The organism is Achromobacter sp. PD1 (assembly GCF_048541815.1).
GTDB classification, from domain to species: Bacteria; Pseudomonadota; Gammaproteobacteria; order Burkholderiales; family Burkholderiaceae_B; genus Achromobacter; species Achromobacter bronchisepticus_A.
Window position 1 is genome coordinate 6,896,583 of record NZ_CP183349.1, and the last position, 97,650, is coordinate 6,994,232.

Sequence of the window (97,650 nt, forward strand, 5' to 3'; positions counted from 1 at the left end):
CATGGTCGACATCGCCCACTACGCCGGCCTGGTCGCCGGCGGCGCCTACCCCAACCCGGTGCCGCATGCCGACTTCGTCACCTCGACCACGCACAAGTCGCTGCGCGGCCCGCGCGGCGGCGTCATCATGATGAAGGCCGAGCACGAGAAGATCATCAACTCGGCAATCTTCCCCGGCATCCAGGGCGGTCCGCTGATGCACGTCATCGCCGGCAAGGCGGTGGCTTTCAAGGAAGCGCTGGAGCCCGCCTTCAAGGACTACGCGCAGCAAGTGGTCAAGAACGCCAAGGTGCTGGCCGACACGCTGGTCAAGCGCGGCTTGCGCATCGTTTCCGGCCGCACCGAAAGCCACGTCATGCTGGTGGACCTGCGTTCCAAGGGCATCACGGGCAAGGAAGCGGAAGCCGTGCTGGGCCAGGCCCACATCACGGTCAACAAGAACGCCATCCCGAACGATCCGGAAAAGCCTTTCGTGACCAGCGGCATCCGCCTGGGCACGCCGGCCATGACCACGCGCGGCTTCACTGAAGCGGAAGCCGAGCTGACCGCCAACCTGATCGCCGACGTGCTGGATAACCCGCGCGACGAAGCCAACATCGCCGCCGTGCGTGCCCGTGTCAACGAACTGACCTCGCGCCTGCCGGTCTACGGCAAGAAGTAAGCGAGCATCCCTGCGGCGGGCTGTGGCCCGGCCGCAGCGGTCTACCAGGGACGGCCCCGCAAGGCGCCGTCCCTTTGTTTTCAGGCGGCCGGCGCGGTCCTGGTAAAAAATACGGGGGCGGATTAGCCCGTATTGGCGCTGGCGGCTGGACGCCTCGTTACAATATGCTCAAATATTGCCCCCCTCAGTGCCTTTAGGGATCACACATGCGGTGTCCATTTTGCGGCAATGCCGAAACGCAGGTCGTAGACAGCCGGGTCTCCGAAGAAGGCGACGCCATACGCCGTCGCCGTCGCTGCCTGTCCTGTGACAAGCGCTTCACCACTTATGAGCGGGTGGAGCTGGCCATGCCCTCCATCGTCAAGCGCAACGGCAGCCGCAGCGACTACGATCCCGGCAAGCTGCGCGCCAGCCTGAGCCTGGCGCTGCGCAAGCGCCCCGTCAGCACGGAAGATGTCGACGCCGCGGTCGCGCGCATCGAAGAACAGCTGCTGGCCAGCGGACTGCGTGAAGTGCCCAGCGAACACATCGGCGAGCTCGTCATGAACGAACTGCGCAAGCTCGACAAGGTCGCGTACGTGCGCTTCGCTTCGGTCTACAAGAGTTTCGAGGACATCGGCGAATTCGTCGAAGCCATCCGCGAGATGCAGGGGCCGCTGTTGCCGGGCAAGCTGCGCAAGGACTAGCAGGGCTGCGGTTCAGCCGATGCTGGAAAATGACGGCGCTGCGGCGCCGTCATTGCATGGTGGGAGCCGCACGCGCCAGGCTGGGCGTCAGCGGCTGGAACTTGCGCCACACGCGGCGCATGTGCTGCGCCGAGCCGAATCCCGACTTTTCCGCCACGCGCTCCAGGTCCAGCCGGGTATCGCGCAGCAGGTCGCGCGCCAGCGCCACGCGTATCTGATACAGGTAGTCCATCGGCGTGCAGCCCGCGTGTTCGCGGAACAGCCGCGTCAGATGGCGCGCGCTGGTGTGCGCCTGGTCCGCCAGCGATTGCGCCGACCAGGGCGCTGCCGGATCGCGGATGACCGCGTCCTGCACCCGGTGCACGCCCGGATGCATGTGGCTGCGATGGTCCAGCCAGGGCGACAGCGTGGAATCCGTGCCGGCGCGCCGCTGGTAGACCACCATGTCGCGCGCCGTTTCGCTGGCCACGCGCGGCCCGCAATGGCGCGACACCATGTGCAGCGCCAGGTCGATGCCGGCCGTGATGCCGGCGCTGCTGACCAGCTTGCCGTCCTCGACGAAGATGCGGTTGTCATGCAGCCGCGCGCTCGGGTCGATGCTGGCCAGCTGTTCCAGGCAGGTGTGGTGGGTGGTGCAGTCGCGCTGCCGCGTCAGGCCGGCGGCGGCGGCGAACAGGGCGCCGGCGCATACCGTCATCAGCGTGAAGCCGTCCGCGGGATGGCGGACGGCCAGCCAGTCGATGATGGCGCGCGAGTCGGGGTCGTCCAGGCGCGTGGGTTTGCCCACCACGCCTGAAATGATGACCAGGGCCTCGGGCGGCAGACTGGTCGGCAGGGCCTGGATATGCGCCAGGTGCAGGCCGGGCAGGCCGCTTTCGACCTCCCGGGACGGGCCGCAGAAATGCTGTTCAAAGGCGCCCGGAACCAGCTTGTTGGCCACGCGGAAGGCCTCCGCGGGGCCTGCCACGTCCAGCAGCACCACGCCCCGCGTCAGCACGAAATACACCGGAACCATGCGGCCCCCGCCAGTGTCAGGCCGCCAGCGCGTCGGCCGCGCGCGCGATGCGGGCAAAACGCCCTTGCAGCACCAGTTCGGTCCGGTCGCGGATCTCGGCCGGCGTGTAGTGCTGGCCGGACGGGCTCTGCATGGCGAAGGTCAGGGTGGCGTCGGTGGGGAACACCACCTTGTAGCCGGCGTCGCTGGCATGGCGCGAAGTGGTTTCGCAGCACTGTTCAGTACGGATGCCGCTGACGATGATGCCTGCGATGCCGTGCTTCACCAGCCAGTCCTGCAGGCTGGCGCCGTCCGCGTCCTTGGCATAGAGCGAGGAATGCACGGTCTTGTGGAACACGGCGGTGGGGGCGATGCGCAGTTCCTTGAGCGTCTTGACGTGGCCGGAGGCCATCGAGAAGGGGTTGGCAGGGTCGTTCGATACGCTGGTGTGGAATACCTGCAGCACCGGAATGTCGCGGGCCTGGGCCGCGTCGATCAGGGACTGGATCTGCTCCACGAACGCCGGATACTCGGCTTCATCCCAAAACGGACGTTGCCGGAAAGAGTCTTGTACGTCGATGACGATCAGTGCTTGTTTCATGAGCCGCGCTCCTGGAGGGCAAATTGTAGGGGTGTGCAGCTATTTTTACTGCAATCCGGTGCGGCGGCGAGCGCGGCGAAAGACCGCCATCGGCCTAAAACGGACATTGGTTGCCGATGCCCCGTGGAGCCGCTGCCAAACCGCCTGCCCGCCCGGCGGCGGACATACAATCCTGGTCATGATGATTCCCAGCGACAACGACGACATTTTCTGGATGCGGCGCGCCCTGGCGCTGGCGCAGACCGTCATGTACACCACCGCGCCCAACCCCCGGGTTGGCTGCGTGATCGTGCGCGACGGCCGCGTGCTGGGTGAAGGCGCCACGCAGCCGCCGGGCGGTCCGCACGCGGAAGTCTGCGCCTTGCGCGACGTCCAGGCGCGCGGCGAATCGGTGGAAGGCGCCACGCTTTACGTCACCCTGGAACCCTGCAGCCATTTCGGCCGTACGCCGCCTTGCGTGGACGCCGTGCTCGCGGCCAGGCCGGCGCGGGTGGTGGTGGCCCTGGGCGATCCCAATCCGCTGGTCAACGGCCAGGGGCTGGCGCGTCTGCGCGATGCCGGCATCGCGGTGACCACTGGCGTCTGCCGTGGCGAGGCGCTGGCGATCAATGCGGGTTTCATCTCGCGCATGAGCCGCGGCCTGCCGTGGGTGTGGATGAAGATGGCCGCTTCGCTGGACGGGCGCAGCGCGCTGCATAACGGCGTCTCGCAATGGATCACCGGGCCCGAGGCCCGCGCCGACGGACACCGCTGGCGCGCCCGCGCCTGCGTGGTGCTGACCGGCATGGGTACCGTGCTGAAAGACGATCCGCAGCTCAATGTCAGAGGCGTGGACACACCTCGCCAGCCGCGCAAGGCCGTGGTGGACGGCCGTTTTGAAATCCCCGAGGAAGCACGGCTGTTCGATGGCGCCGAGGTCATCATCTTCACGGCCCGTGTAGATGCCGCCAAGGCCGCGCGCCTGCAGGCCAGGAACGCCCGTGTGGTGCTGCTGCCGGGCGAGGCGCCCGGCCGGGTCGACCTGCCGGCAATGATGCGCTGGCTGGCCCAGGAACAGTTCAACGAGGTCCACGTGGAAGCCGGCGCAGGCCTGAGCGGCGCGCTGGTCGCCGCGGGTTGCGTGGATGAGTTGCTGCTGTACCTGGCGCCGGTGCTGCTGGGCGACGCCGCCGGCATGGTCCGCCTGCCCATGCTGGAGCACCTGGACGGCGCCAGGCGCTATGAATTCATCGAGACCGCCCCGGTGGGCGCGGATCTGCGCGTGCGCGCCCGGGTGGCCGACACCTGGAATCAGCTTACGCGGCGCGTGGAGCTCCCTGAGTTGTCTTAGGGCGGCGGCGCCCTGTACGCGCCGCGGTGTAGCGCCAGGCCAGGATCGCAGCGGCGCCGCCGGCCAGGGCCAGCAACGCGGCCGCCAGCAGCAGGCCGGGATGGTCGCGGCGCAGGCGTTCCCACGATTTTCCAGCCTGCGTGTAATGGAACCAGGCAGCCGCCTGGAAATCGGGCGCGGCGCATTCGCGGCCGAAAGAGCCGCTGAACGGGACCCGTGCGCCGTGTTCTATATAGCGGCGGTAGATCGTGGCGGCCAGTTCCGGGGAATCGTCGATGATGTAGCGGGCGCCCTGGCACAGCACGGCGGCGTAGGCCTGCGAGCGGCGCGGCAGCTCGTCGGACGCGCGCAGCGCGTGATTGGCCGCGATCTCGCGGTAGTGGAAGCGGGTGTAGGGCTGCGCTTCGCTGGCGGCATAGCGGCGGCGTTCCTCTTCGGTGACGAACGGACCCGGCAGCGCGGCCGCGGCCCGCAGCGCCGGCGTCTCGGGCGTGCCGGGATTGCCGTCATACGCCTTCCAGCCTGGGACCGCGCTGCGCCCCGCGCCATAGCTCGTGCTGCCGCCATAGACTGCGAAATCCGGCTCCTGCTCGAAACCCATGATTTCCATCCCGTCGCGCCGCGCCAGCCGCGAAGCCTCGTACCAGGCTTGTGCCCGTGCGGTGCGGCCCCAGGCGCTGCCGGCACGGCGCAAGGCCGCGCCATACTCCGCGGCGAGCCTGCGGGTTTCCTGCAGCCGCACTTCCCACTTGCCGTCGGTGTTTTCCAGTGTGGCGTAGCGGGCGTCCGAATCGGCCGGGAAGTAGGGCAGCGCCTGCTCGATCGAACCTTCGCGCACCATCCGGCGCGCCAGCAGCAGGCGCAGGCGATCGGAGGCGGTGACGGGGTGTTGTCTTGTCCAGTCGTAGAAATTCTGCGGGTCGCGCGGCGCGGACCCCGCCGGCGTCGATGTGGCGGGCGCGTGCCGGTCCACATAGGCTTTGAGTTCGGCGGTCGTCAGCACGCGCTCGGCGACGTAGGCCGCATCATTCCAGTACGGGGTGGACAGCCAGAAGCCCTCGGCCGGGTTGGCCGGATCGTCCTTCACGGTGGCGTGCAGCAGTTGATCCAGCGCCTCGACGTATTGGCCGCGCGACAGCGTCAACACGCCTTGCTCGCCCAGCAGGCGCGCCGCGCCGACAGCTTCCAGGCTGCCGTCGGCGCGCGGAAACGCGCGTGCCGCTTGCGCATAGGCCCGGGCTGCCGCCTCCGTGTCGCCTTGCCGCAGCGCCAGCTTGGCGCGCACCCACCAGGCCAAGGCCGTGTCCAGCCGCGTTGCCAGCGTTTGCGCCAGCTCGTAGCGGCCGATGCGGTAGGCCAGCGCGGCCACGCGGTCGGCATCCGGCACCTGCTTCAGATCCTGGCTTTCCAATGCCGCAACCAGCGATTGCAGCGCCGGATTCGGCGTAACGTCGTGCCCTTGCGCCGCGTCGGCCAACCCCACCTGGCCCGTCGTGTCGTAGGCGGCGTAGGGATCGCTGGCGCTGTCCGGCCTGCCATCCACGATGTCGCCGACCCTGGCCAGCGCGTACGCCACCAACAGGCGCTGCGCGACAGGATCGTCGATCAGGCGGCGCGTGCGCGCCGGATCTTCCAAGGCCCATTCGGCCAGCATGCGCAGCGACGCATTGCCGCTCGCGGAGTCGCGCGCGGCCTGTTCGGCATAGAGGCGCAGCGCATGCTTCAGCGAGGCCGCGGGAATGGCGTCCATGCAAGGCTCGGCGTTGACCAGCTCCATATAGCTGCATTGTCCTTGCGCCCCGGCGAGGAACAGGCGCGCCTCCTGGCCGTAACTGGCCACGGCCAAGCCCAGCGGGTCCGGCGCGCCGTCGCGCGCCAGCTGTCGCACGCGGCCATAGGCTTGCGCCGCGGCCTGCCGCTGCGCCTCGGCGTCTTCAGAGGCCGATTCTGCCTCGTCCCCGATTTCCGCCAGCATATAGGCGGCCCAGACGCTGCGCGCCGCCGCTTGCTGCGGCGGCAGTTGGAGGATGGCGCGGTAGCGGGCGCGCGCCTGCTCCAGCAGGCGGTGGGTGTCCGGCGCTTCGCGGGCGGCATGCGTGTCAACCGCGGCTGCGGTGTAAAGACGTACCGCTGCCGGCAAATCGGCGCCCAGCGCATAGGCCCGGTCGCCGTCGGCCTGCGCGCGCATGGCGCGGGCGCTGGCCCGCTGCGCCGGCGTGAGCGCGGGATCGCGGTCTTCCGGCAAGGCGTTCTGCTGGTAGCTGCCGTCCGGCAATTCATAGGCTTCGCGGGCCCGCAGCGCATCGCTGGCGTCCACCAGGCGCGCGGTTTCATAGCCGAAAGCGTTGGCCGGCGTCGCGCGCAGCGTGGCCGCGCGGTCGTCGAGCAGTTGGGCGGGAAACTCCGGCCCGCAGGCGATGACGATGCCGCCGCCCATCAGGAGCAGCAGCGCCGCAAGCGATTTACGGTTGTACATGGAAGCTCGTGGGCCCGTTTTCACAGCGTATCCAGCCTATGTTGCGTTGGCCGCCTGCATGCAGCAGGCCATTCTGGGAGCGGCGCAGGAAGGCGCCGCCGGAATCATGTTCGAGGGTGTAGCCATTGATGCCGTCGGCCGCGCGGCAAGCGCCTTCCCAGCGGATCACGAAGGGTAGGGCCGCGTCGGCGTTGCCGCTGTTGGCAAGTATCAGGTCCTGCGCGCCGCTGCCGCCGGCCGCGCGCGCCGTGACGGACAGCGCCGGCGCCAGGGGCTGGCGCGTCATCACGGCGCGCCAGGTGGCCAGGCTCCAGGCGCGTTCGTCGCGCGCGGTGGGCAGGCGGAACCAGACGATCCCCGCCAATCCGCGCGGACGGGAGCGGTGGATCTCATCGATGAAGGCCGCCATGGCCGCCGGCGTGGCCACCAGTTCGCTGGCGAGGCCGCCTGGCAGCAGGGCGGGGCGCTCGCTTTCGACCGCCGCGATGCTGCCGTCGTCGTTCCAGCTTACGCGGCTGCCATAGGTGGCTAGCGCCACGCGCCACGGCCGCCGGGTGCGATCCGCGAAAGCCGCCAGCCAGGCGCTTGCGCGCTTGGCATTGAACAGCCCCTGTTCGGGACTCAGCACGGCGTGGACCTGCAACACGGCTTCATCGGGAATCCGCAGCAGCGCGTCGAGCCCGGACCCGCCAAGCCAGGTCGGCAGCGCGGTTATCGACAAAGGCAGGTTCGGTCCCAGGCCATGCTTCAAGGTCTCCAGAAAAGCCGCATAGGCAGGCAATTTGGAGGTGGCGCAGTCGTAATCGATTTCGATGCCGGCCAAGACGATGCCCGCGCTTTCCCATGCGGGACGCGCGGCCTTGATCCGCGCAAGCACGTCCGCCGCCGGCAGCGCATCGGCGCGGCCGTCCAGGCGGAAAACCATGACGACGGGACGCCTGGCCGCAGCCAGTGCGGCCAGATCGGGCGCAGCAGTGAACCATCTGCCATCCGGGTTCATTTCCGCCACCAGCACGCGCCATGCCCGCACCACGTCGGCGCTCTCGGCCAGCGCCTGGCTGACGGGCGGCGTCCAGACGCGTTGCCAGACATAGGCGTCACCCGGCAGATCCGTCTGCTTGCCGCAAGCGGCCAGAAGCAGCAGCGAGACGCTGCAAAGCGCTGCGCAACAGCGTTTGGCGAGGGCTTTCATGCGGCTGGCCAGGATTGGAAAGGCATGACGCGGCGACGACGACGGGTGGTGGAAGCATGCGCGCCAGATGCGCGGCGCGTTGCGAATGCGTGATTCTATCGCCGCCGCAAGGGGTATTAGCACTCTGCGCTTGCGGCTGCCAATCGCGCAGGCATCGGTAATCTGCGGCCGGCAGGCAATCGCGATGCGCTGGCGCCATTGATATGTCATCAAGTTTGCGCACGTCAGCGCAGTTGCGGCGCGTGTCTATTGCATGAATCTGAAAGCGCGTGACATGACTATTTTTGGCGTTGCGCTAAATGAATTGCCACAAAAACGTCAATTGGCTTTAGCATAGGCACATGACTTGGCGCCACGCACTGATGGACTACACCGTGCAATGCCACGCGCCCTCGTCACCACGGATCCTCGTGCGGTGTCATCGGTGCTTTTCACAACCGAACCTGCACGCTGCTGAACGAAGACGCCATGCGCCGTTCAGACCGTCCGCTGCCATCGCACAGCGGGCGCATCGGGTTTATACCCGCATCATAAAAATCCCTGGGACATCGCTCTTCCCTTCAAATCATTGCTGAGCATTTCATGTGCGGACGCATCATGCACGCACGCATACAGCGATATGCTGAAGTCGAACGAGTGAACTTATTCACTTAAGTTGCATTCCCTGACGGAACTTGCATCCGAAGAGTGCAGCCTAATTGGAAAGGGCCTGATCATGCCTTTGGTTGATGTGTGGCGAAAGCAACATACCATCCGGCCGACAGTGCTTATCGCGAGATTGTCTAGTAATGCGCGAGCGCTGAGGCACAATGGGGGCAGGTAGGGACGTATTGGATTTTTCGCGTGTTGTAGGAGGTTTCCGTGCAAAACATCGTCGAAGGCTTCAAGTCGCAGTATGCAAGAGAGCAGGAATCGGAACTCTCTCTCGAGGAGTACCTCAACCTCGCCAAAAGCGATCCCATGGCGTACGCCAGCCCCGCAGAACGCATGCTGGCGGCCATAGGCGAACCCGAAATCGTGGATACGCGCAACGACCCACGTCTTTCCCGTTTGTTTTCCAACCGGACCATCCGACGCTACCCGGCGTTCCAGGAGTTCTACGGCATGGAGGACGTGATCGGACAGATCGTCGCGTTCTTCAAGCATGCCGCGCAGGGACTGGAAGAGCGCAAGCAAATCCTTTATCTGCTGGGCCCGGTGGGCGGCGGCAAGTCGTCCATCGCGGAGCGGCTCAAGTCGCTGATGGAGGCTTATCCCATCTACGCCTTGAAGGGCTCGCCGGTCAACGAATCGCCGCTCGGACTGTTCCATCCGGAACGTTTCGGCGACACGCTTGAAAAGGAATACGGCATTCCCCGGCGCTACCTGAGCGGCATCATGTCGCCCTGGGCCGTGAAGCGCCTGAAGGAGTTCGACGGCGACATTTCGAAGTTCCGCGTCGTGCGCCTGAACCCGTCGGTGCTGCGCCAGATCGCCATCGCCAAGACCGAACCCGGCGACGAGAACAACCAGGACATTTCGTCGCTGGTGGGCAAGGTCGACATCCGCATGCTCGATCGCCACTCGCAGGATGATCCGGATGCCTACAGCTACTCCGGCGGGCTGTGCCTGGCCAATCAGGGGCTGCTGGAATTCGTCGAGATGTTCAAGGCCCCGATCAAGATGCTGCACCCCTTGCTGACGGCGACCCAGGAAGGCAACTTCAAGGGCACCGAGGGCTTTTCCGCGATCCCGTTCAACGGCGCCATCCTGGCCCACTCGAACGAATCGGAATGGCAGACCTTCCGCAACAACAAGCACAACGAGGCGTTCCTCGACCGTATCTACATCGTCAAGGTGCCTTACTGCCTGCAGGTCTCGGAAGAGGTCCGCATCTACGAAAAGCTGCTGCACCACAGTTCGCTGTCGACGGCGCCGTGCGCGCCGGGAACGCTGGACATGATGGCGCAGTTCTCGGTCCTGACGCGCCTGAAGGAACCCGAGAATTCCAGCATCTATTCGAAGCTGCGCGTCTACGACGGCGAAAGCCTGAAGGACGTCGATCCCAAGGCCAAGGCCTTGCAGGAATACAAGGACTATGCCGGCACGGACGAAGGCATGACCGGGGTGTCGACGCGTTTCGCGTACAAAATCCTGTCCAGCGTCTTCAACTACGACCAGACAGAAGTCGCCGCCAACCCGGTGCACCTGATGTACGTGCTCGAGCAGCGGATCGGCCGCGAGGACTACCCCGAGGAAATCCGCCGGCGCTATCTTGAATTCATCAAGGGCTACCTGGCGCCGCGCTACGCGGAATTCATCGGCAAGGAAATCCAGACCGCCTACCTCGAGTCGTACTCGGAATACGGCCAGAACATCTTCGACCGCTACGTGACCTTTGCCGACTGCTGGATCCAGGACGAGGAATTCCGCGACCCGGAAACCGGCGAAAGCTTCGACCGCAGCGCACTCAACGACGAACTGGAAAAGATCGAGAAGCCGGCTGGCATTGCCAACCCGAAGGATTTCCGCAACGAGATCGTCAACTTCGTGCTGCGGGCGCGGGCCAACAACAACGGCCGCAACCCGACCTGGACCAGCTATGAAAAGCTGCGCGAAGTGATCGAGAAGAAGATGTTCTCGAACACCGAAGACCTGTTGCCGGTGATCTCGTTCAACGCCAAGGCGTCGGCCGAGGACAAATCCAAGCATCAGAGCTTCGTCGATCGCATGGTCGAAAAGGGCTACACGGAAAAGCAGGTCAGGCTGCTGTGCGAGTGGTATCTCCGTGTGAGGAAGTCTTCCTGAGCGAGGTGAATCATGAATTCACTCATCGATCGCCGTCTTAACGGGCGCAATAAAAGCGCCGTCAACCGGGAGCGTTTTCTCCGGCGTTACAAGAACCAGATCCGCAAGGCGGTACACGGGATGATCCGTGACCGCTCCATCCAGGACATGGACCAGGGCGGGGAGATCAACCTGCCCGCCCGCGACATCTCCGAGCCGTCCTTCCACCACGGCCAGGGCGGCGACCGCGAGATCGTGCACCCTGGCAACCGCGAGTTTGCCAAGGGCGACACCTTCGACCGGCCGCAGGGCGGGCAGGGGGAAGGCGGCTCCGAGCCGGGCGAAGGCGAATCGGTCGACCAGTTCACCTTCAGCCTGTCGCGGGCCGAATTCCTGAACCTGTTCTTCGAGGACCTGGAGCTGCCGCACATGGCGCGCACGCAGCTGGGCGAGGTCAGCCAGAAGAAATGGCAACGCGCCGGCTACACGACCACGGGTTCGCCCAGCATGCTGAGCATCAGCCGCACGCTCAAGTCCTCGCTGGCGCGGCGCGTGTCGCTGGGTGTAAAGGCGCGCGCCGATCTCGAGGATGCCGAGGAGCGCCTGGCCAAGGCGCTCGAAGCAGGCGCTCCCGCCGACGAGATCAAGGCGCTGGAGCAGGATGTCGAAGGCTGCCGCGAACGCCTGGCCCGCGTACCGTTCCTGGATGACCTGGACCTGCGCTACCGCAACCGGGTGTCGGTGGCCATCCCCATGGCGCGCGCCGTCATGTTCTGCCTGATGGATGTGTCGGGCTCCATGGACGAAAACAAGAAGGATCTGGCCAAGCGCTTCTTTTCGCTGCTTTACCTGTTCCTGTCGCGCAAGTACGAACACGTGGACCTGGTCTTCATCCGCCACACCGACAACGCCGAGGAAGTCGACGAACATACCTTCTTCTACGATCCCAAGAGCGGCGGCACCATCGTGCTGTCGGCGCTGGAACTGATGCGCGAGATCCTGGAGAAGCGCTATCCGCCGACCGCCTGGAACGTGTATGCGGCGCAGGCCAGCGACGGCGACTCGTTCGGCGCCGACGCGGGCAAGAGCGCGCGCTTCCTGGCCGAGCACCTGCTGCCGGCCACGCGCTACTTTGCCTACATCGAAGTACCCGACTCGCAGGAGGCGCGCAAGAGCAGCCTGTGGGCGGAATATGAACAGAAACTGGAGCCGCATTTCGTCATGCGGCGCATCTGCGAACGCGGCGAGATCTTCCCCGTGTTCCATGACCTGTTCAAAAAGGAAACCGCATGAATGCCATCGTGGGAGCGCTCGTGGAACCGGAGGCCGCCGGCAGCGCCCGGCCCATCTCCCAGGGTTCCGAATGGACCTTCGAACTGATCCAGTCCTATGACGACGCGATCTCCAAGGTCGCCGCCGAATATGGACTGGACACCTACCCGAACCAGATCGAGGTAATCACCTCGGAACAGATGCTGGACGCCTACGCGTCGGCCGGTCTGCCCATCGGCTATCCGCACTGGTCGTACGGCAAGGAATTCATCCGCAACGAGCAGTTCTACCGCCGCGGCATGCAGGGGCTGGCGTACGAGATCGTCATCAACTCCAACCCTTGCATCTCCTATCTCATGGAAGAGAACTCCATGACGATGCAGGCGCTGGTGATCGCCCACGCCTGTTACGGCCACAACTCGTTCTTCAAGGGCAATTACCTGTTCCGCCAATGGACCGACGCCGACGGCGTGCTGGACTATCTGGTCTTCGCGCGCAAGTACGTCATGTCCTGCGAGGACCGCTACGGCATCGATGCGGTCGAAGCCTTGCTCGACTCCTGCCACGCGCTCTCGCACCACGGCGTGGACCGCTACAAGCGCCCGACGCCCATTTCCTACAAGGAAGAGGCCGCGCGCCAGGCCGAACGCCAGGAGCACGCCCGGCTGCAGTACAACGACCTCTGGCGCACCCTGCCGCGCCTGGAGGCCGACAAGGACACGCACGTCGAGGCCTCGGTGTTCCCGCCGGAGCCCGAAGAGAACCTGCTGTATTTCATCGAGAAGTACTCGCCCAAGCTCGCGCCGTGGCAGAAGGAGCTGGTGCGCATCGTCCGCAAGATCGCGCAGTACTTCTATCCGCAGACCCAGACCAAGGTCATGAACGAAGGCTGGGCCACGTTCTGGCACTACACCATCCTGAACCGGCTGCACGAAAAGGGCCTGGTCAACGACGGCTTCATGATGGAGTTCCTGCAAAGCCACACCAACGTGGTCAGCCAGCGCGGCTTCGACGAGCGTGGCTACGGCGGCATCAACCCGTACGCGCTGGGCTTCGCGATGATGTCCGACATCCGCCGCATCTGCGAAGCGCCCACGCCCGAGGACCGGCGCTGGTTCCCCGACATCGCCGGCGGCGACTGGCTGAAGACGCTGGACTTCGCCATGCGCAACTTCAAGGACGAGTCCTTCATCTCGCAGTACCTGTCGCCGCGCCTGATCCGCGAGTTCCGTTTCTTCGCGATCTCCGACCACCAGGCCAACCCCAAGCTCGAAGTCGCCGCCATCCACGACGACGAAGGCTACCGCGACATCCGCCGCCTGCTGGCCGCGCAACACAACCGCGACAACATGGTGCCGGACATCCAGGTGGTGAGGTTCAACCGCGACTCGGATCGATCGCTGGTGCTGCGTCATCTGAAGAGCCGCGGCCGTCCGCTGGCGAGCGAGGACGCCGAACAGGTGATGAAGCACCTGGCCCGGTTGTGGGGCTTCAGGGTGCGGCTGGAGGAAACCGAGCCGGACGGCACCGTCAGCTCCTATCGGGAACAGGACCCGCCCGCGTCGGCCTCCTGACGGCTGAGCGGGGGCAGGGGACGCTTACAGCGTCCCCTTTTCTTTGTGCGCTTGTCGGCGTTATGCGAAATCTGCTAGAATCGCGGATTCGCATTTTCTGCAGCGGCTTGCCCGCAGCGAAAATCGCAGATAGGACAGGTGGCCGAGTGGTTGAAGGCGCACGCCTGGAAAGCGTGTATACGTCAAAAGCGTATCGGGGGTTCGAATCCCCCTCTGTCCGCCAGGATTCGCACAGCAATGCCGTGCACCGAAAAACCCGCAAGCGCCCAAGCCTTGCGGGTTTTTTGTATTTGCGCGGCATAAAAAAAACGCCGCCCGGCGTCAACGTGCCGGGCGGCGTTTTTAACCGGAACGCTTACGCGCCCACCGGCTTCCCATCAGTACGCCGCACCACCACCGTCGCGGAACGCGCATCGCCGCCGCCGGCGCGCAGGGTGTTCCACGCCTGGTTCGGGTGCTGGATGTTGATGAAGAACGTGGTCAGGTCCGGCGTGTAGGCGATGCCGGTGATCTCGCAGCCCAGCGGGCCGACCAGGAAGCGCTTGGATTCGCCGGTTTTCTGGTCGATGTAGTACATCGAGTTATTGCCGAAGAAGTCCGTGGTCGAGGCGCTGGTGCCGGCGTCGGTCTGGACCCACAGGCGGCCCTTGGGGTCGACGCGGATGCCGTCGGGACTGGAGAAAGTGTCGCCGTTGACGTTGCCGGTCAGGTTGGCGGCCACGCCGTCGGCCTTGTCGCGGCCGGCCAGCAGCAGCAGGTCCCACTCGAAGGTGGTGGCCAGGGGCGAGTCGCCGCGCTCGTGCCAGCGGATGATGTGGCCGTGCGAGTTGCTGACGCGCGGGTTGGCGGCGCTGGTGCGCTTGCGGCTGCCGTTGTTGGTCAGCGTGCAGTACACGGTCTTGTCCACGCCCACCGTGATCCACTCGGGGCGGTCCATCAGCGTGGCGCCGGCGACGCGGGCGGCGGCCCCGGTGTTGACCAGCACGTCGGCCTGCGTGTTGAAGTTGACGAGCTTGCCGGTGATCACGGTGCCGCTGGCGACTTGCGTGAAGTTGCCCGGATCGGTGGCGCCGGCGGTCAGGTTGTTCTTGCCTACCGTCAGTTCGACCCAGTTGCCGCTGCCGTCGTCGTTGAAGCGCGCGGCGTACAGCGTGCCTTCGTCCAGCAGGCCCATGTTGGCGGCGCGGTTGGCCGGGTCATAGGGTTTGCTGGGCACGAACTTGTAGATGCAGCCGGGCGTGGTGTCGTCGCCCATGTAGAAGGCGACGCGGTTGTTCTCGTCCAGCATGAAGGCCGTGTTCTCATGGCTGAAGCGGCCCATCGCGGTGCGCTTGACGGCGGTCGAGTCCGGGTTCTGCGGATCGATCTCCACCACCCAGCCATAGCCCTGGTCGGCCGGCTTGCCGGCGTCGCCGGTCTTGTAGTGGTAGTTGTTGAGCGTCTCTTCGCAGGTCAGGTACGTGCCCCAGGGCGTGTCGCCGCTGGCGCAGTTGTTCAGCGTGCCGACGACTGTGTCGCCGACCACCGACTTGGCCGGGCCGCTGACGTTGTAGACGGTGTTGCCGGTGTAGCGCTTGTTGTAGCGCGAATCGGTCTTGACGGCCCAAGCGCCGTTGGCGCCGCGGGCGATTTCGATGACGGATACGCCGACGTTGGACAGGCGGGTCTTCACGCCCTCGACGCTCTGGTCCAGGGTCTCGTCGTCCAGTGATTCGTGGTTCAACACCAGCAGGCCGCCCTGGTTGGGGTCGACGCCGGGCAGGGCATAGAAGTGCATGCCGTCGTGTTGGCCGCCGGATTGGGTTTCCGTGGCGGGATAGGACTGCGGCACGCCGGCGTAGCCGACCGAGCCGATCATGCACTTGTCGCCGGCGGAATACAGCACTTCGGCCACGTAGCCCGCGGGTACGGTGACGGTGTCGGCGACGATCTTGTCGGCCAGCGGGGTGAACGTGACGGAGTAGTCGGGGCCGGGGGTCGGCTTGGAGCCGCCTTCGCCCGGTTCGTTGCCGGAGGGGGCGTCATCGTTATCGTCATCGTCGCTGCCGCCACAGGCGGTCAGCAGGGTCGATGCGCCGAACACGGACAACATTGACAGGCCGAAGCTGTTCTTCAGCAAAGTGCGGCGCTGGGGATTCGCGGCGACGATCTCGTCGAACATCTGCCCGGGGACGGTGACTTCACCTTGGGCTTCGCGATAGGGGGCGCGCAATTTATCAGTCAAGTGGGACATTCCAACCTCATAGAGTCGCGAACGAGTCGCTCAGTTATCTGTAAGCAAAACGAAAGCGAGGTTAAAGGTCGGTCGTTACAAGGGGGTGACGATAGTGTGAAGTCCTTGCGGTGGGATGAGTAGTCCGCCGCCTGGCCGAGTTGCGGTTCGACGCAAGGCCAAGGCGGCGGTCGATGACGGCTTAACCGCGCGTGCCGACGATGGGTGTGACGTCCAACACATACATCTGCCGCTCGCCTTCATGCACGGAGTCGATGCAGACCTGGGTGCCATCGCGGCTCCAGCGCGGATGCAGGTCGCAGCGGTTTTCCTTGGACAGATCGGGATCGGCGTAGAAACTGCCCAGCGAGTGGCGCAGGCCGGTCTGCATGTCGTAGAGGAACAGGATGCGCTCGTGCGTGGTCGAGTCCGGATAGGTGTCGCTGAGCAGCCAGCGCGTGTTCACGGGCGAATAGGTCATGTGGCCGTTCTCGGTCAGCACGCCATCGCCCACGACCTGAACCGCGCCGCCGGGCGCGTCGCGGTAGAGGTGGTAGTGGATGCTGCCGTCATGCGGGCCCCACACGATGATGGTCTGGTCGTCGCGCCACAGCGGATGCGAGATCTGGTATTCGGATTTCTCGTAGTCGAAGGTACCGACCGCGCTGGGATCGAAGTCGTTGGCCAGTTGCGGCAGCGGATGGTCGGAGCATTCCAGCAGGCGCATGTCGCTGCCGTCGGCATTCATGGTGATCAGCCGGTGCAGGAAGCAGGTCTCGTCCTTGACGCGTTCGGTCCAGCGGTGCAGGAACAGGATGCGCGAGGACGACGGATTGATCTCGATGTGGCTGACCCAGTGGATGGCGCGTTCCATCGAGTCGCGCGGATGGAAGTTGCGCAGGTCGGCGTAGCTGACCAGCAGGCGATGCGCACCGCTTTGCAGGTCCATGCTATGGATGCCGTCGTCGGCCGGGGCATTGGATACCGGGCCGGGCGCGTGTTCGCTGTAGCCGATGGTCTCGTGCGTGATGTAGAGGCGGCGGTAATCCACGCACAACGCATAGCGGCTGTTGGGCGCGGCCACGTAGATGGGCAGCGGCAGGTGGCGCGTCTGGCCGGTGGCGACGTTGTGGACCGCGGAGCGCAAGCCCGGATAGAAGCCGCTGTCGTCGTCGCGGCGGCAGTTGTAGATCATCTGCGGCTCGGCCTCGCCGTCCAGCCATTGCAGCTGGCAGCCCATCTGCCAGTTCCAGGCCGTGGTGCTGCCGACGGCGTGGTAGCGGTCGCCGTCCTGCAGGTCGAAGTAACCCACCTCGGCGCTCAGCTCGGGCGTGAGCCGCGCGTCCTTGAACGGCGTACGGTTGGCCAGCAGATAGCGGCCGTCGCGATGCCAGACGGTCTTGTTGTAGTAGCCGAAGAAATGATGGTGCGGCGTGGCGCCCAGGCGGCGGCAGGCGATGGGCGTGGCGAGCATGCGGTTCATGGATGGCGGAGCAAGGATGAAATCGGAAAGAAAAAAGGGCGGCGCAGGCGCCGCCCCGGGCGTTCAGCCCGCGGTGATGTGTTCGGTCTCGATGACCTTGTTCCAGCGGGCGCGTTCGCGTTCGACGAAGGCGCGCGCGTCGGCGGGGCTGTTGCCCACCGGGGTCATGCCCAGGCGCTCCAGGCCTTCACGGAATGCCGGGTCGGCGTAGATGCGGCGCAGGTCGGCGCTGATCTTTTCGATCAGCGCATCGGGCACGTCCTTGCTGGCGGCCAGCGTGGTCCAGGACGTCACCGTCAGGCCGGGCAGGCCGGCTTCGGCGGCGGTGGGCACATCGGGCAGGGCCGGCGAGCGCGTGGCGCCGGTGATGGCCAGCGCCTTCAGCTTCTTGGCCTGGATGTAGCCGATGGTGGTGGGCACGTTCTCGAACAGCAGCTGGATCTGGCCGCCCAACAGGTCGTTGGTGGCGGCGGAACTGCCGCGGTACGGGATGTGCACGATGGGAGCCTGTGCGGCCATCTTGTAGAGCTCGCCCACCATGTGCACGGACGAACCCACGCCGGCCGAGCCGAAGTGCAGCGTTTCCGGCTTGGCCTTTGCCAGCGCGGTGAGTTCGGCCAGGGTGTTGGCTTCCAGCGCGGGGTTGGCCACCACCACGTGCGGCATTTCGGCCACGATGGTGATCAGCTTCAGATCGCGGGCCGGCTGGTAGTTGAGGTTCTTGTAGACCCCGTAGGTGGCATGCAGGCCGATGGAGCCGAGCAGCAGGGTGTAGCCGTCCGGCCCCGAGTCGGCGACGAACTTGCCGCCGATGTGGCCGCCGGCGCCGGGGCGGTTTTCCACCACCACCGATTGGCCGTAGAGCTTGCCCAGGTGTTCGGCCAGCAGGCGCCCCTGGATGTCGGAGCTGCCGCCCGCGGTGAAGGGCACGATGATGCGCACCGGGCGGTCGGGATAGTTGGCTTGCGCATGCGCGGCCAGCGGCAGGGCGGCTGCCGTCAGGCCCAGGCACAGCGTTTGCAGGAGTTGGCGCCAGGAGCGGCGGAGGTTCATGTGGTTTCCCCTGGAAGGTTGGGTAGCGCGGGGGGCGCATCTGGCGGCGCCCTTGGGAAAACCAGTGTAGGAGTCGGCGGGTATTTGAAAAAATTCTTTTTTCAACATAGGCTATGCAAGTTTGCTATACATTGCCACGCCATGAGCCGACCCCTGAATTTCCGCCAGATCGAAGCCTTCCACGCGGTCATGCTGGCCGGCACCACTACCGGCGCGGCGCAGATGCTGCGCACCACCCAGCCCTCGGTCAGCCGGCTGCTGGCGCAGGTGCAGCAGGCCAGCGGCCTGAAGCTGTTCGACATGGAACGCGGACGCTTGCGGCCCACGCGCGAGGCCAAGGACTTGTTCGATACCGTGCAGCGCCATTTCGTGGGGCTGGAGCGCATCGAGGACCGCGTCGCCGCGATGCGGCGCAGCGGCAGCGGCGTGTTGCGGCTGGCCTGCACCCCCGCGCTGGGGCTGGGCGTGCTGCCCGGCGCGATCGAGACCTTTGCGCGACGCTATCCAGAGGTCCACATCAACATGCAGACCGTGGGCAGCCAGTATCTGCGGGAAGGGCTGCTGCACGGCACCTACGACCTGGTGGTGACGACCGCGCCCATGGACGGCGCGCAGCTGGAAATGCGGGTCTTGCATGAAAGCGCGGCGGTTTGCGTCATGAGGCCGGACCATCCGCTGGCCGCGCAGCCGTCCGTCGACATCATGGACCTGGACGGGCGCCGCCTGCTGGTGCTCAATGCGGATGACGACGTCTATCTGCAACTGCGCGGCGCGATGCAGGAACACCGGGCGCAGCCCGCCTCGGAAATCGAGACCACCTATTCATCCACCATCTGCGCGCTGGCTGCCGCCGGCAGCGGCTTGGGCGTGGTCAATCCCTACATTGCCGCGGTGTTCGCAGACCGTTTGGCGATACGGCCGTTCACGCCGCGCCTGCCGGTGCGCGTCAGCATGGCTTACCCCGCACAGACCGCGCCGTCGTCGGTGACCGAAGCTTTCGTGGAGATCCTGGCGCGCGGCTTCCAGGCGCAGCCCGACGCGGCCTGAGCGCTGCGGAGGCCGCGCCCGGCTCGCGTATCATCTTGCTATCGCGCCGGCTCAGCTCTTGCGGTTTTCGTAAGAAGTATCCAGCACGTCATCTTCCGGGGTGATGATGCCGGGTTCGCCGGGTTCCGCAACGGCGCGTCCGCGCCGCGGCATGCCGGCGACCTCCTTGCTGTGGTCCGCCATCGGCAGGATTTCGGTGCCTTTGCGCGGGTCGACGGCGACGGGGTGTTCCGTTTCGGCGGCCTTGGCCGCCTGCGGATCGGGGGCGGTTTTCAACATGATGTCTGCTCCGCTTGCGGGCGTCCCGGGATGGCGACGCGCCTGGTTGCCACTTCCATCTTAGGGCCGCGCGGCCTGCCCGGAGCAGGAATGCCTGTCACGTTTGCAAGGGGCTGTTGCAGGAGCTCGAACCTTATAATTTCCGACGCCTCGCGGCTTGCCGCAAGCCGCCCGGTTTCTCACTTTCCATACGCCTACCTTGACTGAATCCGTCGAACGCTCCGTCCATGCTGAACTCGTTGCCGTGCTGGTCGCCGTCACCAACGGCGAGCCGCGGGTGCTGACGACCGACGATGCGCGCGCCTTGCCGGCTGGCCCCTTCGAACTGTCGCACCGTTCGCTGCAGGCCGGCCTGCGCGCCTGGGTGGAGGAGCAGACCCATCACCCCTTGGGTTACGTGGAGCAGCTCTACACCTTCGCCGACGGCGACCGCTCCGATGAATCGGGTGCGCGCGTGATGTCGGTCAGCTACCTGGGCCTGACGCGCGAGGCTGGCGAGACCGGCGTGGCGCAAGTGGGCTGGCAGGATTGGTACCGCTACTTCCCCTGGGAGGACCGGCGCGCAGGCACGCCCGCGCTGGTGGAAGACATGATCGTGCCGCGCCTGGCCGCCTGGTGCGAAGACAGTAGCGATGCGGCCGTGCGCATGCGCCGCCGCCAACGCGCCGCCATCACCTTCGGGCTGGACGGCTCGCCCTGGAACGAGGACATGGTGCTGCAGCGCTACGAGCTGCTGTTCGAAGCGGGGCTGGTGCCCGAAGCGGCGCGGCGCGGAGGCAAGGGCGCCGTGGTGCCCGGCGAACCCATGCGCCACGACCACCGCCGCATCCTGGCCACCGGCATCGCCCGGCTGCGCGCCAAGATCAAGTACCGGCCCGTGGTGTTCGAATTGATGCCCGCGCAGTTCACCTTGCTGCAATTGCAGCTGGCCGTGGAAGCGCTGGCCGGGCGCGGCCTGCACAAGCAGAATTTCCGCCGCCTCATCGAGCAGCAGGCGCTGGTCGAAGAGACCGGCGAAATGGCCACGGGCACGGCCGGCAGGCCGGCCAAGCTGTTCCGTTTTCGCCGTGACGTGCTGCTGGAGCGCGCTATTGCGGGGAGCAAGTTGCCGTTGTCTCGGGCAATGTGACGCTTGACAAGCCTTATGCTCGTCTCTAGCATAAGTGGTGCGCAATCTCCGCGCGCCTTTTTTTAACTGGTAAATACTCAAAATGAGCATTAAAACCGAAGCGCCTCAGACCACCGCCCGACTGCCCGTTCCCCCTCTGCCGGAAGTCATGCTGGAGCCGCTGGTGCGCGCGGCCTTGCTCGAGGATCTGGGACGCGCCGGGGACCTGACCACCGATGCCATCGTGCCCGCCGACGCCACGGCGCAGACCCGTTTGGTCGCGCGTCAGGAAGGCGTGCTGGCCGGGCTGGACCTGGCGCGCCTGGCGTTTCGCGCCATGGACCCCGCCATCAAGTTCGAGGTCGCGCTGCGCGATGGCAGCGAACTGCTGCCGGGAACGGAAATCGCCCGCATCAGCGGCAACGCGCGCGCCATGTTGACGGCCGAGCGCGTGGCGCTGAACTTCCTGTGCCATCTGAGCGGCGTGGCCAGCGCCACCGCGTCCATCGCCCGCGCCATTGAAGGCTACGGCGCCCGCGTCACCTGCACCCGCAAGACCATGCCGGGCCTGCGCGCCGTGCAGAAGTACGCGGTGCGCGTGGGCGGCGGCAGCAATCACCGCCACGGCCTGGACGACGCGGTGCTGATCAAGGACAACCACATCGCGCTGGCGGGCGGGGTCGCGACGGCGGTCGAGCGGGCGCGCGCCGGCATCGGCCACATGGTCAAGATCGAACTGGAAGTGGACACGCTGGAACAGCTGGAAACGGCGCTGTCTCTGGGCGTGGATGTGGTGCTGCTGGACAACATGAGCCTGGACGATCTGCGCCGCGCAGTGGCCATGGCGCGCGGCCGCGCCATTACTGAAGCCTCGGGCCGCATCACGCCCGAAACCGCCGCCGCGGTGGCGGCCACCGGAGTGGACCAGATCGCGGTGGGTTGGATCACCCATAGCGCCAAGGTGCTCGACATCGGTCTGGACGCCTGAGCCTTTCCGCCGGCCGCCGGCCGGCATTGCCCATGTCCCCGCGCGCTTGCCGCGCAGGGACGCTTGCAAGCCCGCATCATGAATCGCCTGCTTAGCTCTGTTCTTGCGTTCCTGGTTTTGCCCCTGGCCGCCTGCGGCAATTCGCCTTCGGGCGAAGCGCCCAAGGACGCCGCGTATCCCTCGCACCCCATCACCATCGTGGTGACGTTTCCGCCGGGCGGCGGCACCGACTTGCTGGCGCGCCGCATTGGCGCGAGCCTGCAGGAGCAGTTTGGCATGGCGGTCGTGGTGGAAAACCGTCCTGGCGCCAGCGGCAACATCGGCGCGCGCGCCGTGGCGGAAGCCCCTGCCGACGGCCATACGCTGCTGATGGTCAACAGTTCCTTCGCGATCAATCCCGGGGTTTACAGCAATCTGGGCTTCGCGCCCAAGCGGGACTTTGCGGCGGTCATCAACGTGGCCTTCGTGCCGTCCGTGTATGTGGTGCCGGCGGTTTCGCCCTGGCGCAGCCTGGACGATGCGCTGGCCGCCGCCACGCCGGACCGGCCGCTGGCGTTCGCGTCCTGCGGCAACGGCACGCCGCAGCACCTGGCCGGCGAGATGCTGGCGCGCGCCACCGGCGCGCCTCTGCAGCACGTGCCTTACAAGGGTTGCGGACCGGCGCTTACCGACGTGACCGCGGGCCAGGTCGGGGTCGGCGTGGTCACCGCGTCCAGCGCCGCGCCCTTGATTGCGGCCGGCAAGTTGCGGGCGCTGGCCGTGACCTCGCCGGCGCGTTCGCCGTTGTTGCCGTCGGTGCCGACGGTGGCCGAGCAGGGCGTGCCCGGCTACGCGCTGGACCAGTGGCACGGCCTGCTGGCGCCGGCAGCCACGCCGCCCGCGGTGGTGGCCAAGCTGAATGCGGCGGTGGCGAAGATCGTCCAGCGCCCCGATGTGCAGGCGGCGTTGCGTGGACAGGGCTTCACGCCGGCCAGCAGCACGCCGCGGGAATTCCAAGCCATGATCGATGCGGATATCGACCGTTATACCGCCTTGACGCAGGCGATCGGCCTACGCGCCGATTGAGCCGGGCGCAGGCCGGCCAGCCTCAGGCCGCGGCGGCCCGGGCGTGCTGCTCGAGCTGTTCCTTCAGGCCCGGCTGCAGCTTGAGCTGGCGCGCCAATTCGTCCAGATAGGCGCGTTCCATATAGCTTTCCTCGTCCACTACCAGCAGGCTGGCCAGGTACATCTCGGCCGCCATTTCCGGCGTCTGCGCGGCTTGCGCGATCACGGACGGATCCAGCGGGCGCGATAGTTCGGCTTCAAGCCAGCGACGGTCTTGCGCGTCCGAAGATAGCTTGGACAGCTCGGTTTCGAGCAGCGCGCGTTCTTCCGGGCCGATGTGGCCGTCGGCCTTGGCCGCGCCGATCATGGCCGTCAGCACCGCCGTGCTGTGCTGCTCGGCCTGGGGCGCGGGCAGGCGGTCCAGCGTCTGCGGGGGAGCGGCAGGCGCGCCGGCCTGGCTGCGTTGCCAATCGCCATAGGCGCGGTAGGCCAGGGCGCCCAGCGCCGCCATGCCGCCGTACATGGCGACCTTGCCGCCGATCTTGCGGGCCTTCTTGCTGCCCAGCAGCAGTCCCAGGGCGCCCGCGCCCAGCGCGCCGCCGCCCAGGCCTGTCAGGAAGGACGAGCCCTTGCCACCCGTGGCGTTCTGCACCCGGCTGGTGGTGTCCGACAGCAGCCCTTGCCCGGACTGCAGCAGTTGATCGAGGAGTTGTCTGGCGCTCATGCGGCCCCCTTTAAAGTTTGCTCAGGTATTGCGGATAGAGATATCCGACCGGAGTGGGCGGCAGAAGTTCAGCGTACAGTCAGTTGCTTCTGCCTGGGTCGTCCTGCCGCACCCGCCAGGTGATACAACGTGGTCTGGGGCGGCCGCGGCGGCCGCCCGTCAGGACCCGTTACCAGGAGACAGGACCCATGAGCATCCGCGTGCGCCAGAATGCGCCCAACACGCTGCAATTCACCGCCACGGCCGAAGGCCACGATCTGCCGCTGGACATGCCCCAGCCTGCCGGCGCCGGCCCCGATCCTCACGACTACTTCGATACCGCGTTGGGCGGCTGCAAGGCCATGACTTTGATGGTCTACGCGCAGCGCAAGGGCCTGCCGTTGGAGTCGGTGGGAGTGGAGGTGGTGCGCGACGCCAGCGAGGAGCGCAAGGGGATCTACCGCTTGACGGCCAAGCTGACGCTGAACGGCGAGTTGTCCGACGCGCAGGTAGACGAATTGCTGGCGGTGGCCGAGAAGTGCCCGGTGCACAAGCTGATGACGGCGGTGGACGTGCAGGTGTCCACCGTGGTGGTGCAGCCGGCCTGACCAGGCCGGCTGCGGCGGCTGGGGCCGGCGGCCCCGCCGCGCGCGGACTCAGTCTTCCATGCCCGGGACGATGGTCGAGAAACCGGCGTCCACGTGGGTGATCTCGCCCGTCACGCCGGCGGCCAGGTCCGACAGCATGAAGGCGGCGACGTTGCCCACGTCTTCGATGGTGACGTTGCGGCGCAGGGGAGCCTGGGCTTCCACGAACTTCAGGATGGCCGAGAAGTCCTTGATGCCGCTGGCGGCCAGCGTCTTGATGGGGCCGGCGGAAATGCCGTTGGCGCGGATGCCGCGCGGGCCCAGCGCCGTCGCCAGGTAGCGCACGCTGGCTTCCAGCGAGGCCTTGGCCAGGCCCATGGTGTTGTAGTTCGGAACCACGCGTTCGGCGCCCAGGTAGGTCAGCGTCAGCACCGAGCCGTTGCGGCCTTCCATCAGCGGCAGGGCGGCCTTGGCCATGGCGGCGAAGCTGTAGGCCGAGATGTCGTGCGCGATGCGGAAGCCTTCGCGCGACAGGCCGTCGAGGAAGTTGCCGGCGATGGCTTCGCGCGGGGCGAAGCCGATGGAGTGCACCAGGCCGTCCAGGCCGTCCCAGTGCTGGCCGAGTTCGGCGAAGGCGCCTTCGATCTGGCTGTCTTCGGCCACATCGCAGGGCAGCACGATCTTGCTGCCGAATTCGGCGGCAAATTCGCCTACGCGGTCCTTGAAGCGGTCGCCCACGTAGGTGAACGCCAGTTCGGCGCCTTGTTGGTGACAGGCGCGCGCGATGCCGTAGGCGATGGATCGGTTGGAAAGCACCCCGGTGACCAGGATGCGCTTGCCGGCGAGAAAGCCCATATTTCTATCCTTTGATTTTTTCCCTCTGGAATCCGCCTATTTTAAGGAGTTTGCGCGGTTTCGCGATATGAAAATCCCTGGGACGCGTCCGACTGGCATGAGCCTCAGGACGGTTTTCCGGGCGGTGGGAACAGGCGTACGAAACTGGCGAGCAAGGGATCGCGCTGGTCGGCGCGCCAGACCAGCTCCAGGTCGAACGTCAGGTCTATGCCGCCGACTTCCTTGAAGACGACGCCGGCCGGGCCGTGTTGCCGGAACGAGGCGGGAATGACGGCGCAGCCCAGTCCGGCCGACACCAGGCCGAGGATGGTGGGAAGATCGGTCGCCACGGCGGCCGGGCGTGTCACCGGAATGCCGGCGGCCTTCAGGATGCGGACCAGCGCGTCATAGTGCGAGGGCGATCCGGCTCGCGGGAACAGGATGAATCTCTGGCCCGCCAGGTCCTTGAGCGTGCGGATCTTGCCGACGCTGCGCGCCACCGCCGCGGGCATGGCCAGCAGCATGCGGTCTTCATAGATTTTCATTCCTTCCACTTCGCCGTCGAGCGGAGAGCGCCAGGCGACGACGCCCGCGTCCAGCTCGTGGCGCTTGATCGCGTCGAGCTGCCATGCCGACAGGCCGGATTCCAGCTGCACGTCGGTGTCGGGCGAGGCGCGCGACAGGGCGGCGATCGCCTGTCCCAGGCCGGGCAGCCAGCTGTAGCCGGGCATGATGCCGATCTTCAGCGAGCCCGCCTTGCCGTGGGCCGCCAGCGCCACCTGCGCCCGCAGGGTTTCAGAACCCGCCAGCATCAGTTTCGCCTGGGCGAGCAGCGCCTCGCCGGCGCGCGTGAGCGCCACGCCGCGCGGCAAGCGCACCAGCAGTTGCGCGCCGAACTCCTCTTCCAGCGCCATCATCTGGCGCGACAGCGCGGGCTGGGCGATATGCAACGCTTTCGCCGCGCCCGCCACGCTGCCGGCTGCGCACACCGCCGCGAAATAGCGCAACTGTCTCAACTCCATGCCATGCCTCCTGGGCATATGTAGAAAACATCAAAAGTATTTGTTGCTGATCGGTCAAATACATATATTTTCCCGATCGAAACCCCTAACGTATACCCAAAAGGTCTATGACGAAACCGACATTCCGCGAGTCGCCTCTATTGCGTGACCGGCGGGTCGCGCATCTGCCGGCGCGCAACCCGCACTGCGCGACGGCGTTCACCGACATCGATCTCGACGCGCCTGGACGCCAGGCGGGCTTCCTGCACATCCCGCAGTCGCCGCACGAAGACGCCTGGGGCACGGTGCGCATACCCATGGCGGTGCTGGCCAATGGCGACGGCCCCACCGTCATTCTGGAAGGCGGCAATCATGGAGACGAGTACGAAGGCCAGATCGTGCTGGGCGAACTCATCCGCGACCTGCCGCTGGACCGCGTCCGGGGCCGCCTGATCATCATGCCCGCGCTCAACGCGCCGGCGGCTGAAGCCGGCCTGCGCACCTCGCCGCTGGACGGCAAGAACCTGAACCGCACGTTTCCCGGCGACCATGCGGGCAGCATCACGGAACAGATCGCCGCCTACGTCAGCGACGAACTGTTCTCGCGCGGCGACGCGTTTCTCAGCCTGCATTCCGGCGGTTCGTCGCTGGACATCATTCCCAGCGCCCTGGTGCAGCCCTCGCAGGATGCCGCGCAAACCCAGCGCAACATCGATGCCGTGATGGCCTTCGGCGCGCCCTTCAACGTGATGCTGGACACGCTGGGCGACACGCGCACCAGCGTTGCTTCGGCGGTGGCGGCGGGGCTTACCTGCGTCAGCACCGAGATGGCGGGACGCGGCACCGTGACCGACAGCGCACTCGCGCTGTGCCGCGCCGGCGCGCTGCGCGTGCTGGCGCATTGGGGTGTGCTGGACCAGGCTTGCGCCCAGCCGCTGGCGGCGCAGCCCGCGCCCCTGTGCAAGGTCAGCGGCGCGAAGTCCTATGTCATCGCCTCGGATCGCGGCGTGTTCGAGGCCTATCATCGGCATGGCGAGGCCGTCGAGGCCGGCCAGCCCGCAGGCCGAATCCACCAGACCTTCGATCCGCGGCGTGCGCCGGTTGAACTGGTTTACGGGACCAGCGGCGTCATCTTCGCCAAGCGCCATCCCGGCATCGTCGTGCCCGGCAACGTTTGTTGCGTCGTGGCCAGCGCGGTCTGATTTACTCATTCTTGAAGAACGGAACATGGCAATCCATATCGAAACCCCGGCGCTCGCATCCCGCGCCTTCTCCCTGCGCAGCGGCAAGGACGTGCGCCTGAAGATGGAGGCGCTGCAGCCCAGCGGCTCGTTCAAGGCCCGCGGCATAGGCCATGCGTGCCAGATCTACAAATCCCGCGGCGCCCGGCGCTTCATCTCTTCGTCCGGCGGCAACGCCGGGTACGCGGTGGCCTACGCCGGCCGCATGCTGGCCACGCCGGTGACCGTGGTGGTGCCTGCCACGACCTCGGAACGCGCCAAGAGCCTGATCCGTTCGGAAGGGGCGGAGGTCATCGTGCATGGCGCTTCCTGGATGGAAGCCAACGCCCGCGCGCTGGAACTCATGACCGAGGCGGACGCGTTCCTGCATCCCTTCGATGACCCCTTGCTGTGGGAGGGACACGCAACCATGATCGACGAGCTGGCCCGGCAAGGCGGCCGACCGGATGCGGTCATCTGCTCGGTCGGCGGCGGCGGCCTGCTGTGCGGCGTGGTCGAGGGCCTGCGGCGCAACGGCTGGGCGGACGTGCCGGTGATCGCGGCCGAGACGGCCGGCGCCGACTCCTATGCCCAGGCCCTGGGCGCGGGGGCGCCGGTGCTGTTGCCCGAGATCCGGTCCATTGCGACCTCATTGGGCGCGCGGCAGGTCTGCGACCGCGCGCTGGACCTGGCCAAGGAGCATCCCATCGAGAGCGTGGTGGTGTCGGATGCCGCCGCGGTGGCGGCTTGCGAAGACGTGTTGCTGGAGCACCGCATCCTGGTCGAACCCGCCTGCGGCGCCTCGGTGGCGGCGCTGGACAGCGGTTCGGAGTTTCTGAAGAACGCCCGCTCGGTGGCGGTGATCCTGTGCGGCGGCGTGGGCGTCACGGCGGGCCAACTGGCGCAATGGAGCGCGCAGTTCGCGGGTGTTAGAGGTTAAGGAGTTGGTTTTGGCGCTTTCAGGGAGCGTCTTCGAGGACCGCTCCCTAGTGCCTCCATGCATCGACCTCAGTTCGTCTGCCAGCTGTCTCCGGGCATGATGCGTTTCATGAATTCGTCGAAAATAGGCACGGTAAATGCCGTGTCGCCATGAGTGGGACTCCAGAGCATGCCTTTGACAATCAGGGAGCCACGAACGGGTCCAAAGGAGGCAACGGGCCGGCCTAGCTGTTGCGCAATATCACCGGATCTGTGAGGGCCGGGTCCCAATTCCGCCATGGCGCGCAAGTACTTTTTTTCGGCTGGAGTAAGCCGATCGAATCGGACGCGAAAAAAACCCTCATCCAATGCTGCGACGGCTTCGCGAGACGCGTTCTCGACGTCTTCGGCAGTGATCGGGCTCGCCGTTGCGACATCCCATGCGCATTTTCCCCACTCTTGCAGGAAGTATGGATACCCCTGCGTTACGGCAATGATCGAATCGATCGCGGCTAGCTCAACTTCGACGTTCTCGTTGTTTGCCGGCACGTTGATGGCCAACGTTGCGTCAGCCGTGTTCAACGCCCCAATCTCGGCAAATTTGAACAGTCGTTCCGCATAGGACTTCGCCTGGCCCATGCGACCGCGCAGCTGAGGTAGTCCTGCGCCGACCAAGGTAACGGGCAACTGCTGTTGAGCACACCGGTGCAGCGCGGAGATCAGTGCCGCCAGTTGCGCTTCTTCAACGTATTGGAGTTCATCAATGAAGAGGGCGACCACGGTATCCGCTGCTCGGGCTGCACGGCCAACTTGCTCAAGTAGCGCTGCAAGGTCCTCTTCCAAGTCTCCGTTGTCGGCAAGACCGGGTTCTGGTTCGTAATCGAAGCCGACTTCGATGTCCGTAAACGAGACCTTGAGCCTTCTTGCGAAGCCGGCCAAACCTCTTAGCCCCCTGATCGCGATATCTTTGGCGGCCTCCACTCTGCTTAGGCGCAGGAGGGCCAAACGCAGTTGGGGCGCCAGTAGTGCTGGCAATGACTTGTTCTCAGGGGCCTCGACGCGAACGGTGTGCGCGCCTCTATCTTCCGCATCGGATCGCATCTTGTCCAAGAGCACTGTCTTTCCGACGCCGCGAAGGCCGAGCAACAAGACGCTCTTGGCTTGCTTGCCCAGCTTGAGGCGTTCCAAGCACACGCGCACGTCCTCGCGGATGTGGTCACGTCCCGCGAGTTCGGGAGGGGGGCTGCCTGCGCCTGGCGCGTATGGGTTCAGGACAGGGTTCATGTGTACGGAAATTAGCGAAATTATCCTAAATCGATAATTTCACTAATTTCGCTATCAACAAGTCTAAGAGAAGGGAGCTAGGTATGCGGCAAGCGAACCTGCCAATCAATCTACTGCGGGCCGTTCCCTATGCAGCTTGTTGCGCTTGCGCTTGACGACGCATGGTTTCTCGGCCGATTGGGAGCAATTTTCCATAGAAATCACCGGCCGAAAATGGACCGACCCCAGAAGTCGGACACTAGTCCAACTTCTGGGGTCGTTTCATGGTGCGTCTTTATTGTTTCTGCGCCAATCAGCCGCGGGCGTTGGTACCCGGCACGCGCAGCTGCGAGCCCACCTTCAGGGCGCTGCCCTTGATGTTGTTGAGCGCGCGCAGCGCGTCGACCGAGGTGCCGTACTGCTTGGCCAGCGAGAACAGCGTGTCGCCCTGGCGCACCTTGTGGGTGCGGACATTGGGGCGGGCGCTGGCCACGCGGGCAGCCGGCGCCTGGGCGGCGCGGCCGCGCGGGGCGGCAGCCTTGTTGTCCGACGGCGCCGAGTCCAGTGCGCCCACCGGCGTGGCCAGCGAGGCCAGTTGCACGCCGCCCGTGCCGGGCTCGCCCGGCACCAGCAGGGATTGGCCGGAGGCGGATTTCTGGCGCGAACCGATGTCGTTGGTCTGGCGCAGCGTGGCTTCGCTCACGCCGAAACGTTTGGCGATCGAGGCGTAGGATTCGCCGCGGCGCGAGTGGTAGATCTTCCAGGCGCTGAGATCGCCCTTGTAGTTGGTCAGGTTGGCGTTGAAGATTTCGACACGGTCGGCCGGTAGCAGCAGGGTGGGGCCGTGGTCGCCGCGGATCACGGGGCGGTTGAACGAGGGGTTCAGGGCCTTGAATTCGTCCAGCGGCATTTCCGCCAGCTTGGCGGCGATTTCCAGGTCGATGTCGCTGTTCTTCTGGACCGTCACGAAGTAGGGCGTATTGCCCACCGGGGGCAGGGCCACCGCATAGCGCTGCGGATCGGCGATGATGTTCTTGATGGCCTGCAGCTTGGGCACGTAGTTGCGGGTTTCGTCGGGCATGTTCAGGGACAGGTAGTCCGTGCCCTGGCCGGCCGCTTCGTTCTTGGCCATGGCGCGTTGCACCGAGCCTTCGCCCCAGTTGTACGAGGCCAGCGCCAGGTACCAGTCGCCCTGCATTTCAAACAGCTTTTCCAGGTAGTCCAGCGCCGCGTTGGTCGAGGCGATGGGGTCGCGGCGCTCGTCGCGCCACCAGTCCTGCTTCAGGTTGAAGTGCTGGCCCGTGGCCGGCACGAACTGCCACAGGCCGGATGCCTGGGCGCGCGACAGCGCGGTCGGGTTGTAGGCGCTTTCGACGAAGGGCAGCAGCGCCAGCTCGGTCGGCAGGCCGCGGCGGTTGATCTCGTCGACGATGAAATACAGGTACTTGCCGGCCCGTTCCGCCATGCGCTGCACTGACTCGGGGTGGGACGCGTAGTAGTCGGTCCACTGCTGCGAGAGGTCGGTGTTCAGGTTGGGAATGGCGAAACCGCGGCGGATGCGGTCCCAGGCGTCGGCGGGCGGGTTGGTCAGGTCAACCGTCCGGGACGTGTCGCGGGCGATGTATCGCCCTTGCGAATTGGTGGTGAGGTTCTTGCTATCGGGGGCTTTGGTTCCTGCGCAACCGGCGAGGACTGCCAGCATGAGCGGCAGAAGGAGTCGGGATAGATTCATCAGGTTGTCACTTGAAATCGTTCTTCCATTCACGAAGGGAGGCAAAAACCTCTACCGGCGTAGCGTGGCTGCGGCCGGCCCAGCGCTCTGCGGCGTGGACGACCTCAACTTCTTGCGTGCGCAAAAACGGATTGGCCGCGCGTTCCTGCCCGATGGTGGACGGAAGCGTGGGAAGACCTTCTGCTCGTAATTGCTGGGCCTGCTGGTGCCACTGTTGCAGGCTGCGGTTGGCCGGATCGACTGCCAAGGCCCAGCGCAAGTTCGCTAGAGTGTACTCGTGTGCGCAAAAAACCTGTGTATCTGGCGGTAAAACAGAAAATTTCCCTAAAGAATCATGCATTTGCGCCGGAGTGCCTTCGAAAAGACGGCCACAGCCCGCCGCAAACAGGGTGTCGCCGCAGAACAGAACCGGCTCCAGACCGGCCGCGCGGCCGTAGTAGGCGATGTGGCCGGCGGTGTGTCCGGGAACGTCCAGCACGGCCAGGTCCAGGTCCAGTTCCGGGATCGCCACGCGGTCGCCCTCCGCCAGGCGCACGTCGCAGCGCGGCAGCTGCTCATGCGCGGGGCCGTATACGGTGATGCCCTCGATGCGGGACAATTCCGGTACGCCGCCCACGTGGTCGCCGTGATGGTGCGTGAGTAGAATGGCGCGCAGTCTCAAGCCGTTCTGGGCCAGCCAGTGCAGCACCGGGCCGGCGTCGCCGGGATCCACCACGGCGGCTTCATTGCCGCGGACGATGGCCCAGATGTAGTTGTCATTGAAGGCGGGTAGCGGCAAGACCGCGGCGTTGCGATCGCGGCCGCCTGTGGGGGCGGTCAAGGCTTGCATGGGATTCGAAGGAATAGAACGTGGCAGAAGATACTCCGCCGATTGTAGAACTGGCCGAATGGTTCCAGACGCCGCCGGGACAGTACGTGCTGGCCTGGGAGCGGGCGCAGTTCGACGCGGCTGTCGCGGACGTGTTCGGATATTACGCCTGGCAGGTGGGCTTGGCGGACATGAATCTGCTGCGCGCCAACCGCATGCCCTTCAAGGGCTACGTGGGCGGCGAGACCCCGTCCGCGGAAAGCACGGCCGCCTGGCAGTCGCGGGTGGTGCTGGCCGAACCCGAGGCCTTGCCGTTCGAATCCCAGAGCGTGGACCTCCTGATCCTGCCGCATGCCTTCGAGTGCGCGGAGGATCCTCACAACGTGCTGCGCGAGGTCGAGCGCGTGCTGGTGCCCGAAGGGCGGGTGGTGATCTCGGGCTTCAATCCCTGGAGCATGTGGGGCGCGCGCACGCGCATGCCCGGCATGGAACCCTGGCTGCCGCAGCCGCCGTCATCCCAGGTGTCCCTGCCGCGCCTGAAGGACTGGTTCAAGCTGCTGTCGCTCGAGGTCGAGAGCAGCCACTTCGGCTGCTACGCGCCGGCCTGCCGCAGCGAAAAGTGGCTGCAGCGCTGGTCCTTCCTAGAGTCGGCGGGCGCCCGCTGGTGGAGCGTGGGCGGCGCGGTCTATCTGGTGTCGGCCGTCAAGCGAGTGGCCGGCATGCGTATCATTGGCCCGGCCTGGAAGAAGGCCAAGCCCAAACGCGCCCGCGCCGCGTCCGTGGTGGTCAACCGCCACGCGGACGACGGCTCCTGATGGGCCCAGCCCCGCGCCGCGGGGCCAATTTTTTTGCAAGGAATACCAAGCAGCACCATGCAGGACGACAAAGCGAACGAGCAGAAAGTGGAAATGTGGACCGACGGCGCCTGCAAGGGCAATCCCGGTCCGGGCGGCTGGGGCGTGCTGATGCGCGCCGGCAGCCACGAAAAGACCCTGCATGGCGGCGAACTCCAGACCACCAACAACCGGATGGAACTGTTGGCGGTCATCCAGGGCCTGCGCGCGCTCAAGCGTCCGTGCACGGTCACCATCCATACGGACTCCCAGTATGTGATGAAGGGCATGACCGAATGGCTCGCCAACTGGAAGCGGCGCGGCTGGATGACGGCCGACAAGAAGCCGGTCAAGAACGCCGAGCTGTGGCAACTGCTGGACGAACAGGTACAGCGCCATACCGTGTCCTGGCGCTGGGTCCGCGGCCATGCCGGCGATCCCGGCAACGAACGGGCCGACCAGCTGGCCAACATGGGCGTGGAATCGGCCCGCCGGGGCTGAGGGCATCGGGATATACCCTCGAATCCGCCCTCTGGGGCGAATTTAGTTCTTTCATCCGGCTTCAGGATTGTTCCAGTATGTAAATCCGGGTGCTAAAGTGCCAACCCTCATTCCAGTTCCTGCGGCGCAGTCCGCGTGGGGGCATGCCAGGCCCGCGCCGCAATACCGCCACATTCGCGCATGAAAAAAGCAGTACTGCTCGCCGCCGTAGCGGCAGGGTTGGCCGCGGGGGCCGCGCTCGGCATTTTTGTGCCGCGCTGGCTTGCCCACGGAACCGCCAGTCCGCAACCCGGCGCCGTTCAAGCGCCCCTGGTCACGCGCGCCGTGCCGGTCCGGGTCGAGGTGGCTGCCGCCCAGGAAATACCTTTCGCGCGCGGCATCTCGGCCGTGGGCAGCCTGCGTTCCGACGAGTCCGTGGTGCTGCGGCCGGAGGTCGCGGGCCGCATCCAGTCGATCGACTTCAAGGAAGGCCAGCCGGTCAAGCGCGGCGACGTGCTGATCCGCCTGGACGATTCCGTGCCGCGCGCCGAGCTGGCCCAGGCCCGCGCCAACCTGACGCTGGCGCAAAGCCACTACCGGCGCTCGGTCGAGCTGCAGGGCAAGGGCTTCGTCAGCCAGCAGGCGCGCGACGAATCCGCCAGCACGCTCAAGGTGCAGGAAGCCGCCGTGGCGCTGGCGCAGGCGCGGCTGGACAAGATGACGATCTCGGCGCCATTTGGCGGCATTGCGGGCTTGCGCAGCGTGTCGGTGGGCGACTACGTCAACCAGGGCCAGGACCTGGCCCCGCTGGAGGCGATCGATCCGCTCAAGGTCGACTTCCGCGTCCCTGAAATGTATTTGAGCAAGGTGGGCGTGGGCCAGCCGCTGACGCTGCGCATGGACGCGCTGCCCGGCCAGGAGCGCCTGGGCGTGGTCTATGCGGTGAGCCCGCTGGTGGACGCGGGCGGGCGCTCCATCCTGCTGCGCGCCACGGTCGCCAACAAGGATGCGGTGCTGCGCCCGGGCATGTTCGCCCGAGTGCAATTGCAGTTCAGCCAGGACAAGGCGCTGGTCGCGCCGGAAGCCGCGCTGTCGCCCTCGGGCGCGACGCAGTACGTCTACCGGGTCAAGAACGGCGTGGCCGAGCGGCGCGAGGTCACCATCGGCGAGCGCCGCGAGGGCCGCGTCGAAATCCTGACCGGGGTGGCGGCGGGCGACCAACTGGTGGTGTCGGGCTTGCAGCGGGTGACGGACGGCGCCGCGGTGACCGTTCTGGGCAACGGCGCGTGACGCCGGCCTTTTTCCATTTTTGGCGGTAGCGCAATGCGTATCTCGGAAACCTGCATCAAGCGGCCGGTGTTCGCATCGGTCCTGTCGCTGATCATCGTGCTGATCGGCCTGATTTCATATTCGCGCCTGACCGTGCGCGAGTATCCGAAGATCGACGAGCCCATCGTGTCGGTGGACACCACCTACAAGGGCGCTTCGCCCGAGGTGATCGAGTCGCAGGTGACCAAGCCGCTGGAAGACCAGCTGGCCGGCATCGAGGGCGTGGACGTGATGACCTCGCGCAGCCGCTCGGAACGCAGCCTCATCAACATCAAGTTCAACCTGTCCCGCAACCCGGACGCCGCGGCCGCGGAAGTCCGCGACAAGGTTTCGCGCGCGCGGCGCTTCCTGCCCGACGAGATCGACGAGCCCATCATCGGCAAGGTCGAAGCGGACTCCCAACCCATCATCTATATCGCGGTGGAGTCCGGGTCGTATTCCGCGATCCAGACCTCGGACTACATCAACCGCTACATCAAGACCCGCCTGTCGGTGCTGCCGGGCGCGGCCGAGGTGCGCGTCTTCGGCGAACGCCTGCCGTCCATGCGCATCTACGTGGACCGCGACAAGCTCGCCGCCTACGGCCTGACCGTGCAGGACGTGGAGGCCGCGCTGCGCAGCCAGAACGTCGAGATCCCGGCAGGCCGCATCGAATCGCGCGCCCGCGAGTTTTCGGTGGTGTCCTCTACCGACCTGCAGACGCCCGCGCAGTTCGAGAACGTGATCGTCGCCAACGTCAAAGGCTATCCGGTCCGCCTGCGCGACGTGTCCAACGTGGAGATCGCCGCCGCCAGCGACCGCATCCTGTCGCGCTTCAACGGCAAGCCCGCCATCAACATCGGCGTGACGCGCCAGTCCACCGCCAACCCGCTGGAACTGTCCAAGGCGGCTCGCGAGGAAGTGGCGCGCCTGAACGAGAACCTGCCGGCCGGCATGAAGCTGAACATCGCGTACGACTCGTCGGTGTTCATCGAACGCTCCATCGATTCCGTGTTCCACACCATCGGCGAAGCCATCGTGCTGGTGGTGTTGGTGATCTTCTTCTTCCTGCGCAACCTGCGCGCCAGCATCATCCCCATCGTCACCATTCCGGTGTCGCTGGTAGGCGCCTGCGCGCTGATGTACCTGTTCGGCTTTTCCATCAACACGCTGACGCTGCTGGCCATGGTGCTGGCCATCGGCCTGGTGGTGGACGACGCGATCGTGGTGCTGGAGAACATCTTCCGCCACATCGAAGAGGGCATGCCGCGCAAGGAGGCCGCGCTGCGCGGTTCGCGTGAGATCGGCTTCGCGGTGGTCGCCATGACCATGACGCTGGTCACCGTGTACGCGCCGCTGGCCTTCGCCACGGGCCGCACCGGGCGGCTGTTCATCGAGTTCGCGCTGGCGCTGGCCGGCGCCGTGCTGGTGTCCGGTTTCGTGGCGCTGACGCTTACGCCCATGATGTGCTCGGTGCTGCTGCGCCACCAGAGCAGCCACAGCCGCTGGTACAACCTGATCGAAGGCTGGCTCAACGGCATGAGCAACGGCTACCGGCGCGCGCTGGCGCTGGCCCTGCGCCACCGCTGGGTGGTGGTGGCCATCGGCCTGGCGGTCGCGGCCGCGAGCGGCGTGCTGTTCAAGGTGGTCAAGAGCGAGCTGGCGCCCATCGAGGATCGCGGCGTGGTGTTCGGCATCGTCAGCTCGCCTGAAGGGGCGACGCTGAACTACACGCTGGAAAGCATGCTGGGTATCGAAAAGTTCTACTCCGACATTCCGGAGGCCAGCGGCAGCCAGGTGACCGTGGGCTTTCCTACCGTGACCGACGGCACCGCCATCCTGCGCCTGAAACCCTGGGAAGAGCGCAGCCGCAAGCAGCAGGCCATCACGCAGCAGCTGCAGCCGCAATTCGCCTCGCTGCCCGGGGTGCGCGCATTCCCGACCAACCCGCCGTCGCTGGGCCAGTCGGCGCGTTCCAAGCCGGTGGAATTCATCATCATGAGCCAGGCGTCCTACGCCGAGCTGTCACGCCTGACCGAAGTGTTCCTGACCGAGTTGCGCAAGTATCCCGGCCTGATCAACCTGGACACCGACCTGCGCCTGAATACGCCCGAGCTGCGGGTGCGCGTGGACCGCGACAAGATGGCCGACGTGGGCGCCAATGTGGACACCGTGGGCCGCACCCTGGAATCCATGCTGGGCGGCCGCCAGGTCACGCGCTACAAGGACGAAGGCGAACAGTACGACGTGATCGTGCAGGTGACGCCGCGCGACCGCGCCAACCCCACCGATATCTCGGGCATCTACGTGCGGGCGCGCGACGGCAGCATGGTGCAGCTGGACAACCTGCTGGGCGTGCATGAGGGCGTGTCGCCGCAATCGCTGAACCACTTCAACCGCCTGCGCGCCGTGAAGATCGACGGCGCGGTGGCGCCCGGCTACGCGCTGGGCGAAGTCCTGACGCATATGCATCAGGTGGCGCGCGAGGTGCTGCCCAACACCATCGTCACCGACCTGGACGGCCAGTCGCGCGAGTTCCGCGATTCCTCCGGCAGCATCTACCTGGTCTTCGCCATGGCGCTGGCCTTCATCTACCTGGTGCTGGCCGCGCAGTTCGAAAGCTGGCGCAATCCCTTCATCATCATGCTGTCGGTACCGCTGTCCATGACCGGCGCGCTGCTGGCGCTGTGGCTGACCGGCGGCACCTTGTCCATCTACAGCCAGATCGGCCTGATCACGCTGGTGGGGCTGATCACCAAGCACGGCATTTTGATCGTCGAATTCACCAACCAGCTGCGCGACGAAGGCAAGGAACTGTTCGAGGCGGTGGTCGAAGCCAGCGTGCTGCGCCTGCGCCCCATCCTGATGACGACCGGCGCCATGGTGCTGGGCACCGTGCCGCTGGCCTTGTCCACGGGCGCGGGGGCGGAATCGCGCCAGCAGATCGGCTGGGTTCTGGTGGGCGGGCTGATGCTGGGTACACTACTGACCTTGTTCGTCGTGCCGGTGGCCTACACCTTGATCGCCACCGCACGCAAGAAACCCGGCCAGGCCGGCAGCGCAGCGCATCATCCGGACCCCGCTCCGGCGCCGCACGCGCAGCCCGCCGCGCCTGCCCAAGCGTCGGAATAAGTTATGCGCCAGATCATCTTTGACACTGAAACCACCGGACTGGACCCTGCCCAGGGCCATCGCATCGTCGAGATCGGCTGCGTGGAGATGGTCAACCGGATGACCACCGGCAACAACCTGCACATCTACCTGAACCCGGACCGCGACAGCGACCCCGAGGCGCTGGCGGTGCACGGTCTGACTACCGAGTTCCTGTCCGACAAGCCGCGCTTCGCCGATGTCGCGGACGAATTCGTCAAGTTCATCCAGGGCGCCGAGCTGATCGCGCACAACGCGGCGTTCGACGTCAAGTTCTTCAACGCCGAACTCGCCAAGACCGGGCGCGGCCCGGTCACCGAGTACTGCGAAACGGTCACGGACTCGCTGCTGCATGCGCGCTCGCTGTTCCCAGGCAAGCGCAATTCGCTGGACGCGCTGTGCGACCGCTTCGGCATTTCCAACGCCCACCGCACCCTGCACGGCGCATTGCTGGACTCGCAGCTGTTGGCGGAAGTCTGGCTGGCCATGACCCGCGGCCAGGACGCGCTGCTGATCGACGTGGACGACGGCGCCAGCGGCGGCGGCAATGGTATCGAACTGGCCCGCTTCGACGCTTCGGGCCTGCCCGTGATCAAGGCCAGCGAGGCGGAACTGGCCGAGCACGAAAACTATCTCGCGGCCTTGGACAAGTCCGTGGGCGGGGAGTGCACCTGGCGCAAGATCGACGCGCCAGTGGCGGCCGCATAAAGTTTTTTCGAGGCGACTTGCACGCGTTCAAAAAAACGTGCTAATATTTCGCCTCTTTCGGGGTGGTTAGCTCAGTGGTAGAGCACTGCCTTCACACGGCAGGGGTCACTGGTTCGAACCCAGTACTACCCACCAAAGACCCTTGGAAGATGACGTAAGCCTAAGGCTTATCGTTGTCGGCGTACCAAGGTTAAAAAAAGACGCAAAGCAAAGAAAGCCAACCGCGAGGTTGGCTTTTTTGTTTTGCGCTCAGGATACATTGGGCACGCCTTTAAATCCGGGCGCTTTGCATATGGCATGCAAGCCATTGCGCTGAACCGTCCCTTTCATTACCCTTCTCTTGATTTGTCGCAAGCGGACTCACGTCGATTGAGCCGCGTCGCATGCGAGCCTGACTATCATTGATAACAAAGGCTTTGGCCCGTGGGGCCAGGCATAGGCGAACAGGAGAAGGTCATGTCCGAGCACACCAATACCATGTTGATCATCATCGTCGCCGGCGTGGCGCTCATGTTGGTCGGCTTCGGGCTGCGCGACCGCAATATCGGCATGGGACTGATGGGCATAGGCCTGATCACGGCCCTGGGCACGATCATCTACAAGGCCTACATCACCTTCTATTGACCGCTTGCCGAGTCCGGCTGCGTCTTGCGCGCCGCGCGCGCCAGCAGGGTGTCCAGCTGGTTGGCGAAGGCCTTGCGGTCGGCCTGGCTGAATGCCGCCGGGCCGCCGGTATCCACGCCGCTGGCCCGCAGCTCTTCCATCATGTCCCGCAACGCCAGCCGCTCCCGGATCGTTTCCGGCGTATAGCGTTCGCCCCGCGGGTTCAGGGCCATCGCGCCTTTTTCCAGGACTTGCGCGGCCAGCGGGATGTCGCCGGTGATCACCAGGTCGCCCTCGGACGCGCGTTCGGCGATGTGGGCGTCGGCGACGTCGAAGCCGCGCGGCACCTGCACCGCGCGGATCAGCGGGGAGGGCGGGGTGTAGAGCATCTGGTTGGCCACCAGCGTCAGCGGCAGTTGCCAGCGCTGGGCGGCGCGGAACAGGATGTCCTTGATGACCGCGGGGCAGGCGTCCGCATCGACCCAGATATGCATGCGCTTACTTGTCCAGCGCGTTTTGCAGCACTTCGGCCACGATGTCGTTGGTCGACACGCCGCGTTCGGCCGCCAGGGCACGCAGCTTGTCGGCGTGGGCCTGCGACAGCTTCAGGGGGAACGGCACCAGGCCGGCGGCCTGGTCCAGTTTGCGCTGTTCGCGGCGGTCGGGCACTTGCGAGGCGGTGCCGAAGCGGTCCGGGGTGGAGGCTTGCTTGAGCTGGCCGGCCAGCTTCAGGGCCTGGTTTTTCTGCAGATCGAATTTATTCATGGGGATTCCTGGTAGGGAGCGCAATCATAAGCGCAACCGGCTTCATTGCGGCTTGGCCTGTTCAAGCTTGGCCAGCCCTTCCTGGGCGCCGTCGTGCAGCGGCACGGTCAGTCCGCGGCGGGCGGTCGCCAGCCCTACCTGGGCGCCCTGGGCGGATCCGGCGGCCAGCAGGTCCTGCCCGGTCACGTAGACCGCGCGCACGATCACCAGGGCCTCGTCCCGGGTCAGGTCCGCGGTGGTGAGCAGCAGCGCCGCCATGCCCACCGTGGGGATCGGCTCCGTCTGGTTGGGGTAGGTGCCGGCGGCGATGTCCAGCGGCATCAGCGCGTTGTCCTCGGCCCCGGTCAGCGCCTTGATGGCGGCGGGGTCCAGCGGCAGCAGCTTCAGTCGCGCCTGGGTCAGCGCATCGCGCAAGGGCGTGGCGGGCACGCCGATGACCTGGGCGGCGGCGTCGACCTTGCCGGAGTTCAGCGCCGGCAGGGACTCGGTGAAGGGCGTGTCGGCCACGGTGTAGTCGCGGCCGGCCTGCAGGCCATGGGCGGCGAGCACGGTTTCCAGCGTGGCGCGCACCGCCGAGCCTTCCGGCCCCAGGGCGATGGTCTTGCCCTTGAGATCGCGTACGCCGCGCAGGGCGGCGTCGTCGCGGACCACGATATGGACCAGTTCCGGATACAGGCTGCCCAGGGCGCGCAGGCCGGTGAAGGGGCCCTGGCCCGCGAATGGCCCCTTGCCGTCATAGGCGAGCCGCGCCGTGTCGGCCTGGGCCAGTCCCACCACCGCGTCGCCGCTGCGCAGCAGCGCGATGTTCTCGGCGCCGCCGCCCGTGATCAGCGGCGAGACCCGGATCTGCTGCTTGCGTGCGACGTCGCTCAGGGCGCGCGCAAACGCCACATACTCGCCGCGGTCCGGGCCGCCGGCCAGCGGGTAGCCCTGTTGCATGCGGGCCAGCCGGCCGTTGATGCGCGCCACGGAGCGTTCCAGTTCCTGTTGCACTACGTGCTGCGCGGTGCTGGAGGCGCTGTAGGAAACCGAATGAGTGATCTGGTCCAGCGTGTCCAGCAGTTGGCGCGTGACGGGCGGCGGCGCGCCGGTGTCCAGGTTGGGCGCCTCGGCCGCCTTGAAGCCGGCCGGGGTCACCAGCTTCCAGGCGTCGCCTTCCTTGCGGTAGATGGCGCTGGCGTGCGCGACGATGCGGTCGCCCGCCTGGTTGCCGCCGGATTTCACGCCGCTGATGCTGCGCGGGCCGGCGCCCAGCAGCGTGACCAGCGCGGCGGCGCCGGGCTGGTCCCAGGCGCCCAGGGTGATGTTGCGCGCCAGGTCCAGTTCGACGTCGTAATAGACCACGCGGCGGGTTTCGCCCGCCGGGGCGCTGCTGTCCGAGGCCGATCCCATGCGCTTGATCCCGGCGATACGGAACAGGTCCGCGCCGTAGGCGGTGGCCAGGCTGCGTTCCACGTCGGCGCGCAGGGCGTCGGTATCGGGCGCGCGGCCGCAGGCCGCCAGCAGCAGGCAGAAGCTCAGAATGACAAGGCGTTTGAACATGGTCACATGCCTCCCACGAACGGCAAGGAGATCAGCGAGGTCAGCACGATTACGTTCAGGATGTCGACCAGGAAGGCGCCGGTGACCGGCACGACGATAAACGCTTCCGGCGCCGGGCCATGGCGCCGCGTCAGCGCCTGCATATTGGCAATGGCGGTGGCGGTCGCGCCCAGCGCGAAGCCGCAGAACGCGGCCGACATGATGGCTGCTTCGTAGTCGCGCTTGAGCATGCGGAACACGACCCAGGCGGCATACAGCGCGCATACCAGGGTCTGCACCGCCAGCATCAGGGCCAGCGGGCCGGCCAGGCGCGCCACGCTGGACAGGTCCAGCGTCATCATCGTCATGCCCAGGAACAGCGACAGGGAGATGGTGCCGATGATTTCGGTGGCGCGGTCGTCCAGCTTCAGGCCCAGCTTTTCGCCGCCGTTGCGGATCAGTACGCCCGTGGCCAGGCACCACAGGAAGTTCGGCAGGCTGACCGGGGCGTCCTCAACCAAGGCGGCCAGGTAGCCGCCGACCACCAGGCAGACCAGGGCGGCGGTCAGGGACACGATGTAGGAGCCGGCGGAGGACGCGGGCGCGTTTTCCATCAGGTCCGCAGGCTCGTGGCCGTCGCCGGGCGCGTGGTCGAGGCTGCCGGCCAGCTTGTGGCGCCGCATCAGCCATTCGGCCACCGGCCCGCCCACCACGCCGCCCAGCACCAGCCCCAGGGTGGCGGCGGTCATCGCCAGCGCCATCACGTCCTGGATGTTGTTGAAGTCGGCGAAGCGCGTGGCGTAGGCCGCGCCCGTGCCGTGACCGCCCACCAGCGTGATGGTGCCGCCCAAGAGGCCCATCAGCGGATGCATGTCCAGGAGCCAGGCCATGCCCAGCCCGACGGCGTTCTGCAGCACCAGGAACGGGATCAGGGCCAGCAGGAAGGCAATCAGCCTGGGGCCGCCCTTGGCCAGCAGCTTGAGGTTGGCGGTCAGGCCGATGCTGCCGAAGAACAGCAGCAGCAAGGTCGGCTTGATGCTGGTTTCCAGCGAGACGGAGACGCCGCCCCAGGTCGCCAGCAGGTAGGCCAGTACGGCGAACAGGAGGCCGCCGACGATGGGGTCCGGAATACTGTAGCGGGCGAGGACGCCGATCTTGGTGGTGAGCACGCGTCCGATGACCAGGACGAGGCAGCATGCCAGCAGTGATTGAACGGGCGTAAGCGAGATCATAGGTGCCTTTGCGCCCTGTCAGGGCACGGTGAACTTTCTGGCTGTTTGAACCCTGCCGCCTCACACGGACTGAGGCTTATGTTACGTCCGCCGCGCGGGCGATGTACATGGGGCAGGGAGGCGGCGCGCGGCGCGGGGCCGGGCGGGCGGAAAGCCGCGGCGGAGGTCGCCGCGGCCGGGGCGGCTAGAGTGGAAATGCGCGCGACATGTATTGCGCGCGCGGCCCGTAGCCAGCCAGTTTTTCGGTCAGGTCGGCGCTGTCTGCGCTGACCGGCAGGTAGCCGTGGCGCTGCCAGTAACCCACGGCGGATTCCAGGGACACCAGGCTGGCGCGGCACAAGCCGCCTTCATGCGCGCTGTCGGCGGCGGCGCGCAGCAGCGCCTGGCCCACGCCCAACCCCTGCGCCGAGGGCGCCACGGCGCAGTCGTGCAGGAACCAGTGGTCGGCCGCGGCCGGCAGCGCCGCGAGCGCCACATCCAGGGCGGGCGGCAGTCCCGCGTCCCAGGGATAGGAAATCAGGTAGCCCAGCAGCGCATCCGGGCTGGCCCCAGCCTGCGCTACCCAGCAGTGCGAGGGGGCGAGCGCCAGGCGGTTCTGGAAGAAACCCGCGCTTTCCAGCAGGAAACCGGGGTAGGCCAGGGTCTGGAGGGCCAGGATGGCGTCCACGTCGCTGGCCTGCATGAGCCGGACTTGATATTGCATGACAACCTGCGAAAACAAAAAACTCGGGCGCATTTTACCGATGCGCGGGCGCAGTCCGGCTTTACAGGGCTTCACAAATTGGGGACACAGGTTTACGCCACTTTATTGTTTTCCGGGGGACGCTCCCTAGAATTCATCTGGATTTCTCGGGCGCTGCAGGCAATTGCGCATTTCATGAAAATTCGACAGATCCCTACGCATACTGCTCGGCATAGTCCTGCATTCCGAGTCTAGAGCCATGCACATTCAGTTCCGGTCCGAATCCGCTGTCCCGCAAGTGCTGACCAAATCGTATCCGCTGGAAACGGTTTGGCCGGCGGCCGAGGCGCGCGTGCCGTACGACACTTGCGTGACCTGCGTCATTCCGTGCCTGAACGAATGCGAGAACCTGCAGGTGCTGCTGCCTCTGCTGCGCAACCGCCTGGAGGCGCTGTGCACCAGCTGGGAAATCATCGTGGCCGATGACGGCAGCACGGACGGCACGGAAGCGCTGATGGCCGAATGGACCGAACACGATGGTTTTCGCTACGTGCAGCTGTCGCGCAACTTCGGCAAGGAAGCCGCGATCAGCGCCGGCCTGGAAGCCGCCACGGGCAATGCGGTGATCTGCCTGGATGCCGATCTGCAGCATCCTCCCGCCTTGATCGAGCAAATGCTGGCGCGCTGGGCCGCCGGGGCCGAAATGGTCTACGCCGTGCGCGAGACCCGCGCCGACGAATCCTGGGCCAAGCGCGCTGGCGCGCGCTGGTTCTACAAGTTGTTGAGCGGCGCGCGCGGCGTGGACGTGCCGGCGCACGCGGGCGATTTTCGCCTGATGGACCGCAGCGTGGTGGACGCGCTGATCGCGCTGCCCGAACGCACCCGATTCATGAAAGGCCTGTACGCCTGGGTTGGCTTCAAGGGCGAGGCGCTGGCCTATACCCCCGAGGAGCGCATGCACGGCGACAGCCGTTTCAGCAGCATGCGCCTGGTCCGGCTGGCGCTGGACGGCCTGACCGCCTTCACGACCTGGCCGCTGCGCCTGGTCAGCCTGGTCGGCGTGGCCTTTGCCATGCTGGCGCTGGCCTATGCCGCCTATCTGGTCGGCGAGTACCTGTTCTTCGGCAACGAGGTTTCCGGTTGGACGACCATCGTCACGGCGGTGCTGTTCTTTGCCGGCGTGAATCTGATTTCCCTGGGCGTGGTGGGCGAATACGTGTCGCGGATCTTCGATGAGGTGAAGGGCCGGCCGCTGTTCGTCGTGCGCCGGCGCCAGGGCAGGGCTTCCCGACCGGGCCAAGGCTTGGACTGACATGTTCGCCACGACGTTCTGGCGGCGCTCCGATTGGACCCCGCCAGCGGGACGCTTCCTGATCGCGATAGGCGCGTGGCTTGCTTTCCTGGCCTGGATCAGGCCCCTGACCCTGCCCGATGAAGGGCGCTATGCCGGTGTGGCCTGGGACATGCTGCGCAGCGGTTCGCATGCGGTGCCCCTGTTGGACGGCATGCCGTATTTCCACAAGCCGCCGCTTTACTACTGGCTGACTGAGCTGTCCTTTTCGGTGTTCGGCGTGCATCCCTGGGCTGCGCGGGTGCCCTCTTGGCTGGCTGCGTGGGCCGCAGCGGCTGCGATGTACGCCTTTGTGCGCCGCTATCGCGATCCCGCGACCGCCATGACGACCGTGCTGATCCTCGCCACCATGCCGTTTTTCTATGGTGGCGCGCAGTTCGCGAATCTGGACATGCTGGTGGCCGGCATGATCACGCTGTGCGTGCTGGCGGCAACGGATACGGTGCTGCGCGAGGAGCGCGGAGAAGCCTGGCACGCGATGGCCGTGGCGGCTGGCGCGCTGGCCGCGCTTGCCGTGCTGGCCAAGGGGCTGATCGGCCTAGTGCTGCCGGGCGCCATCCTGCTGATCTGGCTGGTGTGGGAACGCCGGTGGCGCGGCCTGGCTGCGCTGTTCTGGCCGCCCGCGCTGCTGGTGTTCATCGCCGTGGCGGCGCCGTGGTTCGTGCTGATGCAGTGGCGCTATCCAGGTTTCTACGACTACTTCTTTGTCTATCAGCACTTCCAGCGCTTTGCCGCTACTGGTTTTAACAATGCGCAGCCGTTCTGGTTCTATCTGCCGGTGGTGGCGGGGCTGAGCTTGCCCTGGTCGCTTTGGGGCGGCGGCATCCTGCGCAAGACGTTCTGGGAAGCCGGTCCCTCGCGCAGCTTGCGGCGCCTGGCGGTGCTGTGGTTTGCCGTCGTGCTGGCGTTCTTTTCGCTGCCGAATTCCAAGCTTGTGGGCTATGTCCTGCCGGCGCTGGCGCCGCTGGCTTTCCTTCTGGCCGAAGTGATTCAGGGAGCCAGGCGCGCCGACGCCGATTCGGCCACCCGCCTGCTGCGCCTGAGCGCCGCGGTGGCGGTGGGGATCTGCGTCATCGCGGTGGGCATCGCCGCCAACAATGCCCGCGGCAGCGCGGGCCCGCTGGCCAAGGTGGTGCGGGAGCAGGCGCGGCCGGACGATACCTTCGTGTCGTTGCACACCTATCCCTTCGACCTGGCGCTGTACGCCCGGGCGCCGCGGCCCGCCTGGGTGGTGGACGACTGGCTCAATCCGGAGGTGCCCGTGCGGGACAACTGGCGCAAGGAGCTGTATGACGCCGCCCAGTTCGACCCCGAAACCGGCGGACAGGTGCTGCTCAGCCCCGCGGAGTTCAACGCGCGCCTGTGTCAGGCGGCCGAAGGCAGCCGCTACTGGGTATGGGGTACCGCGGCGGACAACCAGGTTTATGCGCCGTTGCAGGGGCTGGCGCCGGTGGTCAGCAGCGTGAAGTATGTAATGTGGCGCGTCGACGTGGACGCGGCCCTCAGGCAGCGGGTTTGTGGCGGAACGCCCAAAGCCGGCTAGCGATGAAGGTCGCCACGGCGAGCCCGAGCAGGATCAAGGCAAGCAGGATGTCGTAACGGATGGTAGTGCTATGCAGTAGCCAGGCGTATGCGGCTTCGTTGATGATGAAGCCGGCTGCTGACACAAGGAAGAAACGCCGCGCTGCTACCGTCCACGGAGTTTTGGAATGTCGGAACGTAAGCCGGTAGTGGCCAGTGAAGGAAACCGCGAATGCAACCAGCCAGCCGATCAGGTTGGCGGCCAGGGGCGGCATGCGGAAGAGTTCGACGCAACCCACGGCGACAGCCCAGTGGGTGGCCGCGGCGGCGCATCCGACGGCAATGAAGGTGCTTACTTGTTGCAGCAGGGCGCGCATGAAGGGCGTGGCGGAAATGAAGTCAAAGGTATAGCAATGAGCAAACGTATCGTGGTCTGCGGTGATGATTTTGGCATGAATGCCGATATCGATGAAGGCATGATTGCGCTGGCCGGCATGGGCCGGCTGAGCGCGGTCAGCTGCCTCACGCTGGGTCCGTCGTTCGCGTCGAACGCCGGGCGTCTGGCCCCGATGAACGTGGATATCGGCCTGCACGTGAACTTCACGGAAGCGCTTACGCCTGGCGCCGAGCCCATGCCCACGCTGAGCCGGCTGATCCTGAGCGCCTATGCGGGCGGACTCGACGCCGCCTGGATCGATGCGCAGCTGGCGTGCCAGTTCGATGCTTTCGAGGCCGCGTTCGGCCGCGCGCCGGACTATGTCGACGGGCACCAGCACGTGCATCAGCTGCCGGGCATCCGCGAACGGCTGCTGCTGTTGCTCAAGCAACGCTATGGCGATCACATGCCTTGGCTGCGCCAGACGGCGCCGGGCATGCAGGTTGGCATTCCCCTGAAAGAAGCCCTCAAGGCGCGCGTCATTGGCGCGCTCGGTTCGAGCGCGCTGGCGCGCGAGGCGCAAAAGGACGGCATGCGCACCAACCGCCGGCTGCTGGGCGTCTATGGCTTCGAAGGCGGCAAGCGGCGCTACGCGGACCTGCTGCAGAACTGGCTGTTCAACGCGCGCGACTGCGACCTGGTCATGTGCCATCCGGCCATGGGCAGCCAGGATGACTGCGCCATGTCGCGCCAGCGCCGCGCGGAGTTCGACGTGCTGGCCAGCCCCAAGCTGGGCGACTGGCTCAACGCCAACGGCGTGCACATCTCGCGCTTGCCGGCCACGGCGCGCTGATCGGCTGCAAGGCCGTTGCGGCGCGGGCTGGCTCTAGCCGCCCGTCAGGCTCTGCAGCAGCCAGGCGCCTGCCGGCCCCAGCGCGCGGCGCCGCGACCAGACCGCGTCGACGCGGATGTGGCGCGGCCAGCCTGGCGCCTTCAGCTCCACCAGCTGATCCTGGCCGAAACGCTGGAACATCCAGCGCGGCAGTTCGGTCCAGCCAAACCCCAGGGTCGCCATGTCCATCAGCATCAGATAGCCGGGCGCCGACCAGGTCGCGTACGCGGGTTCGGTCTCCTTGTCGCCCAGTTCGTACGTGCTCAGGCGCAGCGCGCGTTCGGATTTCAGCTGGTCCTCCGTGACCCGGGGCAGCTTGGCCAGCGGGTGCTTGCGGCTCACGCACAGGACGATTTCAGAAAGCTCCGCCAGGGCGGCGTGCGCGACGTCGGGCGGATAGCTCTCCTGGGCGGCCATCAGCCCCAGGTGCGCGCGGCCCTGCTGCACCAGCGCCACCACATCCTCGTATTCCGCGATCAGGCATTCGAAGCGCAGCGCCGGATAGCGCTGGTCGATCTGGCTCAGCATGTTCTCGAAGGTCTCGGACTGGAACGTGTCGGACAGCACTACCGTCAGCCGGGGCTCCAGGCCTTCGGACAGTTGGCTGGCGCTGCGATTCAACCTGTCGTTGGCGGCCAGCACCTGCAAGGCCTGGCCCAGCAGCACGCGGCCCGCCTCGGTCAGGACGGGCTGGCGCTGGCTGCGGTCGAATAGCGCCACGTTCAGGTCCACCTCCAGGTTGGCGATGGTTTCGCTGATGGTGGACTGGCTTTTCCCGAGCTTGCGGGCGGCAGCCGAAAACGTGCCTTCGGAGGCGACCTGGGCGAACGCCGCCAGGGATTCCAGGGAGTGGCGCATGGACGGAGGCTCTTTGATTATCGGTTTTTCCGATGAAAACCATCTTTATGGTAACGGAAATATCGTCGAAAATCCCTGCCACTGAGTATCAACCGACCGCAGGTGGGTCATGACGCAAGCCAAGAAATCCATTAAAGAACGTTTCCTCCACGCCTTTCTGTTCGAAATCATCGCCATCGGCCTGTGCGCTCCGGCGGCTGCCTGGGCCATGGGCAAGTCCCTGTTCGAAATGGGCGTGCTGACCGCGGTGATCGCCTGGATCGCGCTGGTCTGGAACATGATCTACAACGCTGGCTTTGACCGCATCGAGAACCGCATGGGCTGGACCCGTACGCTGCGGCTGCGCGTGGTGCATGCCTTCGGCTTCGAGCTGGGCCTGATCCTGATCGTGATCCCGCTGGCGGCCTGGTGGCTCAACATCAGCCTGTGGCAGGCCTTTGTGCTGGATATCGCGCTGGTGCTGTTCTATCTGCCCTACGCCTTCCTCTACAACCTGGCCTACGACCGCTCGCGGCCGCGGGTGCTGCAGTGGCTGGCCCGCCGCAAGGGGCAGGCCGCGCCGGCCGTCACGCGTCAATCACCTTGCGCGTGAACATCTCCAGGTAGTCCATCAGCGAGTCCGCGCCCTTGATGGCCGCGGACTCGTTGCCGGTGGCGATGCCTTCGGCCATCAGCATGTGGCGGCGCGCGCCTTCGGCGATGTCGCCCTCGTGCTGGTAGGCATACCAGAAGCGGCGGCACTGGATGATCAGCGGCGCCACCGCGTTCACGGCCGAGGCGTTGCGGCAGGCCTGATGGCAGACGTGGTCCAGCATCTGGTCGGCATGCATGTAGTCGTCGAGATTGCCGCCTTCCGCCGCCCGGATCATCTGCGTCGCGCAGTCCACGATCTGGCTGCGCTGCGCCGCAGTGGCGCGGCGCGCGGCGCTGGCGGCGATCAGTTGTTCCAGCGCCCGGCGGGTCTGGATCAGGTCCATGTGGTCCGCCAGCTGGATCATGGACACGCGCAGGCCGCGCCGCGGCTCCTGGCGTATCAGCCCGGCGGCCACCATGCGCAGCAGCGCCTCGCGCAGCGGCGTGCGTCCCAGGCCGGTCATTTCCACCAGATCCGCTTCCACGACCGCGCTGCCCGGCTGCAATTGCAGCGTGGCGATCATGCTTTCGATCTGGTCGTAGGCGACATCGGCGGCGCGCCGTTTGGATTCTGCTGCTGCCATCAACTATTGTTTTCCTTCGTTTTGCGCCACTGCGCGTAGGCCAGCCATTCGCCGACGAAGCCGCGCCGGAAGAACGACACGCACAACACGAAAATCAGTCCGATGACGATGGTGACGATGTCGCCCAGGGTGGCAAGGTAATTCTGCAAGCTGACGACCAGCGTCGCGCCCACCACCGGCCCCCATACCGTGCCGATGCCGCCCAGGAGCGTCATCAGCAGCACTTCGGTGGAAGTGGCGAGCGAAACGTCGTTCAATGCAACCAGCTGGAGCACCAGCGCCTTCAGCGAACCGGCCAGGCCGGCGACCGAGGCCGACAGCACGAACGCCAGCAGCTTGCACCGGTCTGTATCGTAACCTAGCGATATGGCGCGCGGCGCGTTGTCCCGGATGGTCTTGAGCACCTGGCCGAAGGGCGAATGGATCACCCGGTAGACGAACAGAAAGCCCAGCACGAAGACCCCCAGCGTGAAGTAATACATGTTGGCGTCCACGCTCAGGTCCACCAGGCCCAGGAACTTGCCGCGCGGAATGCCCTGCATGCCGTCTTCGCCGCGCGTCCAGCCCACTTGAACCGCCATGAAGTACGCCACCTGCGACAACGCCAGCGTGATCATCGCGAAGTAGATGCCGGTGCGCCGGATCGCCAGCCAGCCGATCGCCCAGCCGATGGCCGCGGCCATGGCCACGCCGCAAGCGATGGCGATTTCGGGCGGCAGGCCGCGGGCGCCGAACAGGATCATCATTTCGCCGGCCGCATAGCCGGCCCAGCCGAAGAAGGCCGCATGGCCGAACGACACCAGGCCGGTAAAGCCGGTCAGCAGGTTGAAGGCCAACGCGAACAGCGCAAAGCACAGCACCTTCATGACGAACACGGGATAGACGATCTGCGGGAAAAGCGGCACCAGCAGGGCCGGCACCAGCAACAGCGCCAGAATGCGGATCGAGGAGGGTATGCGCTGCACCTTATTTCTCCTTGCCGAACAGGCCGGCGGGGCGCGTCAGCAGAACGATGGCCATGACGATGAAGACGACTACCGTCGAGGCTTCGGGATAGAACACTTTGGTCAGCCCTTCCAGCAGGCCCAGGGTCAGCCCGGTGATGATGGCGCCCATGATGGAGCCCAGTCCGCCGATCACGACCACGGCGAACACGATGTTCAACAGGTTCGAGCCCATCAGCGGGTTGATCTGCATGACGGGCGCGGCCAGCACCCCGGCCACGCCGGCCAGCGCCACGCCGAAACCGTAGGTCAGGGTGATCATCACCGGTACGTTCACGCCGAAGGCCTGCAGCAGCTTGGGGTTCTCGGTGCCGGCGCGCAGCATGGCGCCCAGCCGGGTGCGTTCGAACAGATACCAGGTGGCAAGGCACAGCACCAGCGACGCCACCACCACGAAGGCGCGATAGGCCGGCAGGAACATGAAGCCCAGGTCGAAACCGCCCTGCAGGACCTCGGGCGGCTCATAGCCCACGCCCGAGATGCCGTAGAAGTAGCGAAAGCCTCCTTCCATCATCAGCGCGATGCCGAAGGTCAGCAACAGGCCGTACAGGTGGTCCAGGTGGTACAGCCGCTTGAGCAGCGTCTTCTCGATCACGACGCCCACCAGTCCCACCAGCAGGGGCGCCAGGATCAGCGCGGCCCAGAAGTTGATCTGCACGCCCGGCCCCAGCAGCTGCGGCAGCTGGGTAAAGCCGATCCAGGCCAGAAAGGCCGCCATCATGAACTGGGCGCCGTGTGTGAAATTGACGATGTTGAGCAGGCCGAAGATGATGGCCAGCCCCATGCTGAGGATGGCGTAAAAGCAGCCGTTGATCAGTCCCACCAGCAGTTGGGCGAGCAAGGCGGAAAGCGAGATGTCGAACATGGTAGGCGGCGGGCGGAAAGGTGTCGCGTCGATTTCCGGGAAGCGCGCGGCGATGCGCCGCGGCCATGGCAGCCGGCGCCGCACGCCATGCGTGCGGCGCGTGGCGGCATCAGGTCTTGTTCAACGAGCACGCGGCCTGGGGCTTGGGGAACACGTCCTCGCCCTTGAGCACCGACTTCACGTTGTAGTAGTCCCAGGGCGCCTTGGATTCCTTGGGCGTCTTGACCTGCAACAGCAGCATGTCGTGCACCAGCGCGCCGTCGGCGCGCAGCTTGCCATTGCGGATCACGGCGTCGTTGATGGTCATCTCGCGCAGTTTGGCCATCACGGCCGGCGCCTCGTCGGTGCCGGCGGCTTCGATCGCCTTCAGATAGGACAGCGTGGCCGAATACACGCCGGCCTGCGAAGCGGTCGGCATCTTTTTGGCTTTCTCGAAGAATTTCTTGGCCCAGGCGCGCGAGGCATCGTCATAGTCCCAATAGAAGGCTTCGGTCAGGTACATGCCCTGCGCCTTGGCCAGGCCCATGCTGTGCACATCCGAGATGTAGGTGAGCAGCGGCGCCACGATCTGCTTCTTGTTGATGCCGAATTCGTTGGCCTGCTTGACTGCGTTGACCGTGTCGTTGCCGGCGTTGGCCAGCGCGATCACGTCGGCCTTGGAGGCCTGCGCCTTCAACAGGAACGAAGAGAAGTCGTTGCCGGGGAAGGGATGGCGCGACACGCCCACCACATTGCCGCCGTTTTCCTGGATGACTTCGGTGCCGTCCTTTTCGAGCGAGTGGCCGAAGGTGTAGTCGGCGGTGATGAAGTACCAGCTCTTCTTGCCTTCCTTGACCAGCGCGCGCGCGGTGCCGGCGGCCAGGGCGTAGGTGTTGGTGGTCCACTGCGCATTCAGCGGCGAGCACTTCTCGCCCAGGATCGCGGTGGACAGGCCGGCCGACGGCATGGTCACGCGGTTCTTCTGCTTGGCGATTTCCATCACCGCCAGCGCGGTGGACGCGGTGGGGAAGTCGGTGATCATGTCGACCTTGCCCTGGTCGAACCATTCGCGGGCCAGGTTGGCGGCGACGTCGGGCTTGTTCTGGTGGTCGGCGGAAACCACTTCCACCGGCTTGCCCAGCACCTTGTTGCCCATTTCCTCGGCGGCCATGCGGGCCGCGATCACGGAGCCGTTGCCGGCCAGGTCGGAATAGACGCCGGACAGGTCGGTCAGGACGCCGATCTTGACCACGTCATCGCTGATCTTGGTCTGGGCCTGGGCGGCGCCGATCATGCCGACGGCGAACAGCGCTGCTGAGATTCGATTCAATTTCATCTGACTACGCTCCGTGTAGGAAGGGGACTGCGGTCGGAAGGAATGCGTCTGGAAAGCTCAAATGCCGAGCAGGGCGTTCAGCCTGTCCTGCGATTGCAGGACTTCGGCGCGGTCTATCGCCGCCACCACCTGGCCGTGCTCGATGACGTAATGGCGGTCGGCCAGGTGCTGGGCGAAGCGAAAGTTCTGCTCGACCAGCACGGTGGTGTAGCCGCGCTCTTTCAATTGCCGGATCACGCGGCCCAGGGACTGCACGATGACGGGGGCCAGGCCTTCGGTGATTTCGTCCAGCAACAACAGGCGGGCGCCGGTGCGCAGGATGCGCGCCATCGCCAGCATCTGCTGTTCGCCGCCCGACAGCCGCGTGCCAGGGCTGTGCGCGCGTTCTTTCAGGTTGGGGAACATCTCGTAGATCTCTGCCACCGACATGCCGTCCGGCCCCACCGAGGGCAGCAGCATGAGGTTTTCCTCGGCGGTCAAGGATGCATAGATGCCGCGCTCTTCAGGGCAATAGCCGATGCCGCGGCGCGCGATCTTGTGGGGCGGCAGGCCGACGGTCTCCTGGCCCTGGATCCTGATCGAGCCGCTGCGCCGGCCCACCAGGCCCAGGATGGACTTCAGCGTGGAGCTGCGGCCCGCGCCATTCCTGCCCAGCAGGGTCACGCATTCGCCCGGCTTCACGTCCAGGTCGATGCCGTGCAGGATGTGCGATTCGCCGTACCAGGCGTGCAGGTTGCGGATTTCCAGCATGCTGGAGGCTGCGGCGGCTTCATTCATCTTCGGCTCCCATGTAGGCTTCGCGCACCGCCGGGTTTTCCGATACGGTCGCGTAGGGGCCTTCGGCCAGGATCTCGCCCCGCTGCAGCACGGTGATGGTGTCGGAGATGTCCGCCACCACTTTCATGTTGTGTTCGACCATAAGGATGGTGCGGCCGGCGCTGACCTGCTTGATCAGGTGCTTGACCCGGTCCACGTCCTCGTGGCCCATGCCTTGCGTGGGTTCGTCCAGCAGCAGCAGCTCGGGTTCGAGCGCCAGCGTGGTGGCTATCTCCAATGTGCGCTTGCGGCCATAGGGCAGGTCGCCCGCGGCCACGTCCAGATGCGTACGCAGGCCGACCTGGTCCAGCAGTTCCTCGACGCGGTGATGCAGGCTTTCCAGCGTGCGTTCCGAACGCCAGAAGCAATAGTCCACGCCCAGCTTGCGCTGCAGGGCCACACGCACGTTCTCGCGCACCGACAGCTGCGGAAAGACGGCAGAGATCTGGAACGAGCGCACGATGCCGCGACGCGCGGTCTGCGCGGGGCGTTCCTGCGTGATGTCCACGCCGTCGTAGAGGATCTCGCCGCGCGTCGGGATGTGAAACTTGGTCAGCAGATTGAAGAAGGTAGTCTTGCCCGCGCCGTTGGGGCCGATGAGCGCGTGGATGGCGCCGCGGCGCACGCTCATGTCGACGTTGTTGACGGCGACGAAGCCGCGGAATTCCTTGCTCAGGCCCCGGGTCTGAAGAATGATGTCGCTTTGCATGATGTCCGTTGGGCTTGCTGGGGACAGGCCCTGGCGCGTCGCGGTCTGCGACGCGCCAGGAGGTTCGTGCTTCTTCCGGAGCCCGGCCTTACTTCGACTGGTACTGCGCGGGGCGCTTGGCCAGCGACGCCTGGATGATGGCGGCGCAGCGTTCGCGTTCGGCGCCGGCCAGCGGCAGGCGCGGGCGGCGCACGTGCTCATTGCCCACGCCGGCCAGGGTCTCGGCCAGCTTGATGTTCTGCACCAGCTTGGTCGACACATCCAGATGCAGGAGCGGCGTGAACCATTGGTACAGCGCCAGCGCTTCCTGCCACTTGCCCGCCTTCATCAGGTCGTACAGGGCCACGGTTTCGCGCGGGAAGGCGGTGACCAGCCCGGCCAGCAGGCCGTCCGCGCCCAGCGCCAGCGCCTCGAACGACAGGTCGTCCACGCCGATGAACAGCTGATAGCGCGTGCCCAGCGCGTTGCGCAGGTCGGTCAGGCGGCGCACGTCGTCGCTGCTTTCCTTGATGGCGACCAGCCATTTGCAGTCGGCCAGCTCGGCCATGTGCTCGGGCTTGAGATCGACGCGGTAGGCGACGGGATTGTTGTAGATCATGCAGGGCTTCTGCGCGGCTTCGGCCATGGTGCGGATGCTCTGCATCGCTTCGCGCGAGTCCGCCACGTAGATCAGCGAGGGCATCAGCATGAAGCCGTCCACGCCCAGTTCCACGGCGGCCTTGATGAAGCGCAGCGCTTCGCGGGTGCTGGTCTCGGACACGTTGGCCAGGACCGGAATGCGGCCGGCGCTGACTTCCACGGCGCAGCGCGTCACTTCCAGCTTTTCTTCAAGGCTCAGGGTGCTGGCTTCGCCCAGCGAACCGCAGGTGACCAGGCCGTGTACGCCGTTGTCGATCAGGAAGCCGAAGTGCTTGCGCATCGCCTCGAAGTCGAGGGTCTCGTCGGCATGGAACTTACTCGTTACGGCAGGGAAGACGCCCTGCCAATGCACGTTACTCAACTGGCTTCTCCTCAAGATGCCGTCGCTTCAATGGCGGAGCGGCGAGCAGGTGCAAAGTCTAATATCTGATAAATATATTTAGAAGATATTTTGATTCGGGGATTTCCCGGGGCGGGTCAACCCGGAGGCGGAGACAAGCCGATGCGCGATTTATGGGGATGAGCGGGAAGCGTGCGCCTTGCGCGCACGGGCAAGGCAGGCGTCGTGCTTGCCGGCGGCCGTAGAGAGGTCGGATGGAGGCGAGGGAAAGAGGCAGCCCAGGCCGGGCTGGCGGACTGCGGAGGCTAGCCGGCCTTGCGCGGATACGCGCGGCTCGCGTCCTGCATGAAGGTCTTCACCGCGGTCTCGTATTGCGCGCCGCTGCGGAAGGCGCCGGAATGCGAGGCGCCTTCGATCTTGACCAGGCGTTTGAGCTCGGGCGCAACGTTGCCTGCGGCGGCGTAGAGCTCGTCGCTCATGGTGTGCGGCACCACGCGGTCGGCGGTGCCGTGCATGAACAGCATGGGGGTGCGCATGCGCGCCAGCTTTTCCACGGAAGCGAATGGTTGCGTGACCAGCAGGCTGGCGCCAGGCACTTTGCCCCAGCGCAGCGTGGCCAGCATCGCGCCGATGCTGGTGAAGCTGGATTCCACGATCAGGCCGGCGAATGCCGGCTGGTCGGGGCGCGCGGCCAGGTCGATGGCGATTGCGCCGCCCAGGCTATGGCCGTAGATGAAGCGGCGCGCCGGATCGGGCTGGATGCGCGCCAGCTCCTTCAGCCCGGCCACGGCGTCTTCCAGCGCGCTTTCCTCGGACGGCAGACGCGGGGTCGACGCGCCGAAGCCGCGGTAGTCGATGGCGAGCACGGAATAGCCCATGCGCGTCCAGCCGTCGATGCGGAAGGCGCTGCCGTTCAGATTCCAGCGTGCGCCATGCAGGTACAGCACGGTGGGCGCGCCGGCTTGAGGGCTTTGCCAGTACCAGGCGCGCACCTTGTCGCCGCCTGCCAGCGTCAGGTCATAAACCTGGGTGCCGGCGGCGGGTTCGCGCCACCAGGTCTGCGGTTCGGACTGGGGGGAGAAAATAGTCTGCCGCTGCCAGGAATCGAGCTGGGTGCAGCCGACCACGCTGGCGCCTGCAAGCAAGGCAACGGCGAACAGGCGGCGGGGAGAAAGGCGGGGTAGGGCTGGCATGGATAGTCTGACCCGGGCGGGGCGGCTGGGTTCCGGCATCAGCATACTTCGGGATGGACTTGCCGGGTCAAGGCCAGCCAGGCCTGGGCGGCATGCGACAGGTAGCCGCCGCGGCGCCACACCTGCACCATCTCCCAGTCCGTGCCGGCATCGCGCAGCGGCACGCGCGCCACGCCGGCGTGCAGCTCTTCGCGGGCCTTCAGGCGCGGCAGGAAGGCCACGCCCAGGCCGGCCGCCACCAGCGCCGCGATGAAATCGATCTGGCCGCTGCGCGCGGCCACGGTGGGGGAGAAGCCGGCGCGCTGGCAGGCGTCGTGGATGATGCGGTTCAGGGCGAAGCCGGTCTCGAACAGAATGAAGGGCGTGTCCCGCAGATCGCTCAATCCGACCGTTGCGGCGTGCGCCTTGGGGTGGTCGGCCGGCATCAGCGCCACCAGCGGCTCGCGCGCCACGGGCTGCCATTCGAAGATGTCGGGCACCGGTTTGAGCGAGGCGGCCAGTTCGATCTCGCCGGCCATCACCATTTCCTCCAGGCGGCGGCTGCCGTGTTCCACCAGGCTGATTTCAATCTGCGGATAGCGGCTGCGAAAGCGCGCAAACATGGGGGCGAACAGGGTGCTGCTGCCCAGCGGCGGCAGGCCCAGGCGCAGCACGCCGCGCTTGAGCCCCTTCAGTTCGTCCAGTTCGGCGTACAGATCATCGCGCTGCGCCAGCATGGCCACGGCGCGGCGGTAGACGATTTCGCCGGCCGCGGTCAGCCGCGGCGGCTGGGCGTGGCGGTCCAGCAACGGCATGCCCAGTTCGTCTTCCAGCTGGCGCACCGCTTTGCTGACGGTGGGCTGGGTGGCAAAGACGGCCCGGGCGGCTTGCGAGAAACCGCCCTGGCGGACCACTTCTACCAGGGCGCGCAGTGGACGCAGTTCCATGTGTATGCCTATCTGGAATAACTTGAATTCATCGAATTCATTTTATCTATGAGCACCGTAGGCGTAAAACATATGCTTGCCGCAGGAACTTCGTCTCATGTCTCGCCCACGCCTCGCCCTTCTTCTACGCAGCACGCTGCGCCGCAGCCGCGTGCTGCAAATCTGTCTGCTGGTCGTCTTCTCCTTGCTGGGTCAGGCGTTGGCCCAGTTGCTGGGTCTGCCCGTGCCGGGCGGCGTCATCGGCATGGCGCTGGTGCTGGCGCTGCTGGCCACGCGCCGCCTGCGGGTGCGCAACGTGCATCGCGGCGCCAGCTGGCTGCTGGGCGAGATGCTGCTGTTCTTCGTGCCCGCCGTCATGTCGCTGCTGGACCACCGCGAATTCCTGGGCGTGCTGGGCTTGAAGTTGCTGGCCGTCATCCTCCTGGGCACGGTTCTGGTGATGGCCGGCACGGCGTTGACCATCGATCTCTGCTATCGCTGGATGAATCGCCATGCCAGCTGATTTCAACTTGCTGTTCTGGCCCGCCGCGACGGTGCTGGCCTATGTCTGCGCGCGCCTGTTCTACCGGCGCTATGCCTACTGGTGCACGTCGACCCTGGTGGTGGCGCCCGCGCTGCTGCTGGCGCTGGCGCTTGCGCTGCACACCGGCTACCGGGACTACATGGCGGGGTCGCACTGGCTGATGGCGATGTTGGGCCCGGTCATCGTGGCCTTCGCGCTGCCCTTGTATGAACAGCGCGCGCTGATCCGCCGTTACTGGCCGGTGCTGGTGGCGGGCGTGGCGGTGGGCAGCCTGATCGCAGGCGCCAGCGCCTGGATGCTGGGCAGCCTGCTGGGCCTGTCGCCGGACCTGCGCCTGAGCCTGCTGCCGCGTTCGGTGGCCACGCCGTTCGCGGTGGCCGTGTCGTCGCACGTGGGCGGCGTGCCGGACCTGACGGCCGTCTTCGTGATCCTCACGGGCGTGTTCGGCGCGGCCCTGGGTCAGTTGATGCGGCGCTGGCTGCCGCTGCGTTCGGCGCTGGCGCGCGGCGCGCTGTTCGGGATGGGCGCGCACGGCGCCGGAACGGCCAAGGCCCGCGAACTGGCGGCCGATGAAGGCGCCGTCGCGGGCCTGGTGATGGTGATGGCGGGGCTGTTCAATGTGCTGGTCACGCCCGCCGTGGTTGTGGGGTTGCTGGCCTGAGCGCCGCGTCAGTGCAGCATTTCCAGCGCTACCGGATACAGCGACGCCACCAGCAGCAGCGCCATGCCCACATTGAAGGCGCGGATCGCCCAGGGCTTGTGCAGCACGCGGCGTAGCGCCGTGCCGAAGGTCACCCAGATGCCGATGCTGGGCAGGTTGACGATGCCGCAGACGACGGTGGCGATCACCAGATTGGCGAAGAAGCCATTCTGCGGCGTGTAGGTGGCGATCACGCCCACGGCCATGACCCAGGCCTTGGGGTTGACCCACTGAAAGGCGGCGGCCTGCAGGAAGGTGAACGGCTTTCCGCGCGCCTCGCCGTCGTCCATTTCGCCCGAATTCGCGATCTTCCACGCCAGGTACAGCAGATAGGCCGCGCCCGCGTACTTCAGCACGGTGTAAAGCTGCGGCACCTGCTGGAACACCGAGCCCAGCCCGATTCCCACCAGGAAAATCATGAAGGTGAAGCCCAGGTTCACCCCCAGCAGATGCGGCACGCTGCGGCGGAAGCCGAAGTTCAGGCCGGACGAGGCCAGCATCACGTTGTTGGGTCCGGGGGTAATGGAACTGACCAGGGCGAACATGGCCAGCGGGCCCAGCAGGGACAGGGACATCAGGGGCACGTCGGCCCAGTTGGAGGGGAGCAGATTCATTCTTTGGTCCTGACGATGGCGCGGCGTCCGCCGGCGATAACGGCGATCACGGCAGCCGCGAAGACGTACGTCGCCGGCTCCACGGATTCGCCAAACAGCAATGCGGCCGCCACCACCGTCAGGAACGGTTGCAGCAACTGCACCTGGCCGACCCGGGCGATGCCGCCCACGGCCAGGCCGCGATACCAGGCAAAAAAGCCCAGGAACATCGAACCCAGCGCCAGATAGGCGCTGGCGTAGATCACCGGGGCGCTGGGCCAACTGGCCTGCTGCGCCGCCATCCAGCCGACCGGCGCGGCCACCACGGGCGCGCTGATCACCAGCGCCCAGCAGATGGTGCGCCCGCCGCCCAGCGTGCGGGAAGCGCGCGCGCCCTCGGCATAGCCCATGCCGCCCAGGACCACGGCCAGCAACAGCCACAGATAGCCCGGCTGCAGGGCGCCTTCGCCCTGGCGCAGGGCATAGGCCGTCACCAGCGCGGCGCCCAGCACGGCCCAGGCCCAGAAGGCGGGCGAGGGGCGCTCGCCGCTGCGCAGCGCGGCAAAGGCCGCGGTCGACAGGGGCAGCAGCCCGTTGAAGACGGCGCCCTGCGACGCGGGCACGGTCTGCATGGCAAGCGAGGATGCCAGCGGCCAGCCCACCACGATGCCCAGCGCGGCCAGGATGACGCCTGGCCATTCCTCGCGGTTTGGGCGGCGCGCGCGCGTCAGCCAGAGCACGGCGATGGCCGGCACCGCCGCCAGCAGCGCCCGGCCCAGTCCCACGAGCAGCGGCGCCAGCTCGCCGACGGCCAGGCGGGTCATGGGCAGCGTCAGGGAAAAGACCAGCACCCCCAGAAAACCATAGCCGTACCCCTCCCACAGCCCCATGGGCGCGCCAGGCGCAGCCTGGGAGGTCGGATAGAAAGCGGGACGGGTCATCACAGCCACCAAGGTTGGGGAGCGCCGCGGGCATCACGCCCATCCGCTATTGCGGGTTTTCGGCATTGCTGTCACTCTACGCATAGTTATCGGTACAGTACCGGTACACTTTTGCATATCACTTTACTTACTGGCCTGGTGAAATCCCCATGACAGTTGCCGCCGCCGCGACCTCCCCCATGCCCTGGCAACCCGTGCGCCAGGCCGACGCCACCTTGGTGACACAGCTGGCCGATGGGCTGGCGCGCCGCATCGATGAACAGGGCCTGCGGCCCGGCACCCGGCTGCCGTCGATCCGCAAGATGGCCGAACAGTCGGGCGTCAGCCGTTTCACCGTGGTCGAGGCCTACGACCGCCTGGTGGCCCGCGGCCTGGTGCAGTCGCGGCGGGGCGCGGGGTTCTTCGTGCGGGCGCGCAGCGGCCACCTGGCCGCCGTGGCCAGCGCGGCGCCCGCGGCGTTCACGCCGCCTGCCCGGATCGATGTCGCCTGGCTGTTGCGCAGCATGTTCCGCGACACCAACCCTTCAGGCATGCCGGGCGGCGCGGGGCTGCTGCCGGCGGACTGGCTCGACCCCGAGATGGTGGCGGGCGCGGTGCGCGCCGTGGGCCGTTCGGTGCGCGGCCATCTGGTCAGCTATGGCCACCCGCAGGGCTTCGCGCCGCTGCGCCAGCAGATCGCCGCCTTCCTGCAGAACGATGGCGTGCCTGCGCATCCGGAACTCAACCTGCTGACGACCAACGGCGTCACGCACGGCCTGGACCTGATCGCGCGGCACCTGGTCAAACCGGGCGACACCGTGCTGGTCGAAGACCCGGCCTGGTTCGTCATCTTCGGCCGATTGGCCGCCTTCGGCGCGCGCCTGATCGGCGTGCCGCGCGGCCCCGACGGCCCCGATACGGCGCTGCTCGAACAGCTGGCTGCCCAACACAAGCCCAAGCTCTTCATCATCAACAGTTCCGTGCACAACCCCACCGGCCACACGTTGTCGGCCGGCGCCGCCTACGACATCCTGCGCATCGCCGAACGCCACGATTTTCTCGTGGTCGAGGACGACACCTACGGCGAACTGCATCCGGGCGGCGCCATGAAGCTGGCCGCGCTGGACCGCCTGAAACGGGTGATCCTGGTGGGCGGTTATTCCAAGATGCTGGCGGCCAGCCTGCGCGTGGGCTATCTGGCGGCGAATCCCGACATCCTGCAGAAGCTCGCCGACCTGAAGATGCTGGCCGGCCTGACCTCGCCCGAACTCGGCGAGCGGGTGATCCACCGGGTGCTGATGGAAGGGCAGTACCGCCGCCACATCGAGCGCGTGCGCCTGCGGGTGGACGACGCCCGCCAGCGCTGCCTGAAAGGGTTGCTGAAACTGGGGTTGACGGTGCACCACGAGCCGCACGCCGGCATGTTCGTCTGGGCCGATTACGGCCGCGATACCGAGGCGCTGGCGCGCGTGGCGGCCGACCACGGCATGCTGCTGGCTCCGGGCACGCTGTTTTCCCCGTCCCAGGCGCCGTCCACGATGCTGCGCTTTTCGGTCACGATCGCCGATCATCGCGGCGTCTGGACCGATCTGGAAAAAATCTTCGCGCAAAACGCCTCCAGCAATCAATAATAGAAAGCTGTCTCTTTGAAGCCATTGAAGGAACCGCCATGTCCGCACCCATCAAACCCCTGACCCAGAATTTCGCCGTCGCGCCCCAGCTCGGCCCGGACGACATGGCGGACGTCGCCGCCGCCGGCTACAAGAGCGTGATCATCAACCGTCCCGATTTTGAAGGGGGCCCGGACCAGCCCACCGCCGCGGACGTGTCCAAGGCCGCCCTGGCCGCCGGCCTGCAGATCGAATACCAGCCCGTGGTGGGCAGCGCCATGACCGCCGCCGACGTGGTGCGTTTCGCCGAGCTGCTGCGCACGCTGCCGGGCCCGGTCCTGGCGTACTGCCGCACCGGCACCCGTTGCACCAATCTGTTCGCCGCCGCCCAGCAGCTGGGCTGATCGGGCTTGACGCGCGTCAAGGCGCGCCGGGTTCGGTTGATGTGAACCTGGCGCGTTTCCGGTAGCATGGAGGTACCTCACAAACAGGAGCAGGCAAGATGTTCAAGAAGATCCTGATTCCCACCGACGGTTCTCCGCTCTCGGCCCAAGCCGCCAATGCCGGCATTTGCTTTGCGCGTTCCGTGGGCGCTGAAGTCGTCGCGCTCTACGTGACCCAGCCTTTCGCAGCCACGATCGGCTTTGACGGCATGGCTGCCGCCTACGCCATCACCGACGAAGACTACGAAAAGGCCTCCGCCGAGCAGGCCGACAAGTACCTCAAGCAGATCACCGACCGCGCCGACACCGCCGGCGTGAAGTCCGAGTCGCGCGCCGTGTCGAACTTCAACGTTGCCGACGGCATCGTGCAAGCCGCCGCCGACGCCGGCTGCGACCTGATCTTCATCGGCAGCCACGGCCGCAGCGGCCTGTCGCGCCTGCTGCTGGGCAGCGTCACCGCCAAGGTTCTGTCGCTGGCCAGCACCGCCGTGCTGGTGTACCGCGTCAAGGAAGAAAAGAAGTAGCCTGCACGGTACGCCGCTGCGGGCAGCCCCTGAGGCTCGCCCCAGGCTGGTGCATGGCAAACGAGCCCCTCCTGTTGGAGGGGCTTTTTTTTATCCTTGGCCCTTGCAGGGACTAGGCTTGTTTCTTGTCGCGCCGCGCGTAATATTTACGCATCAGTGCGGGCGCGGTTCCGCGATTCTCAAGCACCCTACGCGGCATGGCGCCCGCCGCGGCAAGGCCCGGTCGGGCTTGCCGTCTTCGCCCGGTAGTTCACTGCAAGGGAAGAGGCCATGACTCGCAAGACGCGTATCGAGCTTTACCGCAATATCGGCATCAGCGCCCACATCGACGCGGGCAAGACGACGACCACCGAGCGCATCCTCTTCTATACCGGCATCACCCACAAGATCGGCGAGGTGCATGACGGCGCCGCCGTGATGGACTGGATGGAGCAGGAACAGGAACGCGGCATCACCATCACGTCGGCCGCCACCACCGCCTTCTGGAAGGGCATGGCGGGCAACTATCCCGAACACCGCATCAACATCATCGATACGCCGGGCCACGTCGACTTCACCATCGAGGTCGAGCGTTCCATGCGCGTGCTGGATGGCGCGGTCATGGTCTACGACGCCGTGGGCGGCGTGCAGCCGCAATCCGAAACCGTCTGGCGCCAGGCCAACAAGTACAAGGTGCCGCGGCTGGCCTTCGTCAACAAGATGGACCGGGTCGGCGCCGACTTCCTGCGCGTGCAGCGCCAGATCGCCGAACGCCTGAAGGGCGACGCCGTGCCCATCCAGCTGCCGGTGGGCGCCGAGGACCATTTCGAAGGCGTGATCGACCTGGTCAAGATGAAGGCCATCATCTGGGATGAGGCCAGCCAGGGCGTGCGCTTCGAGTACCGCGACATTCCCGCCTCGATGCAGGCCCAGGCCCAGGAATGGCACGACAAGATGGTGGAGAAGGCCGCCGAGGCCAACGAAACCCTGTTGGAAAAATACCTGTCGGGCGAACCCTTGACCGAGGATGAAATCAAGCAGGGCCTGCGCATGCGCACGGTCGCCAACGAGATCGTGCCGATGCTCTGTGGCAGCGCGTTCAAGAACAAGGGCGTGCAGGCCATGCTGGACGCGGTCATCGACTATATGCCTTCACCCGTTGACGTGCCCGCGATCAAGGGCCACGACGTGCGCGATCATGAAATCGAACGGCATCCCACCGACAACGAGCCGTTTTCGGCCTTGGCCTTCAAGATCATGACCGACCCCTTTGTCGGCCAACTGGTGTTCTTCCGCGTTTATTCGGGCGTGGTGAAATCGGGCGACTCGGTCTTCAATCCCATCAAGGAAAAGAAGGAAAGGCTGGGCCGCATCCTGCAGATGCACGCCAACGAGCGGCGCGAGATCACCGAGGTCTACGCGGGCGACATCGCGGCGGCCGTGGGCATCAAGGACGTCACCACTGGCGACACGCTGACCGATCCCGCCCACATCATCATCCTGGAACGCATGGTGTTTCCGGAGCCCGTGATTTCCCAGGCCGTGGAGCCCAAGACCAAGGCCGACCAGGAAAAAATGGGCATCGCGCTGGGCCGCCTGGCGCAAGAGGATCCGTCGTTCCGCGTGCGTACGGATGAAGAGTCCGGCCAGACCATCATTTCCGGCATGGGCGAGCTGCACCTGGAAATCCTGGTCGACCGCATGAAGCGCGAGTTCGGCGTCGAGGCCACGGTGGGCAAGCCCCAGGTCGCGTACCGCGAAACCATACGCAAGACCTGCAACGAGGTCGAAGGCAAGTTCGTCAAGCAATCGGGCGGGCGCGGCCAGTACGGCCATGTGGTGCTCAAGCTGGAACCGCAGGAGCCCGGCAAGGGCTATGAATTCGTCGATGCCATCAAGGGCGGCGTGGTGCCGCGCGAGTTCATTCCGGCCGTCGACAAGGGCATACGCGAAGCCCTCAATGCCGGAGTGCTGGCGGGCTATCCGGTGGTGGATGTGAAGGCGACGCTGTTCTTCGGCTCGTACCACGACGTGGACTCGAACGAGAACGCCTTCAAGATGGCGGGCTCGATGGCCTTCAAGGAAGGCATGCGCCGCGCCGATCCGGTGCTGCTGGAACCCATGATGCAGGTCGAGGTGGAAACGCCCGAGGACTTCACCGGCAACGTCATGGGCGACTTGTCCTCGCGGCGCGGCATGGTGCAGGGCATGGAGGACATCGCGGGCGGCGGCGGCAAGCTGGTGCGCGCCGAAGTGCCGCTGGCCGAGATGTTCGGGTACTCCACCTCGCTGCGCTCGCTGACCCAGGGGCGTGCGACCTACAGCATGGAGTTCAAGCACTATGCCGAGGCGCCGCGCCAGGTGGCGCAGGAAGTGATGGCGGCTCAGGGCACCGGCCGTTGAGCCGTCCGCTTCAGGCCGGGGCGGCGGCCGTGGCCGCCGCCGCGCGCATGCGCGACGAGGCCAGCTTCACGCCCAGCAGGATCATCACGAAGCCGTAGGCATGGAACAGCTGCGGGGCTTCGCCCAGCAGCGGCCAGGCCAGCAGCGCGGCATAGACCGGCACCAGGAACATCGACAGCCCCGCGGTGGCCGGCCCGGCCTGGCTGATCAGGCGGCCGTACACGTAGTACGCGCCCAGGCTGGGCACCACCGCCAGGAACAGCAGCACCGCGGCCAGTCGCGGATCGCCCCAGGGCGGCGTGGCGCCGGCCGCGGCCTCGATCGCGGCAAAGGGCGCCAGGGCCAGCACGCCGCCCAGCATCATGGCGGCCAGCCGGGCGCTGTCCGGCACCGCGGGCAGACTCAGCCGCTTCTGCAACACGGTGTAGAAGGCCCAGCCAGTGGCGGCCAGCAGCACCCAGAGATCCCCTTGGCCGAAATCCAGGCGGGCCAGCGTCTGCGCGTCACCGCGCGCCAGCACCACCAGTACGCCGCCCAAGGCCAGCGCCAGGCCCGCGCCGCGCAGGGCGGACAGCGGCTTGCGCCAGATGATGGCTTCCAGCAGCGCCACCAGGATGGGGCTGCACGAAAAGATCAGGGCGATGTTGGTCGCGCTGGTGTTTTGGGCGCCGATGTATTGCGGCGCCACGGCCACGCCCATGCCCAGCACCGCCAGCGGCGCCAGCGACGGCAGGGCGCGCCACAAGGTCTTGCGATGCGCGCGCAGGGCGGGCGCGGCCAGCGGCAGCAGGATCAGCAGGGCGATCAGCCAGCGGCCGAAGGCCAGGAAAACGGGGGGGAGGTTGGCATCATGGGCCCAGCGGGCCGCCACCATGTTGGAGGCGAAGAGCGCCGGAGCGGCCAAAAGCATGGCGGTGCCGGAAAGGCCCAGACCGGTTCTTGCGGGTGCTGCTGCTGCGAGAGACATGGTTTCCTGCCGTGCGGATCGGCGCGCGGCGTGCTGCGTTGATACTGCCGGCGTCTGCGCCGGGTTGTGCCGCAGCGTGGACGCCGAAATCGGACGGGCGGGATAGGTGACCGTCTTGCAGGAGAGTCTACGGGCAGGAGGGCAAAATAGGTTTCCTGATTCACGCCGTATTTGCTGATTCAGGAAAATATCTGTCTTGTAGAATTGGTTTTTCCAGGGAAAATATCTTTTCTATCGGCCTTCCCATGTCCACATCGCCCAAAATCGACGAAACCGACCGCAAGATCCTGCGCGCGCTGCGTGCGGACGGGCGCCTCACCAACCTGAAACTGGCCGAGCAGGTGGGCCTGTCGCCCACGCCTTGCTGGAACCGGGTCAAGGCGCTGGAGGAGGCGGGCGTGATCGAGGGCTACGCCGCCCTCTTGAACCAGAAGGCGCTGGGCTTGCCGGACACCGTCATGATCGAGGTGACGCTGGAACACCACGATGACGACACGCTGGCGCGCTTCGGCGAAGAGATCACGCGGCTGCCGGAAGTGGTCGAGGCCTTTCTCGTGACTGGCGAGTATGACTATCTGATCAAGGTGGCGGTGGCGGGAACCGAAGGCTACGAGGAGTTCCTGCGCAAGCGGCTCTACAAGCTGCGCGGCGTGCGGCACAGCCGTTCCACCTTCGTGTTGCGGCGTCTGAAGCACACGCCTTCGGTCGAGCCCTGAGGCGTGCCACGGCCGGGCAGCGCCAGCGTCAGCCGTTGATGAATGCCTCGATCGCGCCGTTGAAGGCGCGCGGATTGCCCAGGTTCATGCCGTGCGACGATCCGGTGATCGTCACGCGCTGCGCTTGCGGCAGCCATTGCGACAGGGCATCCAAAACGGCCGGATAGGGCGCGGGGCTGAGCGCGCCGCCAATCAGCAGGGTCGGCAGCTTCAGCGTGCCGATCTGCCCGGGCGTCAGCGCTTCGGGCTTTTCCTCGGCCTGCCCGAACAGCGTGCCGACGTTGTCGCGCACCATTTCCTTGAACCACGGCACCATGCGTTGCCAGGTGTCGGGTCCGGTGACGGTATCCACGAACAGCGCCAGGCCATCTTCGATCTCGCCGTCGCGGATGAGCGCCAGCGCGCGCTGGCGAAAGCCCCCGCGCAGGTCGTCGTCGCCGGGCAGCGGCAGGCCCGGATCGGCCAGGGTCAGGCTGCGCAGCGCGGCAGGCTGCTGCAATGCGGCCTCCAGCGCCACGCGGCCGCCGCGGGAGTGGCCCACCAGATGGGCCGGTTCGCCTGCCACCGTATCGATGAACTCCAGCACGTCGCTGGCATGCTGTTCGACCGAAAAACCCTCGCCTTCGCCGTCCCAGGTTTCGGGCCAGTAGCGGCGCAGGCAGACCGCCAGCACGCGGAACGACTTGCCCAGCGGCGCCATCTGCGACTTCCAGTAGCGGCAGTCGGACAAGGAGCCGTGCACCAGCACCAGGGGCGCACCGCTGCCGTACTCGGCGTAGGACATGGCGTAGCCGCCGATCAGGGCGGTTTGCAGGGGCAGGACGGGTTCGGAACGCATGGGTGTCGTGTGGGAAAGCCAGGAGCGCATTCTAGCCCGCAGGCGCCGCGCCTCCGCGCTGATAAACTCGTTTCCGATGTCCCGGCGCGCTGGCCGCGCCTATTTCCCAACTCAACGGAGCCGTCCCGATGTCGCCTGAGTCCCTTGCCGCCTTGCCCGAATCCGCCCAGCGCGTCGCGCGCCTGCTGCTGGAACTGGGGCATGACAAGCCCGTGGTCGTCCTGCCGCAAACCGGCAAGACCTCGGCGGAAGCGGCGGCGGGGCTAGGCTGCGAGGTCGCGCAGATCGCCAAGTCCATCATCTTCCGGCGCGCCTCGGATGACGCGCCGGTGCTGGTAATCGCCAGCGGCGCGAACCGAGTGGACGAGGCCAAGGTGGCCTCGCAGGTGGGTCCGCTGGCCAAGGCGGACGCGAAGTTCGTGCGCGACATGACCGGCTATGCGATCGGCGGCGTGTGTCCCATCGGCCATGCGGTCAAGCCGGTGATGCTGTTGGACGCGGATCTCTTCAACTACGACAGCCTGTGGGCTGCCGCGGGGCATCCGCATGCGGTGTTCAACCTGACGCCGCGGCAACTGGCGGACATGACCGGCGCGCCGGTCGTGGACGTGGCGCTGCGCGCCTGACATCGCGCTGTCCCGCGTTCAGTGCGGGCGCGCTTGCAGCCCGTCGATCAGCACCTGCCGCAGGCCGCGCGAGCAGGCCTCCACCCGTCCTTCCACCCCGTAGACCGCCGCCAGCGATGCCGGCGTGATCACGTCCGCCGGCAGGCCCGCCGCGTGCAGCCGGCCGTCATGGATCATGACGGCCCGGTCGGCGTGCTGTAGCGCCACGTTCAGGTCATGCAGCACGATGACGCTGATCAGGCCGTGTTCCAGGGTTTCCTGTCGCAGCAGCTGCATGACGTGGAACTGGTAGTTCAAGTCCAGCGCCGACAGCGGTTCGTCCAGCAGCAGCACGCGCGGGTGGCGGATCAAGGCCTGCGCCAGTCCCACCAGCTGCTTCTGTCCGCCGGACAGCGAATCCAGGTACTGCAAGGCCAGATGGGCAATGCCCAGGCGCTCCAGCAGCCGGTCTATGGCTTGCATGTCCACCGGCGTACCCAGGCCGTCGCCCGCCTTGGCCGCCACCAGCACGGATTCGAACACCCGCAGGTGCACGGCCGCGGGCAAGCCCTGGGGCAGGTAGACCACGTGGCGCGCGCGTTCGCCGAAGCTCTGGCGTAGCAGGTCGCGGCCGTCCAGCGTGACCTGTCCGGCGCGCACGCGGACCAGGCCCGCCAGGGTCTTGAGCAGGGTGGATTTGCCGCTGCCGTTGGGGCCGAGCAGAGCGCTCACCTGGCCGGCGGGCAACTCGGGTATCGACAGCGCATGCAGCACGTCCGAGCGTCCGTAGCCGGCCGTGAGGCCGCGCACGGATAGCGTCGTTGCTGCAGCGGTGCGCGGCGCGGTCATGGCATCTGCCGGCGCAGCACCACCGACGCGAAAAAGGGTATGCCGACCAGGGCGGTCACGATGCCCACCGGCACGACCACGCCCGGCATGAGGTTCTTGGAGGCGATCGACGCCAGTGACAGGATCACCGCGCCCACCAGCGCGCTGCCCGGCAGGAAGTAGCGGTGGTCCTCGCCGAACAGCCGCCGCGCAATGTGCGGCGCGACCAACCCGATGAAGCCTATCGTGCCGACAAAGGCCACCGCCAGCGCCGACAGCAGGCTGACCCGGGCCAGCGCCGCAACGCGCACGCGGCGCACGTCCACGCCGAAGCTCGCGGCGCGGTCCTCGCCCAGGCGCAGCGCGGTCAGTTTCCAGGATTGGCGCATGGCCAGCGGCAGCGCCACGGCAAAGGCCGCCGCCAGCACGCCGACCGTGGTCCAGCTGGAACGCGACAAGCTGCCCATGGTCCAGAACACCAGGTTCTGCAGCGCCTCGGCGCTGGCCATGAACTGCACCAGCGACACCAGCGCATTGAAGGTGAACAGCATGGCGATGCCGAACAGCACCACGCCCGAGGTATTCATGCCGCCCCAACGGGTCACGGCGTCCAGCATCAAGGCCGCCAGCAGCGCAAACAGGAAAGCGTTGCCGGCCACCAGCCAGCCAGCGGGAACGCCGGGCAGGCCCAGTTGCAGCACGATGGCCAGCGAGGCGCCAAAGGCCGCGGCGGACGACACGCCCAGCGTAAATGGGCTGGCCAAGGGGTTGTTCAGGATGGTCTGCATTTCCGCGCCCGCCATCCCCAGCGCCATGCCGACCAGGGCGGCCATCAACGTCGACGGCAGGCGGATGTCCCACACGATGACTCGGGTGGTCGGATCAGCCGAGGCGGGTGCAGTGAGCGTCTGCCACAGTTCGCCCCAGGGCAGGCCCGAGGGGCCGACGGTGAAGTCGGCCAGCAGCGCAATGAAAAGCGCCGCCAGCAGCAGGGCGATAAGCCCTGCCCGGCGGCGCAGGATGTGCCGGTATGCGGCAACCGCGCTCGCGGCAGGCGGCATTACTGCAGCAGCTGCAGACGGCTCTTGGCCGTGCTGGCGGCCGGCGTGGTCGGGTAGTCGCGAACAATGCGCTGCAGCGTCGTCTTGGCGCCGGCGCGATTGTTCATTTCGATCTGGCTGCCGGCGATCACCAGCAGAGCATCCGGCGCGCGCGCGTTGTCCGGGGCCTTCTGGACCATGGCGTTCAACTGCTCGATGGCGCCCTTGAAGTCCTTCAGCGCATAGCGGCTGCTGCCCAGGTAGAACTGGGCGCTGGGCGCGAGCTGGCTGGCGGGGTACAGGGCGGTGAAGGCGGCCAGCGATTCGGACGCTTCCTTGTACTGGCCCTTGCGGAACAGGTCGATCGCGCCGTCATAGGCGGCCTGTTCCTGGGGGTCGCCGGCGGAGGCTCCCGGCGGATTGGCGCTGCCCGCCGCGCCGCCCGGCTTGGCCGAGGGCTGCTGGCGCGACACCAATTCGAGCTGGTCGCGCAGTTGGGCGACTTCCTGCTGCAAGGCCTGGATCTGGTCGGCCAATTGCAGCTTGGCGCGCTGGCTTTGTTCGTTCTGCTGCTGCACCTGTTGGCGCAAATCCAGGATGGCCCGGCGGGCCTCATCGTCGGAAAAAGCGTGGGCGGGCGCCGCAAGGGCCGCAAGCACCAAGCCGGTGGCCGCAATCAGAGGACGCAGGGACAGAACGTTATCGCGCATGAAAATTCCCGGGTATAAAAACAAACGTCGGGACGGCCGGTTGACCGTCCCGACGCGTGGTAGGGCTCTAGACTATACGAAAAAGCTTAGCGGCGATAAACGATATCGGCGCGGCGGTTTTCCGCGAAGTCGGCTTCCGACGTACCAGTCGCCTTCGGCTTTTCTTTACCGAAGCTGATGGTTTCGATCTGGTTGTCGCTGACGCCCAGCAGGGTCATCATGCGGCGCACAGCGTCGGCACGGCGCTGGCCCAGGGCCAGGTTGTATTCAGCGCCGCCGCGTTCGTCGGTGTTGCCTTCGATCTTGATGGTCTGCTGTTGATGCGAGGCCAGGTACTTGGCGTGGGTTTCGACCAAGCTGCGGTACTGGTCCGACACCGTGTAGCTGTCGAAGTCAAAGTACACCGAGCGCTGTTGCGCCAGGATGCTTTGGGGGTTGAAGGGATCAAGGATCTGGCCAGAGGCCGAGGATCCTTGGCCAGCGCCTCCGCCCTGACCCGCTTTATCGTCGAGAGGGACGGAGCTGCAAGCTGCCAGGGCGGCAGCCAGAGCGGCGATGGTTAGGCTTTTGGCAATGCGCGACTTCATGATAGTTCCTTTGCAAAGAGAGTCACACGTGTTATCGGGTAAATGGGCCCCAAGTCGGTTCACGTATTTCCCCATTCAGTACCGAAAGCGTCTGCCGTACGCGGCCATCGCTCGAGACACCAGCAAGCACGCTACGGCCATTTTGGATGGCGGCGTAAAGGACTTGCATTCCATTCGGCGCAAAACTCGGGGACTGATCGTCACGACCATCAGTCAACAAGGTCTCGGAGCCTGAGGACAGGTTCAACGATGCGATTCGAAACGCGCCGTCGCGTCTTGCAACGTACAGTAGCGTCGATCCATCGGGGGAAATTCGGGGTGATATGTTGTAACCACCATTAAACGTGAGGCGGCGTGCTTCGCCACCACTCGAGCCGGTCTGGTAGATCTGCGGCCCGCCGCTGCGGTCACTCGTAAAGATAATGGAAGCACCGTCTGGCGTAAAGCTCGGTTCGGTGTCAATCCCGGGAGAACGCGTAACTCGGGTCGGATTCGAGCCGTCGGTCGCGCCAACGATGTAAATTTGCGACAAACCATCGCGGGTCAAAGCCACCGCCAGCTTGCTGCCATCAGGCGACCAGCCCGGTGCACTGTTGTTGCCCTTGAAGTTGGCGACAGGCGAACGGGCGCTGGTGGCCAGATTGTGCACGTAGACGACAGGTTTGCCGGATTCGAAGCTCACATAGGCGAGCTTGGTGCCATCGGGCGACCAGGACGGCGAAATGATGGGCTCGCGCGAACGCAGGGCGACTTGCGGGTTCTGCCCGTCGGCGTCCGCCACCTGCAGTTCGTAGGTGGCGCCCTTCTTCAGCACGTACGCGATACGGGTCGAGAAGACACCCTTAACGCCGGTGATCTTCTCGTAAATGCGGTCGGCGATCTGGTGCGCCACGCGGCGCAGTTCCTGCTCGGTGCCCGAGAACGCCACGCCGTCCAGCTGGCCCTTCTTGACCGTGTCGGCCAGGCGGTAGCGGACGTCGTAGCGGCCGTCGGCGCCGCGCGTGATGCTGCCGTAGGCGATGAAATCGGCGCCCTTGCCACGCCAGTCGTCATAGGCGATGGGGGAGTCGACGTTCAGGCCGGAACCGGCGGCGTTGATCAGGCGGAACTGGCCCGTGCGGGTCAGGTCGGCGCGGATGACTTCGGCCAGGGCGCGGCCATGGGTGTCGTCGACGGCGAAGTCGGCGATGGCGACGGGGTATTGGGTGGCGCCGGTACCGGAGATATCGACGCGCAGCTGCGCATGGGCGGGCTTGATGGCCATCAGGCAGGCCAAGGTCAGCATCAGCAGCCCGAGTCCATACGATCGCCAGAGAGCGAGGGGGGGTACTCGTCGGCTATAAGCGGGAGTCATATTCATCAATCTCCTGTCAATCATACATTCTGTACACAACGTCAATAATGGGTTCGTAGCGGCCCGTCGAGGGCTTCGGGAAGGGGTTGCAACGGCGGATGCCCGTCTCGACCGCGCGGTCGAAGCCGGCATTGCCCGAAGAACTGGTCAAGGTGACGCCATTGACCTTCCCGTCGGAACCTAACTGTACCCGGTATTGTGCCGTGGGATTTTCCGATCCGCTGCGGGCCGGGGGCGGATAAGCCACCCCGGGTTGCACGCAGGCGCGGACCTTGGCGCCATAGCCGCTGTCGCGCCCGCCGCCCGCCTGATTGCGGTCGGCCGTGCCGCCGGGGATGCCGGCGGCGCCCAGGGCGTCGTTGCGGAAGGCATCCTTCAGCGCCTTGTCGGCGGCGGCCTTCTTGGCGGCTTCTTCCTTGGCCTTCTTCTCGGCCGCAGCTTTTTTCTCGGCGGCAGCCTTTTCGGCCGCGGCTTTTTCCTCGGCAGCCTTGTCGGCAGCGGCCTTTTCGGCGGCGGCCTTGTCTGCCGCGGCCTTCTTGGCGGCGTCGTCCTTGGCCTTCTTCTCGGCGGCAGCCTTGTCGGCGGCGGCTTTCTCGGCGGCCTTTTCGGCAGCAGCCTTCTCAGCAGCCTGGCGTTCCTGCTCCAGACGCTTCTTTTCCTTCAGTTCGGCCTGCTTGCGTTCTTCGTCGAGGCGCGCCTTTTCCTTGGCGGCTTCGGCAGCCTGGCGTGCCTTTTCCTCTTGTTCGCGCTTTTTCTTGGCTTCCTGCAGCGCGATCTCGGGGTCGACTTCCTCGGTCTTGGGCTGGGCTTGGGGCTCAGGCTTGGGGGGAGGGGGCGGCGGCGGGGGAGGCTCGGGCGCCTTTTCAGGCTCCGGCTTCGGTTCCGGCTTGGGCTGAGGCTTCGGGGGTTCGGGTTGCGGCGTGGGCGGCGGCGAGACGGGCGAATTGCCGTCTGCCCAGAGCTGCACCTGCACGGGGCCGGGGCTCTCGGAGCGCCAGTTCACGCCAAAGATCAAGACGATCAGCAGCAGCACGTGCACGGCCACGGCCAGGATCAATGCCTTCCGGTTGTCGTGGTTGGGCGGGGTGGCCGGGGGGCCGCTGCGGTGTCGGATTATGGGTGGCGTCATGAGCGTTGCAAGCCGGCGTCGCCGGCGGAAGGCGTCGCGTTAGCGTTTTTTCGCGGGAGCAGGCTGGGATGCGCCGGCGGACTGGTCCACCAGCAGACCCAGGCGGGTGATGCCGCTGGTGCGAAGTTCATCCATGACCTTCACGACCGTTTCGTACGGCACCTTGCCGTCGGCGGCGATGACCACCGGGGTTTCCGCGGTAATGCGCGAACGCACTTGCGCCACCAGCTCGGGGCGCGCGATGTCCTGCATGGTGGCGCCGGGTTCGCGCATGCGCAGGGCGATCTTGCCGTCTTCCGAAATCTGGACTTCCAGCGGCTTGACCGGCACGTCCGAAGCCGCGCCGACGGAGGGCAGCTGGATCAGGCCGGGCGTGATGAGAGGAGCGGTCACCATGAAGATGACCAGCAGCACCAGCATCACGTCGATGTACGGCACCACGTTGATGTCGGCCTTCATGCGGCGGCCGGACCTGCCGCGTGAGCTTACCGAGGGCATTAGCGCACCTGCCGTTGCAGAATGTTCAGGAATTCATCGACGAAGCTGTCGAAACGGATCGAGATGCGATCGATGTCGTTCGTGAAGCGGTTGTAGGCGACCACGGCGGGAATGGCCGCGAACAGGCCGATGGCGGTGGCGATCAGCGCTTCCGCGATGCCGGGAGCCACCGAGGCCAGGGTGGCCTGCTGCATGTTCGACAGGCCGATGAAGGCGTGCATGATCCCCCAGACCGTGCCCAGCAGGCCGATGTAAGGGGACACGGAGCCGGCCGAAGCCAGGAAGTTCAGGTGCGATTCCAGCGAATCCATCTCGCGCTGGTAGGCGGCGCGCATGGCGCGGCGCGGGCCGTCCAGCAGGGCGGTGGCGTCGCCGGAGGCATTGCCGCGGCGGGCCTTCAGGAATTCGGTCATGCCGGCATCGAAGATGCGGGCCAGCGCGCCTTGCTCGTCGCGGCGCGAGGCCACGGCCTGTTGCAGCATGGACAGGTCGCCGCCCGACCAGAAATCGTCTTCGAAGCGGCGGGTCTGGGCATGGGCCCGCTTGATCGCCAGCCGCTTGGCGAAGATGTAGGTCCAGGACATGATCGAAATGCCCAACAGCATCAGCATGATCAGCTGGACCGGCACGCTGGCGTGCGAAATCAGCGAAAGCAACGACATGTCGTTGGTGACTTGCATGGTTATTCCTGAATGAATTCCAGTTTGGCGCGAACGTCAGCCGGCAACTCCGCCGGCCGCATGTGAATGGCATCGACGCAGCAGACTTGGATGTTGCCGTCGGCAAGCAGTTCCCCGTCGCGTTCCGCGCGTTGCGCGAAGTGTATCGAAGCGCGGCCGAGTCGTGTGATCCGGCTGCGTATGGTAAGTAAATCGTCCAGCCTGGCCGGCTTGCGGTAGGACATGTCCAGGGAGCGGACAACGAATAGACGTTGTTCGCTGGCCGCCAGGTTGGACTGGTTGACCCCCAGATTGCGCAGCCACTCGGTGCGTGCGCGTTCCAGGAATTTCAAGTAGTTGGCGTAGAAAACCACTCCGCCTGCATCCGTGTCTTCGTAGTAGACACGGACCTGCAGGACGGATTCGGCGGACTTCGGATCGGTCACGATGGATAGAAAAGGGCAGTCGGGACGCGGAAAGTCCGTAGTTACTATAAGGTTTACAGCGTGTCGAGTTTCGTCAGCACGGCTTCAAGCGCGGACTCTACCGGAATCTTGGCCGCTTCGGTTTCCCGACGGGCCTGCAATTCCACCACACCATCGTTCAGGCCGCGTTCTCCAACTGTTACACGCAGCGGCGCGCCGATCAGCTCCCATTCAGCAAACATCACGCCCGGGCGGGCATCGCGGTCGTCCAGGATGACGTCCACGCCGCGCGCCAGGAGGGATTCGTAGAGCTTTTGCGCGGTGTCACGCACGGTTTCACTTTTGCCCCAGCCGACCGGGCAGATTACCACTTCGAAGGGGGCGATCGCGCGCGGCCAGATGATGCCGCGGGCATCGTGGTTCTGCTCGATGGCCGCGCCCACGATGCGGGTCACGCCGATACCGTAGCAGCCCATTTCCAGGACGGCGGGCTTGCCGGTTTCGTCCAGGAAGGTGGCCTTGAGGGCTTCCGAGTACTTCTTGCCCAGGTAGAACACGTGGCCGACTTCGATGCCGCGCTGGATCGACAGGGTGCCCTTGCCGTCCGGCGAGGGGTCGCCGGCGACTACGTTGCGCAGGTCCGCCACCAGCTCGGGCTCGGGCAGGTCACGGCCCCAGTTCACGCCCTGGATGTGGAAATCTTCCTTGTTCGCGCCGCAGACGAAATCGGCCATGTTGGCCACGGTGCGGTCGGCAATGACGTGCACGGGACGGACGGTCTTGACCGGGCCCAGGTAGCCGGGCTTGCAGCCGAAGGTTTCGACAATCTCGGTTTCCGTGGCGAAGCGGAAGCCGGCCAGGCCGGGCAGCTTGCCGGCCTTGATTTCGTTGAGTTCGTGGTCGCCGCGCAGCAGCAGCAGCCAGATGTCGGCGCCTTTCTCGCCGTCGGTGGCCAGCACGATGGACTTGATCGTGCGCTCCAGCGGCAGGCCCAGCAGCTTGGCCACGTCTTCGCACTTGGCGGCGCCCGGCGTGGGCACTTCGGCCATGGCCTGGGCGGGCTCGGCGCGGGTCGGGTACAGGCCGGGGGCCTCGGCCAGCTCCATGTTGGCGGCGTATTCCGAATCGGCGTTGTAGACCAGCAGGTCTTCGCCGGTGTCGGCGATCACCTGGAATTCGTGGCTGCGGGTGCCGCCGATCGAGCCCGTGTCAGCGGCCACGGCGCGGAATTCCAGACCCAGGCGGCCGAAAATGCGCATGTAGGCGTTGAACATGGTGTCGTAGCTGGCCTGAGCGCCGGCTTCGTCGCGGTCGAAGGAATAGGCGTCCTTCATGGTGAATTCGCGGCCGCGCATCAGGCCGAAGCGCGGGCGGCGCTCGTCCCGGAACTTGGTCTGGATGTGATAGAAGTTCACCGGCAGCTGGCGATAGCTGTGGATTTCGTTGCGCGCGATGTCCGTGATGACTTCCTCGGACGTGGGCTGCAGCACGAAATCGCGCTGGTGCCGGTCCTTGATGCGCAGCAGCTCGGCGCCGTATTGCTCCCAGCGGCCCGATTCCTGCCAGAGCTCGGCCGGCTGCACCACCGGCATCAGCAGCTCGATCGCACCCGCGGCATTCATTTCTTCGCGGACGATGGCCTCGACCTTGCGGATGACTTTCAGCCCCAGGGGCATGTAGGTGTAGATGCCGCCCGCGAGCTTGCGGATCATCCCTGCCCGGGTCATCAGCTGATGGCTGGCGACTTCGGCTTCGGAAGGGGCTTCTTTGAGGGTGTTGATGTGGTAGTTGGATGCGCGCATGTTTAAAGGTGGCTGCAGATACGTATAATCGATCGTAATTGTATTGAATTCGGTGGGGGTGGCCCATGCTTGACCGCGAAGGCTACCGCCCCAATGTCGGCATCATTCTCGTCAACGGTAGAAACGAGGTCTTTTGGGGCAAGCGTATCAGGGAACATGCCTGGCAGTTCCCCCAAGGCGGCATCAAGTATGGCGAAAGCCCGGTGCAGGCCATGTATCGCGAACTCCATGAAGAGGTGGGCTTGAAGCCCGAGCATGTCCGTATTTTGGGGCGTACACGCGATTGGTTACGTTATAACGTGCCCGATCACTTCGTCCGGCGTGAGTGGCGTGGCCACTATAAAGGACAAAAACAGATTTGGTTCTTGTTGCGCCTGGTAGGACGTGACAGTGACGTGTGCTTGCGCGCGACGCAGCATCCGGAATTCGATGCCTGGCGCTGGAGCCAGTATTGGGTGCCCCTGGATGCCGTGATCGAGTTCAAGCGCGATGTCTACACCCAGGCGCTGAACGAGCTGTCGGCTATCCTCTTCCGGCGCCATCACGAAACCCGCTACTTGCGCCAGCGGGTGCACGGGCAACGGGCAGCAGAGAATCTGCCTGAAGGAACGGACGGTCATGCGCATATTGTTGGTTGAAGACGAACGGGACATGGCGTCCTGGTTGATGCGCGCGCTCGCCCAGAGCGGGTTCGTGCCGGACCACGCGGCCGACGCCCGCACCGCCGAAGCCTTCATGGCCGGTACCGAATACGACGCCATCGTCATGGACCTGCGCCTGCCCGACAAGCACGGGCTGGTGGTGCTGCGCGAAATGCGCAACCGCGACGACCGCACCCCGGTGCTGCTGTTGACTGCCCAAGGCGCTCTGCAGGACCGCGTGCGCGGCCTGAACCTGGGCGCGGACGACTTCCTCACCAAGCCCTTCGCGCTCGAGGAACTGGAAGCGCGCCTGACGGCGCTGGTGCGCCGCAGCCGCGGCCGCCAGCATCCGCGCCTGCAATGCGGTTCGCTGTCCTACGACAGCGAAAGCCGCGCCTTCACCCTGGACGGCTCGCTGCTGTTTCTGACGCCGCGCGAGCATGCCGCGCTGGCCGCCTTGCTTACCCGCAGCGGCTATCCGGTGGACAAGTCCCAGCTGTTCGGCAAGGTGTTCACGCACGATAGCGAAGCCAATCCCGACGCCATCGAGGTGGTGCTGCATCGGCTGCGCAAGAAGCTGGCCGGCAGCGACGTGCGCATCGTCACCGTGCGCGGGCTGGGCTACATGCTGGAAAGCGTCGCCAGCGAGTCCGCGGAATCCTGAGTGAGGCTGCGGCTATCCGAGCTGCCGCGCGTGGGCATCCGCGCGCTGCTGATCATTCTGCTGCTGCCGGGCGTGATCGTGCTGCTGGTCGTGGACAGCGTGAACGACTACCGCACGCTGGCCGAGATCACCAACGAAGCCTACGACAGCGCCCTGGTCGAGCCTGCCCGGGTGCTGGAAAGCAGCCTGGAATTCACGCCTGACGGCAACCTGCAGGTCGCTACGCCGCTGTACGCGCAGGTGATGCTCGAGTCCCGCGCGGGCCTGCGCAAGTATTTCCGCATCGAAGAGATCGATCCGCCGCTGCCGGACGGAGCCGCCGTGCCCACCGAGCCGGGCAAGACCTTGCTCGGCATGCCGGAGATGCCGCGTCCGCCTGCCTGGCCGCGTTCCAACAGCCAGCCCGTTTTCTACGACAGCGTCTATCGCAACGATCCCGTGCGCGTCGTCGCGGTGGTGCGCGACCTGTACTACCAGGGGCAGCACCGCCAGGTGCTGGTCGTGGTGGCCGAAAGCACAGGCAAGCGCATCGAGGCCGAGAACAACGCCCGGCGCCAGGAAATCCTGCGCGACACGCGCATGCTGGCGCTGGTCGCGCTGCTGGTGTGGTGGGGCGTGTCGTGGGCGTTGAAGCCGCTGCGCCGGCTGCGCAACGATATCCGCGCGCGCCGCCCCGATGACCTGACGCCGCTGGACGCCTCGCGCGTGCCCAGCGAAGTGGCGCCGCTGGTCGATGCGGTCAATCACCATATCGCCCGCTACCGCCGCGTCCTCGACGAGCAGTCGCAGTTCCTGGCCGATGCTTCGCATCAATTGCGCACGCCGCTGGCCATCATGCTGACGCAGGCGCAGTACGCGCTGCGCGAACGCGATCCGGCCCGGGCGCAGGAGGGCCTGCGCGGCATCGTCGACCAGCTGGGCCGCACGCGCCGCCTGACTGAACAGCTGCTGTCGCTGGCTCACGCCAACCAGGCCGACCAGTTGCCAAGGCAACTGCTGGACATGAACGCCGTGTCGCGCGAGGTGGTGCTGCAGTACCTGCCGCTGGCGCATGAAAAGCAGCAGGACCTGGGCTGGGTGCAGGCGGGTTCCGAAGAGGGCCAGGAAATCCCCGCGCCGGTGTCGGGCAACGAGGCCGAACTGCACGAAGCCTTGTCGAACCTGGTGCACAACGCCATCCACTACGCGCCTGCTGGCGCGCGCATCACCGTGTCGGTCTGCTGCCGCGACAACCGCGCCGAGGTTGCCGTTTCCGACAACGGGCCGGGGCTGGACCCGATACTGCGCCAGCGCGCCTTCGCGCGTTTCGAGCGGGTCGGCACGGACAAGCCGGTCGCCTCGTCGGGCTCGGGCCTGGGGCTGGCGATCGCCCGCGCTTACGCACGCCGCAACGATGGCGACATCGAATTGCGCGACGGCGAACCGAACGCGCAAGGTGGCGTCGGCCTGGCTTCCGTGCTGTGGCTGCCGCTAGCGGCCATCGTCTCGCAATATCCTCGTCCGCTCGATGTCGAGCTCAAGGGCGATCAGTAACTTCTCCGCATTTCCGCATTCATGTGCGGCTTCCGTTCAGGGATAACCCCCGGATTCAGGAGCACGACAGCGCATAGAAAGCGGATTAGCAGCTTCCTTCCGTAATCTGCGTCCGGACCTGTCGTCAGGCACCGGGCGGCGCTCGTTCGAGCGTGTATCCCGGCGAGGCGTGCGGCCGCACTACGAAGGAGGATGAAGTGCAAAAGACAATCAATAGAAAGGACTATTACGGCGGAGCGCTGATGGTCCTCATTGGGCTGGGGGCGATTTACGGCGGCACCGACTATCACATCGGCACCCTGAGCCACATGGGCCCCGGATTTTTCCCGGCGGCGCTCGGCGGCCTGCTGGCGCTGACCGGCGTGCTGATCGCCATCTCGGCGCGTTCGGGCGAGTCGTCCGCGCCGCCGCCCGGCGACGGCCATGGCCACGGCCTGCCCGATTTCCGCGGCGGCGCCTGCATCCTGCTGGGCATCCTGGCCTTCCTGCTGCTGGGCCACTACGGCGGCTTGCTGCCCGCCACGTTCGCCATCGTGTTCATTTCGGCGCTGGGCGACCGCAACAACACGATCAAGCAGGCTCTGCTGCTGTCGATCGCCATGACCGTCATCGCGGTCGTCGTCTTCTGGTGGGCGTTGCAGTTGCAGCTTCCGCTGTTTCGCTGGGGTTGAAGCGCCATGATTTCTCAATCTTTGATGGACCTCTGGTACGGCTTCGGCGTCGCCTTCCAGTGGCACAACCTGATGTGGTCGTTCTTCGGCGTGCTGGTGGGCAACCTCATCGGCGTGCTGCCCGGCATGGGCGCGCTGTCGGCCATTTCCATTCTGCTGCCGCTGACCTACGTAATGCATCCGGTGCCCGCCATCCTGATGCTGGCCGGCATCTTCTACGGTTCGCAGTACGGCGGCGCCATCGGCGCGATCCTGCTCAACCTGCCTTCGCATCCGCCGCACGCGGTCACCTGCCTGGACGGCTATCCGCTGACCAAACAGGGCAAGGGCGGAACCGCGCTCGGCATCACGATGATCTGTTCGTTCTTCGCCGCGTCGGTGGGGATCATCGTCATGATCTTCGCGTCGCCGCTGCTGGTTGAAGTGGCGTTCAAGTTCGGTCCCACCGAGATCTTTTCGATCATGCTGTTGGGCCTCTTGGCCGGCGCCACGATGTCGCGCGGCTCGCCGCTCAAGGGCGTGGCGATGACCTTGTTTGGCCTGATGTGCGGCGTGGTGGGCACGGACGTGAATACCGGCACCATCCGCTTTTCGTTCGGGCTGCTGGACCTGTCCGACGGCCTGGAACTGGTGGCGATTTCCATGGGCCTGTTCGGCGTGGCCGACTTCCTCATGAGCGTCAACCGCATGACCATCATCGGCAGCGGCGCCAAGCTGCGCCTGCGCGACATGCGGCCCAGCAAGCAGGAGCTCAAGACCGCCTTCTGGCCCATGGTGCGCGGCACGGCGGTAGGCACGCTGTTCGGCGCCATGCCCGGCACCGGCCCCACCATCACCACCTTCGTGGCCTATGCGCTGGAGCGCAAGATCTCCAAGACGCCCGAGAAGTTCGGCACCGGCATGATCGCCGGCGTGGCGTCGCCGGAAGCGTCCTCGCACTCCAAGACGCAGGTCGACTTCATCCCCACGATGAGTCTGGGCATCCCCGGCGACGCCGTGATGGCGCTGATCCTGGGCGCGCTGCTGATCCAGGGCATCCAGCCCGGCCCGCAGCTGATCACCGAGCATCCGGACATCTTCTGGGGCCTGATCGCCAGCTTCTGGGTGGGTAACGTGCTGCTCATGGTGCTGAACGTGCCGCTGATCGGCGTGTGGGTGAAGTTGCTGCAGGTGCCGTACCGCTACCTGTTCCCGTCGGCGCTGTTCTTCATCGCGGTGGGGGTGTTCAGCACCCAGAACAGTCTCTTCCAGATTTGGGAGGTGCTGGCTTTCGGTGTGATCGGCGCCATCCTCATGACGCTGGAATTCTCGGTCGCGCCCATCCTGCTCGGCTTCGTGCTTGGCCCCATGGTCGAAGAGAACTTCCGCCGCGCGTTGCTGCTGTCCCGCGGCGATCTGGCGGTGTTCGTGGAGCGCCCGATCAGCGCGTGGTTCATCGGCGCGAGCGCCTTGCTGGTGTTCCTGCAGGTGTGGGCCTTCCTGCGCCGCAACAAGAACAAGGGCAAAGGCAAGCCCGAGGTGCCGCAGGCGGCCTGAGCGCTTTTCCGTTTGTCTGCACGCGGCCCGGCCATATGCCGGGCCGTTTGATTTGTGCGGCGGCATCCCTCATGCTTGAGGCTTCCCGAGCCTGCACACAGAGCCACCATGCACATACTCTTTGCCTGTCCCCACCATGATCCCGCCGCCTGGGTTCCGCTGCTGGAAGCCGCCATGCCCGGATGCCGCATTTCCGTGTGGAATCCGGACGGCCCGCCCTCGGGCGCGCAGGCGGCGCTGGTGTGGCGTCCGCCGGCCGAACTCTTCAAGCACGAAACCGGCCTGACCACGCTGTTCAATCTGGGCGCGGGCGTCGACGCCTTGCTGAAGATGCCCGAGATTCCGCCGCAGGTGCGCATCGTCCGCCTGGAAGACGCGGGCATGTCGGTGCAGATGGCGGAATACGCGCTGTATGCGCTGCTGCGCGTCTCGCGCGATTTCGAAGCGTTCGACCATGCGCAGGCGCGGCAGCATTGGGACACCCGTGAAGGTTCGCGGCAGGCGGACTGGCCGGTGGGCGTGCTGGGCCTGGGGCAGGTAGGCGCCAGGGTCGCTCAGACCCTGGCCGAATTCGGCTACCCCGTGGCGGGTTGGTCGCGCACGCCGCGCGAGATTCCCGGCGTCGAAACCTTTGCGGGAGCGGCCGCCTTGCCGGCGTTCCTGGCCCGCACGCGCTTCCTGGTGAACGTGCTGCCGCTCACGCCGGACACGGTCGGCATCCTCAACCGCGAAACGCTGTCGCAACTGCTGCCGCATGCGCATCTGGTCAACGTCGGCCGGGGCGAGCATCTGGTCGAGGACGATCTGGTGCAGATGCTCGAAGAAGGCGAGATCGACGGCGCCACGCTGGACGTCTTCCACACCGAGCCCTTGCCCAAGGACCACGCGTTCTGGCGCGATGCGCGCGTGCATGTGACGCCGCACATCGCGGCGCGCACCTTGCGCGACGAGAGCATCCGCCAGATCGCGGGCAAGGTCGCGCAGCTGCAGCGCGGCGAAGCCATCACCGGCGTGGTGGACCGCTCGCGCGGCTACTGAGCCGGCGGCAGCGGAGCCTTTTCCAGCCGCTGATACATCGCGGGCAGGCGCTCCGACAGGAAATCGAGCAGGGCGCGCACGGCGGGCATCATGCCCCGCCGCGACGGATAGATGCAATGCACGATGCCCTCGGGCGACTGCCATTGCGGCAGAACCTGCACCAGCTGGCCGCGCCGCAGCTGTTCATGCGTGGCGATCGAGGGCAGCAGGGCGATGCCGCGGCCGCGCACCGCGGCCTCGGTCAGCACGATGAAGTCGTTGCATGACAGCTGCGGCTTCAATTCCACGTGCACCTCTTCACCCTTGTCGTTGCGTAGCGGCCAGCGCACTTCGTTTTGCGGATCGCTGAAGCTCAGCGTGGTGTGCGTGGCGAGATCCTGCGGGGTGTCGGGCGTGCCATGGCGCTGCAGATAGCTGGGGCTGGCGACCAGCGTGCCGCGCGCCGTGCCGAAGTGGCGCACGACCAGTTCGGCGTCGGTATCCAGCTTGGTGCGCACGCGCAGGGCCAGGTCCACGCCCTCGCGGATCAGGTCCACGCGGCGGTTGGTCACCAGCAACTGCACCGACACGGCGGGCCAGGCGTCCAGGAATTCGGGCAACAGCGGCGACAGCACGTCCTGCGCGATGGACACGGGGCAGCTCACGATCACGGGGCCGGTGGGCTCGGCCTGCAGTTGCCGCATGGCGTCGTCGGCGGCGCGCGCCGATGCGGCCATTTCGCGGCAATAGTGCAGATAACGCTCGCCGGCCGAGGTCAGGCGCAAGCGCCGCGTCGTGCGCTGCAAAAGACGCACGCCCAGGCTTTCCTCCAGGTGCGAGATCCGGCGCGACAAGCGGGATTTCGGGATGTCCAACACCCTGGCCGCGGCGCTGAAGCCTCCCTGTTCGACTACCTGGGAAAAGTAGTAGAGGTCGTTGAGATCTTGCATGATTGTTCTATTCCTGGAACGAATAGTTCATCATAACCGGATTTATGTGAACAATTAACCCGTCTACAGTGACGCCATGCACTCGGGATCTGATCAAAGCCTACGGATCCTGACCGCCCGCAGCGAGCGGGCCCTCACTGGAGAAATTTGCAATGAAGACCCTGGTTATCCTTTCCTCTATTCTCGGCGATCGTTCCAACAGCAAGCAATTGGCCGATCACCTGATCAACCGCGTCAAGGCGTCTAATCCGGCCGCGGCCATCAAGGTCCGCGACATCGGCGCCCAGCCCATCCCGTACTTCGACGGAAACACCGCTGGCGCGCTGTTCACCCCGGCCGATGCCCGCAGCGTGGACCAGCAACGCCTGGTTGAGATGAGCGATGCTCTGGTAGCCGAATTGATGGAGGCCGATCGCGTGGTCTTCGCCGTTCCGGTCTACAACTTCAACATGCCCGCCCAGTTCAAGAGCTATCTCGATCATCTCGCCCGCGCCGGCGTCACCTTCCGCTATACCCCCGAAGGCGTGCCCGAAGGCCTGGTCAAGGGCAAGCAGGTGTTCGTGCTGACCGCCCGCGGCGGCAAGGCCGAAGGCACGCCTTCGGACACGATGACGCCTTACCTGCGCCAGATGCTGGCCTTCCTGGGCATGACCGACGTCACCTTCATCGCCGCCGAAGGCATGGCCATGGGCGAAGTGGCCGCGCTGGAAGGCATGGCGCAGGCCAAGCAGCGCATCGACGCGCTGCTGCCCGCCGCGCAGCAGGACAGCCTGGCCGCATAAGCGCAGGCGTCCAAAGCAAAAGGCGAGCCTTGCGGCTCGCCTTTTTTCTTGCCGCAAGGGCAGGGCTCAGTCGCGCAGGCGCTTGATCAGGCTGGAGGTATCCCAGCGGCCGCCGCCCAGCTTCTGCACGTCGCCATAGAACTGGTCCACCAGGGCCGTCAGGGGCAGGCGCGCGCCATTGTGGCGGGCTTCGGCCAGCACCAGGCCCAGATCTTTGCGCATCCAGTCCACCGCGAAGCCGAAGTCGAACTTGTCGTCGACCATGGTGCCGCCGCGGTTCTCCATCTGCCAGCTCTGCGCCGCGCCCTTGCTGATCACGTCCAGCACCAGCTTCATGTCCAGATCGGCAGCCTGGCCGAAGGCGATCGCCTCGGACAGACCCTGCACCACGCCTGCGATGCAGATCTGGTTGACCATCTTGGCCAGTTGGCCGGCTCCGGGCGGACCCACCAGCGTGACCGCGCGGCCGAAGCTCTGCGCCACGGGCTTGATCGCATCGAACACGGCTTGTTCACCGCCGCACATGATGGTCAGCACGCCGTTGACCGCGCCTGCCTGCCCGCCCGACACCGGCGCGTCGACGAAATTCAGGCCTAGGTCCTTGGCCTGCGCGTAGAGTTCGCGCGCCACGTCGGCGGACGCGGTGGTGTGGTCGACGAAGACCGCGCCTGGCGTCATGCCGGCGAACGCGCCGTCGGGACCCAGCACCACGCTGCGCAGGTCGTCGTCATTGCCGACGCAGGCGAACACGATCTGCGCGCCGGCCACGGCTTCGCGCGGCGTGGCTGCGCTCTTGCCGCCGAACTCGGCGACCCAGGCCTGGGCCTTGGCCGGCGAGCGGCTGTAGACCGTGACGTCATGTCCCGCACGCGCCAGATGGCCGGCCATGGGCAGGCCCATCACGCCCAAACCGAGGAAAGTGACTTTCTGGGGTACGACAGCGTCGTAGCTCTTGGTACCGATCGTTGCCATGCAGGGGACTCCGCTTTATGTGATTGAGGCCATCAGGGGCGCTGGCGCCAGTAAACAGGCCCTAACCTTAACGCAATCAAAAGCCCGCGGCGAGTCCATCGCGCCGGCTGTCGCTGGCGCTGACATACCCGTCCACCGCCGGGTCGCCCAGGCGCCAGATGAACTGTCCCGAGCCGAAGTCCATGTAGGGATCCGCCATGCTTTCGAGCACGTGGCCGCGGGCGCGCAGCCCCTCGGCGACGGCCGCGGGCAGGCCGGCCTCCGCGTCCAGCGACAGCCCATGGTTCCATTTCCAGCGAGGCGCGTCGCAGGCGGCCTGCGGCTGCTGGCCGTAGTCCAGCATCCGCACCAGCGTCTGCACCTGCCCCTGGGGCTGCATATTGCCCCCCATGACCCCAAAACTCATGACGGGTGCGCCATTGCGCATCAGGAAGCCCGGGATGATGGTGTGGAAGGGGCGCTTGCCGCCCGCCACCGCATTGGGGTGGCCAGGGTCGGTGCTGAAGCAATGGCCGCGGTTCTGCAGGCTGACGCCGGTGCCTGGGACCACCACGCCGGAGCCGAAGCCCATGTAGTTCGACTGGATGAAGCTGACCATCATGCCGCACTTGTCCGCGGCCGTCAGGTAGACAGTGCCGCCGCGCGGCGCGTGGCCGCTGGCGTGGGCCTGCGCCGCATTGGGGTCGATCAGGCGCGCCCGCTGCGCCAGATAGTCCGCGGCCAGCATCTGTTCGGGCGTGACCTGCATGTGCTGCGCGTCGGCCACGTGCGCGTAGACATCGGCAAACGCCAGCTTCATCGCCTCGATCAACAGGTGCTGGGTTGCGGGGTGATCCACCGGGCGGGCCGCCACGTCGAAGTTCTGCAGGATGCCCAGGGCGATCAGGGCGGCGATGCCCTGGCCGTTGGGCGGAATCTGATGCAGCGTGTGGCCGCGGTAGGCTTGGCTGATCGGCGCCACCCACTGCGGCGCGTAATCGCGCAGATCCGCCAGCGTCAGCGCGGCGTCGTGGGCCTGGGCATGCGCCACCAGCTTGTGGGCGGTCTCGCCTTCGTAGAAGTCACGGCCGCCGCTGGCCGCAATGCGCTTGAGCGTGGCGGCCGCGCCTTGCAGCACGAAGTGCTCGCCGACCTGCGGTGCGCGGCCGCGTGGCAGGAAATGCTCGGCAAAGCCTGGCTGCGGCTGCAGGAGGTCGGCCTGCGCCGCCCACTTTTCCTGCACGATGGGCGACACGGCAAAGCCGCGCTCGGCATATTCGATGGCGGGCGCCAGCACATCGGCAAAGGACAACCGGCCCAGCCTTTCATGCAGGGCGGCCCAGCCCGCCACGCAGCCAGGCACCGTCACGCTGTCCCAGCCGCGCGTCGGGATGGCGCCCTGGTGCTTGCGCCGGAAGTAATCCATGTTCCAGGCTGCCGGCGCCGTACCCGAGGCATTCAGGCCATGCAACTTCGAGCCGTCCCAGACGATGGCGAAACAATCCGATCCCAGCCCGTTGCTGACCGGCTCCGTCAGGGCCAGCGTGGCGGCCGCGGCGATCGCCGCGTCGACGGCGTTGCCGCCTTGCGCCAGGATCCGCAAGCCCGCCTGGGCGGCCAGCGGCTGCGAGGTGGCAACCACGTTGCGTGCGAACACTGGGTGCCGGGTGGTGGGATAGGGGTTGTTCCAGTTGAAATTCATCTCGAATCATCGCGTGGGGTAAACCCCTAGCTTAACGTACGCGAACTGCGTTTGAACATAACCCGTATTGAGTTGTATTGATTGGTAGCGTCTATCGGACCGAATACCGTGCGCGCAAAGAAAAACCCCCGGGGCGGAACCCGGGGGTTTTCAGGGCGGGACTGCCGCAGCGAGGCGGCAGGCTGCGCTTTAGTCTTCTTCGACGAAGGTCTCTTCGCGCTTCTTGCGGATCGCCGGCAGGGCCACCAGGATCACCAGGAAGACGGCGACGGCCAGCAGCGAGGCCGACAGCGGACGCGTCACGAAGGTCGTGAAGTCGCCGCGCGACAGCAGCAGGGCGCGACGGAAGTTCTCTTCCATCATGGGGCCCAGCACCAGGCCCAGCAGCAGCGGTGCGCCTTCGCACTTCAGCTTGGACCACACGTAGCCGATGATGCCGAAGATGGCGGTGGTGAAGATGTCGAACGTGTTGTAGTTCAACGAGTACACGCCGATCGTGCAGAAGACCAGAATCGCCGGGAACAGGATGCGGTAGGGCACTTTCAGCAGCTTGACCCACAGGCCGATCAGCGGCAGGTTCAGCACCACCAGCATCAGGTTGCCGATCCACATCGAGGCGATCAGGCCCCAGAACAGCTCCGGGTGGCTCGTCATGACTTGCGGGCCGGGCTGGATGTTGTGGATGGTCATCGCGCCGACCATCAGCGCCATCACGGCGTTACCCGGGATGCCCAGGGTCAGCAGCGGGATGAACGAGGTCTGGGCAGCGGCGTTGTTCGCCGATTCCGGGCCAGCCAGGCCGGCCGGGTGGCCCTTGCCGAAGCGTTCCGGATTGCGCGAGATCTTCTTTTCCAGCGTGTAGGAAGCGAACGACGACAACACGGCGCCACCGCCAGGCAGGATGCCCAGGGCCGAACCCAGAGCCGTGCCGCGCAGCACAGCGGGGGCGGCTTCCTTGAATTCCTGCTTGTTGGGGTACAGCGAGCCGATCTTGTCGGTGATGTCGACGCGGTTTTCCTTCTGCTCGAGGTTGGTCATGATTTCGGCGAAGCCGAACACGCCCATGGCCACGATGGCGAAGTCGATGCCGTCTTGCAGTTCGGGGATACCGAAGTCGAAGCGGGCGACGCCCGAGTTCACGTCGGTGCCCACCATGCCCAGCAGCAGACCCAGCAGGATCATCGCGATGGCCTTGGGCAGCGAACCCGAAGCCAGCACCACGGCGCCGACCAGGCCCAGGCACATCAGCGAGAAGTACTCGGCCGGGCCGAACTTGAACGCGACTTCAGCCAGCGGGGGCGCGAAAGCGGCCAGCAGCAGCGTGGCCACGCAGCCTGCGAAGAACGAACCCAGCGCGGCGATTGCCAGCGCGGCGCCAGCACGGCCGTTGCGGGCCATCTGGTGGCCGTCCAGCACGGTCACCACCGCGGACGTTTCCCCTGGCAATGCCACGAGAATTGCCGTTGTGGAGCCGCCGTATTGGGCGCCGTAGTAGATGCCTGCCAGCATGATCAGGCCGGCCACCGGGGGCAGCACGTACGTGATCGGCAGCAGCATAGCGATGGTCGGGACAGGGCCGATGCCCGGCAGCACGCCGATCAGCGTGCCCAGGATGCAGCCCAGCAAGGCATAGGCCAGGTTCTCGGGCGTGAACGCCACCGAGAAGCCCAGCATGAGGTTGTCAAACAATTCCATGGCCGAAGGCTCCTTAGTTCATGCCCAGAAACGACGGCCACAGCGGGAAAATCAGCCCCAGCCCCTTGACGAATGCCAGATACGAGAACACCACCAGGAAGATGCCGTTGGCGACGGCGACCTTCAGGCTGAACTCATGGCTGGCCAGGCTGCTGACCACAACCAGAACGAATACCGAGATGTAGATGCCCAGCAGTTTGAGGATGAAGCCGTAGAGCACGACCGATCCGACCACCAGGAACACGATGCGCCAATCGAACTTGTCGACGTGGGTTTCGTGCGCCTTCTTGGACATCGAGCCAAGCAGCACGATGGCGCCCAGCAATGCCAGAACTATGCCTAGCCAGAAAGGAAAATACCCTGGGCCCATTCGGGCGGCAGTACCCATTTGGTAGCTGCTGGCCTGCCAGGCGAATCCCAGTCCAAGGGCGATGAACATCACCCCCGACCAGAAGTCCTGTCGATTGCGTAGCTGCATGATTGGTTGGCTCCTGTTTACAGCATGTAGATAAAAAGGTCTGTGGCCAATCCCGCCGACAGGCGAGTGACAGGCACAAAAAAGGCACTTCGGGGTGCCATTTGTTCTTATGAAAGGTAAGGCTGGGATTCTTGAAAGGGCGAATGGTAATGGACGCCCGCCACGCTGCAAACCCTGTAAGGTCGGTGAAAGGCTGGGGTTTTCCCTAGAATTCGGGAACTCCCGACCCCGAGTTGTAACGGGTCAGGAAGTTTGAGGGCTTTTTGAAAGCTAAGTGAAAGTTTATAGAAAGAAAGACGAAAGCAGGATCGGCCGGATGCGTGGCTTTCGAATGAGGGAGGGATAAATCCTACTGAATATTGCCGGGTTTCTCACCTTGCGTGAAGAGACCCCGTTCAACTCAGGATGGTTTACGATAGCGCCCATGCTGCAAGATCTAGACCAACTCGCCGCCCGCATAGGGCAACTGGTGCAACGCACCCGGCAACTCCACGCAGAGCGTGACGCGTTGCGCCAACGCTTGAACGAAACCGAAGCTGAGCAGCGTGTGCTCAAGCAGCGCGCCGCCGAGCGCGAGGCCGAAATCGTCACGCTCCAGAGCAAGCTTCAGGATCACGACGGCGCGGTCACCTCCATGCTCGAGCAAGCCCAGCAGGCCGAGGCCGCGCTGCGCGAGCAACTGGCCCGCGAAACCTCCGAGCGCCAGTCGCTCGAGTCGCGTTTCTCCGCCCGTGAAACCGAATTGCAGGGTAGCTTGCAGACCCGCGACACCGAATTACAGCGCTTGCGCGTGGCCGCCGCATCGGCCCGCGAGCGCATCGACGCCGTGCTGGCCCGCCTGCCGGGCGCACCGTCTGGAGAGCAACACTGATGGAACGCGTAGATGTCACCATACTGGGGCGCGACTATTCCCTGGCGTGTTCCGCCGAAGAGAAGCCGACGCTGCTGGCCGCCGTGCGCCACGTGGACCAACTGATGCTGCGCATCCAGGGCACGGGCAAGGTCTCCAGCAATGAACGCATCGCCGTGATGGCCGCGCTGCAAGTCGCGGGCGAGCTGCTCGCCATGAAAGCGCCCGATGGTCCGCTGGGCGGTTTGGCGGTCGGCGACTTCAAGCGTAGAATCGAGGACATGAACGCAGTACTCGATGACGCCTTGTCGGGTCAGGAAAAACTGCTCTGACAGTTCATAAAGCAGTATTCAAGTATTTTCAGTTTGTCCCTGCCGTGTTCGTGACTAGGCCATACATTCTCTGAACCTATGTCTTTTGGCATATTGGTTGCGGGAGTGCAGAGCTGGAGTGATCGTCTCCTGTAGACGAACCCGACGCTCTTCGGAACGCGACCACCTTGAACCTCAGGGTTCGAGATGCCGGCCTTGACGGCACAGGCGGGGCATCTATCCCAGCGGGCCTGCCATAAGAGCAGGTCCGCCTCGGGCGCCTCACCACTCCCCTTCGTCCTCCCTCTAGGACCAGTCCATGTTCAAACACCCTGTTTTCTCGCTGACCAAACTCGGCGCGGCGTGCGCAACCGTGGCCGCTCTGAGCGCCGCGCCGCTCGCCCATGCCCAGACCCAGGCGCCCGCCGCCGCGGCGGAAGCGTCGGCCAGCCGCGCCCCGGAACTGACTCTGCAGGCCAATGCGTCTTCTGAAGTCAAGCAGGACACGGTCCGCATTTCCCTGTCCGCCGAAGTCGAGGCGCCCGACCAGCCCGCCGCAGGCAAGAAGCTGAGCGCGGCCTTGGACGACGTGGTCAAGCGTGCGCGCGACACCAAAGGCGTGGAAGTGCGCACCGGCGGCTACAACGTCTGGCCGAACACTTCCAGCAAGGGCAAGATCGGTTCGTGGCGCGGCCAGGGCGAAGTGATCCTGGAATCGAAGGACTTCGAAGCCGCGGCCGCTCTGGCGTCCAAGCTGTCCGACAAGACCGCCATCTCCAACATCAGCTTCCTGCTGTCGCGCGAAGTGCGCGAGGCCGAAGAGCGCAAGCTGCTCAAGGAAGCCGCGCAAGCCTTCAAGGACCGCGCGCTGGCCGCAGCCAACGCCTTCGGTTTCTCGGGCTACCGCCTGTCCAAGCTGGAACTGGGCGGCTCGGGCGGCCCCGTGCCGATGCCGCGCATGATGGGCGCCGCGGCCATGGCCAAGGACGCCTCGGGCGGCTATAGCCCGGACGTCCCGCTGGAAGCGGGCAACGTCACGGTCAGCATCGCGGTCAACGGGACGATCGTTTTGCAGTAAGGCTGAACATGATGGCGCCCAGGGCGACCATCGGCACGGACAGCCACTGTCCCATGCTCAACCCGCCCGCGAGCAGGCCCAGGAAGTTGTCTGGCTCGCGGGTGAATTCCACCAGGAAGCGGAACGTTCCGTAACCCATCAGGAAGAGCCCGCTCACCTGGCCCAGCGGGCGCGGTTTGCTCGAAAACCACCACAGCAGTGCAAACAGCACGATGCCTTCCAGGCCCAGTTCATAGAGCTGCGAGGGGTGGCGCGGCAGTCCGTCGCCGCTGCCCGGAAACACCATGGCCCACGGCACATCGGTGGGCCGGCCCCAGAGTTCGCCATTGATGAAGTTGCCCAGGCGGCCAAAACCCAGCCCCAGCGGAATCAGCGGCGCGATGAAATCGCTGACCGCGAAGAACGGCAGCTTCTTCTTGCGTGCGAACAGCAGCATCACCACGATCACGCCGATCAGCCCGCCATGGAACGACATGCCGCCCTGCCACAGGTACAGCACTTCCAGCGGATGGGACAGGTAGTAAGAGGGCTTGTAGAACAGCACATAACCCAGCCGTCCGCCCAGTACCACGCCCAGCACGCTATAGAAGATCAGGTCTTCCAGATCCTTCACGTTCAGTGACGTAGTGTGGCCGGAGGTGATGCGGCGGCGTCCCAGCAGGTACACCAGGGCGAAGCCCACCAGGTACATCAGTCCGTACCAGTGGATGGCAAGCGGCCCGATCTGCAGGGCGACGGGATCAAATTGGGGATATTGCAGCATGTTCTGCCCGACACAATAAAGTTGAATGATAATAACCGGCGAACATTGAAGATTCGCGCGCAAGCGAGCCAGTTCCCCCGGGGCGGTTGCCATGTCCGAGCCCCGGCGGCCGACAGGAGACAGACCATGCCGAACAACGATCGTTCCCGCCACATCACCCACGGTGTCGCGCGCGCGCCCAACCGCGCCATGTATTACGCGCTGGGCTATCAGGAAGCCGACTTCGAAAATCCCATGATCGGCGTGGCCAATGGCCATTCGACGATCACGCCTTGCAATAGCGGCCTGCAACGCCTGGCCGATGCGGCCATCGACGCCATCCGCGCATCGCAGGCCAATCCCCAGGTATTCGGCACGCCCACCATTTCCGATGGCATGTCCATGGGCACCGAGGGCATGAAGTACTCGCTGGTCTCCCGCGAGGTCATCGCCGACTGCATCGAGACCGCGGCGCAAGGACAGTGGATGGACGGCGTGGTCGTGATAGGCGGCTGCGACAAGAACATGCCCGGCGGCATGATCGCACTGGCCCGCACCAACGTGCCTGGCATCTATGTCTATGGCGGCACCATCAAGCCCGGCCACTACAAGGGCAACGATCTCACCATCGTCTCCGTCTTCGAGGCCGTGGGCGAATACACCATGGGCCGCATGCCCGAAGAAGATTTCAAGCAGATCGAGAAGTGCGCGATTCCCGGTTCCGGGTCCTGTGGCGGCATGTACACCGCCAACACCATGAGTTCCGCGTTCGAAGCCATGGGCATGAGCCTGCCGTACTCCAGCACCATGGCCAACGAGGACGAGGAAAAGGTCGCCTCCGCCGCGGAGTCTGCGCGCGTGCTGGTCGAGGCGGTCAGGAAGGGCTTGCGCCCGCGCGACATCATCACGCGCGAATCCATCGAAAACGCGGTGTCCGTCATCATGGCCACGGGCGGCTCCACCAACGCCGTGCTGCATTTCCTGGCAATCGCGCATGCCGCGGAAGTGCCGTGGACCATCGACGACTTTGAACGCATCCGCAAGCGCGTGCCTGTCCTGTGCGACCTGAAACCGTCCGGCAAATATGTCGCCACCGACCTGCATCGCGCCGGCGGCATTCCGCAGGTCATGAAGCTGCTGCTCAATGCGGGTCTCCTGCACGGCGACTGCATCACCATCACCGGCAAGACCATCGCCGAGACCCTGGCTGATGTGCCCGACGCGCCCCGGGCGGACCAGGACGTCATCATGCCGCTGGACCGGGCGCTGTATCCGCAGGGTCATCTCGCCATCCTGAAAGGCAATCTCTCCCCCGAAGGCTGTGTCGCCAAGATCACCGGCCTGAAGAATCCCGTCATCACGGGCCCGGCGCGCGTCTTCGATTCCGAAGACGACGCCATGACGGCCATCATGGCGCGTGAGATCCGCGATGGCGATGTGGTGGTCATCCGCTACGAAGGACCCAAAGGCGGCCCTGGTATGCGCGAGATGCTCGCGCCCACCTCCGCGCTGGTCGGCCAGGGGCTGGGCGAAACGGTGGGGTTGATCACCGACGGCCGTTTTTCCGGCGGCACCTGGGGCATGGTCGTGGGTCACGTCGCGCCGGAGGCTTTCGTGGGCGGTCCCATTGCACTGATCCGCGAGGGCGATTCGGTTACCATCGATGCCCACAAGCTGCTGTTGCAGCTCAATATCAGCGACGAAGAAATGGCGGCTCGTCGCCAGGCCTGGGTGCAGCCCCGGCCGCGTTATACACGCGGTGTGCTTGCCAAGTTCGGCAAGCTCGCCAGCACCGCGAGCCGTGGGGCAGTTACCGATGCATTTGAAGAGTAGTCTGTTGTTGGCCGCCGCCTGCGTCCTGGGCGCGGGGGCGGCGCAAGCGCAAACCACCGGGTTGGATCTGGCCAAGAACAAGGCCTGTATGGCCTGCCACCAGGTCGAAGCCAAGCGCGTCGGCCCGCCGCTCAAGAGCGTGGCCGAGCGCTATGCGGGGCAGGGCGATGCCATGGTCGATTACCTGGCAGGCAAGATCCGCGGCGGCGGCCGCGGCGCCTGGGGCGCCGTGCCCATGCCCGCGCAAACCCAGGTCAGCCCGGACGACGCCCGCGCGCTCGCCGAATGGATCTTGTCGCTGGCTCCCCCCAAGCAGTAGTCTTGTTCTCTCGCGCTCCAAGCACAAAGCCGGAGCGCCGGGCCGCATTCCGCGGCCCTTTATCAGGAAGGAATCGTCATGGCAGAACAACCCTCTCCGGGCAATGAGGTCGCGGTACTTGGCGGCGGCTGCTTCTGGTGCGTCGAAGCGGTGTTCGCCGAGCTGCGCGGGGTCAAGAGCGTGCTGCCCGGCTACAGCGGCGGGCATGTGGACAATCCCAGCTACGAGCAGGTCTGCGGCAAGGACACGGGACACATCGAAGTGGCCCGCATCGAGTTCGATCCCGCTGAACTGTCCTACAGCGACTTGCTGCGCGTATTCTTCGCGACCCACGACCCCACCACGCCGGGCCGCCAGGGCAATGACGTCGGTCCGCAATACGAATCCGCCATCTTCTGGCAGAACGAGGCTCAGCGCGAGCAGGCCCAAGCCGTCATTGCCGAGGTCAATGCCCAGCAAATCTACGATGCGCCCATCGTGACGCACGTGCTGCCGCCCGCCAAGTTCTGGCAGGCCGAGGACTACCACAGCAACTACTTCGCCCTGCATCCCGAGCAAGGCTATTGCCAATTCGTGATCGCGCCCAAGGTCGCCAAGTTCCGCAAGCAGTTTCAGGACCGGCTGCAAAAGTAGCAGGCAAAAAAAACCTCACCACAAGGTGAGGTTTCAAAGCCAGCGCCGATGCCCGAGCACCGGGCGCTGGCGGGGGAAGTCTTTATTCGACGGTCTTCACCACGCCGCGCCGCATCTGATCCAGTTCGATCGACTCGAACAGGGCCTTGAAGTTGCCTTCGCCGAAGCCGTCGTTGCCCTTGCGCTGGATGATCTCGAAGAAGATCGGGCCGATCTGGTTTTCGGTGAAAATCTGCAGCAGCAGGCCGCCGCCGGGGGCGCCGTCCAATAGGATGCGGTTCTTCTGCAGGCGCGCCACGTCTTCGCCGTGGTTCGGCAGACGGCGGTCCAGCAGCTCGTAGTAGGTTTCGGGCGTGTCCAGGAACACCACGCCATTTTGGCGCAGCGCCTCGATGGTGGCGTAGATGTCTTCCGTGGCCATGGCGATGTGCTGGATGCCTTCACCGCGGTACAGGTCCAGGTATTCCTGGATCTGGCCTTTCTCTTCCGTGCCTTCCTCGTTGATCGGAATGCGGATATTGCCGCAAGGCGAGGTCATGGCCTTGGACTTCACGCCCGTCACCTTGCCTTCGATGTCGAAATAGCGCACTTCGCGGAAATTGAAGAGGCGTTCGTAGAACTCGGCCCACTCGGCCATGCGGCCCTTGTGCACGTTGTGCGTCAGGTGGTCCACCAGCGTCAGGCCGGCGCCGCGGTGATTCAGGTCGGCTTGGGCGTTTTGCGGATCCACGGGCACGAAGTCCACGTCATAGATGCTGATGTCGCCGATACCGCCGTGGCCGTCCTTGCCGCTCCAGCGATCCACCAGGTAGATAAGCGAATCGCCGATGCCCTTGATCGCCGGAATGTTCAGTTCCATCGGGCCGCTGTGCGAATCGAAGCCCCACGCGCCCAGTTCCAGGGCGCGCTTGTAGGCGGCGTTGGCATCTTGCACACGGAAGCCGATCGCACAGATCGACGGGCCATGCAGGCGCGCGAAACGCTGGGCGAAGGAATCCGGTTCTGCGTTGATCAGGAAGTTCACGCCGCCTTGGCGGTACAGGGTCACGTCCTTGTGGCGGTGCTTGGCGATGGCCTTGAAGCCCAGCAGTTCGAACACCTTGCGCAGCGCGGCGGGATCCGGCGCGGCATATTCAATGAACTCGAACCCGGCGGTACCCATCGGGTTGTCCCAGGGTTGGAAAGCGCTGCTCATAAGTCTGCTCCCTTGCATCGTTTTTAAGGACGACTTGTTCTTCAAGTCTAGACGGAGATTGTAGGAAGGAACGACGGGCAGACAATTGCAAACATGTCGCGAAAGCCATTGAGTTGAGCAATAATATTGCCGGATAGAAAACATTAAGGGCTGAAAATGTCTGACATTGAGCTGGATAGGACAGATATACGGATTCTGGCCGAACTGCAGCGTGATGGTCGCCTCAGCAACCAGGAGTTGGCCGACCGTGTGTCGCTGTCGCCCAGCCCCTGTTTGCGGCGGGTCCGCCGGCTGGAAGAGAAAGGCTTCATCAAGAAGTACGTCGCCCTGATCGACGCGAAGAAGGTCGGCTTGGGCCTGCTCGCCTACGTAAACATCCGTCTGAACAAGCACAGCGGATCCAGTCATGCTCCCATGAGCGACTTCGCCCGCGATGTGCAGCTATGGCCGGAGGTGGTGGAGTGCTACGCCATGTCCGGAGACATGGACTACCTGCTGCGGATACAGGTTGCCGACCTGGCGCATTTCTCCCGCTTCGCCATGGATACGCTGATGCGCCATCCCGCAGTGGTAGACATGCGTTCATTCTTCGCCCTTCAGCAGATCAAGGAAACCACAGAGCTCCGGCTTTAGCTATGGCCTTCAGCCACTCTCTATATATAGGTACCGCTCTTTGGGGTTTGCAGTGAGGTTGTCCAGGACGAGCAGTGCGTCCCCCAAAAAAAGCATCCTCTAAAAAAAGGGTGTCACCTTCGCAATCCCGCCAAAATTCCGTGCTATAGTCTCGCTCCTTCGCGATTCGGGCAGTTTTGAAGCGCGAAGCCAAGCAAGCACGCGGGTTAGCTAAGGGAAACCAAGCCGGCCTGCCGCCAGGTCAGCAGCGATGTTGTCCGGCGGTTATTGCAAGGATTGCAGCAAATTAGGCAGAAGCCAGTTGCGTAATCTGCAAAAATCGTGCTATAGTCTTGGGCTTGGCTGGCGATGTTCATTAAGGGTTATCCCTTATATCGCTAGCCTCCAGGCGGTAACCGATCTCGGGTCTGAAGCGAAAGCGGCGGCGATGGGGTTGCAGGATGAGGT

Annotated in this window: 96 protein-coding genes, 2 tRNA genes and 1 other RNA gene (1 of these 99 cut by a window edge); 48 read left to right on the top strand and 51 right to left on the bottom strand. The window is 65.7% G+C overall.

Features of this window, described 5'->3' with window-relative positions:
- Together glyA and nrdR are read left to right on the top strand one after the other, a co-directional pair.
- Positions 1 to 661 carry the 3' portion of a serine hydroxymethyltransferase gene (gene glyA / locus ACM1PE_RS32550; protein ID WP_059372890.1) on the top strand. The gene continues 590 nt to the left of window position 1, outside the view, so the window shows 661 of its 1,251 coding nt (coding positions 591-1,251); its start codon lies beyond the left edge, outside the window; the stop codon is at positions 659 to 661.
- A 206-nt stretch (positions 662 to 867) separates the two neighbouring features.
- The gene (gene nrdR / locus ACM1PE_RS32555; protein ID WP_013391422.1) at positions 868 to 1,347 is read left to right on the top strand and encodes a transcriptional regulator NrdR; all 480 of its coding nucleotides are present in this window, start codon (positions 868 to 870) and stop codon (positions 1,345 to 1,347) included.
- A 49-nt stretch (positions 1,348 to 1,396) separates the two neighbouring features.
- On the opposite strand, the gene ACM1PE_RS32560 is transcribed toward nrdR, so the two are convergent.
- Together ACM1PE_RS32560 and ACM1PE_RS32565 are read right to left on the bottom strand one after the other, a co-directional pair.
- Complete coding sequence (locus ACM1PE_RS32560; RefSeq protein ID WP_419342167.1) at positions 1,397 to 2,362, bottom strand: GlxA family transcriptional regulator; 966 nt, start codon at positions 2,360 to 2,362, stop codon at positions 1,397 to 1,399.
- 16 nt (positions 2,363 to 2,378) lie between these two features.
- Positions 2,379 to 2,942: an isochorismatase family protein gene (locus ACM1PE_RS32565; RefSeq protein WP_059372894.1), complete on the bottom strand. Its 564-nt coding sequence runs from the start codon at positions 2,940 to 2,942 to the stop codon at positions 2,379 to 2,381.
- Positions 2,943 to 3,120: 178 nt separating this feature from the next.
- On the opposite strand from ACM1PE_RS32565, the gene ribD reads away from it, so the two are divergent.
- A complete protein-coding gene (gene ribD, locus ACM1PE_RS32570) occupies positions 3,121 to 4,272 on the top strand; it encodes a bifunctional diaminohydroxyphosphoribosylaminopyrimidine deaminase/5-amino-6-(5-phosphoribosylamino)uracil reductase RibD (protein WP_419342168.1) in 1,152 nt (383 codons plus the stop codon).
- On the opposite strand, the gene ACM1PE_RS32575 is transcribed toward ribD, so the two are convergent.
- Positions 4,238 to 6,748, bottom strand: a complete 2,511-nt coding sequence (locus tag ACM1PE_RS32575; RefSeq protein WP_419342169.1) for a hypothetical protein — start codon at positions 6,746 to 6,748, stop codon at positions 4,238 to 4,240. The genes ribD and ACM1PE_RS32575 overlap by 35 nt on opposite strands.
- Positions 6,735 to 7,940: a DUF3142 domain-containing protein gene (locus ACM1PE_RS32580; RefSeq protein ID WP_419342170.1), complete on the bottom strand. Its 1,206-nt coding sequence runs from the start codon at positions 7,938 to 7,940 to the stop codon at positions 6,735 to 6,737. Before ACM1PE_RS32580 ends, ACM1PE_RS32575 begins: the two co-directional genes overlap by 14 nt.
- A gap of 870 nt (positions 7,941 to 8,810) precedes the next feature.
- Between ACM1PE_RS32580 and ACM1PE_RS32585 the strand changes: the two genes are divergently transcribed.
- From ACM1PE_RS32585 to ACM1PE_RS32600, 4 genes are all read left to right on the top strand, one after another.
- Positions 8,811 to 10,727 (top strand): PrkA family serine protein kinase, encoded by a 1,917-nt coding sequence (locus ACM1PE_RS32585; RefSeq protein ID WP_410469191.1) that lies wholly within the window; start codon positions 8,811 to 8,813, stop codon positions 10,725 to 10,727.
- Positions 10,728 to 10,739: 12 nt separating this feature from the next.
- Positions 10,740 to 11,999 carry a YeaH/YhbH family protein gene (locus ACM1PE_RS32590; RefSeq protein ID WP_059372901.1) on the top strand — a complete coding sequence of 420 codons (1,260 nt, stop codon included), beginning with the start codon at positions 10,740 to 10,742 and terminating at the stop codon, positions 11,997 to 11,999.
- Positions 11,996 to 13,552 carry a SpoVR family protein gene (locus ACM1PE_RS32595; RefSeq protein WP_419342171.1) on the top strand — a complete coding sequence of 519 codons (1,557 nt, stop codon included), beginning with the start codon at positions 11,996 to 11,998 and terminating at the stop codon, positions 13,550 to 13,552. The genes ACM1PE_RS32590 and ACM1PE_RS32595 overlap by 4 nt, the downstream gene beginning before the upstream one ends.
- A gap of 132 nt (positions 13,553 to 13,684) precedes the next feature.
- Positions 13,685 to 13,775, top strand: a tRNA-Ser gene (locus ACM1PE_RS32600).
- Between the two features lie 132 nt (positions 13,776 to 13,907).
- On the opposite strand, the gene ACM1PE_RS32605 is transcribed toward ACM1PE_RS32600, so the two are convergent.
- The 3 genes from ACM1PE_RS32605 to ACM1PE_RS32615 form a co-directional block, all read right to left on the bottom strand.
- Positions 13,908 to 15,785 carry a PhoX family protein gene (locus ACM1PE_RS32605; RefSeq protein ID WP_059372903.1) on the bottom strand — a complete coding sequence of 626 codons (1,878 nt, stop codon included), beginning with the start codon at positions 15,783 to 15,785 and terminating at the stop codon, positions 13,908 to 13,910.
- Positions 15,786 to 15,966: 181 nt separating this feature from the next.
- Entirely contained in the window at positions 15,967 to 17,247 is a 1,281-nt protein-coding gene (locus ACM1PE_RS32610; protein ID WP_419342172.1) for a hypothetical protein, read from the bottom strand.
- Positions 17,248 to 17,310: 63 nt separating this feature from the next.
- The gene (locus ACM1PE_RS32615; RefSeq protein WP_059372906.1) at positions 17,311 to 18,300 is read right to left on the bottom strand and encodes a Bug family tripartite tricarboxylate transporter substrate binding protein; all 990 of its coding nucleotides are present in this window, start codon (positions 18,298 to 18,300) and stop codon (positions 17,311 to 17,313) included.
- A 141-nt stretch (positions 18,301 to 18,441) separates the two neighbouring features.
- Between ACM1PE_RS32615 and ACM1PE_RS32620 the strand changes: the two genes are divergently transcribed.
- Complete coding sequence (locus tag ACM1PE_RS32620; RefSeq protein WP_419342174.1) at positions 18,442 to 19,347, top strand: LysR substrate-binding domain-containing protein; 906 nt, start codon at positions 18,442 to 18,444, stop codon at positions 19,345 to 19,347.
- Positions 19,348 to 19,398: 51 nt separating this feature from the next.
- Here ACM1PE_RS32620 and ACM1PE_RS32625 read toward each other — a convergent pair whose 3' ends face one another.
- Entirely contained in the window at positions 19,399 to 19,626 is a 228-nt protein-coding gene (locus ACM1PE_RS32625) for a hypothetical protein (RefSeq protein ID WP_059372911.1), read from the bottom strand.
- Positions 19,627 to 19,825: 199 nt separating this feature from the next.
- Here ACM1PE_RS32625 and ACM1PE_RS32630 point away from each other — a divergent pair, with 199 nt between their 5' ends.
- The 3 genes from ACM1PE_RS32630 to ACM1PE_RS32640 all read left to right on the top strand — a co-directional run bounded on the left by ACM1PE_RS32630 (position 19,826) and on the right by ACM1PE_RS32640 (position 22,787).
- Positions 19,826 to 20,755: an NUDIX hydrolase gene (locus ACM1PE_RS32630; protein ID WP_280015904.1), complete on the top strand. Its 930-nt coding sequence runs from the start codon at positions 19,826 to 19,828 to the stop codon at positions 20,753 to 20,755.
- A gap of 82 nt (positions 20,756 to 20,837) precedes the next feature.
- Positions 20,838 to 21,722 carry a carboxylating nicotinate-nucleotide diphosphorylase gene (gene nadC, locus ACM1PE_RS32635; protein WP_419342175.1) on the top strand — a complete coding sequence of 295 codons (885 nt, stop codon included), beginning with the start codon at positions 20,838 to 20,840 and terminating at the stop codon, positions 21,720 to 21,722.
- A gap of 78 nt (positions 21,723 to 21,800) precedes the next feature.
- A complete protein-coding gene (locus ACM1PE_RS32640; RefSeq protein ID WP_419342176.1) occupies positions 21,801 to 22,787 on the top strand; it encodes a tripartite tricarboxylate transporter substrate binding protein in 987 nt (328 codons plus the stop codon).
- Between the two features lie 22 nt (positions 22,788 to 22,809).
- Here the strand turns inward: ACM1PE_RS32640 and ACM1PE_RS32645 are convergent, their stop codons facing one another.
- Positions 22,810 to 23,490 (bottom strand): tellurite resistance TerB family protein, encoded by a 681-nt coding sequence (locus tag ACM1PE_RS32645; RefSeq protein ID WP_059372919.1) that lies wholly within the window; start codon positions 23,488 to 23,490, stop codon positions 22,810 to 22,812.
- A 188-nt stretch (positions 23,491 to 23,678) separates the two neighbouring features.
- On the opposite strand from ACM1PE_RS32645, the gene ACM1PE_RS32650 reads away from it, so the two are divergent.
- Positions 23,679 to 24,077 (top strand): OsmC family protein, encoded by a 399-nt coding sequence (locus ACM1PE_RS32650; protein WP_059372921.1) that lies wholly within the window; start codon positions 23,679 to 23,681, stop codon positions 24,075 to 24,077.
- Between the two features lie 48 nt (positions 24,078 to 24,125).
- Here ACM1PE_RS32650 and fabI read toward each other — a convergent pair whose 3' ends face one another.
- Positions 24,126 to 24,911 carry an enoyl-ACP reductase FabI gene (gene fabI, locus ACM1PE_RS32655; protein WP_013391441.1) on the bottom strand — a complete coding sequence of 262 codons (786 nt, stop codon included), beginning with the start codon at positions 24,909 to 24,911 and terminating at the stop codon, positions 24,126 to 24,128.
- A 104-nt stretch (positions 24,912 to 25,015) separates the two neighbouring features.
- Positions 25,016 to 25,912, bottom strand: coding sequence for a LysR family transcriptional regulator (locus ACM1PE_RS32660; RefSeq protein ID WP_165867831.1), 897 nt, complete (start codon positions 25,910 to 25,912; stop codon positions 25,016 to 25,018).
- Positions 25,913 to 26,019: 107 nt separating this feature from the next.
- Here ACM1PE_RS32660 and ACM1PE_RS32665 point away from each other — a divergent pair, with 107 nt between their 5' ends.
- Both ACM1PE_RS32665 and ACM1PE_RS32670 read left to right on the top strand, forming a co-directional pair.
- Positions 26,020 to 27,093, top strand: a complete 1,074-nt coding sequence (locus tag ACM1PE_RS32665) for a succinylglutamate desuccinylase/aspartoacylase family protein (RefSeq protein ID WP_280015901.1) — start codon at positions 26,020 to 26,022, stop codon at positions 27,091 to 27,093.
- Positions 27,094 to 27,118: 25 nt separating this feature from the next.
- Entirely contained in the window at positions 27,119 to 28,051 is a 933-nt protein-coding gene (locus tag ACM1PE_RS32670) for a pyridoxal-phosphate dependent enzyme (RefSeq protein ID WP_419342177.1), read from the top strand.
- Between the two features lie 68 nt (positions 28,052 to 28,119).
- On the opposite strand, the gene ACM1PE_RS32675 is transcribed toward ACM1PE_RS32670, so the two are convergent.
- From ACM1PE_RS32675 to gloB, 3 genes are all read right to left on the bottom strand, one after another.
- On the bottom strand, positions 28,120 to 29,313 hold the full coding sequence (locus ACM1PE_RS32675) for an ATP-binding protein (RefSeq protein WP_059372929.1): 1,194 nt from the start codon (positions 29,311 to 29,313) through the stop codon (positions 28,120 to 28,122).
- A gap of 292 nt (positions 29,314 to 29,605) precedes the next feature.
- Complete coding sequence (locus ACM1PE_RS32680; RefSeq protein WP_059372931.1) at positions 29,606 to 31,024, bottom strand: transglycosylase SLT domain-containing protein; 1,419 nt, start codon at positions 31,022 to 31,024, stop codon at positions 29,606 to 29,608.
- A gap of 7 nt (positions 31,025 to 31,031) precedes the next feature.
- Positions 31,032 to 31,853 (bottom strand): hydroxyacylglutathione hydrolase, encoded by an 822-nt coding sequence (gloB, locus tag ACM1PE_RS32685; protein WP_419342179.1) that lies wholly within the window; start codon positions 31,851 to 31,853, stop codon positions 31,032 to 31,034.
- A gap of 20 nt (positions 31,854 to 31,873) precedes the next feature.
- Here gloB and ACM1PE_RS32690 point away from each other — a divergent pair, with 20 nt between their 5' ends.
- From ACM1PE_RS32690 to ACM1PE_RS32720, 7 genes are all read left to right on the top strand, one after another.
- Entirely contained in the window at positions 31,874 to 32,647 is a 774-nt protein-coding gene (locus tag ACM1PE_RS32690) for a class I SAM-dependent methyltransferase (RefSeq protein WP_118932570.1), read from the top strand.
- A 57-nt stretch (positions 32,648 to 32,704) separates the two neighbouring features.
- On the top strand, positions 32,705 to 33,166 hold the full coding sequence (gene rnhA / locus ACM1PE_RS32695) for a ribonuclease HI (RefSeq protein ID WP_059372942.1): 462 nt from the start codon (positions 32,705 to 32,707) through the stop codon (positions 33,164 to 33,166).
- A gap of 180 nt (positions 33,167 to 33,346) precedes the next feature.
- Positions 33,347 to 34,435: an efflux RND transporter periplasmic adaptor subunit gene (locus ACM1PE_RS32700; protein ID WP_419342180.1), complete on the top strand. Its 1,089-nt coding sequence runs from the start codon at positions 33,347 to 33,349 to the stop codon at positions 34,433 to 34,435.
- Between the two features lie 33 nt (positions 34,436 to 34,468).
- Complete coding sequence (locus ACM1PE_RS32705; RefSeq protein WP_059372946.1) at positions 34,469 to 37,585, top strand: efflux RND transporter permease subunit; 3,117 nt, start codon at positions 34,469 to 34,471, stop codon at positions 37,583 to 37,585.
- A gap of 3 nt (positions 37,586 to 37,588) precedes the next feature.
- Positions 37,589 to 38,311, top strand: coding sequence for a DNA polymerase III subunit epsilon (dnaQ, locus tag ACM1PE_RS32710; protein WP_059372948.1), 723 nt, complete (start codon positions 37,589 to 37,591; stop codon positions 38,309 to 38,311).
- Positions 38,312 to 38,371: 60 nt separating this feature from the next.
- A tRNA-Val gene (locus ACM1PE_RS32715) sits at positions 38,372 to 38,446 on the top strand.
- Between the two features lie 321 nt (positions 38,447 to 38,767).
- Positions 38,768 to 38,935 (top strand): hypothetical protein, encoded by a 168-nt coding sequence (locus ACM1PE_RS32720; RefSeq protein ID WP_118932573.1) that lies wholly within the window; start codon positions 38,768 to 38,770, stop codon positions 38,933 to 38,935.
- On the opposite strand, the gene ACM1PE_RS32725 is transcribed toward ACM1PE_RS32720, so the two are convergent.
- The 5 genes from ACM1PE_RS32725 to ACM1PE_RS32745 all read right to left on the bottom strand — a co-directional run bounded on the left by ACM1PE_RS32725 (position 38,929) and on the right by ACM1PE_RS32745 (position 43,114).
- Positions 38,929 to 39,408 (bottom strand): YaiI/YqxD family protein, encoded by a 480-nt coding sequence (locus ACM1PE_RS32725; protein ID WP_419342182.1) that lies wholly within the window; start codon positions 39,406 to 39,408, stop codon positions 38,929 to 38,931. The two genes, ACM1PE_RS32720 and ACM1PE_RS32725, sit on opposite strands and share 7 nt — an antisense overlap.
- A 4-nt stretch (positions 39,409 to 39,412) precedes the next feature.
- The gene (locus ACM1PE_RS32730; protein WP_054458453.1) at positions 39,413 to 39,679 is read right to left on the bottom strand and encodes a hypothetical protein; all 267 of its coding nucleotides are present in this window, start codon (positions 39,677 to 39,679) and stop codon (positions 39,413 to 39,415) included.
- A 42-nt stretch (positions 39,680 to 39,721) separates the two neighbouring features.
- Positions 39,722 to 41,227 carry a TAXI family TRAP transporter solute-binding subunit gene (locus ACM1PE_RS32735; RefSeq protein WP_306634262.1) on the bottom strand — a complete coding sequence of 502 codons (1,506 nt, stop codon included), beginning with the start codon at positions 41,225 to 41,227 and terminating at the stop codon, positions 39,722 to 39,724.
- Positions 41,224 to 42,432 (bottom strand): sodium/glutamate symporter, encoded by a 1,209-nt coding sequence (gltS, locus tag ACM1PE_RS32740; protein WP_059372954.1) that lies wholly within the window; start codon positions 42,430 to 42,432, stop codon positions 41,224 to 41,226. Before gltS ends, ACM1PE_RS32735 begins: the two co-directional genes overlap by 4 nt.
- Before the next feature lie 184 nt (positions 42,433 to 42,616).
- Positions 42,617 to 43,114 (bottom strand): GNAT family N-acetyltransferase, encoded by a 498-nt coding sequence (locus tag ACM1PE_RS32745; RefSeq protein WP_419343874.1) that lies wholly within the window; start codon positions 43,112 to 43,114, stop codon positions 42,617 to 42,619.
- 259 nt (positions 43,115 to 43,373) lie between these two features.
- Here ACM1PE_RS32745 and ACM1PE_RS32750 point away from each other — a divergent pair, with 259 nt between their 5' ends.
- Entirely contained in the window at positions 43,374 to 44,426 is a 1,053-nt protein-coding gene (locus tag ACM1PE_RS32750; protein WP_059372958.1) for a glycosyltransferase family 2 protein, read from the top strand.
- Position 44,427: 1 nt separating this feature from the next.
- Positions 44,428 to 46,008 carry a glycosyltransferase family 39 protein gene (locus ACM1PE_RS32755; protein WP_251877970.1) on the top strand — a complete coding sequence of 527 codons (1,581 nt, stop codon included), beginning with the start codon at positions 44,428 to 44,430 and terminating at the stop codon, positions 46,006 to 46,008.
- On the opposite strand, the gene ACM1PE_RS32760 is transcribed toward ACM1PE_RS32755, so the two are convergent.
- Positions 45,968 to 46,363, bottom strand: a complete 396-nt coding sequence (locus ACM1PE_RS32760) for a GtrA family protein (RefSeq protein ID WP_118932577.1) — start codon at positions 46,361 to 46,363, stop codon at positions 45,968 to 45,970. The two genes, ACM1PE_RS32755 and ACM1PE_RS32760, sit on opposite strands and share 41 nt — an antisense overlap.
- A 36-nt stretch (positions 46,364 to 46,399) precedes the next feature.
- Here ACM1PE_RS32760 and ACM1PE_RS32765 point away from each other — a divergent pair, with 36 nt between their 5' ends.
- Positions 46,400 to 47,215, top strand: coding sequence for a ChbG/HpnK family deacetylase (locus tag ACM1PE_RS32765; RefSeq protein WP_059372961.1), 816 nt, complete (start codon positions 46,400 to 46,402; stop codon positions 47,213 to 47,215).
- 33 nt (positions 47,216 to 47,248) lie between these two features.
- On the opposite strand, the gene ACM1PE_RS32770 is transcribed toward ACM1PE_RS32765, so the two are convergent.
- Entirely contained in the window at positions 47,249 to 48,112 is an 864-nt protein-coding gene (locus ACM1PE_RS32770) for a LysR family transcriptional regulator (protein ID WP_059372963.1), read from the bottom strand.
- Between the two features lie 109 nt (positions 48,113 to 48,221).
- On the opposite strand from ACM1PE_RS32770, the gene ACM1PE_RS32775 reads away from it, so the two are divergent.
- A complete protein-coding gene (locus ACM1PE_RS32775) occupies positions 48,222 to 48,704 on the top strand; it encodes a multidrug/biocide efflux PACE transporter (protein ID WP_059372966.1) in 483 nt (160 codons plus the stop codon).
- On the opposite strand, the gene ACM1PE_RS32780 is transcribed toward ACM1PE_RS32775, so the two are convergent.
- From ACM1PE_RS32780 to ACM1PE_RS32820, 9 genes are all read right to left on the bottom strand, one after another.
- Positions 48,679 to 49,329: a GntR family transcriptional regulator gene (locus ACM1PE_RS32780; RefSeq protein ID WP_251877968.1), complete on the bottom strand. Its 651-nt coding sequence runs from the start codon at positions 49,327 to 49,329 to the stop codon at positions 48,679 to 48,681. The genes ACM1PE_RS32775 and ACM1PE_RS32780 overlap by 26 nt on opposite strands.
- A complete protein-coding gene (locus ACM1PE_RS32785) occupies positions 49,329 to 50,294 on the bottom strand; it encodes a branched-chain amino acid ABC transporter permease (protein ID WP_059372969.1) in 966 nt (321 codons plus the stop codon). The genes ACM1PE_RS32780 and ACM1PE_RS32785 overlap by 1 nt, the downstream gene beginning before the upstream one ends.
- Before the next feature lies 1 nt (position 50,295).
- On the bottom strand, positions 50,296 to 51,198 hold the full coding sequence (locus ACM1PE_RS32790) for a branched-chain amino acid ABC transporter permease (protein ID WP_419342184.1): 903 nt from the start codon (positions 51,196 to 51,198) through the stop codon (positions 50,296 to 50,298).
- 109 nt (positions 51,199 to 51,307) lie between these two features.
- Positions 51,308 to 52,513, bottom strand: a complete 1,206-nt coding sequence (locus ACM1PE_RS32795; protein WP_419342186.1) for an ABC transporter substrate-binding protein — start codon at positions 52,511 to 52,513, stop codon at positions 51,308 to 51,310.
- A gap of 57 nt (positions 52,514 to 52,570) precedes the next feature.
- The gene (locus ACM1PE_RS32800) at positions 52,571 to 53,290 is read right to left on the bottom strand and encodes an ABC transporter ATP-binding protein (RefSeq protein WP_419342187.1); all 720 of its coding nucleotides are present in this window, start codon (positions 53,288 to 53,290) and stop codon (positions 52,571 to 52,573) included.
- Positions 53,283 to 54,038 carry an ABC transporter ATP-binding protein gene (locus ACM1PE_RS32805; protein ID WP_082401334.1) on the bottom strand — a complete coding sequence of 252 codons (756 nt, stop codon included), beginning with the start codon at positions 54,036 to 54,038 and terminating at the stop codon, positions 53,283 to 53,285. The genes ACM1PE_RS32800 and ACM1PE_RS32805 overlap by 8 nt, the downstream gene beginning before the upstream one ends.
- Positions 54,039 to 54,126: 88 nt before the next feature.
- Positions 54,127 to 55,038 (bottom strand): dihydrodipicolinate synthase family protein, encoded by a 912-nt coding sequence (locus ACM1PE_RS32810; protein ID WP_059372975.1) that lies wholly within the window; start codon positions 55,036 to 55,038, stop codon positions 54,127 to 54,129.
- Between the two features lie 284 nt (positions 55,039 to 55,322).
- Complete coding sequence (locus tag ACM1PE_RS32815) at positions 55,323 to 56,210, bottom strand: alpha/beta hydrolase (RefSeq protein ID WP_059372976.1); 888 nt, start codon at positions 56,208 to 56,210, stop codon at positions 55,323 to 55,325.
- A gap of 38 nt (positions 56,211 to 56,248) precedes the next feature.
- On the bottom strand, positions 56,249 to 57,136 hold the full coding sequence (locus ACM1PE_RS32820) for a LysR family transcriptional regulator (protein WP_280015894.1): 888 nt from the start codon (positions 57,134 to 57,136) through the stop codon (positions 56,249 to 56,251).
- 97 nt (positions 57,137 to 57,233) lie between these two features.
- On the opposite strand from ACM1PE_RS32820, the gene ACM1PE_RS32825 reads away from it, so the two are divergent.
- Complete coding sequence (locus tag ACM1PE_RS32825) at positions 57,234 to 57,638, top strand: CidA/LrgA family protein (RefSeq protein WP_419342189.1); 405 nt, start codon at positions 57,234 to 57,236, stop codon at positions 57,636 to 57,638.
- On the top strand, positions 57,628 to 58,320 hold the full coding sequence (locus tag ACM1PE_RS32830; RefSeq protein WP_419342190.1) for an LrgB family protein: 693 nt from the start codon (positions 57,628 to 57,630) through the stop codon (positions 58,318 to 58,320). The genes ACM1PE_RS32825 and ACM1PE_RS32830 overlap by 11 nt, the downstream gene beginning before the upstream one ends.
- Positions 58,321 to 58,328: 8 nt before the next feature.
- Here ACM1PE_RS32830 and ACM1PE_RS32835 read toward each other — a convergent pair whose 3' ends face one another.
- Together ACM1PE_RS32835 and ACM1PE_RS32840 are read right to left on the bottom strand one after the other, a co-directional pair.
- On the bottom strand, positions 58,329 to 58,973 hold the full coding sequence (locus ACM1PE_RS32835; protein WP_059372984.1) for a LysE family translocator: 645 nt from the start codon (positions 58,971 to 58,973) through the stop codon (positions 58,329 to 58,331).
- Complete coding sequence (locus ACM1PE_RS32840; protein WP_419342192.1) at positions 58,970 to 59,893, bottom strand: DMT family transporter; 924 nt, start codon at positions 59,891 to 59,893, stop codon at positions 58,970 to 58,972. Before ACM1PE_RS32840 ends, ACM1PE_RS32835 begins: the two co-directional genes overlap by 4 nt.
- A 194-nt stretch (positions 59,894 to 60,087) precedes the next feature.
- Between ACM1PE_RS32840 and ACM1PE_RS32845 the strand changes: the two genes are divergently transcribed.
- The 4 genes from ACM1PE_RS32845 (at position 60,088) to fusA (ending at position 64,831) form a co-directional block, all read left to right on the top strand.
- Positions 60,088 to 61,503: a PLP-dependent aminotransferase family protein gene (locus tag ACM1PE_RS32845; protein WP_118932596.1), complete on the top strand. Its 1,416-nt coding sequence runs from the start codon at positions 60,088 to 60,090 to the stop codon at positions 61,501 to 61,503.
- A gap of 38 nt (positions 61,504 to 61,541) precedes the next feature.
- The gene (locus ACM1PE_RS32850) at positions 61,542 to 61,886 is read left to right on the top strand and encodes a TIGR01244 family sulfur transferase (RefSeq protein ID WP_042796377.1); all 345 of its coding nucleotides are present in this window, start codon (positions 61,542 to 61,544) and stop codon (positions 61,884 to 61,886) included.
- Between the two features lie 98 nt (positions 61,887 to 61,984).
- Positions 61,985 to 62,449, top strand: a complete 465-nt coding sequence (locus ACM1PE_RS32855; RefSeq protein WP_013391481.1) for a universal stress protein — start codon at positions 61,985 to 61,987, stop codon at positions 62,447 to 62,449.
- A 270-nt stretch (positions 62,450 to 62,719) separates the two neighbouring features.
- A complete protein-coding gene (gene fusA, locus ACM1PE_RS32860; RefSeq protein WP_059372992.1) occupies positions 62,720 to 64,831 on the top strand; it encodes an elongation factor G in 2,112 nt (703 codons plus the stop codon).
- 10 nt (positions 64,832 to 64,841) lie between these two features.
- Here the strand turns inward: fusA and ACM1PE_RS32865 are convergent, their stop codons facing one another.
- Positions 64,842 to 65,798: a DMT family transporter gene (locus ACM1PE_RS32865; protein ID WP_280015892.1), complete on the bottom strand. Its 957-nt coding sequence runs from the start codon at positions 65,796 to 65,798 to the stop codon at positions 64,842 to 64,844.
- 245 nt (positions 65,799 to 66,043) lie between these two features.
- Here ACM1PE_RS32865 and ACM1PE_RS32870 point away from each other — a divergent pair, with 245 nt between their 5' ends.
- Positions 66,044 to 66,514, top strand: a complete 471-nt coding sequence (locus tag ACM1PE_RS32870; RefSeq protein WP_059372995.1) for an Lrp/AsnC family transcriptional regulator — start codon at positions 66,044 to 66,046, stop codon at positions 66,512 to 66,514.
- A gap of 28 nt (positions 66,515 to 66,542) precedes the next feature.
- Here ACM1PE_RS32870 and ACM1PE_RS32875 read toward each other — a convergent pair whose 3' ends face one another.
- Entirely contained in the window at positions 66,543 to 67,352 is an 810-nt protein-coding gene (locus ACM1PE_RS32875; protein ID WP_419342194.1) for an alpha/beta fold hydrolase, read from the bottom strand.
- 128 nt (positions 67,353 to 67,480) lie between these two features.
- Between ACM1PE_RS32875 and ACM1PE_RS32880 the strand changes: the two genes are divergently transcribed.
- Positions 67,481 to 67,978: a YbaK/EbsC family protein gene (locus tag ACM1PE_RS32880; RefSeq protein WP_118932586.1), complete on the top strand. Its 498-nt coding sequence runs from the start codon at positions 67,481 to 67,483 to the stop codon at positions 67,976 to 67,978.
- A gap of 18 nt (positions 67,979 to 67,996) precedes the next feature.
- Here ACM1PE_RS32880 and ACM1PE_RS32885 read toward each other — a convergent pair whose 3' ends face one another.
- From ACM1PE_RS32885 to ACM1PE_RS32930, 10 genes are all read right to left on the bottom strand, one after another.
- Positions 67,997 to 68,806, bottom strand: coding sequence for an ABC transporter ATP-binding protein (locus ACM1PE_RS32885; protein WP_419342195.1), 810 nt, complete (start codon positions 68,804 to 68,806; stop codon positions 67,997 to 67,999).
- Entirely contained in the window at positions 68,803 to 69,846 is a 1,044-nt protein-coding gene (locus ACM1PE_RS32890; protein ID WP_419342196.1) for a FecCD family ABC transporter permease, read from the bottom strand. The genes ACM1PE_RS32885 and ACM1PE_RS32890 overlap by 4 nt, the downstream gene beginning before the upstream one ends.
- Positions 69,846 to 70,535: a tol-pal system protein YbgF gene (ybgF, locus tag ACM1PE_RS32895; RefSeq protein ID WP_013391489.1), complete on the bottom strand. Its 690-nt coding sequence runs from the start codon at positions 70,533 to 70,535 to the stop codon at positions 69,846 to 69,848. The genes ACM1PE_RS32890 and ybgF overlap by 1 nt, the downstream gene beginning before the upstream one ends.
- 86 nt (positions 70,536 to 70,621) lie before the next feature.
- A complete protein-coding gene (gene pal, locus ACM1PE_RS32900; RefSeq protein ID WP_042796384.1) occupies positions 70,622 to 71,122 on the bottom strand; it encodes a peptidoglycan-associated lipoprotein Pal in 501 nt (166 codons plus the stop codon).
- Between the two features lie 31 nt (positions 71,123 to 71,153).
- Positions 71,154 to 72,476 carry a Tol-Pal system beta propeller repeat protein TolB gene (gene tolB / locus ACM1PE_RS32905; RefSeq protein ID WP_059373061.1) on the bottom strand — a complete coding sequence of 441 codons (1,323 nt, stop codon included), beginning with the start codon at positions 72,474 to 72,476 and terminating at the stop codon, positions 71,154 to 71,156.
- 16 nt (positions 72,477 to 72,492) lie between these two features.
- A complete protein-coding gene (gene tolA / locus ACM1PE_RS32910) occupies positions 72,493 to 73,605 on the bottom strand; it encodes a cell envelope integrity protein TolA (RefSeq protein WP_059373011.1) in 1,113 nt (370 codons plus the stop codon).
- A 39-nt stretch (positions 73,606 to 73,644) separates the two neighbouring features.
- Positions 73,645 to 74,103 (bottom strand): protein TolR, encoded by a 459-nt coding sequence (tolR, locus tag ACM1PE_RS32915; protein ID WP_059373013.1) that lies wholly within the window; start codon positions 74,101 to 74,103, stop codon positions 73,645 to 73,647.
- On the bottom strand, positions 74,103 to 74,783 hold the full coding sequence (tolQ, locus tag ACM1PE_RS32920; RefSeq protein WP_054458511.1) for a protein TolQ: 681 nt from the start codon (positions 74,781 to 74,783) through the stop codon (positions 74,103 to 74,105). The genes tolR and tolQ overlap by 1 nt, the downstream gene beginning before the upstream one ends.
- A 2-nt stretch (positions 74,784 to 74,785) precedes the next feature.
- Complete coding sequence (gene ybgC / locus ACM1PE_RS32925; protein WP_059373015.1) at positions 74,786 to 75,208, bottom strand: tol-pal system-associated acyl-CoA thioesterase; 423 nt, start codon at positions 75,206 to 75,208, stop codon at positions 74,786 to 74,788.
- A gap of 53 nt (positions 75,209 to 75,261) precedes the next feature.
- Positions 75,262 to 76,989, bottom strand: a complete 1,728-nt coding sequence (locus ACM1PE_RS32930) for a proline--tRNA ligase (protein WP_419342197.1) — start codon at positions 76,987 to 76,989, stop codon at positions 75,262 to 75,264.
- A gap of 65 nt (positions 76,990 to 77,054) precedes the next feature.
- Between ACM1PE_RS32930 and ACM1PE_RS32935 the strand changes: the two genes are divergently transcribed.
- The 6 genes from ACM1PE_RS32935 (at position 77,055) to ACM1PE_RS32960 (ending at position 83,072) form a co-directional block, all read left to right on the top strand.
- On the top strand, positions 77,055 to 77,627 hold the full coding sequence (locus tag ACM1PE_RS32935) for an RNA pyrophosphohydrolase (RefSeq protein ID WP_042796390.1): 573 nt from the start codon (positions 77,055 to 77,057) through the stop codon (positions 77,625 to 77,627).
- On the top strand, positions 77,608 to 78,294 hold the full coding sequence (locus tag ACM1PE_RS32940; protein WP_008157866.1) for a response regulator: 687 nt from the start codon (positions 77,608 to 77,610) through the stop codon (positions 78,292 to 78,294). The genes ACM1PE_RS32935 and ACM1PE_RS32940 overlap by 20 nt, the downstream gene beginning before the upstream one ends.
- 30 nt (positions 78,295 to 78,324) lie before the next feature.
- Positions 78,325 to 79,827, top strand: coding sequence for a sensor histidine kinase (locus ACM1PE_RS32945; RefSeq protein WP_059373063.1), 1,503 nt, complete (start codon positions 78,325 to 78,327; stop codon positions 79,825 to 79,827).
- A gap of 242 nt (positions 79,828 to 80,069) precedes the next feature.
- Positions 80,070 to 80,498: a tripartite tricarboxylate transporter TctB family protein gene (locus ACM1PE_RS32950; RefSeq protein WP_118932598.1), complete on the top strand. Its 429-nt coding sequence runs from the start codon at positions 80,070 to 80,072 to the stop codon at positions 80,496 to 80,498.
- Between the two features lie 6 nt (positions 80,499 to 80,504).
- On the top strand, positions 80,505 to 82,034 hold the full coding sequence (locus tag ACM1PE_RS32955) for a tripartite tricarboxylate transporter permease (protein WP_059373021.1): 1,530 nt from the start codon (positions 80,505 to 80,507) through the stop codon (positions 82,032 to 82,034).
- 108 nt (positions 82,035 to 82,142) lie between these two features.
- The gene (locus ACM1PE_RS32960) at positions 82,143 to 83,072 is read left to right on the top strand and encodes a 2-hydroxyacid dehydrogenase (RefSeq protein WP_059373023.1); all 930 of its coding nucleotides are present in this window, start codon (positions 82,143 to 82,145) and stop codon (positions 83,070 to 83,072) included.
- On the opposite strand, the gene ACM1PE_RS32965 is transcribed toward ACM1PE_RS32960, so the two are convergent.
- Positions 83,066 to 84,001, bottom strand: coding sequence for a LysR family transcriptional regulator (locus tag ACM1PE_RS32965; protein ID WP_054458519.1), 936 nt, complete (start codon positions 83,999 to 84,001; stop codon positions 83,066 to 83,068). The two genes, ACM1PE_RS32960 and ACM1PE_RS32965, sit on opposite strands and share 7 nt — an antisense overlap.
- Before the next feature lie 152 nt (positions 84,002 to 84,153).
- On the opposite strand from ACM1PE_RS32965, the gene ACM1PE_RS32970 reads away from it, so the two are divergent.
- A complete protein-coding gene (locus tag ACM1PE_RS32970) occupies positions 84,154 to 84,783 on the top strand; it encodes an FMN-dependent NADH-azoreductase (protein ID WP_059373026.1) in 630 nt (209 codons plus the stop codon).
- Positions 84,784 to 84,849: 66 nt separating this feature from the next.
- On the opposite strand, the gene ACM1PE_RS32975 is transcribed toward ACM1PE_RS32970, so the two are convergent.
- The 4 genes from ACM1PE_RS32975 to ACM1PE_RS32990 all read right to left on the bottom strand — a co-directional run bounded on the left by ACM1PE_RS32975 (position 84,850) and on the right by ACM1PE_RS32990 (position 89,609).
- Positions 84,850 to 85,755, bottom strand: coding sequence for an NAD(P)-dependent oxidoreductase (locus ACM1PE_RS32975; protein ID WP_419342198.1), 906 nt, complete (start codon positions 85,753 to 85,755; stop codon positions 84,850 to 84,852).
- A 76-nt stretch (positions 85,756 to 85,831) separates the two neighbouring features.
- A complete protein-coding gene (locus tag ACM1PE_RS32980; RefSeq protein WP_118932591.1) occupies positions 85,832 to 87,436 on the bottom strand; it encodes a gamma-glutamyltransferase family protein in 1,605 nt (534 codons plus the stop codon).
- A gap of 189 nt (positions 87,437 to 87,625) precedes the next feature.
- Positions 87,626 to 89,131 (bottom strand): tripartite tricarboxylate transporter permease, encoded by a 1,506-nt coding sequence (locus ACM1PE_RS32985; protein WP_054458528.1) that lies wholly within the window; start codon positions 89,129 to 89,131, stop codon positions 87,626 to 87,628.
- Between the two features lie 13 nt (positions 89,132 to 89,144).
- Positions 89,145 to 89,609 (bottom strand): tripartite tricarboxylate transporter TctB family protein, encoded by a 465-nt coding sequence (locus ACM1PE_RS32990; protein WP_059373032.1) that lies wholly within the window; start codon positions 89,607 to 89,609, stop codon positions 89,145 to 89,147.
- Positions 89,610 to 90,033: 424 nt separating this feature from the next.
- Between ACM1PE_RS32990 and ACM1PE_RS32995 the strand changes: the two genes are divergently transcribed.
- The 4 genes from ACM1PE_RS32995 to ACM1PE_RS33010 all read left to right on the top strand — a co-directional run bounded on the left by ACM1PE_RS32995 (position 90,034) and on the right by ACM1PE_RS33010 (position 91,848).
- Positions 90,034 to 90,480 carry a hypothetical protein gene (locus ACM1PE_RS32995; protein WP_054458532.1) on the top strand — a complete coding sequence of 149 codons (447 nt, stop codon included), beginning with the start codon at positions 90,034 to 90,036 and terminating at the stop codon, positions 90,478 to 90,480.
- Positions 90,480 to 90,791 (top strand): cell division protein ZapA, encoded by a 312-nt coding sequence (locus ACM1PE_RS33000; protein ID WP_006388757.1) that lies wholly within the window; start codon positions 90,480 to 90,482, stop codon positions 90,789 to 90,791. The genes ACM1PE_RS32995 and ACM1PE_RS33000 overlap by 1 nt, the downstream gene beginning before the upstream one ends.
- Positions 90,792 to 90,824: 33 nt before the next feature.
- Positions 90,825 to 91,009: non-coding RNA, 6S RNA (gene ssrS, locus ACM1PE_RS33005), on the top strand.
- A gap of 80 nt (positions 91,010 to 91,089) precedes the next feature.
- A complete protein-coding gene (locus tag ACM1PE_RS33010; RefSeq protein WP_118932592.1) occupies positions 91,090 to 91,848 on the top strand; it encodes an SIMPL domain-containing protein in 759 nt (252 codons plus the stop codon).
- Here the strand turns inward: ACM1PE_RS33010 and lgt are convergent.
- Positions 91,823 to 92,611, bottom strand: coding sequence for a prolipoprotein diacylglyceryl transferase (gene lgt / locus ACM1PE_RS33015; protein ID WP_059373036.1), 789 nt, complete (start codon positions 92,609 to 92,611; stop codon positions 91,823 to 91,825). The genes ACM1PE_RS33010 and lgt overlap by 26 nt on opposite strands.
- 126 nt (positions 92,612 to 92,737) lie before the next feature.
- On the opposite strand from lgt, the gene ilvD reads away from it, so the two are divergent.
- The 3 genes from ilvD to msrA all read left to right on the top strand — a co-directional run bounded on the left by ilvD (position 92,738) and on the right by msrA (position 95,375).
- Positions 92,738 to 94,423 (top strand): dihydroxy-acid dehydratase, encoded by a 1,686-nt coding sequence (gene ilvD, locus ACM1PE_RS33020; protein WP_059373038.1) that lies wholly within the window; start codon positions 92,738 to 92,740, stop codon positions 94,421 to 94,423.
- Positions 94,407 to 94,742 carry a c-type cytochrome gene (locus tag ACM1PE_RS33025; RefSeq protein ID WP_054458538.1) on the top strand — a complete coding sequence of 112 codons (336 nt, stop codon included), beginning with the start codon at positions 94,407 to 94,409 and terminating at the stop codon, positions 94,740 to 94,742. Before ilvD ends, ACM1PE_RS33025 begins: the two co-directional genes overlap by 17 nt.
- Before the next feature lie 78 nt (positions 94,743 to 94,820).
- On the top strand, positions 94,821 to 95,375 hold the full coding sequence (gene msrA, locus ACM1PE_RS33030; protein WP_059373039.1) for a peptide-methionine (S)-S-oxide reductase MsrA: 555 nt from the start codon (positions 94,821 to 94,823) through the stop codon (positions 95,373 to 95,375).
- 82 nt (positions 95,376 to 95,457) lie between these two features.
- Here the strand turns inward: msrA and hppD are convergent, their stop codons facing one another.
- On the bottom strand, positions 95,458 to 96,570 hold the full coding sequence (hppD, locus tag ACM1PE_RS33035) for a 4-hydroxyphenylpyruvate dioxygenase (RefSeq protein ID WP_059373040.1): 1,113 nt from the start codon (positions 96,568 to 96,570) through the stop codon (positions 95,458 to 95,460).
- A gap of 156 nt (positions 96,571 to 96,726) precedes the next feature.
- Here hppD and ACM1PE_RS33040 point away from each other — a divergent pair, with 156 nt between their 5' ends.
- Entirely contained in the window at positions 96,727 to 97,203 is a 477-nt protein-coding gene (locus tag ACM1PE_RS33040) for an Lrp/AsnC family transcriptional regulator (RefSeq protein ID WP_054458545.1), read from the top strand.
- Positions 97,204 to 97,650 lie beyond the last annotated feature (447 nt).

Bases quoted from the DNA above. Each gene is read 5' to 3' on its own strand.
- nrdR (WP_013391422.1), top strand. From the start codon at position 868: ATGCGGTGTCCATTTTGCGGCAATGCCGAAACGCAGGTCGTAGACAGC.
- ACM1PE_RS32560 (WP_419342167.1), bottom strand. From the start codon at position 2,362: ATGGTTCCGGTGTATTTCGTGCTGACGCGGGGCGTGGTGCTGCTGGAC.
- ACM1PE_RS32565 (WP_059372894.1), bottom strand. From the start codon at position 2,942: ATGAAACAAGCACTGATCGTCATCGACGTACAAGACTCTTTCCGGCAA.
- ribD (WP_419342168.1), top strand. From the start codon at position 3,121: ATGATGATTCCCAGCGACAACGACGACATTTTCTGGATGCGGCGCGCC.
- ACM1PE_RS32575 (WP_419342169.1), bottom strand. From the start codon at position 6,748: ATGTACAACCGTAAATCGCTTGCGGCGCTGCTGCTCCTGATGGGCGGC.
- ACM1PE_RS32580 (WP_419342170.1), bottom strand. From the start codon at position 7,940: ATGAAAGCCCTCGCCAAACGCTGTTGCGCAGCGCTTTGCAGCGTCTCG.
- ACM1PE_RS32590 (WP_059372901.1), top strand. From the start codon at position 10,740: ATGAATTCACTCATCGATCGCCGTCTTAACGGGCGCAATAAAAGCGCC.
- ACM1PE_RS32595 (WP_419342171.1), top strand. From the start codon at position 11,996: ATGAATGCCATCGTGGGAGCGCTCGTGGAACCGGAGGCCGCCGGCAGC.
- ACM1PE_RS32605 (WP_059372903.1), bottom strand. From the start codon at position 15,785: ATGTCCCACTTGACTGATAAATTGCGCGCCCCCTATCGCGAAGCCCAA.
- ACM1PE_RS32610 (WP_419342172.1), bottom strand. From the start codon at position 17,247: ATGAACCGCATGCTCGCCACGCCCATCGCCTGCCGCCGCCTGGGCGCC.
- ACM1PE_RS32615 (WP_059372906.1), bottom strand. From the start codon at position 18,300: ATGAACCTCCGCCGCTCCTGGCGCCAACTCCTGCAAACGCTGTGCCTG.
- ACM1PE_RS32620 (WP_419342174.1), top strand. From the start codon at position 18,442: ATGAGCCGACCCCTGAATTTCCGCCAGATCGAAGCCTTCCACGCGGTC.
- ACM1PE_RS32625 (WP_059372911.1), bottom strand. From the start codon at position 19,626: ATGTTGAAAACCGCCCCCGATCCGCAGGCGGCCAAGGCCGCCGAAACG.
- nadC (WP_419342175.1), top strand. From the start codon at position 20,838: ATGAGCATTAAAACCGAAGCGCCTCAGACCACCGCCCGACTGCCCGTT.
- ACM1PE_RS32640 (WP_419342176.1), top strand. From the start codon at position 21,801: ATGAATCGCCTGCTTAGCTCTGTTCTTGCGTTCCTGGTTTTGCCCCTG.
- ACM1PE_RS32645 (WP_059372919.1), bottom strand. From the start codon at position 23,490: ATGAGCGCCAGACAACTCCTCGATCAACTGCTGCAGTCCGGGCAAGGG.
- ACM1PE_RS32650 (WP_059372921.1), top strand. From the start codon at position 23,679: ATGAGCATCCGCGTGCGCCAGAATGCGCCCAACACGCTGCAATTCACC.
- fabI (WP_013391441.1), bottom strand. From the start codon at position 24,911: ATGGGCTTTCTCGCCGGCAAGCGCATCCTGGTCACCGGGGTGCTTTCC.
- ACM1PE_RS32660 (WP_165867831.1), bottom strand. From the start codon at position 25,912: ATGGAGTTGAGACAGTTGCGCTATTTCGCGGCGGTGTGCGCAGCCGGC.
- ACM1PE_RS32665 (WP_280015901.1), top strand. From the start codon at position 26,020: ATGACGAAACCGACATTCCGCGAGTCGCCTCTATTGCGTGACCGGCGG.
- ACM1PE_RS32670 (WP_419342177.1), top strand. From the start codon at position 27,119: ATGGCAATCCATATCGAAACCCCGGCGCTCGCATCCCGCGCCTTCTCC.
- ACM1PE_RS32675 (WP_059372929.1), bottom strand. From the start codon at position 29,313: ATGAACCCTGTCCTGAACCCATACGCGCCAGGCGCAGGCAGCCCCCCT.
- ACM1PE_RS32680 (WP_059372931.1), bottom strand. From the start codon at position 31,024: ATGAATCTATCCCGACTCCTTCTGCCGCTCATGCTGGCAGTCCTCGCC.
- gloB (WP_419342179.1), bottom strand. From the start codon at position 31,853: ATGCAAGCCTTGACCGCCCCCACAGGCGGCCGCGATCGCAACGCCGCG.
- rnhA (WP_059372942.1), top strand. From the start codon at position 32,705: ATGCAGGACGACAAAGCGAACGAGCAGAAAGTGGAAATGTGGACCGAC.
- ACM1PE_RS32700 (WP_419342180.1), top strand. From the start codon at position 33,347: ATGAAAAAAGCAGTACTGCTCGCCGCCGTAGCGGCAGGGTTGGCCGCG.
- ACM1PE_RS32705 (WP_059372946.1), top strand. From the start codon at position 34,469: ATGCGTATCTCGGAAACCTGCATCAAGCGGCCGGTGTTCGCATCGGTC.
- dnaQ (WP_059372948.1), top strand. From the start codon at position 37,589: ATGCGCCAGATCATCTTTGACACTGAAACCACCGGACTGGACCCTGCC.
- ACM1PE_RS32720 (WP_118932573.1), top strand. From the start codon at position 38,768: ATGTCCGAGCACACCAATACCATGTTGATCATCATCGTCGCCGGCGTG.
- ACM1PE_RS32725 (WP_419342182.1), bottom strand. From the start codon at position 39,408: ATGCATATCTGGGTCGATGCGGACGCCTGCCCCGCGGTCATCAAGGAC.
- ACM1PE_RS32730 (WP_054458453.1), bottom strand. From the start codon at position 39,679: ATGAATAAATTCGATCTGCAGAAAAACCAGGCCCTGAAGCTGGCCGGC.
- gltS (WP_059372954.1), bottom strand. From the start codon at position 42,432: ATGATCTCGCTTACGCCCGTTCAATCACTGCTGGCATGCTGCCTCGTC.
- ACM1PE_RS32745 (WP_419343874.1), bottom strand. From the start codon at position 43,114: ATGCAGGCCAGCGACGTGGACGCCATCCTGGCCCTCCAGACCCTGGCC.
- ACM1PE_RS32750 (WP_059372958.1), top strand. From the start codon at position 43,374: ATGCACATTCAGTTCCGGTCCGAATCCGCTGTCCCGCAAGTGCTGACC.
- ACM1PE_RS32755 (WP_251877970.1), top strand. From the start codon at position 44,428: ATGTTCGCCACGACGTTCTGGCGGCGCTCCGATTGGACCCCGCCAGCG.
- ACM1PE_RS32760 (WP_118932577.1), bottom strand. From the start codon at position 46,363: ATGCGCGCCCTGCTGCAACAAGTAAGCACCTTCATTGCCGTCGGATGC.
- ACM1PE_RS32765 (WP_059372961.1), top strand. From the start codon at position 46,400: ATGAGCAAACGTATCGTGGTCTGCGGTGATGATTTTGGCATGAATGCC.
- ACM1PE_RS32770 (WP_059372963.1), bottom strand. From the start codon at position 48,112: ATGCGCCACTCCCTGGAATCCCTGGCGGCGTTCGCCCAGGTCGCCTCC.
- ACM1PE_RS32775 (WP_059372966.1), top strand. From the start codon at position 48,222: ATGACGCAAGCCAAGAAATCCATTAAAGAACGTTTCCTCCACGCCTTT.
- ACM1PE_RS32780 (WP_251877968.1), bottom strand. From the start codon at position 49,329: ATGGCAGCAGCAGAATCCAAACGGCGCGCCGCCGATGTCGCCTACGAC.
- ACM1PE_RS32790 (WP_419342184.1), bottom strand. From the start codon at position 51,198: ATGTTCGACATCTCGCTTTCCGCCTTGCTCGCCCAACTGCTGGTGGGA.
- ACM1PE_RS32795 (WP_419342186.1), bottom strand. From the start codon at position 52,513: ATGAAATTGAATCGAATCTCAGCAGCGCTGTTCGCCGTCGGCATGATC.
- ACM1PE_RS32800 (WP_419342187.1), bottom strand. From the start codon at position 53,290: ATGAATGAAGCCGCCGCAGCCTCCAGCATGCTGGAAATCCGCAACCTG.
- ACM1PE_RS32805 (WP_082401334.1), bottom strand. From the start codon at position 54,038: ATGCAAAGCGACATCATTCTTCAGACCCGGGGCCTGAGCAAGGAATTC.
- ACM1PE_RS32815 (WP_059372976.1), bottom strand. From the start codon at position 56,210: ATGCCAGCCCTACCCCGCCTTTCTCCCCGCCGCCTGTTCGCCGTTGCC.
- ACM1PE_RS32820 (WP_280015894.1), bottom strand. From the start codon at position 57,136: ATGGAACTGCGTCCACTGCGCGCCCTGGTAGAAGTGGTCCGCCAGGGC.
- ACM1PE_RS32825 (WP_419342189.1), top strand. From the start codon at position 57,234: ATGTCTCGCCCACGCCTCGCCCTTCTTCTACGCAGCACGCTGCGCCGC.
- ACM1PE_RS32830 (WP_419342190.1), top strand. From the start codon at position 57,628: ATGCCAGCTGATTTCAACTTGCTGTTCTGGCCCGCCGCGACGGTGCTG.
- ACM1PE_RS32835 (WP_059372984.1), bottom strand. From the start codon at position 58,973: ATGAATCTGCTCCCCTCCAACTGGGCCGACGTGCCCCTGATGTCCCTG.
- ACM1PE_RS32840 (WP_419342192.1), bottom strand. From the start codon at position 59,893: ATGACCCGTCCCGCTTTCTATCCGACCTCCCAGGCTGCGCCTGGCGCG.
- ACM1PE_RS32850 (WP_042796377.1), top strand. From the start codon at position 61,542: ATGTCCGCACCCATCAAACCCCTGACCCAGAATTTCGCCGTCGCGCCC.
- ACM1PE_RS32855 (WP_013391481.1), top strand. From the start codon at position 61,985: ATGTTCAAGAAGATCCTGATTCCCACCGACGGTTCTCCGCTCTCGGCC.
- fusA (WP_059372992.1), top strand. From the start codon at position 62,720: ATGACTCGCAAGACGCGTATCGAGCTTTACCGCAATATCGGCATCAGC.
- ACM1PE_RS32865 (WP_280015892.1), bottom strand. From the start codon at position 65,798: ATGTCTCTCGCAGCAGCAGCACCCGCAAGAACCGGTCTGGGCCTTTCC.
- ACM1PE_RS32870 (WP_059372995.1), top strand. From the start codon at position 66,044: ATGTCCACATCGCCCAAAATCGACGAAACCGACCGCAAGATCCTGCGC.
- ACM1PE_RS32875 (WP_419342194.1), bottom strand. From the start codon at position 67,352: ATGCGTTCCGAACCCGTCCTGCCCCTGCAAACCGCCCTGATCGGCGGC.
- ACM1PE_RS32880 (WP_118932586.1), top strand. From the start codon at position 67,481: ATGTCGCCTGAGTCCCTTGCCGCCTTGCCCGAATCCGCCCAGCGCGTC.
- ACM1PE_RS32885 (WP_419342195.1), bottom strand. From the start codon at position 68,806: ATGACCGCGCCGCGCACCGCTGCAGCAACGACGCTATCCGTGCGCGGC.
- ACM1PE_RS32890 (WP_419342196.1), bottom strand. From the start codon at position 69,846: ATGCCGCCTGCCGCGAGCGCGGTTGCCGCATACCGGCACATCCTGCGC.
- ybgF (WP_013391489.1), bottom strand. From the start codon at position 70,535: ATGCGCGATAACGTTCTGTCCCTGCGTCCTCTGATTGCGGCCACCGGC.
- pal (WP_042796384.1), bottom strand. From the start codon at position 71,122: ATGAAGTCGCGCATTGCCAAAAGCCTAACCATCGCCGCTCTGGCTGCC.
- tolB (WP_059373061.1), bottom strand. From the start codon at position 72,476: ATGACTCCCGCTTATAGCCGACGAGTACCCCCCCTCGCTCTCTGGCGA.
- tolA (WP_059373011.1), bottom strand. From the start codon at position 73,605: ATGACGCCACCCATAATCCGACACCGCAGCGGCCCCCCGGCCACCCCG.
- tolR (WP_059373013.1), bottom strand. From the start codon at position 74,103: ATGCCCTCGGTAAGCTCACGCGGCAGGTCCGGCCGCCGCATGAAGGCC.
- tolQ (WP_054458511.1), bottom strand. From the start codon at position 74,783: ATGCAAGTCACCAACGACATGTCGTTGCTTTCGCTGATTTCGCACGCC.
- ACM1PE_RS32930 (WP_419342197.1), bottom strand. From the start codon at position 76,989: ATGCGCGCATCCAACTACCACATCAACACCCTCAAAGAAGCCCCTTCC.
- ACM1PE_RS32935 (WP_042796390.1), top strand. From the start codon at position 77,055: ATGCTTGACCGCGAAGGCTACCGCCCCAATGTCGGCATCATTCTCGTC.
- ACM1PE_RS32940 (WP_008157866.1), top strand. From the start codon at position 77,608: ATGCGCATATTGTTGGTTGAAGACGAACGGGACATGGCGTCCTGGTTG.
- ACM1PE_RS32950 (WP_118932598.1), top strand. From the start codon at position 80,070: ATGGTCCTCATTGGGCTGGGGGCGATTTACGGCGGCACCGACTATCAC.
- ACM1PE_RS32955 (WP_059373021.1), top strand. From the start codon at position 80,505: ATGATTTCTCAATCTTTGATGGACCTCTGGTACGGCTTCGGCGTCGCC.
- ACM1PE_RS32960 (WP_059373023.1), top strand. From the start codon at position 82,143: ATGCACATACTCTTTGCCTGTCCCCACCATGATCCCGCCGCCTGGGTT.
- ACM1PE_RS32965 (WP_054458519.1), bottom strand. From the start codon at position 84,001: ATGCAAGATCTCAACGACCTCTACTACTTTTCCCAGGTAGTCGAACAG.
- ACM1PE_RS32970 (WP_059373026.1), top strand. From the start codon at position 84,154: ATGAAGACCCTGGTTATCCTTTCCTCTATTCTCGGCGATCGTTCCAAC.
- ACM1PE_RS32975 (WP_419342198.1), bottom strand. From the start codon at position 85,755: ATGGCAACGATCGGTACCAAGAGCTACGACGCTGTCGTACCCCAGAAA.
- ACM1PE_RS32980 (WP_118932591.1), bottom strand. From the start codon at position 87,436: ATGAATTTCAACTGGAACAACCCCTATCCCACCACCCGGCACCCAGTG.
- ACM1PE_RS32985 (WP_054458528.1), bottom strand. From the start codon at position 89,131: ATGGAATTGTTTGACAACCTCATGCTGGGCTTCTCGGTGGCGTTCACG.
- ACM1PE_RS32990 (WP_059373032.1), bottom strand. From the start codon at position 89,609: ATGCAGCTACGCAATCGACAGGACTTCTGGTCGGGGGTGATGTTCATC.
- ACM1PE_RS32995 (WP_054458532.1), top strand. From the start codon at position 90,034: ATGCTGCAAGATCTAGACCAACTCGCCGCCCGCATAGGGCAACTGGTG.
- ACM1PE_RS33000 (WP_006388757.1), top strand. From the start codon at position 90,480: ATGGAACGCGTAGATGTCACCATACTGGGGCGCGACTATTCCCTGGCG.
- ACM1PE_RS33010 (WP_118932592.1), top strand. From the start codon at position 91,090: ATGTTCAAACACCCTGTTTTCTCGCTGACCAAACTCGGCGCGGCGTGC.
- lgt (WP_059373036.1), bottom strand. From the start codon at position 92,611: ATGCTGCAATATCCCCAATTTGATCCCGTCGCCCTGCAGATCGGGCCG.
- ilvD (WP_059373038.1), top strand. From the start codon at position 92,738: ATGCCGAACAACGATCGTTCCCGCCACATCACCCACGGTGTCGCGCGC.
- ACM1PE_RS33025 (WP_054458538.1), top strand. From the start codon at position 94,407: ATGCATTTGAAGAGTAGTCTGTTGTTGGCCGCCGCCTGCGTCCTGGGC.
- msrA (WP_059373039.1), top strand. From the start codon at position 94,821: ATGGCAGAACAACCCTCTCCGGGCAATGAGGTCGCGGTACTTGGCGGC.
- hppD (WP_059373040.1), bottom strand. From the start codon at position 96,570: ATGAGCAGCGCTTTCCAACCCTGGGACAACCCGATGGGTACCGCCGGG.
- ACM1PE_RS33040 (WP_054458545.1), top strand. From the start codon at position 96,727: ATGTCTGACATTGAGCTGGATAGGACAGATATACGGATTCTGGCCGAA.